We start from the raw sequence: 110,329 nt of genomic DNA, 5'->3' as shown, positions 1-110,329 counted from the left end.
GCACAAAGCCGGGCTCGCTGGGGTCGAGATTACCCCACAAGGCATCGTGCCCGGCGACCGCATCGTTCGCATCGACGGCACGGCGATCGACGATGTGGCCAAGCTGCTCGCCCGGCTCGACGACAGGAAGGTCGGCGATGTCGTAGTCTTGTCCGTGGAGCGGGCCGGCAAATCGCGAGAGGTGCAGGTGGAGTTGCAGCCCGGGATTTGATTCAGTTGAATCTCTGGTTCATGCGGCGTTGAGCAGCCAAGCGGCTTCAGCCTCACGCCGTGTGACCAGTCCCGGCAGTACTTTTCCACCGCTATAGACCCATCGCCGCAGTTCCTGCCCAGCAGAAGACCAGTCCCGCTGGTTAATGCGCCGTCGCAGCGTCGACGTCTGCAACCGCCCCGCGCCAAGGTTGAACGTGAAGTCAACGATGGCCGCGAGCCGCGCCTCCGGCTCAGTGGCCAGTACCGGGCAGTAGCGCAGCGTCGCCGTCAGTGCCGTCTGCAGATCGCGCGCCAGATAGACCTCGGCTTCTGCCTCCGTGATCGGCGGATGCTTGGGGTCGCAGAGATGGCCGTACCCAATCGTCCAGAACCCTGCCGGGCAGATGTAGGGGACGGCAGTGATCTCGATTCCGCGTTTCACCTTACGCTCGAATCCCTCAAAGCGCTTGGCCAGCTCGATAGCTCTCGAACAGGCCCGTGAGCGTGTGCCCGACCGTGCTGGTGACGCTGCCGAGGAAGGCCACGCCGAACGGGACGTTGGCCACCACCTTCACGGCGGATCCGCCCGTCTTGTCGACGACGCCCACGGTCACCCGCGGCACGATGAGGACGGAGAACACCAGCAGCACGGTGGCCAGCCACTTCCAGCCCTGCAGCTTCTCGGGCGCGAAGGCGTAGGCCACCAGCGCCGCGATGAACCCGCAGAAGGCCACGGCGGCGACCGCCGCCATGTAGTCGCCAGAGCCGTGGATGGCTGCCGCAGCGTTGAAGATGCCGAACAGGCTGTCGGCGTTCTGGTAGGCGTAGATCTCCCACATGCGTCGCTCCTGGGGATTGGCCCGCCTCCGGGTTGCTGGCGTGGTGCCCGCGGAGTCGGTCCTGCCGACCGATGTGTCAGCGGGCCTGGAAGGCCGCCTGCTGCCCCAGCATGTCCATCACGTGCTGGGGCATGCTCGACCGCAGCTGCCGCTCGAGCTGCTCCAGGTGGCTGGACACCGCCCGGAACGAGCCGACCTTCTGGTACAGCAGGTTCTTCTCCTGCGACAGCTGCAGCAGCATGGCCTGGGCCCGCTGCCTCACCAGGTTGGCGCGATCCCGCTGGGTCTGCTGCAAGGTGTAGTCCTTGTCCAGCGCCGCCATGCCCACGCGCAGGTTCCGCTCCAGGAATACGTAGGCGTAGTCGGCCGCGATCACGTCGCGGTACTGCGCGATCAGGCTGTCGGACAGCCCCGAGCCGGGGATCGTCGCGCCGATCGAGAGCATCTTGTAGACCGGCTCGGTGGTCTGGTTGACGAAGCCGACCTCGGCCGAGTTGTTCGGGATCGCCGTGCGCGTGGCAATCTTGTCGGCGATCGAGCGCATCATGGTCTCGACACGGGCGGTGAAGGGCGTGTGGGTGTAGCTGGTGTTCAGCGTCACCACGTCGCAGTCCGTGTAGTTGTTGCACCGGAGCAGGTGCTGCGTCACGTTGGTGCCGGTGCCCGCCGCCTGGCCGTACAGCAACTGGCTGATCGAGGTGATCGTCGGCGCCACGGGTTCGGGATCGCGCGCGGCATCCTCGGCGTAGAAGATCACCGTGCCGACGATGCTCATGATGAGCTCGCGCTCCTGGTCGTCTAGGTAAGTGCCGGTGCGCTGCAGCGCCTTCCACGTCAGGTTGCCGACGAAGGGCGCCTTGTTGCGGATGTTGGCGTCGCCCGAGGAGCGGGCCGAGGCCAGGATGCTGGGGCGGTCGGTCGCGCAGCGGCGGCGCGCGGCATCTCGATCGGTCTCCAGGCCCATTTCGATGGCCAGGTCGGAGCAGGCCTCCTGCGAGCTGAAGCCCGCCGCCTCGGCGGCGGTGCTGACGATGGCCTTTGCGGTCTCGCAGGAGTTGATGCGCGCGTTGTTGATCCAGGTCTCCAGGCCCTTGGCCCACTTGGTCAGCCCGCCCAGCAGCGGCGAGACCGACTCCAGCGCCAGCTGGAAGGCGATGCCCGGCAGCGCGGCCGTGATGTTGCGCAGCATGTTCTTGAACTCGGCCGCCGAGATGTGCGAGAAGGAGCCGCCGAAGACGTCGATGCCGCCGCAGCCGGCGCGGGCGCTCGGAAACTGGATCGCGGCAAGCTGGTAGACCTTGTTCGGCGCACGCATGAACAGGCTGCCCCCGGTGTAGGTGTTGAAGGTCTGCCCCCGGAACGCTCCCGGTGCGGTGTAGTTGCCGATGGCGCCCAAGCTGTTGAACATGTTGTTCACCTCGGCGTTCAGGTCACCGGCCCGCAGTGGCGCGGGGCCCACGGCGAGCGCGGCGCAGCACAGGGCGACCACCACAGCGCGGTGCAGGGACTGGTCGCCGTCGGTACGCTTCATCGGGGGCTCCTTTGGATTTCGGTCTGCGCCGGTGCGGGCTCACCGCCTCAGCGCTGATGGGTCAAGCGGGCCTGGGCCTGCAGGCCGCCAGTCGCGCCCAGGAACGGTGTGGCGGCGCTGTCGGGTGAAGCCGCGACCATCGAGATGCGCTCCACCAGCTGCGCCTCGGACAGCACGCCGAAACCGATCGGGGTGATCTTTCCGGTGAAGGGCTGGGCGAGGTAGACGGCGGGAACCTGGCTCACCCGCAGCGTGGTGGCGATCCCGTTGTCCCGTCGGGCGTCCGCGAAGCCGGGGATCGGGCCTCCGTCGACGCTGATCGCGACCACCTTGATGCCGTGCCGGGCCTGGAAGGCCTCGAGCGTCGGCGCGAAGGCATGGCAGTAGGGGCAGTCGCTGCGGAAGAAGAAGAACAGGACATGGTCGCGGCCGAGGGCGCTGATGGACTGGCTGCGCTGGGCCGTCTGAAGCTGGTCGAACACCTCCAGGGCCTTCGCGTTCACCGGGCGCCCCTGGAGCGTGGGGTCGAGCTCGGGGCTGGCCCAAGCGATGCGCTGCGCCACGTCGGCGAAGGTGGATGCGCGCGACACCACCTGGGCCTCCAGCTCCATGTAGCGGCGTACGTTGGCTTCGGTCGGCCGCATGATGGCGATGTGCCGGCGCTCCTCGAGGGCCTTCTGCAGGCGCTCGAACTCGACGACCTCCGGGAGCTTCGCGGGCGACCGCCGCGGTGCAGTGGCGGCACTCGATGGCGTTGCGGCCTGCCGCGGTGCGGAAGCCGGTGGTTCGGGCGGCGGGACCTCCGGCTCCTCGTAGAAGTGCCATCCGCGCCAGTTGTCGGACCAGTACGGCCGTCCGGAGTCCTGCGGCTGCGCAAGGACGATCGTCCCGCTGCCGAGCGTGACAACGAGGCAGAGTGCGAGCCGAACTTGGCGCGAGGCAGGGCGGCGCAGCGTCATGGGCGCCGCCTCATGTCCATCAAGACGGGCGACCGCGGCGGCTGGCCGTCACGGCAGTAGTTGATGCCGAAGTCGATGGTCTGCCGCCGCGGTGCCTGCACGCCGCCAGCGCCGTAGTTCGGCAACTGCACGCCGTCTTGCCAGAAGCGCACGTTCAGGCGACTGCAGCCGGGCTGGGCGTAGCGCTTCTCGGTGCTCACGTCGATGTAGATCGGCGTCGTGGCGCTGAAGCGCTTCGAGATCGCGTCGGCGACCTCGCCGACCAGGACCCCGTGGGCCTTGCCGTCGGGTGCGTCCAGGGCCGACAGCATCAGCTGCCTGGCATCGCGGACCTGCAGTCGTTCCTGAGCCATGGCAGTGCTGACAAACAAGGCGCATGCGGCGCCGACCAGAACGGTGATGGCCCTCATTGGCACTTCCCCTGGCCGTAGTAGCAGGTGGGCACGCGGCTGGCGCTGCCGGCCTGCAGCGCGTTGACGTTCGGCAGGGTCGGCACCAGCGACGCGTAGAACTCCGACAGGTCCATCGCAGCGAAGTTGAGCGCCTGCAATTGCGCGACGGTGAAGCCGGAGCAGTCGGCGTTCTGCGCACCGCCCCAGCCCTTGCCGATCTGCGCGCGGCCCTGTTCATTGACGATGCGCGCCAGCATCGAGTTGAAGCAGCACTTCGAGGTGGTGTGCTCGACGCAGGACACGCACACGCCCAGGACCCGGAAGCAGGATGAGCACCAGGTGCCGATCGTGTGGCACAGCTTGGCGCCTTCCTTCATCGCCAGCTTCCCCTCGTCCTCGTTGCAGGACATCATCGAGAGGACGATGTAGATGATCACCGCGATGGCCAGCGTCCACGGGTCGAAGGCCACGACCAGACTGTCGCCGGCATACACGGCCACCGATCCAGCGGGCAGGGCGGCGCCATTGACCGCCACCGTCACGCCATAGGTCGTGAACGTGCCGCTGAAGCCGCCGCCCATCAGCAGCGCCGAGATGCCCTGGTAGATGAACTGCTGGTTCTGCGAGTTCATCAGCACGTCGAAGACCAGACGCGAGCCGCCGCCGAAGATGCTCTGGTTCGTCATGCCGGCGCCGGCGCCGTCGGCGTAGCAGCAGTTCTTCAGCAGGCGGTCGCGGCAGCGGTTCTCCTCGCCCTTGAAGACCTGCATGCGGTCGGCGTCCAGGTAGATGCCTGCCTCGCGCCCGGCCTCGAGCATCGACATGCTGCGCGCAAAGTCGGGGTCGTTCGGCGCGCCGATGTCGAAGCAGTTGCCGCTCAGGCAGAAGACGTTGGTCGGGCAGTTGCTGGCGGTGGTGACGGTCTCGGCGGGCACGGGGCAGCTGTAGCCGTCCTCGAACACCTCGCACAGGCCGGTGACGGCATTGGTCTGCCGGCAAGTCGACGACTGCGGCGTGCAGCCTGCTGCCACCAGCGGTGCGCACTGGTCGGCCGACGCGCCGCCGCTGCACGACATGGTGCTCCGGTACTCCCAGCAGTCGCGGGTGACGGCCACGCCGTCGACGACCTTGGTCGCCGGGCCATCGGTGCAGACGGCGGGCGAGGTCGTGGTGCAGCGACCACCGACGTCCAGGGTCGGGCACTGGTCGTCCCAGCGGTCGGTCTCGGTGACGGTGGTGGCTGGCCGCGTGTAGGACAGGCGCATCGTCGGAATCGGGCCGAAGGCGGGGTTGGGCGCCCAGCCGATCACGGCCCGGTCGGCGTCGATGTTCCAGTAGGTGCCGGCCACGGTGCCCGTGATGTCGATGCCGGCGTAAGGCGTCCAGCCGGGAGCGGGCGCGTAGCACTTGGTGCCGTCCAGGGCGGTGGTGGTGCAGCCGCTGTCGCCCTGGCAGACGGTGTCCTGGATGTTGTCGCCGCTCTGCGTGCCGGCACGGCAGGCGGCGTAGACCTTGAGGAAGGGCTCGACGCTGGTGCAGCTGTAGCCGGAGTCGCCGCCACCGGTACAGACCTCGGCGCGCTCCGGGGCCACCATCGCAGTCAGGCTGCAGGTCGATCCGCTGCAGCTCTTGTCGGCCACCCAGACGGCCGTGCGGATGGGCTGGCCGTCGATCATCGAGTAGGTGGTGTCGAGAACCGACACGATCTGCGGGAAGACGACCGGCGTCGTCATGTCCACGTCGAAGAAGCTGAGCGGATTGCCGTCCTGGGTGACGCGGAAGTGCTGCGCGGTAACGGCGCGGTCAGGCAGGCACTGCACGTCCAGACCCGTGCGGCCGGAGGCGGCGTGGGCGAACCAGTCGCCCGGGTTGCAGCTGGTGGTCCGCGTCGTGCTGACGGTCAGGCTTCGGCTGCAGCTGTAGTTGCCGACGCCGACGTAGCGCAGGCAGCTGCGTGGCTGCATGCCGGCGGGCACCGGGGTGATCGTGGTGGTGCAACCGCTGTAGTAGGCGGCCAGGCTGCCCAGCTCGGCCGACGGCGTCCGGCCGATTGCACGCGCGGCAGCCACGGCAGGGTCATCGGCGCCGATCGTCGGGCGCGGCGTGTTTGCCGAGGAGAGGGCGCCACGCTGCGCCTGGCAGAGAGGGTCGGTGGGGGTCAGTGCACAGGCAGACAGCCTCGCGCTGCCCTGCGACGACAGGTTGGGCTGGCGGTAGTAGCTGCGCTCCGGTGGCGTGGTCGTGTAGCCCGGCACCACGGCGGTGGCGCCCGGGGTGGTGACGTTGCCGCGGGCCACCGGGTTTGCGGCCTGGCCGGCAGCGACCCCTTCCTCGTGCGGGCCGGCCACGGCGGCGGTCTGCGTTGTCAGGAAGCAGACGGCGGTGATGAAGGCGACGAGGCGGCGCCACGGCGAGGCGCGGCTCGCCGTCAACGGCGGCGGGGCAGGGCGGTGGCTGTAGGGGCCTGGCGGCGTGGTGTGAGGCACGCCCCATCGTCGAGGGCAGTACGGCTGGTGTCTCGGGGAAACGGTGGGTGAGAGAGTGGGGTTTCGCCGCTGGGCGAAGCCCTCCACGAATTGCCAGCGAGCAGCGCCCTTTGCTGGGCAGTCTGGTGAGGCCTGTACGCCATGTTCTGAACGCACTGCAGACTCGCACCGAGCGCCCTGTGGGGTGAGGGAGGTCAGGCCCGAGAAGGCGACTCAGCGGCGCGATGGGCTGTATAAAATACCAGTTCGAAGGGTTCGTTGTCCGGATCGGTCCGGGCCGTGCCGCGATCAGGTACCGTGCAGCGAGGCAACAGGTGGCACCCGTGATTCAAACTGCTCGAGCTGTGCGGTGAAAGGCGTGGAATGCAGCGGCCAGGGTGGGTTTGCCGATACGCTCGCTGGGCGTCGCCTGCAGCGGGACATCGCGCCTTCGCGAGGCCTGGGTCGACGTGAACCGATTGCGAGGAGCCGCGCGATTCACTCGAAGAGTGACTTCATCGACATCGGGCAGGCACCCTGTGGCGGAGTGTCGCTGAGCCATAGTTGCGACATCACGGTTGCCGCTTGACATGGGATCCTCTGATACGTCTCTGCGGTTGCGCTTCTGGGCATCGCTCCTGATCTTCGTCAGCGGGTATGCGCCTCTGCTCGTCATTCTTGCCGTCAAGGACCTGCAGATTGTCAATCGCATCCCCACGCCGCAGCATCCCTGGATGTTCGCTGTCCTGATCGCAGTGGCAGCCCTGAGCAGCTTGATGGTGTTGGGCGCCATAAGGAGCATCAGGAGCGGGCTTTCCGTCGAGGTGACGAAAGCAGCCAACAAGTCGGGTGAGATGTTCGGCTACACCATTCCGTATGTGTTGTCCTTCGTACGAATCGACCTGGGCGAATGGCAGACGCTTGTCAGTCTGGCGATATTTCTTGGGATGATGTTCGCAGTCGCGTATCGAACACAGACAGTTTTCGTCAATCCCATTCTGGCGGTAGCGGGCTACATGCTCATCGACTGCACGTTCAAACGCGCAGGTACAGAGACGCAAGCCATGATCATCACGCGGGTTCCTCTCAAAATCGGCGCTTCGTACACGATCGAGCGGCTCTCGCATTACCTTTACGCAGCCGCCGAGTTGCAAGAAGATCGCAGGGATAACCAATGAGCACGAAGGAAGCAACCAGGCTCAAGAAGCTGAAAGCCCTGGACCTGTCCAAGGCGAGTTCCAGTTTCTGGGTGGTCAAGCGCAAGCCGGCGCAGCCGCCCTACAGCTACTCCGTCCTACGAGTAGACATCGATGCCAAACTTTCCAAGCGCCTGAAGGGATACATGAAGGCGCAGTTCCAGGACCGCGACCTCCCGCTGGAACCCTACGACTTCAATACGGCCGACCCAGACGAGAAATTGCTGACGCTGGACTCTGACGGAACAGACTTTGAGAAAGTCCAAGCAGCAATTGATGCGGGGTTCGACAATGGCGTCGTCAAGGACTACGCGCAACTGCTCGGCTCGTGGGCCTATGTCGTGCTGTTCGAGATCGACGGCAAACGTGCATTTGCATGGCGCAAGATCAGCAATCTGAACACCCCGGCTGCCGCCAAGTCACGAAAGACTCTTTACTTCATCGGCCACAAGCTTGTCGATGCGGAGGATCAGAAGGTCTTCGTCATCGATCCTCGCTTCGACTTCATTGCGTTTGAAGGCACCGTCTTCATTGGCCGCAAGTCGGCCTTCGAGACCTCGATGAACTTCCGCGAAGGGATGAAACAGAAGGGTGCGGAACTCCTGGACGCTTTCAAGGAGTTGGACCTCCTGAGTGATGTGGAGCCGATCCGCAAGTATGTCGGGGAAAACCTGCATCACCTTCGCAAACTTGCTGCCATCAAGAATGCCGGCTACTACAGCAAGCCGGACTACATGGCCAAGCTAGTAAAGGTAGTCAAGGCGGAGAAGTGGGACCTCAAGATCGAGGGTGGGAAGATCATTGTTGAAGAGGACACCATCGAGTTGCTCCTCAAGCTGCTGAACAACGATCGGTTGCGGTCGCCGATCAATGATGAGGTGTTCGACTCGTCGGCCAAGAAGGCTGTCACGTAGGCGTTCGACTGGCCGTGCCTGCCAGCCGCTGGCTTGGTCGACTGATCTGCTTCGCAGGCGGCAGAGCATGGCGAATGCCTATCGGTGCGGCGTTGAGGTTCCTGGCGATCGTCGGCCCATGTACTGCATCGCATACTCCAGGGTCACGTCGCCAGCCACCTTCGCGAACGACTGCGATGGGCCGCAAGCACGGAAAGCACAGGCCACGTTGCCGGCGTCTTCCTTGACCAGGACGAACGTTGGCGTCCTCGTGATCCCATACCGATCGAACGCTTCCGGATCGATCTGAACGGCAACGCGGCGACTGCCGATCAGCGCCTGCATCTGTGTCACCGTGTCACGGATCGATCCGTTTGCCAACCCCCGCAGCACGAGCGTCGCGCCCGCCCGCGCTGCCTGGTCGACCAAGCGCTGGAGCGTTGGCTCCGGCATCGCGAAGCTCACGAAGATCAGCACCTTCGGCCCTGCCTTGCCCGGAGCCATCGCCGCTGCCTGAGCTCCGTTCTGCACGTCGAAGCCCTTGGATATGGCCTCGAGGTCGATGGGCATGCGGGTCACCGGCTGCGGCAGGTTCTCGATGCGAGCTGCGCCAGGAATCGGCACCCGTGCGAGCTCAGACTCTGTCGGCATCCGATGCTGCTGGCGCGCGCGCTCGATGTCGGCGTCGGTCACCGCGGGTGGCGTCGCAGGGGCACCCAGCACGCTGCGGGCAAGAAGGAGAACGGCGACTCCCGCGCCGAGCGTCCGTCCGATGGGCGATGCCCCGTCAGTAGCCCACACAGCAGTTCCTCTTCCTGAACAGCATGAACGCGAAGTCCTCGCCGCGCACCGGGTACTCCTTGCCGGCGCCCCAGACGATGGTGCTGCGGCCGAAGGGCTGGCAGCAGCGCCCGCCGTCCTTGGCGGTGTTGGCCACCGGGTAGGTCAGCTGGGTCTTGTAGGCGGTCTTGTCCATCGCCGGCAGAAAGTAGGGCCCGCACAGGCCCGGCCGGCCATGCCAGCCCCAGGCCAGCAGCTCGCGGTGCATCTTGGCGGTCAGCCGCTGCGCGATGAGGGCCGCCGTTCGCACCCCGCCCATGTGGTACGGCACGTGGCCATCGAGGGGGTAGATGCCGCCCTGGCAGCCCGCGCACCAGAACATCTCGGCGATGCCGAAACCTGCGGTCGCGGCCACGCAATCGGCCGCGCAGGCCGCCACCGCCACCGGGTTGGCGAACAGCACGGCCTCGGGGTTGAGGATGAGGGTCAGCTCGTCGTCGTTCCACAGCGGGTCCACCTCGGTCAGGTAGGCCAGGTCGAACGAGCCCCGCTCCAGGCACGGGAAGTCGGTCACGACCTCCAGCCAGTACAGCACCGGGTTCACGTAGAAGTGCGCCTGGTAGAAGCTACCGCCGTCGCCATCGCCTTCGGGGCGCGTGAACCGTGCCGCCGCCGGCGCCGGGATGCCGGGGTCGAGGTCGATGCCACCCAGCGACGCCAGGCAGAACGGCTTGCGCACGGCCTCCACGTGCCGCGCCGGCTCCCAGAACCCGATCGACAGACCGATGGTGGGGTTCACGCCGCAACTGCAGACCGGGTTGGACGGGTTGGGGATGTCCTCCTGCCCATCGAAGTTGGCGATGGTGGCGCTGCCGATGCTGATCGGCAGGATGCAGCTCCAGCAGATCTCGGTGATCGGGTTGGGGAAGCGGCCGGTGCAGGTCAGGCCGTCGGCGGCCTGCGCGGGCGCCACCCAGGGCAGGGCGACAGCCAGCAACGCGCGGGCAAGCACCTGGCTGGCCCATCGGCGAAGCGCGGGCATCCTCGGTGCGGCAAGCCAGCGGATCAGGGAGGGCAGGGTGGTCATTGCACGAGCACCTCGTCGACGCGCAGGCGCAGGCCTTCCTGCGAGACCAGGGCGGGCACCTGCCTGATGCCGAAGCGGCGGGTCAGCGTCCCCTGCTGGTCGTAGTACACCGGCACGCGCCAGGCCTTCATCAGGTCCAGGTACGAGCCACCGGTCAGGATGGGCTTGACCTTGCCGTCGTAGCGCGAGATCAGCTCGCGCGCCCGAGCCACCTGTCGCGCGTCACGGGCATCGAAAAACAGCAGCCGCTTGGACAGCGACACCACCTCCAGCGGGTTCTTGCGCGTCCCGGCCGGGAACAGCAGCCGGCCCTGCGCATCGACGATGTTGCGGTCGAGCGTAAAGGTGGGATCGATGGTCCAGGACCGTGCAGTCTCGGTGCCTCGTACGCCCTCGACCGGGGCGGGCTGGCGCACGGCTGCCACACCGCGGTTGCGGGCCTCGTCAATCAGCCGCTGCAGCTCACCCGTGCGTTCCTTGTCGCGCAGGCGCTGCTGGATGAACTCCAGCAGGTGGGGCTCGGCAATGCCGTAGGTCGGGCCGATCGTCCCCAGGTCCACGGCATGGGTGGCCGTGCTCAGGATCATGGCGACGACCACCAGCAGCGACCGAATGACGCGCGCCGGCGCGCGCGCGCAGCCAGCCTGAGGCAGTGGCATCTCGAACTTCACCTGGCCGCCTTCCGGGTGCATGCGACCTGCTCGGCCAGCCGTGTCAGCCCTGGCCCGTCCTGGAGGTGGCTGGCCCGGATCATCGCCATCAGCAGCGGATCGCCGTCCCCTTCCGCCATCGCCTGTCGCAACTCGCGGCTCGAAAGACTCCGGCGGCACCGGCGGTCGTGGGCCTGGAGATAGGCCTGCGCCCCTTGGTGCGCCGCCGGGGAGATCTGCTGGAGCAGCGCAAGGTAGTCGGCCATCGGCACGTCGCCCGTGACAGCCGGCTCGGACGATGTCTGCGCCAGCGCCGGCAAGGCCACAGCAAACGCGGTCAGGGCGACACGGGAAGCCAGCGAGGCCAGGGAGGTCAGCTGGACCGGGTGAAGGCGCACCGGCCAAGGCAGCGTCAGGTCGGAATCCATGGCAGCCCCTCAGAACAGCGGCACCACGGTGCCCAGCACCTGCTCGGCCCGCACGAGCCCGCTGCTGCGGTAGCGCGAGTCGAACGAGTCCGGGCCGGTGCCCTGCACGTAGTAGTGGCCCGGCGGGATCACCGTCGGCGCGATCGGCTCCAGCGGCCGCCGGTCGAAGGCCTGGGCCTTGGCCGTGCCGACGACGATACCGTTGACCGACACCGTGCGGTCGGACACCGTCACCACGTCGCCCGGCAGGCCGCGCACGACCTTGAAGAACGGCTGTCCATCCAGTCCGGGGTACGCGGTTCGCGCCTCGCCCGCAAACGAGAAGATGACGAACTCGCCGCGCTGCAGCGGATGCTCTCCGTGTTGCAGCCAGGCCACCCGGTACGGCAGGCTGCCCGTCCAGTTGAAGAGGACCGGCACGCGCGGCGTCGGGTCGATGAAGAGCCGCGTGTAGGCGAAGGCCCAGATCGCGAAGACGGGCAGGTAGAGGTACCAGCGTCGCCGCATGTGCGTCGCAAAGTCGATGGCCTGGGTGCGAAGGCTGCGCTTCATCGGGCCTCCTCGGGGTCGTTCCTGTGGGGGGTCTGGGGATGGCCCAGCTTCTGCTGCAGCAGTGCCGTCAGATCGACGGTCCGCGGTGTCGGGCCGGCCACGGCGCTCTTCAGCACCACCAGACAGGCACAGTCGCGGGGCAGTTCCTCCAGCGCCGCCGGCAGCCGCTGCGAGAAGCTCCGGGCCAGCGCGAACGCCTTCTCGCGGTCGGCATCGGTGGTGGCACGGGTCAGGAGCTGGGTGAACTCGGCCTCCTTCTGCCGGTACACCTCGCCGACATCGACCACGCCGACGCGCTGGGCCGGGCGCACCACCACGCGGTCGTAGGCGGCCAACGTGCCCAGCACGATCAGCAGCGCGAACGCCGCATGCAGGAGGATGGGCACCATGCCCACAGGCCCGGAAACGGGTTGGCGAGGGCTGGCGCTGGCGTCGACGTCCATGGGAGCCCTGCGAAAGTCACACCGCGTGCCCGCGCCGCCGCAGCAACTCGGTGATCGCGTCGTCGATGCTCAGGCCCTGCGCCCGCAGCTCGTCGATCGGGGCGTTGTCCTCCAGCTTGTTGGAGAACAGCAGGTGGGTCGCCGGGTCGAGGATGTTGCGCGCCACGCCTTCGCCCACCGGCGAGGAGATGTAGACCTCCGAGAACACGCCGGGCTCCGTGCGCAGCGAGTTGAGCAGCCGCTTCTTGGGCTCGTCCATCGACAGCCGCCCCTTGCGGTCGAGCATCTCGATCGACTCGGGCTTCTGCCGCAGCAGGAATACCCAGTCCGAGCAGTTGAAGGCCGCCTCCATCTGGGCCGATCCGTAGTAGTCGTCGGCACTCTGAGTGGCCGTGCCGAGCGATCCGCCGTACTTGCGGGCGCGACGCGCGGCTTCCTCGACCACGGCCGCCTTCACGGGGTCGTCGGCGCCGATGTCGCCCAACTGCTGCTTGAGCTCGTCGATGAAGAGCACCTTGCGCCGGTTGCGCGTGAGGTACATCTCGCCGGTGATCTGGTGCAGCAGCAGGATGTTGACGACGGCATGCAGGTCGGGCCGGCGCTTCAGCTCCTCGTTCTCGATGACGACGAAGTCGTTGCCGAAGTCGATGTTGTTGCGCCCCTCGAAGAAGCGCTCGTACTGGCCGCCGCGGGCGTAGGGGTTCAGCATCACGGCCAGGTCGCGGATGCGCGGGTCCTCGCGCACGCCCAGCTCCTCGATGGTGCCGGCCTTGAAGGCGTCGCGCAGCGCGGTCACCGTGAGCGCGTTGCCGTGCTCGCGGAACAGCTTGATGACCATCGCCGAGATGGCCTTGTACTGGACCTCGTCCAGCGGCCGGGACATCGAGGCCATCTTGGAGATGGCGGGCACCAGCATGTCGATGTCCTCGTTGATGTCGACGATGTGCGTGAAGGGGTTGAGGCAGATGTCGACGTCGGGCCGGAATTCGATGTACGTGCCCTTGGCCTTGCGGCACAGCTTCTCGAACGACCGGCCGAGGTCGAGCATCCAGACCTTGGCGTCAATGGCCCGGTAGGACCAGGCCATCTCGTTCATCAGCACCGACTTGCCGGACCCGGGCGCGCCGATGATCGCGAAGTTGTAGTTGCCCAGGTCGTTGTCGAAGATGTCCAGCGTCATCAGCTGGCCGCGCCGGCCACCGAAGACCAGGGCCGGCGTGCGCGTGCCGCGCCACTCGGCGATCAGCGGCGCCAGGTGGATGGCATTGGCCATCGTCTTGCGCGAGACGCGGCGCATCTTGGCCAGGTCCTTGTGGAAGGCCTCCGAAAGCGTCATCGGCAGGCTGGCCAGCAGCGCCTGCCGGTGCATGTAGACATCGGCGTTGAGCTGGAAGCCCCGGCCGCGCCAGATCGCGTTGGCGGTCTCCTGGGCGGACACGGCCTTCTCGGGCGGCGAGAAGATCGCCAGCTGGTGGTACAGGCTCACCAGGCTGCTGCCCACGTCGATGGCGTTGGCCGCTGCGGTCCAGTCCTGCAGCTTCTTGCCCACGTCAGGCATCACCTCGGCCATCTTGCTGCGGGCGTTCTGGGTCGCGCGCACGTGATTGGCGGTGACCACGGACTTCATGACGTTGGGGTCGAGCACGTGCACGCCCATGGTCAGCAGGAACGGGGCGCTGTACTGCAGCGCCGGCTGCATCAGGTCGCCGATCAGCGAGCCCATCTGCCACAGCGCGAACCGCTCGGGGAAGGACTTGATCGAGTAGAAGCGTGCTTCCAGCGATCCCTGGTGACCTTCCTTCCAGAGGGTCAGGCCGGCCGGGTGCGGGTCCTGGATGGTGTCGAAGTCGACGATCTGGTCGCGGATCTCGCGGCCGTCGTCGTAGTGGAGGTTGGGGGCGTCGGTCTGGGAAACCCGGTCCGGGTTGGTGAAGAGCGCACACCAGTTGATCAGGTCCGCGGCGTCGCAGACACGGCTGGGCAGCGACGCCGAGCGCAGCGTGGACGCCATGGATTCGCGCAGCGCGACCAGCTCGTCGCGCCGGGTCAGGTCGCCGGCCTGTTCCACGCCGCCGGGCACCGACACGCTCATCATCAGCCGGAAGTCGCGGATCGTGTAGTGGAAGCCGGTGGTCAGCGACTGCTGCGCACCGTGCAGCAGGTGCCCCACACGCTGCCGAGCAAGGCGGTGAAACAGGTTGTCGTTGCGCGCCGGGCGGCCCCAGTGCTTGGCCTTGTCGGCCTGGTCGGCATCCTCGACGCGCAGGTTGGCATAGCGGCGCAGCTGCTCGCGGACGTGCGGCGAGGCAAACAGGTGGAACTGGATCCCGGTGGCTGGCGGGCAGGTCGAGTACAGCGAGATCAGCACCTCGGCCATGCGGTCGTCGGCACCCGACTGCGGCATCAGCTCGAGCATGAAGCCCAGGCTGTCGCGGTTGACGAAGAGCTTCTCGTCGGCGAGGTAGGCCGAGTACGGCAGCCAGGACGCGAACTGCTCGGCGGGCGTGTCCGGAGGCGAGCCCAGGCCCAGCCAGCCCAGGCTGCCTTGGCCGGGGCGGCTGCCGCCAGGAGAGGCGGCGGATCGGGACGAAGCGGTCGGGGCGAACGGAGTTGGCATGGAGCGTGCCTCGCAGGGAATACCGGATGAGGAGCCAGGTCAGTCGTTGGGTTCGTTGCCACGCGGATCGACAGGCATCTGCGGCCGGCCCGCCGGAGGCGTCAGGCCGGGCAGGGACAGCGAACCACTTGGTTGATCTGTCCGACCGGACTGGTTCGATGTCCTGGGGTCGCGCGATTCGGTGGCGCCGCCGGCAGAACGTGCGATTGCGGGCGGCGGAGGCCGCAACGGTGCGTAGGCATCGCGGATCTGCCGCTGCGCGTGCTCGACGAGCCACTGGCCGTCGTCGACCCGGACGTAGACATAGCCCTGGTCGTGGAGGTCGCGATCGGCGTCCTCCCAGGGCTTGAACCACAGTCGCAGGATGCGGGCCGACGACCGGAGCGGCATGGCCGTGGGCGAGGGCGGCGTCGATGGCGAGACGGCGATGCGGGAGGCCGACGCGCCTGCAGCGCCCGCCGCGGCTGCGCCCGCGATGCCCTCCGTCGCGCGCGGGGCTTGCGGCATGCCTGGGTTGGCACCGGCCGTTCGCCGCTGACTTGGCAGGTTGTTCTGCACAGCATTGGCGTAGGTGCCGGAGACGGAGTCGCAGGTGACGCCGTCCGGGGCCTTGCAGGCATAGCTGGAGCTGCCGCTGAGACCGCTCATGCTCATGCAGCCGCTCAGCATCCAGGCCAGCAGCACCGGCGCCGCGGCCAGTCCGGTGGCTGGGGCAGCACGCGATGTCGGAGCCGCGGGGAACTCGACGGCGGACTGCTTCATGGCTTGCCCCCCGCCACCTGCGACACCTGCTGGAGGCGAGCGAGCAGCACGGTCCGGTCGACGTAGCCGTCGGTTCGGGTTCCGTCCGCCCAGACCAGGGTGGGCGTGCCCTGGACGGCGAGGCGTTGCGCGAGCGCGAGGTTGCGATCGAGCGGGTTGTCGCACTCCGGGGCACGCGGGGCTGGCGGGTCGCCCGCCGGCCTGAGCAGCGAGGTGTCGCCCTGCAGCATGAACTGGTGCCAGGCCTTCTCGCGGTCCGCCGCGCACCAGATCGAGACCGGGCGCGCGCGGCCCTGGAAGGGCACCAGGAAGGTGTAGATCGTCACGTCGTCCAGGCCGGCCAGCTCGGGCTCGAGCCGGCGGCAGAACGAGCAACCCGGGTCGCTGAAGACGGCGATGCGACGGTGCTCGTTGCCGCCGCTGCCTCGCACGGTCTTGATCGCGTCCGCCAGCGGCAGCTGGTCGAAGGCAATGAGGGAGTCGGGAGCCGGCATCCTGTCGGCCTGCGCCGAAGGAACGCCCGCACCGGGCGCCCGGCCGGCCTGCGCAGCGATGGTGGCCGCGCGAGCCAGTCTGGGGCCGGTGAGGTCCTGCATGGTCTGGGTGTCGAAGACCCGGCCGAAGATGAAGTAGCGCGGATTCCGCGGCGACACGTAGGCCACGTTGCTGTTCATCCAGACCTCGTAGAGGCCGGCCACGGGCGAGCGCTGCACCTGCGTGAACTGGGTGCCGGGGTGCGCCTTGCGCAGCGCGGCCAGCAGCCGAGCCTCATCGGAGGCCGTGGCGCCGGCGTGGCCTGCGGAAAGGGCCGTCAGACCGGCCACGAGCCAGGCCGCCTGCCACCGGTGCCGGCCGGGAACATGCGGGGCGGGGGAGGTAAAGGCGAAGCCTGGTGAGGGCTTGTCAGTCGTTGGCATCGTCGGAGACCTCCGGGTTGCTCGGGCGGACTGCAAGGGGCGCGGCGGCAGCGGCGCTCATCGGCACGTCGATGCGGACGCCCTTGGTGATGACGACATCGATCTCGCGGCCGGCGTCGACCTCGATCACAGGGAAGGTGTTCTCGGCCAGCTTGATGTAGTACTGGGCGAGCCGGTCGAGGGCGCGGCCGACACCCGTGCCGAGCCCGGCCCGGTAGGCATCGGCGCCCGAGGCGCTGGTGATCGTTCCCAGCGGCGAGGTGCTGACGTTGGTGGACGAGGTGGCCAGGCCCTGGCCGATGCCGCTGACCACGCCGGCCAGCAGGGCGTTGGCCAGCATCTGGCCCTGCTTGGTGACCAGCCGCCCGCGCATGCCGACCTTGCCGTCCTCGCCGTAGACGCTGCCCTGGATCTTCACTTCCAGGGTCGCGCCGTCGGCGCGGACACACGAGAGGTTCTCGGTGCGGAGGTAGGCCCGTTCGGAGCTGATGTCGCCATAGCCAGCCGCGATGACGAAGCACTCGCGGTACTCGCCACGGAAGCGGTTGGGTAGCACCGCGTTGTCCGACAGGCGGATCAGCACAGGGTGGGGGTTGGACTGCGCCTGTCCGCCGGTGGGTGCGTCCAGTCCGCCGAGCAGCGTGCCGCGCGTGAAGCTCACCGGCAGCCAGGTCGACACCGTCCGAGGCTCGGCCGCCGGTGTGCCGGCACGCTCCGAAGCGCTGCCGCTCGAGCCGGGGTTGCCTTGCATGCTGCGATCGACCAGCGTGACGCGGCTGATGGCTGGCGCCGCCGGTGCTGGGTCGGCCGTCGGCAGCCCCGGCATGCCCGCTGGCAACTGTCGGCCGGCCATGCCCGGGCCGTAGGTCGAAGGGAGCGGCAGGCTGGCCGCCGGCGGCAGCCCGGTCGGCGTCGTGCCGGCCGAGACCGACGGCAAGGCGGGTGGGAGTGGTGCAGGCACGGGCGGAACCGGGGCTGCAGCAGGCGCCGGAGCAGCGGCGCCCTGGGCCGCCTGCGTCGCCGAGGTCAGGCGCTGTTCCAGTTCCGCGAATCGCTGCATCGTGCGGGCCTCGAAGGCCTGGCGGTCGCGGTTGAGCCGGGTCTGCTCCTCGCGCTCGCTCTCGTACTGGGCGAGCTTGCTGCCTGCGGTGCCGACCCACTGGTCCACCGGGTTGACCTGCTGGCCCGGCGGCATGACGCCGATGTTGGTGACCGGCCCTGGCGCGCCGGCGGCGGGCTTGCGCGCACCGGATGACGAGCCGGTGTCCGTGGACGCGAAGATCAGCCACAGCAGGCCCACGCCGGCGGCCACGATCACACCCAGCAGCGCGAACTGGCGCTGGCGCGGCGTCATCCGCTCGGCCAGTTGCGCGCCGAGGCGGGTGGCCGACTGGCGAAGGGCGGCTGCGGAGGGGGGCAGGGGCGACACCATCACTGGCCTCCGCGGCGGATGACGAAGACGTTGGTGGTCTCGCCCGGACGCAGGTTGTGGTGCTCAACAGCCACAGCCAGCACCTGCCCACCCGACGGGCTGTCGGGTCGGTCGAACTCCTGCTCCGCCAGCACCATCAAGGCCTGGCTCACGTTCTGCAGCAGGTACTTCTCACCCACCAGACCCCGGCCCTCGTAGCGCCGCATCAGCGAGAACCTGGCTTCCGCCCAGAGCTGGATGGGCTGGTTGAGCTCGTCCATACGGATGTCGGGCGGCACGCGGTCGGACGCCATCGCCAGGAGCAGCGTCTTCATCCCCCGGATGTGGTTGGGGGCGGTGCCCAGCGGTGTCTGCGAGCCCGCGGCGCTGGTCGGGGACTGCATCGCCTGCAGTGCCCGTTGGCCGGGGTCGCGGATGACGATGGTGTCGGCCGGGGTGTCTGCCTTGCGCAGCACCAGCGTGTAGGTGGCGTGCGCCGACGAGATGAACAGGTTGACCGGCTTGGGCGAGTCGCCGACCGGGCGGATGTAGATCTCGCCCTTGTCGCGGTCGCACTCCAGCACGATCTCCCCCGCGGGGTTCACGGCCGGCAATGCGGCAGCGGGCGGTGCGCCGTTGCTGCCGCTGGAAGACGGCGCAGCACCACCGCAATTGCTGGAATGGATGTTGCCGAACACGTCCGTGATCGCGGCGCCGTCGATGCGGATGCGTGTGGGCTCCTTGATCGACAGCACGGCCTCGACGGCCACGCCGTCGCGGGCGTCCAGCACCTGCAGCGCGGTTGCCGGCGCTGCGGCTGCGAGCAGGCATGTCACGGCCGTCCATGCGGCGACCGGGCGGAACCAGCGGGGTGTCTGGGAACCTGGCGCCATCGTCACCGTCGCTGCCGGTGCAGCGAGGCGACGGCGCAGCGGCCGGGAGTCACGGCGCGGCATGGGTCACCTCCTTGAAGGTCTTCAGGTGCATCCGGCCGCCGCTGTACGCGAAGCCCACCTCGTAGGCCTTGGCGTCGTTGGCCGTTTCCAGGCCGTTGACCAGCGTGCGCAGCCGGCCGCGGACGACGACGGTCTGTGTGTCCTCGCTGGGCACCAGCTGCTGCGGCATGAAGAAGGTGCTGGCGTTGATGCGCTTCAGCCGCGCCGCCTCCAGCTCCTGGCGGGTCTTGAGCTCGCCGTGCTGGTCGGGCTCGACATAGCCGAGCAGGATGTCCTTCTTCCAGTCGATGGAGGCCGGCGTCACGTCCAGCACCAGCCAGGCGATGAAGGCGCCCATCTGCTCGAGGTACTCGCCGCTGGCCTTGTCGCGCGAGACCCAGAAGGACTTGTTGATGGACGGCGGCACGACAACGGTGCGCACCGTGCCCAGCAGGTTGAGGATCACCACCAAGGCCAGCACATGGGCGGCGGCCAGCAGGCCCACGGTGAGCGCCAGGCCGCGGTTGCGGCGGCGCATCTCCTTGATGTCCCCGTTCAGGCGTTCGAAGTCCATGTCAGTCCCGCCCGGCCGTCCGAAGGGACTGAGCAGCCCCTCGGGGGCTGCGAACGAAGTGAGCTTGGGGCTTCATCTCTTGGCCTTGGGGTCAACCGACCATGCGCCGGATGTGCGACGGCGGCGTGGCGCGCATCGCCGTCAGCGGGCTGGTGGGCAGGTGCCAGTACAGCCAGTGCACCGCGAAGGCCGGGTGCTTGTCGGCCTTGATGCGGGCGATGGCGCGCGAGGTGAGGGCGCCGGCGGCCAGGCACAGCGCGAAGGAGAACTTCGAGCCGGACATGTAGCCCATGAACAGCCCGAAGAGCAGGGGCGCGGCGACGTCGACGTCCCAGAAGCCGATCTTCCACTGGTCGTCCAGGCGGCGCGGGATGTAGGTGTCGGCGTGCATGCGGGCCTCCTGCTCGTCGGCTGCGCGCGCGTCAGATCACCGCACCCATGATCGCGCCCGCGATCACGAGGCCGACCGCGGCGAAGATGGCCAGCCCGACATAGAACAGCACCGGGCCGAAGTTGCGCAGTGCGGCCAGCGAGATCAGTGCGACCACGAAGCCGACGAAGCCGACCAGGGCCTTGATGCCGGGACCCAGGCTCGCGATCTGCGTCAGCGCCGAGGTGAGCGGGCCGGTGATGCCGGTGAAGGCGACCAGGTCGAGGGCGTAGCCGGGAAAGGCGACGCACAGGCCGAGCGCCATCAGCACGAAGAGCGAGACCGGCGACAGCAGGCGCTTCGAGCGGCGGTTGCCGGCGAAGTGGGCCGTACCGGGGTCGTCGGCGCCGTCGGTTGTCAGGGAGCCCGTGGCACGGGCGGGATGCACAGAGGCGAGAGCGGTGTTCATGGGAGTCCTCCGAGGGTTCAGTGCTGGGAGACGAAGGTGGATGGCGGTGGCGGTCGGGTCGGGTGCGGGTGATCGGCGGGTCGGTGAGAGGGTTCAGGTAAGTGCGGGCAGGGCCGGGTGTGCAGATGAGGGACGAGCGACTGAGGGCGCACTACAGATCGGTGGGAACACGTTCGAAAGCGATCTCGACCCGCCGGTTGCGCGCACGGCCCTCTGGGGTGTCGTTCTCCGTGGCGTAGCAGCAGACGCCGCGCCCATCGACCTTCACCTCCGCGCCAGCCAGGTGCGGGTGGCGCGCCCGCAGGTACTGCGCGACCGCAGCAGCGCGCCGGCGGGCCAACAGGTCGTTCGCAGCCGTAGGTCCGACGTTGTCGGTGCGGCCCCGGATATCGACGCGCCGGATGCCGTCGCCCGTGGCCGCGGCATCGATCAAGGCACGGGCGGCGGCCGTGAGCACCGCGCTCCCGAACGGAAAGCCCACGGCGATCTCGGACACCAGCGGTTCGCCCGCGTCCTCGGGCCCGATCGCGGTTCGGTGCGCAGTTGGCAGCTTTGCCTGGGGTCCGGCGATCACCAAGGTCTCACCGGGGCTCAGCGACTGTGCAATGACTGCATCCGAGCGCGGGGTGGGATCGGCTCGCGCTTCAGCCGTTGCTGCGCGCGCTGGATCGACGGCCAGCGTCTTCGGCGTGACGGCGGGGCAGGCGGGCGGTGCGCACGTGGCGAACCGAGCCTGGCGGCCGTGGTCCAGCTGGGCGATCGACAGCCCAGCTGCGGCGCGCGCCGAAGTGGGGGGCGGTTGAGCGGCCTCTGGCCGCGAAGGGAGGGCGCCAGTTCGGGGTGCGCTGCACGACGACGCGGCGCCAATGGCCGTCACCGCGAGCACAGGCGCGGCCAAGAGCCGAAGCGCACGTCGCGTCATGGCGCCACCCTCGCAGCCAGGAGGATGGGCGCCGGTTGCGCCGCCTGCACAGACCGCTGTGAAGTCGCCGCAACGGGACGTGCAGCCGCGCCGCTGGCGGAAGGCAGCCGGCGGTAGACCTTCCAGGCGTAGCTGGAACGCGCCGCCGTGCAGGCCTCGCCCTTGAGCTGGCTGCAGGCGGCGTTGTAGGCGCCGACGGCGTTCCAGGAGGCACCGTGCCGAGCGAACGCGTCGGCCAGTAGCCACGCGCCGACGTGGATGTTCGTGCAAGGGTCGTAGAGCTGTGCCTCGCTGATGCCATGCCGCGCCAGCTTGGGAAGGTGGGAGCTGTTGATCTGCATGAGCCCGATGTCGTAGGAGCCCGTGCGCTGCAGATGCGATCGGTTGACGGCGCGTGGGTCGAGGTTGGACTCGACACGCGCCACAGCGACCAGCAGGTGGGGCGACAGCCCGAAGCGCTGCGCCGCCTGCTCCCAGCAGGCCTGGGCCTGCAACGGCGCCCAGCCGGTGGCGAGCGCTGCCAGCAGCCAGGGTCCAGGCATCGGCCTGATCGGCGACCGTCGCGCGGGGAACAACAGCGGCACCTGCATGGATCGACCCGTGACGTATTGGTGGACAGGGCGACGCCGTTCCAGTCGGCCAGGCCTGGCCGACTGCAGGGCGTCGAGCGACGGGTGAGGCCCGGCGAAGCGGCCAGGGTCGGAAGCGGGTGTGGAGCGGGTATGGAGCGGGTATCGAGAGCGGGTCTACGGGGAGGCGACCTGCGGCGCGTGAGGTGCGAAACCCCTGCACCACCGCGCCGTCACCTTTCGCCTCATCCGGGGCGGAATGGGCGCCCGCGCGCGGCTCGGTCGGCCATGTTCAGCCGGGCCTGGCGCAGCACCAGCGCGTCGGCGCCCTCGTGCTGGCGGCACAGGGCCACGCAGGCCGTGGTCAGCTGGTCGAGCTGGAACTTGGGGTTGGGGTGGCGGTTGGCCGGCGAGCGCTGCACGGCCAGCAGCAGCTCGTACTGCGGGCGCCACATCGACTCGCGGCGCCTGGGCGTCAGCGGCGGGCGCAGCACCAACTGCGTGCCCAGGAAATCGAAGATCCGCGCTGGCGCGTCATCGTGCAGGAAGACCAGCGACACGCAGGCGCTGATGAGGTCCGGGAAGCGGAAGGTCGGCGAGACGTTGCCCTCGCTGCGCAGCACCGTGAACAGCCAGTCGTGCTCCTCGAGCCAGAGCCGGGTCTCGATGGTCTCCGGGTGTTCGCTGTCGTGGGTGCCGGAGCCGGCCTGGCCAGCCTGGGTGGCGACGTCGCAGCGGGCAGCGGGCAATGCAGAGTACATGGCGCGGTCCTCGTTCGGTGGCTTCAGGATCTGAAGGCCGTGCTCTGTCGAGCGCGTGACCGAAAGGGTAGGAGCCGGCTGCCGCCGCGGCGCCGCGGAATGGCGCGTTTGCGAGGGGGGTTTCGACGCCGAGCCGACCCTTGTGTCCGAGGTCTGATGTTCTGGGGTCTCCGTTCAAGTTGGGTAGAGTGGCGCAGAGGGAGATTTGAAACCAATGCGGCTGGTTCAAAACGCAGGCACCGACCGAGTTCTCGACCTGATCCTGGCCCACGCGGCGCGCGGCGTGTCGCTTGACTTGATGTCAGGCACCGCGTCGTTGTTTGCCTTCGAAGCGCTTCAGTCCCAGGCGACCCAGCTTGGGAGTGGCAGGTGCATCTTTCCGGGCGCGGGCGCCGATCTGGCACTCGTCGGAGGCGAGGCGGATCGACCGGCGCGCAACCGCCTGCAGACCGCCTTTCTGGCTCGACAAATGGCCGACTGGCTGCGTTCCGTGGCCGAGGTGCGCGCTGCGGCCGGCCAGATTCCCCAAGGCCTCGCGGTCATTCGCGACGCAGCCGGAGAGCCCGTTCAAGCGGTCCACGGGTCGTTCGGCCTGTCCACAGACGGTCTCGGTTTGACCCCAGGCAATCCGCTGTCCTTCATTCAGGCGTCGGAGTCGCCCGCTGAGAGCCAAATGCTCGCGCAGTGGTTCGATGCGCAGTGGGCGGCGCTGGGCGCACGCGCTGAGGCCAAGGCGCGCTTGCTCGCCGAACTCGAAGGGCTCGCCAGCCCGCGTGACCCGGCGAGCGTGTACGCGGCCGTGCTGTTTCACCTCCTGCAGCGTGACGGGCAGGAGTTGGACGAAGACCGGATCGTCAAGGCCGCCACCGGCATTCGCAACACGGTGGTCTGGAAGAAGCTCTACAAGTTCCAGCGCGACGGCGTCGTGGGCGCGATCGACAAGTTGGACCGTTTCGGCGGCTGCATCATTGCCGACAGCGTGGGCCTGGGTAAGACATTCGAAGCACTGGCGATCATCAAGTACCACGAGCTTCGAAATGACCGTGTCCTGGTGCTGGCGCCCAAGCGCCTGCGCGACAACTGGACGCTGTACAAGGCCAATGATCAGCGCAACGTCCTGGCGTCTGACCGGTTCAACTACGACGTCCTGAACCACACCGACCTGTCCCGCGAGGGCGGGCTATCGGGTGACATCGACCTCAGCCACGTGAACTGGGGCAACTACGACCTGGTGGTCATCGACGAGTCGCACAACTTCCGGAACAAGAAGTCGCCCAAGCAGGGCAATGAGACCCGCTACGACCGCTTGATGCGCCGAATCATCCGCGAGGGTGTCAAGACCCGCGTGCTGATGCTGTCGGCCACCCCCGTCAACAACCGGCTGGCCGACCTCCGCAACCAGATTGCCTTCGTCACGGAGGGTGACGACACGGCGCTCTTCGACCACGGCATTGCCAGCATCGACAGCACCACCCGCCGGGCGCAAAAGGCCTTCAACCGATGGCTCGAGTTACCGGAGGATGAGAAGACCCCGTCGCTGCTGGTGGACATGCTCGGCTTCGACTACTTCACGCTGCTGGACCACCTGACGATCGCCCGCTCGCGGCGCCACATTGAGAAGTACTACGGCACTGAAGAGACGGGCCGGTTTCCCAGCCGGTTGCCCCCGGTGAACATCAAGGCCGATGTCGACCGTGCGGGCGAGTTCCGGCCGATCAAGGAGATCAACCTCGAGATCCGGCGGTTGAAGCTCGCAAGCTATGCGCCGCTGCGGTACGTGAAGGAAGGGCGGCTTGCCGCCTACGACCAGAAGTACAGCACGGCCATCCGCGGTGGCGAGAGCATCTTCCGCCAAGTCGACCGGGAAGAGAGCCTGATCCACCTGATGCGGGTGAACCTGCTCAAGCGCATGGAGAGCTCGGTCTATTCCTTCGCGCTGACGGTCGGCCGGCAGTTGAAGGACGTGGACGCCACGCTGGCGCGCTTGGCGGCCTACAAGGCGGGAACTGAAGGTGAGGCCAGCGAGTTCGAGGAACTCGACATCGCAGACGTCGATGTCGACGATCCGCTGTTCGAACCGCTGCTGGTCGGCCGCAAGGTCAAGGTGTTGCTGGGCGACCTGGACCTGGCCCGCTGGCGCCAGGATCTCACCGAGGATCGCAACCGGCTCGCCACGCTGCACGCTGCAGCGCGCCAGGTGGACGCAGGCCGCGACGACAAGTTGCTGAAGCTGCGAGAACTCATCGCCGAGAAGGTTCGCAATCCGATCAACGCCGGCAATCGCAAGCTGATCATCTTCACCGCGTTTGCCGATACGGCCGTATACCTCTACGAGCACTTGGCTGGCTGGGCGCGCGACCAGCTGGGCGTGGATGGCGCGCTCGTCACGGGTTCCGGCGGCAACCAGACCACGCTGCCCGGTCTTCGGCGCGACCTCGGCAGCATCCTCACGGCGTTTTCGCCGAGATCGAAGGAGCGGCCGGCGAGCCTGGCCGACGAGGGCGAGATCGACCTGTTGATCGCCACCGACTGCATCAGCGAGGGGCAGAACCTGCAGGACTGCGACTGGCTCGTCAACTACGACATCCACTGGAACCCGGTGCGCATCATCCAGCGCTTCGGCCGCATCGACCGCATCGGTTCGCCCAACACCAGCATCCAGCTGGTGAACTTCTGGCCGAACATGGAGTTGGAGGAGTACATCAACCTCGAGCAGCGCGTCAGCGGGCGCATGGTGTTGCTCGACGTCTCGGCCACCGGCGAAGAGAACCTGATCGAGCAGCAGTCCGGCGACCCGATGAATGACCTGGAGTACCGGCGCAAGCAACTGCTGAAGCTGCAGGACGCGGTGATCGACCTGGAGGATCTCTCCAGCGGCGTGTCCATCACCGACCTGACCTTGACGGATTTCCGCATCGACCTGGCGCGCTACTTGAAGGCGCACCCTGGGAAGCTGGAGTCGATGCCCCTGGGCGCCAGTGCCGTGGTGACGACGACCGAGGCGGACCTTCCGCCAGGCATCCTCTTCTGCCTGCGGGCAGAGGGGCAAGCGGCCGAGCGAGCTGTCGACCCAGGCTATCCGCTGGCGCCGGTTTACCTGGTGCACGTGTCCGAAGGCGGCAACGTACTGCTGCCCTACACCCAGGCCAAGCACGCGCTGGATCGCTTCAAGCGGCTGTGCATGGGCCGGGAACTGCCTGACGCGCTAGCCGTGGCGCGTTATGGCAAGCAAACTCGGCAGGGCGCCGACATGCGACAAGCTCAAGGGCTGCTCGCTGCAGCCGTGTCGTCGGTGGCCGGCAAGAGTGCGGAGCGCGCGGTGGCCAGCCTGTTCGACCCAGCCGGTACACACGCCTTGAAGGGTGAGTTCGCCGGCATGAACGACTTCGAAGTGCTGGCCTACCTCGTGGTTTTGCCGGGCACGGAGGCTCCCGCCGATCATGCGGGCTCCGCTGGAACGGCCTGACGGGCGGCATGACGGTCGACCAACTGCTTCAGGCGCTGGCGCTGCCCGACTCCACCCGGGTGCAGCAGCGGGTGCCCAAGAAGCTGTTGGTCGAACATGGCGCCGCCACGGCGCAAGACAAGCGGCTCATCCAGGATGGCATCGACGAGATCACCTGGCTGGCGTCGCTGAAGCCTCACCTCATCGGGGTACCCGAGCACGAAGACGAGCACCGTCACTACCGCGAGGCCGCGGTTCTGAGCCTCTCGCTCCGCCCTGGTACGCGGCCTGCACGGTTGGTGGAACTGCTGCATCGCGCCGTGCCGCATCCGGTACTGCTGGCCACCACGGTGGATGACAGCCTAGGCCTGTCGGTGGCCCACCTGCGCCGGTCGCAGACGGAAGCGGAGCAAGTGGTCCTGGATGGCCCCCTGATGTCGGTGCAAGTGCCGCCGGAAGGTGGAGGCGCTGCCTTCAGGACCGCACTGGCGCTCGCCAACCAACCCCGTACCGACCTGTTTGCCCTTGTTCAGGGATGGATGGACACCATCGCCGCCCTTGACGCAGCGCAGGAGACGGGGTCCTTCGTGCCCAGCACCAGCCGGGCGCAGGCCGAGGCCAGGCATGCTGCGCTGCAGCAATTTCGTGGCCTGCGGGCGCAAGCCGCCGAGCTGCGCGCCCGGGCGATGAAGGAGCGCCAGCTGGCCCGCCAGGTGGCGCTGAACGAGGAACTGCGCAGCATCAGCGCGCTGATGGAGTCGCTGCGCCAGAAGCTGATGGTCGGCGGCGGATGAATCGGCAGCGGCGAGCGCGCGGGTGAGCCGCCGTGGGCTGCGATGATGTGAGCTTTGCGGGTCCTCATCGGTGGGCCCCTGCAACTGAAGACCCTATGAGAACCGAACGATGGCTGTAGAGAAGATCGAACCCGGCGCGCCCGAATCGCAGAGTGCAGACCTGCGTGCCGAGAATCTGGCCCGGCTGAAGGCACTGTTCCCGGAACTGGTGACCGAGCGTCAGCTAGATGGACGCACTGTGCCGGCTGTCAACGTCGACGTGCTCAAGAGCCTGGTCGGCGATTCCACGGTGACCGACGCCGACGAAAAGTACGGACTGAACTGGCACGGCAAGCGTGCCGCGCGCCAACTGGCGTTGACGCCCAGCACCGGGACGCTGCGCCCCTGCCGCGACGAGAGCGTGGACTGGGACACCACCCAGAACCTGATGATCGAGGGCGACAACCTCGAGGTGCTGAAGCTGCTGCAGAAGAGCTACGCCGGGAAGGTGAAGCTGATCTACATCGACCCTCCGTACAACACCGGGAAGGACTTCGTCTACCCGGACAACTTTCAGGACAGCATCAAGAACTACTTGGAGCTGACGGGGCAGGTCGAGGGCGGCCGAAAGATTGCCAGCAACACCGAGGCGAGTGGTCGGTTTCATACCGACTGGCTCAGCATGATCTACCCGCGTCTGCTAATCGCTCGGAACCTTCTCCGGGCAGACGGTGTGGTACTTATCAGCATCGATGATCGTGAGAAGGCCAGCCTTAAGTTCGCATGCAATGAGGTGTTCGGCGAAGAGAACTTCGTCGGCACCATCATTTGGAAGGGAGCTACCGACAACAATCCAACTCGAATCGCAATTGAGCACGAGTATTTGCTTTGCTACTCTAGGGACAAGGATTCTGTCGACGGCGTGTGGAAGAACTCATCTGAGGACGCCAAAGAAGCCCTATTGAAGGAATACGTCCGACTTAAAGCCATGCTTGGGTCTGACGTTGAATCGATTCAGGCCGAGCTTCGCGGCTTCATCAAGGTACACCGTGAAGCGCTTGCTGCGGTAACACACTACGACCGAGTTGATGAGAACGGGGTCTACACAGGTAGTAGAAAGGTCCATAACCCCAAGCCGGGCGGCTATGTGTATGACGTCCCCCATCCGACGACAAAAAGGCCCTGCGTTCCTCCCGTAAATGGGTATCGATACCCTGAGCCGCGAATGCTCGAACTCATCGAAGCCAAGCGCATCCTCTTCGGCGAAGATGACAGTCAAATCGTTCAGATCAAGGAGTACCTCGAGGACTACGAGGGCAAGCTCTCCAGTGTCGTTCACCTCGATAGCCGAACAGGATCGAACGAACTCAATGCGATGTTTGGCGTGCAGAAGCTGTTTTCGAACCCGAAACCGGTCGCACTGTTGCGCTCGCTGTTTGAATTCATTGCGAAGCCAGGCGACCTTGTCCTGGACTTCTTTGCGGGTAGTGGAACTACGGCACAGGCCGTGATGGAATTGAATCGTGCGGATGGGAAAAACCGTCGATATGTATTGGTTCAGCTTCCAGAGAGGCTAAGCCCCGAGGATAAGGATCAAAAAGTTGGTGCTGCTTTCTGCTCCCAGATTGGTAAGCCGCTGACCATTGCAGAGCTTACGAAGGAGAGATTGCGCAGGGCTGGGCAGAGGCTACGTGAACTTGAGCCAGCGCTGGTCGGCGACGTAGGATTCCGTGTATTCAAGCTTGATAGCTCGAACTTGAAGAATTGGGCTTCTACAAGCGCGGGCTTGGAGCAATCACTGCTTGACCATCTAGATCACATCGACCCCGACCGGACTGATGCCGATTTGCTGTACGAACTGCTTCTCAAGCTGGGGCTTGATCTGTGTGTCCCAATCCAGACCCGCGTCGTCGCGAACAAGCCAATCCATGCCATTGGAGGCGGCGTACTGATTGCATGTCTGGACAAGCTCATTACAGCCGGAGAGTCCGAGCCACTTGCCCTCGGGGTAGTGGAGTGGCGGAAGGAACTTGACCCAGCGGGCGACGTGACTTGCGTCTTCCGCGACAGCGCGTTCGAGAACGACGTGGCCAAGACCAATCTGGCGGCCATCCTCGAACAGCACGGCATCGCCAAGGTGCGGAGCCTCTGACCATGCCGGTACCGGCGCGGCCCAAGATTTATCACATCTGCCATGTGGACCGGTTGCCGTCCATCGTGGTTGGAGGGCTGCTTTCCGACGCCGAAGTGCAGCGCCTGGCGCCGCCCGGCACCGTCATCGGCATGAGCAACATCAAGCAGCGCAGGCTGACGGAGCTGACACTGGACAGCCACCCGGGCCTGTACGTTGGCCAATGCGCGCCGTTCTACTTCTGCCCGCGCTCGGTGATGCTGTACCTGATCCACAAGCGCAACCCCGAGTTGGCCTACAAGGGCGGGCAGGAGCCGATCGTGCACCTGGAGGCCGACTTGTTCAACGCCGTCGCTTGGGCTCAGGCCAACGGCAGGCGGTGGGCCTTCACGCTGTCCAACGCGGGCTCGTACTACTTCGAAGACCGGGCCGACCTGGCTCAGTTGGGCGAGATCGACTGGAGCGCGGTGGCCAGCACGCAGTGGCCCGCCGTCAAGGAGCGCAAACAGGCCGAGTTCCTCATGGAGCACAGCTTCCCGTGGCACTTGATCGAGCGCATCGGCGTGTACTCTGCGGCAATCAATGCCCAGGTGGCGCACGCCTTGCCCGTGGGCGGGCACCGGCCGCCAGTGGCCGTGCTGCCGGCCTGGTACTACTGACAAGGAGACCGCGATGATCGAATTCACCAGCGGCGACATTCTCAAGGACGATGTGGACGCCATCGTCAACACCGTGAACTGCGTTGGCATCATGGGCCGAGGCATCGCGCTGCAGTTCAAGAACGCCTGGCCGGAGAACTTCAAGGCCTACGAGGCAGCCTGCAAGCGCGAAGAGGTGCAACCCGGCCGCATGTTCGTCTACGAAATCGGTCAGCTGACCACGCCACGCTACATCATCAACTTTCCGACCAAGCGGCATTGGCGCGGAAAGAGCCGCATCGAGGACATCGAGTCGGGTCTCGAGGCGCTGGTGCGCGAGATCCGCCAGCGCGGGATTCGGTCGATCGCGATTCCGCCGCTGGGCAGCGGGCTGGGCGGTCTGGACTGGAACGACGTGCGACCGCGCATCGAAGCCGCGATGAGGGAGTTGCCTGACGTTCGTGTGCGCATCTTCGAGCCGAAGGGGGCGCCGGCGTCCGATGTGATGCACCACAGCCGCGAGGTGCCCACCATGACGGCCGGACGAGCGGCACTGGTGGAGCTGATGGGCCGCTACATCCGTGGTTTGCTCGACCCCACGATCACCCTGCTGGAGGTTCACAAACTGATGTACTTCATGCAGGAAGCGGGCGAGCCCCTTCGGTTGAAGTACGTGAAGGCGCCCTACGGGCCCTATGCCGAGAACCTGCGCCACGTGCTGCGGGCGATCGAGGGGCACCTGGTGGCCGGCTATGCCGACGGCGGCGATGCGCCGGACAAGCCCTTGACGCTGGTGCCGGGTGCGGTGGACGACGCCAACGCATTCTTGGAGGCAAATGTTCTGACGCGTGAGCGCTTTGACCGCGTGGGACGTCTCGTCGAAGGCTTCGAGACGCCGTTCGGCCTGGAGTTGCTGGCCACGGTGCATTGGGTGGCGAGGCACGAGAGTGCTGGAAGAACCCCGGCCGAGGTGGTAGAGCGCACCTACGCCTGGAATGACCGGAAGCGCCAGTTCACGCCGCGGCAGATCGGCATCGCGTTGAATGTGCTCACCAAGCAGGGGTGGCTGGAAGCCGCACAGGCCGGGGAGGCGGCCACGTGAGGTTGCACTTTGAGGCGGACCTGCCCTATCAGTCGGCGGCGATCGAGTCGGTGTGTGACCTGTTCCGGGGCCAGGAGGTCTGCCGGACCGAGTTCACGGTGACCGTGCGTGCCGCCCGACCAGACAGCGACTCTGCCGCCGCGCAAGGAGCACTTGAGGGGATGCTGGCAACCGAACAGGGCGGCATCGGCAATCGGCTGACCCTGCTCGACGACGAGATCGAGGCCAACCTGCGCGAGGTGCAGCTGCGGAATGGTCTGCCGCCGACGACGAAGCTGTCCCCGGACTTCACGGTGGAGATGGAAACGGGCACCGGCAAGACCTACGTCTACCTGCGCACGGTGTTCGAGCTGAACCGGCGGTACGGCTTCACCAAGTTCGTGGTCGTAGTGCCGTCGGTTGCCATCAAGGAAGGCGTGAACAAGACGCTGCAGATCACCCGCGAACACTTCGAGGCGCTGTACCCGGGAGCCAAGGGGTACGAGTTCTTCCAGTACGACTCGGCGAAGCTGGGCCAGGTGCGCAACTTCGCCACCAGCCCGAACATCCAGATCATGGTGATCACGGTCGGCGCCATCAACAAGTTCGGCGACGAGCAGGAAGCTGCTGCCGAGGAAGCCGACGAGGCGTTGCGCCGCGAGAAGAGCAAGAACGTGATGTACCGCGCCAGTGAGAAGACTGGCGGTGAGAAGCCGATCGATCTGGTTCGCCAGACCCGTCCGATCCTCATCGTGGACGAGCCGCAAAGCGTTGACGGCGGCATCGACGGCCGGGGCCGCAAAGCGCTGTCCCGCATGCACCCGCTGTGCACGCTGCGCTACTCGGCGACCCACGTCGACAAGCACAACATGGTCTATCGGCTGGACGCCGTGGACGCCTACGAGCAGAAGCTGGTTAAGCAGATCGAGGTTGCCGCGGCCACGGTCGAGCAGGCGCACAACAAGCCCTATGTGAAGTTCCTCGGTGCAAAGGCCAAGCGCGGCACCGTGGTGGCCACGGTGGAGCTGGACGTGCGGACCAAGGCCGGCACGGTGAAGCGCCAGGAGGTCGAGGTGCAGGACGGATTCGATCTGCAGCAGGAGACGGGACGGGCCGTGTACGCTGATCTGCGGATCGGCACCATTCGCGCAGCCAAGAAGGATGAGCTGCTGGAACTGCATGTGCCGGGCGCGCAGCACTACCTGCGCGTCAACGAGACCTGGGGTGGCGTGGAACCCCTGGCGATCGAACGGGAGATGATCCGCCGCACGATCAAGGAGCACCTGGACAAGGAACGACGCTTCCGCCCGATGGGCATCAAGGTGCTGAGCCTGTTCTTCATCGATGCGGTGGAGAAGTACCGCATCTACGACGCCCAGGGCAACGCCCAGAAGGGCGTTTACGCCACCATTTTCGAAGAGGAATACAAGCGCTGGGCCGGGCACCCGGACTACCGCGACCTGTTCGGCTCGGTGGACTTGAGCGCCGCAGCGGCCGACGTGCACAACGGCTACTTCTCGATCGACAAGAAGAAGATCGCCGGCAAGACCGTTGAGATGGTGAAGGACACCAGCGGAAGCACGGCGGCCGACGACGACACCTACAACCTGATCATGCGCGACAAGGAGAAGCTGCTGAGCTTCGACTCGCCGCTGAAGTTCATCTTCAGCCACTCCGCGCTGAAGGAAGGCTGGGACAACCCGAACGTCTTTCAGATCTGCAACTTCAGCACGCGCGAGACCGAGCGCTGGCGGCGGCAGACCATCGGACGAGGCCTGCGGCTTTGCGTCAACCAACAGGGCCACCGCGTGCGCGGCTTCGAGGTGAACACGCTCACCGTGGTGGCGAACGAGAGCTACCAGCAGTTCGCCGACAGCCTGCAGAAGGAGATCGAGGCGGACGGCTATCAGTTCGGCGTCGTGCCCGAGCATCTGTTCGCCGGCGTCTCAGTGGCGCAGCCTGATGGCACGCAAAGGCCCTTGGGCTTCGAGCTCTCCAAGGTGGTCGCCGAGCATCTGCGCGCGACTGGCCTGGTGGATGCGCGCGGCAAGGTCAAAGACGAGCTGCGCCGCGCAATCAAGGACGGCAATCTGCCGCTACCGCCGGAGGTGGAGGCGCAGCGAGCGCAGATCCTCGAGTTGTTGCGTCGGGTGTCGGGCAAGCTCGAGATCAAGAACGCGGACGAGCGCCGGCAGGTGCCTGTGCGTCGTGCGGTACTGGACAGCCCGGAGTTCAAGGCGCTGTGGGACCGCATCAAGTACAAGACGACATACCGGGTTCAGTTCGACAACGAACGCCTCATCCGCGACTGCATCACCGCCGTGATCCAGGCGCCGCCGGTCAGCAAGACTCGGCTGCAGTGGCGAAAGGCGGGCATGGAGATCGGTGAGGCCGGGGTGACGGCGGTGGAGCGCAAAGGCGCCGACATGGTGGTGCTCAACGAGGACGACATCGAACTACCGGACATCCTCACCGAGCTGCAGAACCGCACTCAGCTGACGAGGCGCAGCATCGGCCGCATCCTGGTCGACAGCCACCGGCTCAACGACTTCAAGCGCAACCCGCAGCAGTTCATCGAGACGGTGGCCGACGCCATCAACCGCTGCAAGCGTGCCGTCCTCGTGGATGGCATCCGCTACCAGCGGCTTGGCGACGAGGCCTACTATGCGCAGGAGCTGTTCGAGACCGAGGAGCTGACGGGCTACCTGAAGAACATGCTGCTCGATGCCGAGCGTTCGGTCTACCAGCACGTCATCTACGACTCCGACACCGAGCGCGACTTCGCGGACCAACTGTCGAAGAACGAATCGATCAAGGTCTACGCCAAGCTGCCGGGCTGGTTCAAGGTGCCGACGCCCCTGGGCAGCTACAACCCCGACTGGGCCGTACTGGTGGCGACGCCCGACGGCGATCGGCTCTACTTCGTCGTGGAGACCAAGAGCAGCCTATTCGTCAGTGATCTGCGAAACGCCGAGAGCGCCAAGATCGAATGCGGCCGCGCGCACTTCAAGGCGCTGTCAGTGGGTGAGAAACCCGTGATCTACGACAAGTTCAAGGACGTGGCGGGACTGCTGGAGCGGGCGCAGTCGGCGGGATGATGGTTTGAGCTCGGCGACCATGATCGGGCTGTGGGGCTTCGGAACGTGGGTGTCGATTCGGCATCGGAGGCTGTTGACGGGTGACATTCCAGCAGCGATTTGCACAGTCTGACGACGCCGCGCAGATGATGGCCCGTGCCCGCGAGGCCGTGCGGGTCGATGCCTCCGGTGCGAGCCTGGGTGCGCTGGTAGAGCTGCTGATGCTGCGCCGCACGGCCGATCGACGGATCGCTGTGGCCGACTCGACACCACGTGGGCGGCTGCTGCGTCGGCTGTTGGCTTCATCGCGACTGTTCGTCAGCGAAGGGCCCTGTGGAGCAATCCACCGACCCGCTGGTGGCAACGCCGCGGCAGATGCCGCATCGAACGATTTCGCGAAGACGTTTCAGACGCAGCTTGTGGCAGTCGGCGTGCAGGCGACCGCTGCGGGCCGGCTCTCGGCGGCTCTGCATGAACTTCTGACCAACATCGACGAGCACGCGGGCGATGCAGTGGATGGGTTGGGCGCATTCGAGGTCCTGGACCGCGAAGCTTGGATGGTGGTGGCAGACAGCGGAAGAGGCGTTCGGGCCGGCTATGCCGAGTCGCCACTGCCGGCAAAGCCAGCCACCGCCGAGGAGGCGCTGACCTGGGCCGTGATCGACAATCGGTCGCGTACCGGTGATCCGCACCGAGGGCTGGGCTTCCGGTCGGTGATCCAGTCGGTGCGGTCTCTGGACGGTTGCGTTCGCGTTCGCAGTGACTCGGCCAGCCTTGAGCTGGTGCAGGCCGCCGACCGGCCCAAATTCCTAGTCCGTGAACAAGGGCATTTGCGGGGATTCGTCGTCAGTGTCCTGTTGCGCTGGTGATGACCGAAAGTCGAAGCTTGCCTGGCGATCTTCGACCGGACGTTCGAACGGCGCCGTGGCGGCCAAGCGCAGCACACGGATGTTGTGCTTCAGAAGCGCGCGCGTCTCGCGTCTGGAATCGGCCTGTACCGACACATAGGACGCCTTGCCACCCGGGTTCACATAGGCCTTGCGGCGTTTCATCGCACGCATGTACGGCGTGGAGTCGATGATGACCACCTGCTTGAAGGTTCCGCGTAGGGACCGAGCAGCTTCAGCGTTGCCGCGCACCACGAGTGTTAGGTCGCGCCCGACTTGCTTGGCAAGCTCGGTCAGCCGCTGACAGTGTTGTCCGATGCTCAACTTGGTGGCTGTGCCGGTCAGGAACTCATAGGCGATGGCCTTGACGGCAGTCTGGTTGCGGATGAAAGCCGCCCAGCGCACAAAGTCGTGATCGGTGCGGCCGTTGACATGAAGGGCCGTGCAGAGCCCGCCTTGGGTCATGTGGTACCAGACCCAGGCGATGCGCTTCATTGCGTGAAGGTTGTCCTGTCGAGGGCAGTCAATCACCGTGCTGAAGTCCGGCGATGTCGCGAAGATCGCACCCGCGTGGACCATCTGTCTCGCGATCCTGCCGATGTCGGGCAGCGGCCAGACCCGTTCAACGGCGGGATCTTCCTGGACGCCGGACAGCACCCAGCCATGCCGCGGTCGCACGCCGTAGGCGCTTGCCAGTTCCTGCTGAGTCCTGGCCCGAGTGGCGTGCTTGCGACCTTTGAGGGCGTATGTCAGCGGTAGTGCCACGCAGTCGTCCACCGATGTGATGCGAGGACCGACGAGGTTGCCCTGGAGCAGGGGGATCCATTCGGGCAGTCGGGGCATGTCGACATCGCGTGCCAATGGGATCGTGCTGAGGTCCCAGCCGTCCACCTCCTCATGACGCCTCACGTACTCAGCGGGCTTGTTGGGGCAGACCATGTCGCACTTGCTGCGGTCCTCGCAGTGGCAGAACGACAGGCAGTCCACCAGCAGTGCGCCGGTGTCGCGCAGATGCAGTCCGCCGCAGACGGGGCGGTCGATGCAGCTTCCGCAGCCAAGCAGTGGCTGGCTGGTGCCGACGTCCTTGAAAGTCGATGCGAATCGGACAGCATTCAGCGGCAGCAAGTCAACGCTCCACGACCAGATCGATGCAACCGGAGGATTGCAGTTGTGAGCGCACCTCGGCGACCATGAGTCCGGCGCCGCGTTCGAGACCCCGAAGAAGTTCTTCTTTGGGATTGCTGACTTCCCCGATGCAGACGTTTTGGTCGCGAACCTTGATCTCGCCCTGCATCAGCTGCAGCATCAGCTTGCTGCCAACCGGCGGCAGGTCGCCCGAGACGGTCGCGCGGCACCCAAGTTCCTGGCCGGGTGCGAGCGAAGCGAGCATGTCGTGCTCACTGGCGCGCAGCTGACGATTCCAGCCTTTCGCCCGGCCTTCACGCTGCTTTCGCAGAAACTCATTTCCCATACGACATGCCCTTCACTGCAGGAGAGTAGAACTTCGTCTTGCCGACTTTGCGCTCGGTGAGCAGACCCATTCGGGTAAGTGCAACCAGGCGGTTGTTCCAAGCGGTGATGACGGTGTTCTCGCCTGAGACCTCGCTGATCGCACGCGCGTCGGCCTCGCCGAGGCGCAGCGTCAGTTCGAGGGTGAGGGAGAGCTTGGCGTCCAACGGGCCTTGGGCATACGCTCCGGCAATGGCGCCGTCGTTCAACGAGCAGAAGAGCAAGACCACTTCGGATGTCGAAGCGGCCAGAAGTGCCTCTTCTCGGGATACCTCGTTCAGGTTGGCGACAAGGCAGGGCTGGCCATCCTGCGCGGCCCAGCGGACGATGGGCAAGACGGCTTCACGGAACGCGCTCGCCGTCACAAGCTCCATGTCGGCGAAGTCCAGGACCCAGGGATGTTCGAGCGTCGCTGCCCCGGCCTGAAGCTTGGCAGCGGCCTCGCGACCCGCCGCCGCGCCTGCCAGCGTCGACCTTCCGATGGTCGATCGAACCGACAACACATTTCGTTCACTCACTTGCATGAGTGAGAATGTAGCCGCGTTTCAGGTACGACGCAATCCCGAGCGGAATAGTCAGGTTCCGGGTGGTGGTGGGCGCTGCGGCCTGCCCCTGGTGATCCGCCCTGACTTGATGCCTACGCACGGCACAGAGACGACAGCGAGTGGTGTCTGCCGCCAGCTGTGACGAGTACTTCGACCGTGCTGGCCAAGGGTCCCAATCGGAGCCGGCCGACGCTTGCTGTGCGCCTTGCGGCGTAGAGCGGGATCGCGCCGGCTTCGAGGCGCGGCGCGAGATCACGGACCACCAGCGGGCGGTTATCCCCTCCGGTGGAAGTGCGCGAGGCTACGTCCCGCCAAGATGCCCAGCATAGCCATGACGCACGGCCCAACGACCGGATGCACGCCGATGGGCACGACCATCGAAACCACGAACGCACAGGCCAGCACGATCGCCACCGAGGTGTACAGCGCGAAGCGCTCAGGATCGTGGTGAAGAAACTCCTTCGACTTGATCACTCTGCTGATCGCGCCGTCCGCGACCGCTGCGACAAGGAAGGCCGCCATCCAAGGCAGCCACTCCAGCATTGCCGACAACCTGAAGGCGGCCAGCAGCACGAGCGCGTCGATCGCACGGAAGTAGCTGTTCCCGAACAGCCGCTGGTTGACGGAAGCCATCTCCCGCGCCACGGCGCCGTCCACGCCGCTGGCCGCCGACTCGCCGGCGGTCGGGGGAATGGATGTTGAGTCGCGTGCCGCGCCCTGTAGGCCCAGCGCTCGGTCGAGGATACGCAGCGCGGGCGTCTCGCCCCAAATCTCTTCCATCGCCTGGTGCTCGCTTCGAATCTGCGCCAGGAACCGTTCTGGCGGATGCGCCGATGGCAGGTAGAGCACCAGCACCAGCAGGCAGAGCAGGGCGGCGATGCTGACGATGCGGATCACGACGGATGTCCCGCTATTGCGGCTGGAGTCCGGTTCGGCTTGGGCGGTGCCGCACGTGTTGCTCTGGGTTCGTCCGCATCCGGGTCAAGGATCGGAAACCGCCCCTTGATGATCCGCCCGCCCGACACCGAGGCGAAGTACTGCAGGTTGGGCAGCTTGCCCAGCACGTCGGCGGGCACCATCTCCTCGAAGCTCTCGGTGAGCTGCGTCGAGTAGCTCGACGAGAAGTCGCCCAGGTGAGCGTCAGCACCGCTGCTCAGGCCCACGCGCACCGAGTGGATCGCGGTCTTGCCGAAGGTCTCGACCACGAAGTCCTGCGTCGGACGGTCCTTGGACCGTAGCGCGATCAGGTTGTTCAGGTTGCCCAGCGCCATGCGCGCCGCGTCTTCGCTGCCCAGGCGCTTGGCCAGGTCGGCCAGCGTCTGCATCGCGCAGGTGGTGAAGATGCCACCCTCGGCGCCCTTGTTCAGGATCTCGATCAGCGGCTGGTTGATGACGTTCGACACCTCGTCCACGAACAGCGAGATGCGCCGGTAGCCGCCCAGGTTGTAGCGCATGCCCGCACGGGCGGCCAGGTCGGCCAGGGCCAGTGCGCCGATGGCGGTGGCGACCGACGGGTCGGGCAGGGAATCCAGGCACATGTACAGCACATGCCCGGCGCGCTCGATCTTCTCGAAGTTCATGATCGGCCGTGCATCGCCAGCGTCGAAGGGGTCGGGCGACAGACTGCGGCCGAGGTCGCCCGAGGTCAGCATCGAGAGCACCGGCAGCAGGTTGGCTGTGATCTTCTGGTAGTGCTCGCGGTTGTGGCGGAAGGTGCGCACCTGGGCGTCAAGCACCTTGTTGCGCTGCGACTGCGGGACGTGATGTTCGTAGAAGGCGACCAGGGCCAGCAGGTCCGCACTGGCTGCCTCCGACGGACGCTTCATGTTGCCGCGGTGCGCATCGTGCAGCAGCTTCTTCATTTCCGGCTGGTCGCGCCAGCTGGCGCCGAGCAGCCGCTCGTAGAAGCGGCGCAGCGTCGCTTCCAGCACGGGCTCGATACCGCCCTCGATGTACTTGGTGAGCTTGACCAGATTCGGCCGCTCCTCCAGTTCGACCAAGCCCTGCACGACCACATTCACGGCGTCCCAGCCGAAGGCGGAGAAGGCGCCGGCCGTGTCCGGCGGCATGATTGACTGGATCCGCGAGGCGATCTCGGTGGGCTTCTGCCAGTTGAAGGTGAAGTCCAGGCGCACGCCGGCTTCAGGGAAGGCGGGGTGGAACTCGAGGAAGGTGTCGGGCTCGCGCCAGTCCTCGCAGGCGCGCTGCGTGACGCGCTTCAGGCGGCGGCTGTTCTTGGGGTCGATGACGATGACTACGTCGCCGCGACGTACGGCCTGCGTCACCAGGTTGGCCAGCGCCACCCCCTTGCCCGACTGGGTGGTGCCGACCAGCAGGGTGCCGCCTTCGAAGTTCTGCAGCGGCCGGTGCAGGGGCACCTCGCGCGGCTCGACGCCATGGATGTAGGGCAGGCCGATCTCGGCATCGGGTTGCGGGCGCGCGTCGTAGCCCAGCACCTGCAGCAGGCGGGGCGCCACGGTGAACTCCCGGTAGTCGACCTTGGCCAGTTCGTAGAGACGCTGCGAGTGGACGGGCCGCCACTCGAAGCCGAAGCCCAGGAACACCGCGTCAGGCTTTTCCGTCCAGCGGGCGACGGCCCGTGTGCTCAGCACCTGGATGCCGCGGCCGGAGAGCGAGGCGCGCAGCACCAGGGTGTGAACGCCCTGCGCCAGCCGCAGGACGCCCATCGCCAGGCAGAACGCGGCAAGCGGGAGTGCGAGCTGTCGCGGGAGCAGGCCCAGCCCGCCGGTCACCGCGAAGAACAGCAGGGCGGACGCCCAGACGGCGGCGGCGTACACCTCGTAGGCGCGCCGCCAGGGCATCTCATAGCGGCGCATCAGCATGTCAGGGTTCCTCGTGCGCGGCCGGCTCGAAGGCGGCAAGGTCGAAACCATCGATGCAGGCTGGGGCAACTACCAGCCCGATCTTCGGCTCGCCGCGGAAGTCGGCCGTGACGGTGGCCGGGCCATCCCCCCTGGCATGCACCAGCAGGCCGACATCGGCCAGCGCCCGACTCGCCAGCGCTGGCTGCACGCCCCGGACCTCCAGTTCAGCCAGCGGCACGAACAGGCCGGCCGCGATGGGTGCGGCGGCTGCTGCGCTGCCCGGCCCGTTGAGGGTGCCGACGATGGCCGCGAGGGCATCGCGCACGGCCGGGTTTAGGCGCATGGGTGCGTTCAGCTTGAAGGTCGGCGCCGCGGCCGGTGGCGGGTTGGGCGGAGGGGGCGGCGACGGGACTTCCAGGTCGGCAACGGCAGCAGGTGGCGGTGCCGGGGTCTGTGACACCGGCGGCGGCGGGGATGTGCGAGCTGCCGGTGATGTGGCCACCTCGGTGGCGTCGAGCAATGAGAACTGGGTGCCGGGCGGCGGTGCGGGAGCTGGCGCCGGTGCAGTCGTTGGCGCCTTCTGGGTGGTCCGCGTGGCGCCAGGTGGGCAGACCAACGAGATGGCCAGTGGCTCGGCCGGCGGCGCGACGCCGGTTAGCAGGATCGCCGGCGATGCCAGCTTCACCGCCTCCGCAGCGGTCTTCAACTCCGGCGGCAGGACGAACCAGGTCGAGGCGCCGTCCGGCTGCCGCACGAAGACCCCGGCCTCCAGAAGCAGATCGAGCATCGTCTCAGGCGCCTTCGGGATGCCGGCCAACTGATCGGCTTCGAGGAGTGCCTGAACATCGTGGGCCGCCTGCGGCCACAGAAGGAACAGCCCGTCGGGCCCCAGCCAGGACCGCGACTTCTCTCGGTTCGGGAGCCAGCTCGGGCTGCTGGATGCCAGCCGGCGCATCGCGTCGACCAGGTAGCGCTCGAGGTGCGAGCCGAACTGCGGCACGCCATAGCGATCGGCGTTGGCCTGCAGGTTCCGGTCGATCACCAGCGCAAGCGAACGGCGGACCAGAGCGTCGAGGACGTTGTGGTCCCGGTAGACCGGCTGCCCGCTGATGCTGGACAGGAGGTGCGGGACGATGACGCTGTTGTCCTGCGCCAGGTACTGAAGCGTGGCTCCCGGGATGACCAGGGGCAGTGCGAACACGCCCAGGCCCCGCGACTCGGTGGCGTTCGGCCGCCAGCGAACGAAGTAGCGAGTGGCACTGCGCGATGCCAGCCAGTCGCCCAGGGGCACGAGGAACTGCGGCCACTCGCCACCCGCCTCGTCGGTCACGATCAGGTGGCTGAGTACCCGGTGCAGTTCGCAGCACAGGCCGCCGATGAAGGTGGCCAGGCGCCAGCGCGGTTCAAGCTGGCGGCGCGCCGAGATCGTCGACCGTCCGGAGAAGATGTGCGCGTCGGTGCCTTGCAGGCTGTAGAACGCGACCTCCAGCCCCAGGTTCAGCAGGCCGGCAGGTGTGCTGAAGTAGTTGTCGGCGGTGGCCGGCAGCAGGTGGACGTAGCTGGCATAGCGCTGAAGCAGCGGCTGCACCTCCGCGTCGAAGGTGTCGCGGGACAGACCGAAGCACAGGCGGATGCGGCTGACGAGGCCGTCGGCCGCTGCTAGCACGTCAGGGACGGGCAGGGCGGCGAAGCCCGGGTCGGACGCTGGAAAGGCTTCGTGGGAAGCTGACGAAAGCATGGCGATTGCAGGCGAGCACCCGCGGCCATGTTGATGGACACGGTTGAACGCCGACACCCGAAAGGATCACTCTCGGGCGCGGCTTTCGACACCAGGCTTCGGCGGCAAGCCTGATCCGACATCGCTGGCGGTCGACATCGGGCGGTCGTCGCCCGCGCTCATGCGCCGCCATGGCGGGCTGCTGTCGGGCTGCTGTCGTGGTCAGCGCCGTCGGTGCTTTCGATACTGCGTGCCATCGATGTCCTACCATGGAGAACCTTGTGATTGACACCGCCGAAAGTGTGACGACCGCTCGCCTGCTGACCCCTGCCGAACTCGGCCTGTGCGTGCGGCTCTTCCGGGAGATGCGCCAGTGGTCTCAGGAGCAGTTGGCTGAAATCTCCGGGCTCAACGTCCGCACGATCCAGCGGGTCGAACAGGGCCTGGCGGCCAGCCTGGACACGCGAAGGGCTCTGGCCGGTGCGTTCGAGTTCGAGGATCTGGATGTACTGAACAAGCCTTTCGCGATCCCGACGGAAGAGGAACTCAAGGCACAGAAGGCAAAGTTCGATCGCGAACACGTCACCTTGACTGCACTCCCGCTGACGACGGGGAAGCAGTTGGCCAAGCTCGCCGAAGCTCACATGATGGATCTGTCGGAGCCTGGGTTCGAACTCGAGCGGGAGGCAGACGACGCGTTCGCCGGACTGGTGGACTACTTCAGGGAGTACCGTGACTGCGCGGACCTATACACCGAGTCGACGAAGTTCGAGGTGTACGACGAACTGCAGTCCCGCATCGATGGCCTGAAGGCGCTCGGCGTGTCATTGCGCTATGCCGAACGCAAAATGCAGGTGAAGTGGGGAGCCGACCCCGATGCCAAGCCGATGCCGGTGAGCGTTCTGTACGTTGTCGCTTTCCCGCTGGGCAAGGAGCCGGACCAGTTTGCGACACCGAAGTCCGGCGGCATTCGCTTCTGATGCAAGTGGGACGCTGTGCCGTCCACACCAGATCCGAGTTGCTTCTTCTGTATCTCGCATCGCCATCCGACAGTGAAGGTCCTGCTGCGAACCGATTGGCTCACGGCTGGCATTCGCTCGCGGAGGAGGTTCCAACCTGCCCCGTCGACGAGCCAAAGGAACACTGCAGCAGGACGAGCATCCCCAGTTGCTCCGCCCTCGGCGCGGCCAGCGGCTGCACCGGAAACGCCCCCTGCACCCGCGGGTCCGTGCCGTACCGCTGCACCAGCTTGCAGAAGGGGCAGTGGTCGTTCGACCGCGCCACGGAGCCGAAGGCCGCCAGGAACTCGCTGTGGCAGGTCGGGCAGGTGACGAGCGAGAAGCTCCTCGTGTCGGTGAGCCACAGGCCGTCCGTGTGCGCGGCCAGATCGAAGGCGCGGTCGAAGCTGATGCGATGCGGCGGCTGGCAGATGCCGATGTAGTGGCGGTAGGCACCGACGAGCGCTTCACCCGCAGGGAAGTCGGCGTCTCGCAGACGGCGGTACAGGGCCACGATGATCGATGCCTCGGCGCGGTGGAGCAGGTTGGCGCCGTGGTACCACTCCGGGGAGTCCGGCGAGCGCCCTCGAGGTACGGCCATGCGGTCCGGGAAGAGCAGGCGCAGCGCCTCGCGGGGCGGCAGGCCCGTCAGATGACCGATGGTGCGCACGCGTGCACCGCAGGCCGCACAGGCCTTGGCCAGCGCCAGGGCGCGCAGTTGGCGATCGACCCGCGACTGCATGGCCAATGACCCGGCAACTGAGCGTCAGGCGGCCGAAATGGCCGTCACATGGCGGGGGGCGTGGACCGCGGCCAGCGGTCGAACCAGCGGCAGCGGTATGTCGAGCAGGCTGACCAGGTCGCGGCGCGGCGGGAAGAGCGTGGCGTCGCCCAGGTTGGCCACGATGGCCATCAGCTGCTGGACGCTCATCGTGCCGAGCCGCTCGGCCTGGATCGCGTCGAGCGCGAAGCGGCAGCACGCCGCCGTGCGGTCGTGGAGGATGCCGTCGCGGATGGTGAGCAGCAGGGTCAGGTTGGCGATCTGCACATCGGAGAGCTGGACCTGGTTCATGGTGCGTCCTCGCGTGGGGACCACGAGCCCGTGCAGGGCAGGGTGGAGGGGTTGGTCGGTGGATGCGGGTCGTGTTGCAGTGTCTGAAGTAGTGGCTCTGGCGCTGTGCGGCCAGCATAGGGTGGGCGACGGGTCGACTTCAATGGGCGGCGCGGGCCTGTGCATCTGCTTACCGAATTGCCACTCGCAAGCCCTGGCGAATTCCGGCGAATGCGTGAGCGCGACCGCATGAAGCGATATGCGGCGTGAACGACGCCCTTGTCGGGGCGCCGTGCAACGTCGGCGCCGGCACGGTCGGCGAACGGGGTTGCCCCCGCTCGCCGCCGTGCCGGACTGCCTGCTCAGGCCGTGCTCAGATCGCTTCGGCCAGGCCCTTCCACTCGGCGGTGCCGAGCTCGATCAGCTTGCCGCCCAGCGCCTCGAACTCCGTGGCGCGGTCGTAGTCGTCGATCTCCTGGCTGTAGTGCGTCACCGCATTGACCAGCCCGTAGCCCGAGAGCTCGCCCTCGGTGATCAGGTGCCGCAGCACGCCCGAGCGCTCGACATCGTTGAGCGTGTAGCGCTGGGCCAGCACCTCGACCGTCTTCACCGGGTCGCCGACGAGGGGGATCTTCAGCGTCTTCTGCAGCTTCTGCGCCGTCTGCCGGAAGCTCGCTTCCGACACCGCCGCCTGCACCACGTCGCGCACCTTCAGGAAGAAGGCCTTGTCGTCGGCACGCAGGGTGTCGTCCTGGTAGACCTGCAGGCCCTCGTCCTCGGTTCCGAGCGAACGGCCCACATGCGTCTTGCGCAGCGACCGGTCGGCCGCGATCAGGCCGTTGCGGCAGACCAGCCGGTACAGCAGCGGCTGCACCGACAGCGTGCCCTGGCCGACCTCGGAGTTCGAGATCACCACGCCGGCCTGGACCACGTCGCCCGGCGCCATCTCGTAGGTCAGGCGGGAGGTGATGCACTTCAGGTACATGCGCGTCTCGGTCAGCTCGACCGACTCGAAGCGCACGTCGGGCAGCTGCTGCAGGATGGGCAGCACGCTCTCGGCGAGGTCGAAGTTGTCGAGCCGGCGGTAGCGGTCCGACAGCACCGCGCGCACCTGGCCGTCCAGGGTGCGCAGCATGCGTCGATCGTCCTCACTCTGCAGCCAGGTGTTGACGTTGCGGTCCAGCAGCACCGGTTGCTCCTCGCGCATGCGCTCGAAGTACGCGTGCGGGATCTTCAGCTTGTCGGCCAGCTGGCGGCGCGCCAGCGGCGTGACGCCGTAGCGCACCGGGTTGCCGGCTTCGTTGACGATGATGTGCGTCTGGCCGTCGTCTCCGGTGCTGTGATGCACCAGCTGCGACGGCACGATCAGGTCCTTCTTCGAGTGCAGCTGGCGCTCCAGTTCCTGGGCCAGACCCACAAGGGTACGTCCGCTCTTCATGACTTTCTCCAATCGGTTTGGGGTGGGTGAGAAGCGGGGACGGCATGGCCCACGTCGGGGCACGGGTCCCCGCAGTGGGTTGACGACAACAACTCGCCGCATGCAGCGCGTCCTTGGTGGATTGGCGATGCATCGGCGAGGCAGGGGCGCGACTTCGGTGACACGGGTGTCGCCATCGGTCGCGCGGGTTCTCCAGGGCTGCCTTCGTGGCGCCGTGGGGCGTCACCTGGTCTGGCAGCTACCAGTCGGGAAACGATGAGGGGAGCGCGTCGGCCGCATGGCCGACGGCGCCTGACCTTTTCGCCGGCACCGGCAGGTCGTGGCGCAGGACATGCGCCGACCCGTCCAGTGCCGCTGAAAAAGCGGGTGCGGCCCGCCGTGGCTCGCCGCACCCCAAGCTTCATGACCTCTGCCTCAGCCACCGAGGGCCACCCGGTTGTTGGCCGCTCGGTCGGTCGACGTCGATGCACCCGCATGACGCCGGCCCCGGTCGGGGCCGTTGGCACGCTGGCTCCACACATCGGCCCAGTCCGTGCCCGCATGGCGCGGCACGAACACCCGCACCTGGCGCGGGCCGGTGGTCCTCTCCTCCCGCTTCAGCCGCCGCGCGAGCGCGTAGGCGAAGCACTGGCCGGCGAAGTCGCCACCGGCGTCGTTGTCCGCATAGATGCAGACCTCGCGCACGCTGTCCGGCACCCAGAGCTTCTCCAGGTTGCCGGCGCTGATGCCGGCCCACACGGGCTTGCCGGTGGCCAGGTGCACCGCCAGGGCGGTCTCGATGCCTTCGCACAGCGCGAGCTGCGCGCCGGCATCGAACAGCCGCACGGCAGCACCGTGGATGCCCGCGGAGAGCACCTTCTTCGCGTCGGCGGCGTCGAGCTTTCGGCCGTCGCGCAGGTAGGTCCGGTGCAGCGTCACGGCCTGACCATCCGGCGCCTGGATCAGCGCCAGCATGGCCGGGTAGGCCGCGATCTGCCGCGACTTGCCGTCAGCACCCTTCTCGAAGTAGCCGAGCGACGGGTGGAACCGCAGCACCGGCGGATGCCGATGCAGGGTCAGCCCGCGCCCGCGCAGGTAGCGGTCGACTTCGTCGCCGGCCACCACCGGCCGCGCCTCGTCCCAGATGCGCTGCACCAGCCGGCGCATGCGCTCCCCCGGTGCCGCTGGGGCACCGGCTTCGCAGGCGGCCGCCGCCGGCAGCATGCCCAGGCAACGTTCCACCTCGCACAGGGCGGCATGGAAGTCCACGCCCCGCACGGCCTGCAGCAGCTTGAAGCCGCCACCCGGGCCGCATTGCCGGCAGTGGTAGTTCCCCTCGCCGAACTTGTCGGTGTACTGGAAGCGGTCGGTCCCGCCGCAGGACGGGCAGGGCCCGTTGCGATGCCGGAGGATGCGCTCCTCGATGCCGGCCGCAGCCAGCACCTCGCTCCAGCGGCCGTGCGCGCGCTGCTTCACGGCGTCGATGCGGGCCGCGTAGTCAGCGTCCTGCATGGGCTCCTCCGCCTGCCGCTGCGTGGTCGACCAGATCGACGGTGTGCCCGGGCGCCAAGCCCACGCCCACCGTCAGCTGGAAGGTCTTGCCGTGCAGCAGCGGGTACTTGCCCAGCCGCAGGGACTGCAACAGCGAGTCCAGCGTCTGCACCGGGTCCACCGCCCGCAGCAGGCGCAGCAGATCGGCCAGCGCGTCACGGTCGGCGTCGCGGTCGGCATCCAGGAACTGGTCGTGCTCGTCGGTGAACGAGGACAGCTGCTCCACCGGCGTGCCCGTCGTCTCGCCGTCGGGGATGTACAGGTTGCCGTCGTGGCAGACCCCGGCGTCGCTGACCAGCGTCTCGTCGTCGCCGACGCGCAGGCGAACCTTCTCGCAGAGGATGACCGTGGGCCAGACCCAGCGGCCCTCCAGCGCCGTGCGCAGCTTCTCGCCCACCGGCGTCACGCGCTGACCCTCTTCCTCGAGGAAGCGGACGTGGCGCATCACCCAGTGATCGGCATGCACACCGATCCAGTCGAACACCAGCCACCCGCGGGCGCGCGCCATCATCCAGCGCGGCGCGTTGTCGTCGCCCACGTCGTCCAGGGCCACCAGCTGCACGGCACCCGACTCGATGGCCTCGCGCGTGGGCGCGGTCGGAACCGGCGTCAGGTGGCGGCGCTCGCCATGCTCCACCTGCACCGGGTAGCCCAACACCAGGCTGCACAGCTCCGCCGGCAGGGTGCCCAGGTCGTTCAGCAGGTCGAGGTGCCCCCAGCCGCGCATGACGCCGTAGTAGGTGTCGATGAAGTGGCGCGGTGGCAGCTCAGCCTTGGCGATCTCCAGCGTGCGCCGCCAGCAGGCCTTCAGCTCGGTGTCGATGCGCTGGCGCTGCACGTCCTCGTCGATCAGGCGGTCGCGGTCCGGCAGACGCGCCATGAACTGGCGCGAGTCCAGGTGCACGACGTTCACGTCCTCGCGTGTGGACCAGGCCGGCCGCAGCACGCAGAAACCCTGCAGGAACACCCAGGTGTCGTGGGTGTACCGGCCGTCGCGCGTGCCCGCGAGGTGCACGGCGCCGATGGCGCTGGCCTGGGTGGCCAGGTGGGCCTCGGCCATGGCGCGCTTGAGCGGCTCGCCGTTGAACCACACCGGCACCGGAAATCCGGCGCACAGTTCTTCGACGCGCTGCGCAAGGTCCGGCAGGTCGACGCCGTGCAGCTCGACCCGGGTGCCTGTCACCGCGTCATCCAGGGGGCGCTCCTCGACCTCGACCATTGCCTTGGCCAGTGCGGCCGCGGTGTCGATGTCGACGCGGCGTCGGCCCGAGGCCACCACGCAGCGCGAGGCGGCGTACAGGCACTTCGAGAACCCGACGCCGAAGGGGCGCTCCTGCGTGCAGGTGTCGGCGTCCCAGCCCGACTCGTGGAAGCTGAGCAGCTTCTGGAAGTCGTCCAGGCCGTGGCCGTCGTCCTGCACGGTCAGGATCCGTGCCTGCGGATCGTGGTCGATCCGGATCAGGCGCGCGCCGGCACGGCGCGCGTTCTGCAGCAGCTCGGACACCAGGGTGAACCGGTTGCTGAAGGCATGGCGCTGGTTGCGCAGCGCGCCTTCTTCGTTGATTCGGACTTGGATCTTCATCGTTGACTCCTTCGGGGGCATCCCGATCGGGGGAAGAACCGGCGGACGCACCCCTGGCGGGATGCACCCGCCGGGGTGTGTGGGCCGGTCAGCGCGGATCGGTGCCCATCAGGGCGTCGTGCGGACCGGAGGGGTGAACAACTGGCCGGCGGCCTGCGCCTCGACGAGGCTGTGCTCCAGGAACTCCCAGAGCTGCAGGTGCTGGCGACTCAGGACCTCGCCGTCGTGGCCGAGGCGCTCGACCACCGGCCCGGCGGCATGGCCACCGGATTCGGTGAGCGGCTGCCAGTGGACGCGGTAGACGAGCCGGTCGGCACCGGCGATGACGAAGGTGCGGCCGGACCGACCGGTCAGCACTTCGCTCTCCTTGACGAGGTACTCGATGTCCTCGGGCGCCTGCACGGACAGCAGGCGCACGCGGCCGGGAACCAGGCGTGCATCGGTGTGCATGGCGGCTCCCCTCAGTGCCGGGTCAGCCGCATGGGCTGGTCCGACGCAGCGTCCGGGACGCAGGGCGCCTCCGGACGGGTGCCCTCGATGGGGCGGGCCACCGGCGGGCGCCCGGTGGGTCCCCCTTCCGGGAGGGTGTCGTCGCCTTCAAGCGGCAGGATGCAGTCGGCGCCGACCTGCTGCCGGACTTGCTCCATCAGCAGGGCGTCTTCGTAGTCCATGCGCCCGGTGATGCCGTAGGCGACGACGATCGCCAGCAGGCAGAGGGCTTCCTTGAACGTGAGCATGGTGAGTTCCTTCGAACGGATGGGCGCGTGCCGCCGCGGGCTGACCGGATCGGTCGGCGCGGCCCGAGGCACGGCGCCCGGGGTGGGCGTGATCACGCGAACAGGTCGCCCTGCACGGACATCTGCTTGAGCTGCTCGTTGATCCACTGGGGATTGCGGGTCAGCCGGGCCTCGACCCATTCGGGGTGGGTCGCCACGGCCTCGCGCACCCAGCCGGGGTAGCGGGCCAGCGTCGCGTGCAGCCAGGGCCGCAGCCCATGGCGGATGCGCTCGCGAACCTCCTCAGCGTCGACGAGTCCGCAGTACGGGATCGGCGACAGCGGGCTGCAGCCGACCACGCGCAGGCAGTTCACGAACGAGAACGGCAGGCCGTCCTTCTCGCGTTCGGTGAACACCCAGCGCAGGGTGTCGAGCTTCTCCTCCAGCGGCGTGGCCGGGTCGGCCAGGTGCCGGATCTCCTGCAGCAGGCGCCAGTGCAGCAGGACGATGTCGTCCTCGCTCCATTCCTCCACCCACGCCTCGCGGGTGCTGCCCGGTGCGCCGATGGCGCTGTCGGCGCTGTCTGCGCCGGGATCGTCCTGATGATCCAGGGCGGTCGGCATGTCGAACAGGGCGTCGACGACGAACGGGGTCGTCGTCGAGCCGAGTCGGGCTCGGTTTGCGTCGAGGCTTGCCGTCTGTGGCGAGCCGACAGGGGCGCCGGCCTGACGGCAGGCGTTGGTGCTGTGCATCGTGGACTCCTTGGATGGGAAGGGAGACCACGTGCACCCCGTGGAGGGCGCGCGGGCCCCCATGCGGGTGACGGTTGGGTGATGTGGCGCCGGCCGCCTTGCGGTCGGGGCGTGGAACTCCAGGGCTGACCGGGTTCAGTGGCGCGCGCGAGCGCGGTGATCGGTGTCAGCGTCCGATCGGGGGGACATCGGCGGGAACGGGACGAGCCCGGGAGGCAAGGGCGCGGTCGGTGCGGCGCTCGAGCAGATGCGCTCGGCACCGGGTCGCGGCCCTTGCCTCGAAGGCCCGGCCTGAGGCGAATGCCCCGGCGTGCCTGATCGCTTGCGCGGTCCTCGGCACGGCGATGCACAGGGGCACCCGACGGAGCGACACCGCAACGGGTGTCCCCCATCGGTGGGGCGTGCATCACCGCGATTCGATCGTCCCCACGGGTGCCTGTGCGACCTGCACGGGCACCCACGCGGGGGATCAGTTCAGGAAATCTCCAAGGCTTGCCGAGTCTGGATGCAGGGCCAGCTGCTGCATGGCGCAAAGGTAGGTCGCCGGTTCCGCCCGGTCAATGGGCCGATGCCCGTCGCCACGCAACTGATCGCGAAAGCGCCCCGAGGTGCCGGGGCTTTCGCGTGGCAAAGGGTCGTGCACGTTCGGAAGATGCCATCGAACCCGTTGTCAGCACAAGGAGCCGCGGGCATGGCCAATGTCGAGATCGTGAAGGTGGACCAGGGCGGCGCCAACGCCCGCATCCTGGCCCGCGAAGCCAAGGTCGACTTCCGACGCGTCGAGGCGGCCAGCCTCAAGATCGCCACGCGGTTCAGCAGTGCCGAGGGCAAGCGCATGTTCGTGCGCATGTTCAACACCCTGCAGCTGAACATGCACTTCATCTCGGTCATCGCCCGCACCCGGCTCGACCACGAGGACATCGGCCGGATCGAGACGGCGTTGCGCGGCAGGATCGATGCCGCCACCACCAGCCTGAACGAGGCCATCGACGGCGCCGAGGCGCTGTTCAAGGCCCACGGCATCACCAGCCTGGCGTCCTACGACACGGTGCCGCTGGACGTGGACGTGCGCGTGCTGTCGTCGATCAGCCGCCGATTCCTGGAGGTGCTGGTCAAGCTCGACCAGCTGATGCCGCTGCTGCAGACGCTGGAGATCCACGAGGTGGTGTCGGCGCAGGCGGTGGACACGCAGCGTGCGGGGCTCAAGCGCCAGGTGCGCGACATCGCCAACGGCGCGCGAAGCTTTGCGACGGGCTTGCGGCGGCGCATGAACGCGCTCGATGCCCGCGCCACGTCGCCCGACGATGCCGAAGTTCCTGACGACGCGCTCGGTACCGCCGTCGGCGAAGCCGTCGATTCGACGACCACGGTACCGGACGGACCCGCAGATCCCCCACCGACAGCGGGCCGCGACGTGGAGCCGCTACCTGCGCCAACGGCAGTCGCTGCGGTGGCGGAGTAGGCGGTGGAATTGGAGGCCGTCCGATGTCCCTCCCAAGCGGCGGCACCTACCGACGCTTGCGCGGGCAATCGGCGCGGGCGTGTTGCCCGTGAGCGGTGCGGACGCTACCGTGTGTCCAGGCCGTGGGCTGCCCGCAGAGGCAAGTCGGCGCCACCGTAGCGCCGATCACCCGTTCAACGGGCGAATCGCCCGGGGCCTCCACCCGCATCGGGTGGCGTCGCAGTCGATACCTGCCTCGTCCGACGTCGGCCCGCTGCCTCCGGCGTGCCGGCCAGTTCCGGCGGACCCGCCGCGCCCGGCTCGGCGACCGAACGCACCCGGTGCCGGACTCGGCCCTCCGCGGCATCGAACGCGCGGACCTGCACCGCATGGCGGCCGGCATGCACCCCCAAGGGGGTGGCGATCGAATCACACCGAAGGGGGCCCTCGGCAGGGGCCCTCTTCGGAAGGCATCTTCATCCACCGCGCGAACGGAACGCCCGCGGTGGTCCAGGAGTCGAGCGTTCCCGGGCGGCTGGCGCGTTTCCTGACCGAGCGCCGTCGTCGCAGAGCAGGTCATGACCTTTGCCGGCTGCATGCCGATGAGAGGCCGATCATGCCCCGCGTTTCTGTTCCCGCCGCCCTGTCGGCGGACTCCCCGGCCGCAGCGCCCAGCGCTGCGCTGCCGGACACCGGCTTCCTGCGCCAGCCGCAGGTGCTGTCCTTCGTCCCCATCTCCAAGTCCACCTTGTGGCGGCGCGTGCATGCGCGCACGTTTCCGGAGCCCGTGAAGCTGTCCGAGCGCGTGACCGTCTGGCGCGCCGAGGACATCCGCCGCTGGATCGAGCAGCAGGGGGTTGCGTCATGACGCACCTGGAACGGCGACGGACGCATCGCGCTGCACGCGGTAACGCCTCGGCAACACGCCGGCACGCATGCCCGGGCACATTGAAACCGCAACGCGGTCGGGCGAGGTCTCGCCGCGGCCGCGAACGCGACAGGGCCTGGCGTGTATCGGTCGCGAAACGACTGGTCACACGGGAGTCGCAGGTTCGCGCGTTAGACGTGGGGACACCGGGCACGTGCTCGGGCCGTGCGTGGTCCATGCCTTCGACATCGAGGAAGCGATTGGCGCGAAGCGACCACGACGCCGCGCCCGGCCAGCGTCCGTCGGTGATTACGTCGTCCAGGGAGTAACAACAATGGAAGACGATCCGGAAGCCGCCGGCGATCGCCGGCAGACATTGCAGACGATCCAGATGCTGCGCGAGGTGATCGACGGCGATCCCTACGCGACCGTGGCCCATCGATGGGGGCTGTCGCGTTCGGCCGTCGACCGGCGCATCAAGGGGCTCGCGGTGCAGCTCACGCAGGCAGTGGGCGTCGATGGCCTGCAGGAGAGCGGCGCCGCCTTCGTGAAGCGCCTGCGCATGCACCGGGACGCGATCCTCCAGGCACTGCAGCACTTCGACCCGACGCAGGTGAGCTCCCAGCGCGAAGCCCGTGTGCTCAATCCCGACGAGGTCGATCTCGGGGCGCGCCGCGTGCGCAGCCGATCCACGCGGCCGCTGCACGACCTGGCGCTCTACTACCTGCCCTTCGCGACCGGCCTGCGCCCGCTGGAGGTCGCGCGCCTGACGGTGGGCGACTACCTGCTCGAGGACGGCAGCGTGCGGCGAGAGTCGAGGGTGCGCGCCGATGTCGCGATCAACGGCAGGGACCGGCCGCTGTTCTTCAGCCACCGTCGTCTGGACGAAGCGCTCGGCGCCTACCTCGACGAGCGGCTCCGTGCCGGCCACGGTCTTGGCGCCGCCGAGCACTGGCGCGGCCTGGATCGGCACGGCCCGCTGTTCCTGGGCGCGGAGGGCGAGGTCTATCCGATCACGCCGAACGGAGGCGAGGGCCAGAACCGCTACGTCTGCCGTCCCCTGCTGGAGATCTACCGCAAGATCTTCCGCCAGGCCGACATACCTGGCCTGTGCACGCAGTCGGCCCGGCTGACCCTGATGTCGCGGATGTACGAGCGTGGCGCCGACGAGGATCAGGTCGGGCTGGTGCTGGGCATCGCCGATCGAAGCGCCGTGCGCGAGCAACTGCCGAGGCCGCGACCCGAGCTCGCCAAGGTCCTCGAGGAGCTGGCATGACACGGCGCGCCCGCTGAAGGGCTGCAACGGTGATGGAGTCGGGGAAGGAGTCGGGGGTGGACGGGCAGCGCTTTGCGATCGGTGGGCGCTTGGTCGACGCCGACGACCCGCAGCTGCAGGACCTGCTGGCCCAGGCCTACGAGGCGCCGGGCCGGCCGCGCTGCCTGTGCGTGGCCGGCGGCGTCGAGATGTACGTCGCCTTTCATCGCCACTTCCAGATCAAGCGCATGCCCGAGACCGGGGATCGGCACCACCCCGCCTGCCCGAGCTACGAGCCGGGGCCTGCGATGTCGGGCCTGGGCGAACTGGTCGGAGAGGCCGTCGTCCAGCTGGATCCGGCACGGGTGGAACTGCACGTGGACTTCCCGTGGGCGCGTGTACCCGGGCGGCCTGGGGTGAGCCGCGAGCCTGCTGAGCCGTCGGAGGTCGGCCGCACCCGTCGCCGGATGAGCCTGCGGGCGCTGATGCACTTCCTGTTCGAGCGGGCCGGCTTCAACCGCTGGTCGCCGGCCATGGCCGGGAAGCGCAACCAGGCGGTGCTTCACAAGTACCTGATGCAGGCCGCCGAGGCGATCCAGGTGAAGGGCGAGCCGCTGTCGAACCGGCTGTACGTGCCGGAAGCCTTCAACGAGTCCGCGAAGGCCGAGCAGGCCGAACGGCGGCGTGCCCGGCTGTCGGTGCTGCAGCCGCATGACGGGCGTCAGCCGCTGGCAGTGGTTCTGGGCGAGTTCAAGGGCTGGGAGTCCGCGCCCGCGGGCGTGCGCATCTGGATGCGCCACATGCCGGACGCACCCCTGCTGGCAGACGCGCGGACCTGGGCGCGGGTGCAGCGCGGCTTCGCGCCACTCTTCGAGGCGCTCGACTCGGACGGAGGGCGAGGGCTGCGACTCATGCTGGCGGCGCTGATCCGGGCGCGCCGGGAGCACACGTACGAGATCGACCTCGCCAGCCTGATGCTGACCAGCGAGGAGTGGATTCCGCTGGAGGGGGTGCACGAGGCGCCGCTGGTCCGTGCGCTGGTGACGCAGGGACGGCGCTTCGTGAAGCCGCTGCGGTACGACGCGCGGACGGTGGCCGGGTTCGCGAATGCCATCCTGCTGGACGTGGGCGCGGAGCCGGTCGACCTCCATGTCGTCAGCGGCTTCATGGGTGAGGCCGAACAGGGTGCCAAGCGAAGGGCGTTCGAGGCCGCCCTGCCGAGGTCCTGGCTCTGGTTGCCTGGCGATGCCATGCCGGTCCTGCCCGGCCCCTCGACTCGGCTCACCGCTGGAGCGGCGGCATGCAGGCCGCATGCAGGCCCGACAGCCTTCCGACCGAACCCCGCAGGCCGGGATCCTGGCTGACGATCACGATGACGTTGGCCAGCATCAGCGAGAGCAGGTTGCGGTTCTGCAGCACCGACGTCAGCTTTCCTGCCGGGTAGCCCCGCAGGGCGTGGACGACCAGGTGGACACCGCCGTGCACGAACGAGTGCATCACCTTGACGGTGCCATGCAGTCGCTTGAGTTCGGTGGCCGCCGGGCCGGCGACCGCGCCGATGGCATCGATCATGGCGGGGATCGGTGGCCCCATCTGGGGTTCCGAGAGTTCGCCGTCCGGCACCGGCGCGGAGAACTTGTCCAGCCAGTCCTCCTTGGCGGCGTGAAGCACCCAGGCGGCACGGACAACCGCCTCGAACTGCAGGCGGATCAGGCTGAGTGCGGTCCCCATCAGGCCGGCTTCGATCAGGACCCGCTGCGCGATCGCATGCTCGATCGCCGAACGACAGAAGGCCAGGCAGATGGTCGAGCGTCGGGACGACGTGTTCCAACCGGCTCGAAGCAGTGCAAGCAGATCATCGTCGAAGGCCTCGGAGGCGGCGAGTACCCGCCGCAGTTCCTCGTCGTCTATGTCTGCGCTGTCTTGTGGGCTTGAGGGCGACTCGGCTTGCATGAAAGGGGCGGGTTCGGGCGATGCGATTGCACGGGACCATGGCGTGCGGACCGAGTCGAATCATGGCATCCGGACGGCACCCGGGGTTGAAAGCACGGGTCGAGGCGGGACGATGGTTCGTCGGAATCCCCCGACGCCCACCGAGGAACGCCGATGGCCTCTTCTCCATCCCCCGATCCCCGGCCTGCCGTCGTGCTGCACGGCGGGCCTGTGGCTCTGCCCACCCTGCTGGGCAACGGTACGAACGGAACGCCCCGCCTGCCCACGGGCGGAAAGATCCGCGCGGGCATCAAGGTCCTGACCCGTCGGGCCGCCGAGGTGCCGCGTGCGCAGGCGATCTACGAACAGGGCCTGAACCAGGGCCAGTCGTTCGACCAGATCGAGCGTGCGCTGGCCGAGGCCTGCCCTGAGCTCAAGAGCCCGCTCGTTCCGCGCAACGTGCCGTGGTTCACTGTGCGTGCCCAGGACTTCCCGAACCCCGAACTGGCGACACAGATCCTCGACCTCCATGGCGAGGACCGTGGCGAGGGCCGGCGCCTCTATCGCTTCCCGGTGGTGTTCCCGACCGATCGCTGGCAGAGCGTGATGCCGCATGAACTGGCCACCTGGGGTGCGCAGGACAAGCGCTTCTGGTCCGAGTATTCGACCGACGGACGGTGGCGCCACTGCATGACGCACGCCCCAGTGCCGATGGACGCGACCGGGCGCCGCACGGTGCGGCTGTTCGGCGGCCGCAAGACGATCCCGCGCGAGGACAACGGCGGTCTGTGCCAGCCGGAGTCCTGCCCGGAGTACCAGCAGCGGCAGTGCAACCTCACCGGACGCTTCCTGTTCTTCATCCCCGGCATCCGCTCGATCAGCGCCTTCGAGCTGCACACGCGCAGCTTCTACGCGATGAATGCGGCGATCCGCACCTTCGAGACCGTGGCGTTCCTGCGGGGTGGCCGACTGGCCGGCTTCCTGGACCGCCAGGGCACGCCGTTCTACCTGACCAAGCGGCTGATGGAGGTGGCGCACATCGATGACCATGGGCGGCCTGTCCGGGTGCCGCAGTGGATCATCGAACTGGAAGCGCCGGTCGACGTGGCGACGCTCATGCGGGAGCAGGACGATCAGGACACCGTGCTCCTGCAGGCCGATGTTGCCGCCCGCGTGCTCCAGGGGTGCCGGGCGGACGCTTCCTCGACGCCTGGGAAGGGGCCGGAGTCCGTCGACGAACCTGTGGCTGCGAGCGACTCCACGGCAGACGGCATGCCGCCCACGCTGGAGCATGTGCTCGGGCGGCTGGCGGCGATGGGCGTGCCTGCGAAGACCTGGCTGAGCTACGCGGCCACGCGCTGGGGTCCTGGGTGGAAGCTCAATCCGCAAGGGCGGCAGCGGGCCCTCGGCGAGCTGGAGCGCTTCCGGAACGATCCGAAGGGCTATGCGGACAAGGTCAACGCAGAGCTGCAGCAGGTGGCATCGTGAGCGCGCCGGGACGACCGCAAGGCGGTACCGGTGCGCAACGCGCGGAGGCGCCGCGCATCCCGCATGGGCGTCCGCGAGCGCACGGTTCGCACCGTCAGGCGCATCGCTTGCGAGTGGCGCACCTGTCCGACCTGCACTATGGGCCGCGCCACCTGGAGGAGGCCGATCGCTGCTTCTCGGCGGCCGTGGACCGCGCCATCGAACTCGCCATCGATGTGGCCGTGATCTCCGGGGATGCCACCGATCACGCCCTGGACCTGCATGCGCCTGCGGCACTGAGGCTGCTGGCGCAGGTGCGACGGCTGGCCGACCATTGCCCGGTGCTGATGCTCCAGGGCACGTGGTCGCACGAGCCGCCCGGCACGCTGTCCGTGTTCAGGATGCTGGGAAGCCGCCATCGGGTCTTCGTCGCGGACAGGATCGGGCAGGTGGCGTTGATGGGCAGCGGATCGTCTGGGGACCTGTCGGTGACCGATGCGCCTGGCGCCGACCTTTGGCTCGTGTCCGAAGGCCCGCGATTCGCAGAGGTGCCGCCTGGCGCCAGGGCACTGTTCACCTGCATTCCCTCGATCAACAAGGCGGCCGTCGCGGCAGCGGTCGGCGCCACCACTGCCGCCGAGGCCCAGGGCGAGCAACTGGCCTCGCTGCTGCAGGGCTACGCCGGCATCCACGGCCTGGCCCAGGCTGCCGGCGTGCCGACGCTCGCGGTGTCGCATGGCACGGTCTTCGGCTGCGTGACCGAGCACGGCGTGCCGATGGCCGGGTTCGACCACGAGTTCACCACCGGGGCGCTGTTCAGCACCGGCGCGCAGGCCACCTTGCTCGGCCACATCCATCGGCACCAGGTCTGGACGCAAGGGGAGGGCGAACGTCGCCAGTGCATCGCCTATGCCGGGTCCATCGGTCGCTTCCACCACGGTGAGCAGGGCGACAAGGGGTTCCTGCTGTGGGAACTCGGACCGGACGGGGTGGACTGTCGCCTCGAACCGAGTCCTGCGAGACGGACGCTGGACATCGTGTTCGAGGGCCGACCCGACATGGACCAGTTGCGAGAGGCGGTTCGCGCGCAGGAACTGGTCGGCGTCAGCGTGCGGGTCCGATGGACCGTGGCCGACGAGGACCGGCACGAGGTGGACCGCGGGGCTATCGAGCGTGCCTTGTCCGGCGCCGCCGCTGTCCAGCTCGAAGGGCGGATCGTGCCTGTGGTGCGCACCCGCGCGCCCGGCATCTCGCAGCTCGTCAGTCTGGCCGACAAGGTCAGGGCCTGGGCCACGGCGACGGACGTCCACGCGCAGCCGCTGCTGGAGTGCCTGGAACGGGTGACGACGACCGAGCCCGAGGACATCGTCGCGGCAGTCCTGGCGCCGCATGCCGACGAAGTTTCGGGAGCTGATGCTTAGCGCGAGCGACCGCTGGTGTACAGACAGCAGGCGCCTTGGCCGCGCCGAACATGACCCGCTGACGACCCTGAACCGACATCCACGGCCCTGAATCCGGCGTCACGAAGCGGTCGGCCCGGTACGCCGGTCGCCCCGTGGACGGCACACGCGGGTAGACGGTAGTCAGCGCGATGGAGGCGCAACGCGCGGGTTAAGACCGTGCGGCCTAGCCGCCCTCTCCCAGAGGCGGTTTGTGGCAGCGACGACTTGGTTGCGACCACCGCCGGCAAGAGCGGTTCAATCGGGATCGGTTTGAAGGAGCGGCGCACGAGGACAGGACCTCTTCATCCCGATCACTCAAGCCATGTGGAGCTTCACATTTGCCGCCGCGGACAGCTCGTCAGCCAGGCAATTTCGCCGCCAGCAGCTCGATCTTCTCGATGTTAGGCGGTGTACTGAGCAAGGCGGCTGCGTTCGCCATCAACGCGGCGGCGATCTGGCCGTGCAGGTGAGCCTCGCGGCCGGCCTCGTCCGCAAAAGCGTCAAAGACGCCGAACGTCGATGGGCCGAACTTCAATGCGAACCAGGCGGTGGTGCCCGATTCGGCGTTGGCGAGCGGCAACGCGCTTCTCAGAAAGTCGGCAACGGCGATTTCCTGGCCAGGCTTGGCTTCAAGGCGGACGAACAGGGCGAACTTGGTCATGGAGTGATCCTCTGGTTGAACGGGTGAAAGCTTTGGCGAGTCCGAAGTCTCCGGTGCCACGGCAGTTTTTGCTAGTGGCAGGAATGACAACATTGATATCATTTCCGCCATGAATCTGCACCTTCTTGTTCTCGATGGCGTGTTCGACCTGGGTCTTGCTGCACTCATGGACACACTGAGCACGGCCAATGAACTGGCAGGCTCGCTCGCACAGGCGCCGCCGCCCATCAACGTCACGTTGGTCGGCGTTCGGCGTCGCGTGCGCACCGCGCACGGTCTGGCGGTACCGGTCGTGCCAGTGCACCGCGTGCAAAACCCTGACGTTGTTCTGGTGCCCGCACTCGGCGCCAAGATGCCAGACGCACTCGCCGCGCGTCTCGCGCATGCGGACGTGGCCGACGCGGTCGTCGCGTTGCAGCAATGGTCAAGCGCCCGCGCGGCCGCTGGCGCCGCCTGCACTGGCACGTTCTTGCTGGCGGAAAGCGCGCTGCTAGATGGCCAGCGCGCCACAACTTCGTGGTGGCTGGCGCCAATGTTTCGGCAGCGCTATCCGCACGTGGTGCTCGACGAGTCCCGCATGCTTGTGAATTCGGCCGGCTTCACCACGGCCGGCGCCGCCTTGGCTCATCTCGACCTGGCATTGAGCGTCGTGCGCAGCCGTAGCCCAGCGCTGGCGGCTCTGGCGGCGCGATACCTGCTGGTAGAGGCCCGCGGCTCGCAAGCTGAGTTCGTGATCCCCGATCACCTGGCCCATGCCGACCCGGTGGTCGAGCGCTTTGAGGGCTGGGCCAGGCAGCAACTCGCGCACGGGTTCTCTCTCGCCGATGCGGCCATCGCAGCGGGCGCCAGTGAACGCACCTTGGCGCGGCGCGTGCAAAGCGTATTGGGCAAGACACCCCTCTCGTACTTCCAGGATCTGCGCGTCGAGCGTGCGGTGCATCTGCTGCGAACCGGCAGCGAGAGCGTCGACCAAATCGCCGCACAGATCGGCTATTCCGACGGTGTGACCCTTCGCAACCTGTTGCGACGCAAGCTGGGCCGCGGCGTGAGGGAGTTGCGTGCACGTGCCTGATCGGCGCCGCGTGGTGCAGCTCAATGAAGTGCCCGAATGCTGCCGGTACTGAACGTCTGCAGATGGCCGTCTGTGTGAGTCTGTTCGCCCGGGTCGAATGCGCGGGCCCGGATCTTCAGCGGTCACTCGGCGCATAGACCTTGATGCCGGAAATCTGAGTGGCAGTCTGTTCGGACGCCCACTCCAGAACAGGACGCATCATGCAGCCGCTTTCACTCAGGCTCCGGGGCTTCAGGGGCATCCGCGACGGCCTCGGGCTGGACGAGCTGACCCTCGATCTGGAGCGGCTGGCCGATGGCGCCGCGCTGGTCGCCATCGCAGGCGCCAACGGCCGCGGCAAGTCCACGGTGATGGACAACCTGCATCCCTACCTGACCATGCCGTCGCGGGCGGCGCAGGCCGGGCCGGGCGGTTTCTCGTACTACGACCAGGCCTGTCTGCCCGAGAACGAGAAGGATCTGCACTGGGCGCACGCCGGGCGCTGCTACCGCTCGCAGGTGGTCATCCGAATGAACGGTCGAACCGCGAGCCGCCGCAGGACCGAGGCCTACCTGCTGATGCTCGATGACGCCGGCACGTGGTCTCCCGCCGCGCTGCCCGACGGCACCGTCTCCGATGGCAAGGTCGAGACCTATGCGCGCTGCGTCGAGGCCATCTGCGGGCCAGCGGACACCTTCTTCACGTCGGTCTTCGCGGCTCAAGGGAAGCGGCAGCTCAGCGCCTACCGCAACGGCGAGATCAAGGCACTGCTGGCCGACCTGCTGGGGCAGGAGGACATCCGCGCGCTCGGTCAGAAGGCGGGCGAGACGGCGCGGCAGTTGAAGGCGGCGCTGGCGGCATTGCGCGCTGAAGCGACCGCGTTCGATGCCGAGCGCCAGCGGTTGGAGGATGACGCCCGTCGATGGCACGGCGTAGACGAGAGGGTCAAGGCGGCGCAAGCCAGCCGGCAGGCGGCCCACGAACAACGGGAGGCTGCGCGAACGCACGAGGCGTCGTTGATGGCCCTGCAGGAGCAGGCGAAGGCTGTCGAGAGCCGGCGAGCGCAGTTGGTGGAGGAACTGGCGGGCGCCCGTGCCGAGGGTGATCGCACCCTGCAGGACCTGCGCACGCAGGACCGGGAGGCAACGGAGCAACTCGCACGGCTCGATGGTCGTGTGGCGCAGCGTGTCGCGCAGGCCAGGGCGCAGCGCGAACGACTGGAGGCCCGCATCCGGTCCCTGCAGCGGGTGCTGGCGGACGAGGGCGCGGTGGCTCGAGCCGGCCGCCGTCTGCCGCAGGCGACAGAGGTGGTGCGTCGCCGCGAGGACCGCGTGCTGGCGCTTCGCGATGCCGTCCAGGACCTTGCGCGTCGTCGCGATGCTGTCGCAGGGATCGGGCAGCGGCTGGCATCGCTCGAGCGCGAGGCGGGCCAGGCCGCGCTCCAGGCGGAAGACCTGAGCCGCCGCCTGGCCCTGAGCAACCGCGTGCCCTGCAGCGGCATGCCCATGCAGGGTCAATGCACCCTTTTGTCGGACGCACGCGAAGCGACCGCGCTGGCGCCGAGCGCCCTGCAGCGGATTCGTCAACTCGCTGCGGAGCGGGACAGTCTTCGGCTTGAACTGCAGGCCCAGCAAGAGGCGGTGAGCCTCAACGTTGGCGCACCGCAGAGCCTGAGCCGAGCCGAGTGCCAGTCGAGGCGAGCCCTGGCCCGTCAGACGGCCTATGCCGCCTTGGCTGCGCGCGGGGCGGAGATAGGCCAGGCGCGCGCGGGTCTTGTCGAAGCGGAGGTCGAACTCGCCGCTCTTCCTCCAACTCAAGACCCGTCGGCCGGGGCGGACATCGCGATCGACACCGACTCCGAGGCTGCTGAGCGCCAGCAGATCATCGCCAGCCGCATGCGCGTTGCCGAGCGAGTCTCGCTGCTGGAAGCTCAGACCCAGGCGGCCATCCAGCGACTCCAGACCGCGATCGATGCACTGCCGTCACCGCCGGATGCTGCGCGGCTCGTACAGGCCCGGGCCCAGGTGGAGCGCTGGCAGGGTGTTCTCGAAGAGGCGGAGCGCGCGCATCTGGCCGCTGTCCGCGACGCGCAGGCGCTTGCCGCCCTGTCGACCCAGATGGAGGAGCATGGCCGGAGGCGCGACGCAGCCGCAGCCCGCACGGCACGGGTGGAGCAGGAACTCGCCAACTGGCTGCTGTTCACCCGCTGCATGGGCAACGATGGCCTGATCGCGCTGGCCATTGACGATGCGGGCCCGACGTTGTCAGGCCTGGTGAACGATCTGCTGCTGGCCTGCTATGGCCCGCGCTTCACGGTGGCCATCGAGACCCTGCAGGAGACGGCCAAGGGCGAGCAGCGCGAGGGCTTCGACATCCGCGTCTACGACGCGGAGTCGGGCGAGGCCAAGAGCGTCACGGCGATGAGCGGCGGCGAGAGGGTCTGGATCTCATGCCGTGATCGGCATGAGATCCACTATGCCGAGACCCCGGATATGCCGAGTTCGCGATCCGGCCGGCGTCCCCGCCCCTGCAACTGCGCCGCAGGTACCTGCGAAGCGATGCGGCATAGCACGTCGGGATCCGGGACGCTGAGCCCCGACGCGCGCGGTGGCAAGAGCCTTAGCCTGATGAGCGGCGGTGAGCGAACCTTCATCGACGCCTGCCTGACGCGCGCGATCGCCCTGTACTTGGCCCAGAACACCGGACGGCGATTCGACACGCTGTTCTCCGACGAGGCCGATGGGCCGCTGGACCCAGAACACAAGCGCATGTTCATGGCCATGAAGCGCGAAGTCCTTCGGCTCGGCGGCTACCGGCAGGAGTTCTTCATCACCCAGACCCCGCACCTCGCAACGATGGCCGATGCAGTCATCGACCTTGACGCCATGCAGGCCGAGCCGCGAGCGGGCATCGATGCTTCCGATCGGTGACACGACCTACTCGGGTTCAGGGGTGGAACCTCACTGCCATATGTTCGACTCCACCGGGGACGGTTTCTCCGGAAGGAGACCCTCATGGAAGAGTTGTTTGTGCGCCCGCGCGCACTGATGCGGATGCGCGAGGGCCCGCTGGGCGTGTGCATCGATTCCTTCATCGATTCATTGGCAGCAAAGGGCTATAGCCGCGACTCACGACGCCGCGCCGCATGGTTGGTTGGAGACTTCAGCCGGTGGTTGGACGGACGCGGCGTAGCCGCCGCGGCAGTAGCCGAAGAGTCGGTCGATACCTTCTTGCGAGGCCGCAGGCGCCGTCGCGCCCCAAGGGCCGAAGACCGTTCGACGCTGCTGAGGCTGCTCGCGCATCTGGCGGCACAGGGCATCATCTGCACACCCTCAGCTGAGCGCACTCCAACTGCGGTTGAGCAGATCGAGGCCGAGTATGTCGACTACATGCGCCACGAGCGCAATCTGGCGCCTGCAACCATCCGCTCCAACCGGATCACGGCCAGAAATCTGTTGACGTTCCTCTTCGCCAACGGGCCTTTGACGTTCGACAGCGTGGGGGCGCCGGACGTCATGGCGCACATCAGGCTGGCGACGAAGACCTGCCGTCCGAACTCTGCATGCAGAGTCGTCGGTGGAGTTCGGGCGTTCCTACGGTTCGCGCTTTACCGCGGCTGGCTCGACACCGATATGTCTTCGCACATACCGGCGCCTGCTGTTTGGTCGCAATCATCGATCCCCCGCTCGCTCCAGGACGATCAGGTTCTGCACACCCTCGCCCAATGTGATCGGGCTAAGCTGAGTGGGTGTCGTGACTACGCGGTCATCGTCCTACTTGCGCGGCTCGGGCTGCGGGCTGGCGAGGTGGTAGCACTACAACTGGAGGACATCGACTGGCACGCCGGCGAGTTGCTGGTTCGCAATGGACAAACCCGAGTCGATCGCCTCCCGCTTCCATACGAGGTGGGCCAAGCGCTGGCGCAATACTTGAGCGAGGCCCGGCCACGCTGTTCCTCCCGGCAGGTCTTCCTTCGAGCACAGGCACCGATCGAGGGCTTCTCCAGTGGTACCGCTGTTGCAGCGATCGTCCGCCGCGCGCTTCAGCGCGCCGGCATCGATGTGCCGAGCAAGGGAGCGCATGTGCTCCGTCACACCTTGGCCACACGACTGCTGCGCGAGGGGTCGTCGCTGCCCGAGATCGGCGAAGTGCTGCGTCACCGCCAGCAGCAGACAACGACGATCTATGCGAAGGTGGATCTTCGCTCCCTGCGGGCCGTCGCTCCTTCTTGGCCGGGAGGTGCGCAATGACGCCGCTGAGACAGGCTGCCTCCGACTACCTTGCACTCCGGCGAGCGCTCGGGTTCAAGCTTCGGGCGAACGAAGATGCGCTGATCGAGTTCACGGACTTTCTCGACCGGCGCGGCGTCACGACCATCACGGCGGCCGCCGCCGTAGAGTGGGCCCTGAGCAAACCATCCACGCGCCCTGGCTTCGCCGCCGATCGGCTGCGTCGGATTCGCGGCTTCACGCTCCACCACCGGTTGCTCGACCCTGCCACGGAGGTCACCCCCGCCAACCTCCTTCCTTCACATCGGCATCGGCGACAACCGTACCTGTACTCGGACGATGAGCTTGCTCGCTTGATGGCTTGCGCGTTGACGCTGCCTCCTACAGATGGCCTGCGAGGGGCGACCTACCACTGCCTCTTGGGGCTGCTCAGCGTCACCGGGATGCGGCTCGGTGAGGCGATCCGTCTCGAGGTCGGCGATGTCGATCTCGACCAAGGCTTGCTGACCATTCGGCAGACGAAGTTCGGCAAGTCTCGGCTGGCTCCGATTGCTGACTCGACCAGGTCAGCACTCGCGGAATACCGCGCGCACCGCGATCGCTTCGCCAAGCGGCTGGCGCCTCCGCGGTTCTTCATCTCGGGTCGGAGGACGGCGCTTGACCCGGGACACATCCATCGGACCTTCTATCAGTTGCTCGACCAAGCGGAGGTGCGCGCCTCCGCGGGTGCTCCACGCCCTCGGTTGCATGACCTGCGCCACCGCTTTGCCATCCAAACGTTGCTGCGCTGGTACAGATCCGGCCAGGATGTAGAGCGCCACCTGCCGACCTTGTCAACCTTTCTGGGTCACGTGCGCATTGAGTACACCTACTGGTACCTCAGCGCGTGTCCCGAGTTGATGGGCCACGCGCTCGCCCGGTTCGAGCGTCACTGGGAGAAGCTGTCATGACGGCCGCGACTGGCAATCTCCCTGTGCTGCTGGAGGGGTTCTTCACCCGAAGACTCATGCAGCAGCGGCAGGCAAGCGCCCATACGATCGCGTCCTATCGTGACACCTTCCGGCTCTTCCTCCGGTTCGCCCAGAAGCGCCTCAAGGTTGCCCCGAGCGCGCTGGTGTTGGAGCAACTCGACGCGCCGCTGATCGCGGCGTTCCTTGCCGACCTTGAGCACGAACGCGGCGTGACTGCCAGAAGCCGGAACCTGCGGCAGAGCGCCATTCGGTCGTTCTTTCAGTACGCCGCCTTTGAATCGCCTGGTCATGCAGGCCTGATCCAGCGGGTCCTGGCGATTCCCAGCAAGCGGTGCACTCGCAAGCAGGTCTGCCATCTGACACGTGAAGAGGTCGAAGCCTTGCTTGCCGCACCCGATCGGACCACATGGGCGGGGCGGCGCGACCATGCCCTGTTGTTGCTTGCGGTTCAGACCGGGCTGCGTCTGTCCGAGATCACCGGTCTACGAGCCGCCGATGTCAGGCTCGGCACGGGCGCCCACGTCCACGTGCTCGGGAAAGGGCGCAAGGAGCGCTGCACGCCGCTGGCCAAACAGACACAGGCAGCGTTGCGGTCATGGATGAGCAGCGACTTGGGACCTGAGCCCGTCATTCTGTTCCCGAGTGCCAGAGGCAACCGCCTCAGTGCCGACGGCGTCCAGTACCTTGTGGCCAAGCACGTTGCCACAGCTGGCCGGACCTGCGCATCCTTGACGTGCAAGCGCGTGACGCCACATGTGTTGCGGCACACCACGGCGATGGAGCTCCTTCAGGCTGGAGTAGATCGGTCGGTGATCGCGATGTGGCTTGGCCACGAATCGCTGGAGACCACTCAGATTTACCTCGATGCCGATCTGACGTTGAAGGAGCGTGTGCTGGACACGGTTGCGCCTCCCAGTGTGCAGGCCAGGCGCTATCGGCCGGAGGACAAGTTGATGGCGTTCCTCAGTGCGCTCTGAACCGGTCGCACTCCGTCATCGGCTTGCCAGTGTTGCATGCCGCCGCCGTGTGCGTACCGGCGGCGGCCATGCGGGCAGGCCTCGGCTAACCGTCCATGAGGGCTCCAGAACAACCATCTGGGACCGCAGGGCCTCGGCATTGGCGATGACCACGAAGGGAGTTGGCGGAACCCGCGCGAAGGACTGCTGTGCTCAGATCGCGCTCGTTCGTGCCGTCGCCCTGACTGTTCCAGATCGACCCAATCCAGTCTGTCGAGGAGTTGAGAAGCAGTCGCTGCCGACGGCGGCGACCGATGAAGATGCCCTGCGTTTCGGTGCCAGTCAGCGTCTTGCGGCCCGCGCGGACGAGCCTTTATCGGTGGGGATGCACCACAGATTCCACCCACCTGAAGTCTCACTTGGCACCCCCGCTGGCCTTCGACACATACAGCGACAGAGCCTCAATCTCTGCATCGGTGAGCTTGTCCTTGTACGAAGGCATCTGGCCCAGCCCGTTGCGCAGCGCCTTCGCCACGCGCGCAGCGTCGGGCTTCAACTCGTCCAGCACCGGGCCGACGGCGCCCTCGGCGCCCGCGGCCTGCAAGGTGTGGCAAACGGCGCACGACGGGACGACGCCTTGCAGGAACAGCTTCTTCCCTAGCGCGAGTTGCGCCCTGTCGTCGGCCGCCAGCGCGGGTAGAACGGGCAGCGCCAAGCCGGCGACGAGCACCGACGCGACCCTCATTGCATGCAACATGAAGCGCTGCTGGATGGTGCTGCGCATGATCAGGCCACCGTCACTTTCACGGCGTGGTCGGCCCAGCTCGTGTTGTTGTAGCCGCCGGCGTTTTCCATGCGCTGCTCGGGTTGCACGTTGCCTGCCGTGTCGGTGGCGCGGCTGGCCAGCGTGTGGCTGCCGGCCGGCAGCCTGGCCGGCAGCACGAACTGGCGCCAGGCATAGCGGCCAAGGTCGGGCCCGGTGAGCCGCGCGTCGCTCCAGGTCTTGCCGCCGTCCAGCGACACCTCGACGCGCTTGATGCCGTTCAGCCCGCCGAAGGCCACGCCCTGCACCTGCACCAGGCCGGCCCTCACGCCAGCTGCGTCGGGTGCGGGCGAGTTGATCCACGACTTGACCGTCATCTCCTGCACCGACGGCTGGCTGGGTTCGCCCTTGCCGCCCGGCGGCGAGATGCGGTAGCCATGCGACATGATCTTCGCGTCCGTCTCCTTGGCCGTGAAGGCCAGGCGCTTGATGTACTTGATGTTGTTCACGCCGGTGTAACCGGGCACGATCAGGCGCAGCGGGCCGCCGTGGGCCAGCGAGATCGGCACGCCGTTCATTTCCCAGGCCAGCAGCGCATCGGCCATGGCCGCGGCCGGCACCGAGCGCTCGACGATGATGCTCAACGGGTCCAGGCCTTCGGGCAGCTTCTCGCCGCCGGTGCCAGTTAGGAAGGCCGCGCCGGGCACCACGCCGCCCAGCGCCTCGGCCACCACCCGCACCGGCACGCCGGTCCACATCACGCAGCCGGCCGCGCCCACCTGCCAGGGCGTACCGCTGGGCTTGCTGGGAAAGTAGCCGCGGCCATTGCCTGAGCACTGCAGCACCATCGCAGTGGTCTCCACGCCCATCGTCTTCAGCTCGCGCAGCGTCAGCTTGCGCGGGGCCTTCACGCCTTCGATGGCCACTTCCCACGCGTCGCGGTCGGCCACGATGGAGGCGTCGGGCGCCGGCAGGTTGTTGCGGATGTAGAGCTGCTCGGCCGGCGTGATGACGCCACTGCCGAAGGCCGCGCGCTTGGTCTCGATGGTGGTGCTGCTGTGCACGATGACGCTGGCCGGGTCTTTCCAGGCCACGTAGGCGGGCAGCGGCTTCGGCGTGGCGGTGGCCACAGGGGTTTCCCCCGCGGCGGCGGCGCCGCGCGTGAAGGTCGCCAGCCCGGCCGCGGCCAGGGCGCTGGCGCTGCCGGCCAGCATCTGGCGCCGCGGCAGCGAGTTCAAGGTCTTGTTCATCGGGTCTCCTTGGGGGTCGTTGTGGAATTCGGTGGGGACATGTCGGTGGCTGGGCCGAACTGGCTTTGCGCCACGGCCAGGGCCTGCTTCTTCTGCGCCACCAGCACCAGCGGCTTGCCGTCGCGCGAGGTGATGACTTTCCAGTGGACATTGCCCCACCAGCCGCTGCCCTCCGTCAGCGCAACGGCCTTGTCAAAGGCGAACACGGTGACCATGCCGCCCTTCTCGAAAAAGGTGGTGAGGTGGTAGACCAGGTGGCCGTCGATGTCGCAAGGCCGCATCAGCTGCGGAAAGCCCGGCACGACTTGCTTGCCACCTAGCCCCAGGTGCTGAAGCAAGGGCGCGCTGTCCATAAAGGTGCCGCGCAATGTGCGCTCGAAGTATTCGTGCTCGATGGCGCCGCGCACGAGTTCGGGCGGGCGCATGGCCAACACGGCGCCAGTGCCGCTGCCGGCCAGCAGCAGGCCCAGGACAGCGCGCTGGAAGCTGCGCCGCGCCAGAAGTGGCTGCGCCTTGCGGAACAGGTGCGCCGGGGCGGCGTCGGCGGGATAAGCCAGCGCGAGCTCGGCGCGTGCGCGCAGGTCGAAGTCACTGTCGGGGAACTCGGGGGGTCGGAATTCGGGCGTCATGTCTGGATCTTCCTCAACGGCGTGACCTGGCCGCCGCTGGTCGCCCGCACGGGCACGCCCATCACCTGCTTCAGCGCGTCGCGCGCACGGGCCAGGCGCGACAGCACGGTGCCCGGCGCGATCTCCAGCGCCTCGGCCATCTGCGCAGTCGGCATGTCGTCGAAATAGAACAGCACCAGCACTTCGCGGTGAATGGGCGCCAGCCGTGCGAGTGCCTTGACGACATCGAGCTTGTCGTCCAAGCCGGCGTCAGGCGCGGTCTGCTCGGGCTGCTCTTCATCGTCCAGCGACTGCATGCTGGGCACCGCCTGGCGGAAGGCGGCGCGGCGCATGATCTGGAACAGCCAGGCCCGTGCCAACGCCCCATCCCGCAACTGCTCGCGGTGTTTCCATGCGTTGGCAAAACAGTCCTGCACCACGTCTTCGGCGATCGCGCGCGAGCCGGTCAGCGCCCAGGCGCTGCGAAGCAAAAAGCGGTAGTGGTCCCGCACCCAGGCGTTGTAGCGGGACTCGGCAGACTGCAAGAGCATGGTGATCAAGAGCGACCGGCGCTGCTGTTCATTCCACGGCCATCGTCAGTGCTTACCCTGAGCCCAGCAATCAAGGCCCCCGCGTGCCGCCCAGCGAGGGGAATTCGGCCGCCGAACCCGTGCCGGACGGCTTGCGCAAAGCCGCCAGCCGCCGCGTCATGCTTTCGATCTCGATGGTCTGCCCGGCGATGATCTCCTCGGCCAGTTGCCGCGTGGCCGGGTCGCGGCCGTGCTGCAGCACCAGCCGCGCCATGTCGACGGCGCCGGCGTGGTGCGGAATCATCATCGCCAGGAAGTCGATGTCGGCCTGGCCCACGTAGCCCGGGCCGTGCATGTCTTGCATCATGCGCGCCATGGATTCGTCCATCTCGCGCTGGAAGGCATTGACTCCAAGCTGTGCGCGGCTGCCCTTCATGCCTTTCATGCGGTCTGGCCCTTCGCACCCACGCGCACGTAGACAAGGTTGATGCTCTTCTTGTTGCGCAATGCGCCCGAAGGCAGGGCCAGGTTACCCAGCGGAATCTGCGCGATGAAGGCCGGCTTGAACGGGTCGCTCACGTCGAAAGCGCTGCACACCGTTTGGCCGGCGTTGGGCGTGCCGGGCAGTTCGTCCTGTTCGTGCGCCACGTAGAGCAGCGTGTTCTCGGGGTTGGTCCACAGCCCGTGCGATTCGCGGCCGTGGCTGAAGAAGGTGCCCACCACCTTGCGCTGGCCGCCCGCGGCGCTGCGGTCGATGATGGCGATGGGGCTGGATGCCACGCCGCCAGGGCCGCCGTCGTCGATGCGCGCCAGGCTGGCGTAGACCACGCTGCCGCGCGCGTTGCTGACGAACTCGACGTGGTTGGGCCGCGCGCCCATGCCCAGTGGCACGCTGTCGACAAGATCGAAGCCGCCCTGCGTCGAGCGGCACGACAGCGCATCGGCCAGCTTGTGCGAGAACCACACCTCGGCGCCATCGGACGTGGTCTTCATGAAGGGTGTGAAGCCGGGCTTGTCCTGGGCGCTGATGTCCAGCGTGGTCACGCGCTGCGGCTGGCTGCGGCCATCGGCGCCCGCGTTGACGCGGAACACGTCGACCTGCGACACCTTCTGGCTGGCCACGAAAGCCAGCGTGCCTTCGCGGTTGAACCACACCTGTGCCGGGCCGTTCAGCGTCGGCAGGAACTGGCGGACGGCCGTCGAGCCCGCGCTGTCGGCGCCCTTCAACTGGCGCACGGCGCGGTCGACGTCGAGGATGGCAATGCGGTCTTCACCGCGCAGCGTGACCCAGAGCTCCTTTCCGTTGCGCGTGAAGGTGGGCTCGTGCGGCTCGCGGCCCAGCAGCAGGCCGCTGCTCAGGCGTTCGGGTCGGGTCGTCGGGCCGGCGGCCGGGTTGGGCGTGTTGCCGATGACGCGGCGCTGCTCGGCGTCGATCAAATAGATGTTGCTGGAGCCGCGCCCGCTGGTGGCCAGCAGCCGGCCGTCGGGCGAAGGCACGGCGCCGTGGGCGTCGATGCAGCCGTGGTACAGCGGCTTGTGGATCATGGCAGCGTGCGTCGGCGCCACGCCGGCCGTGACGTAGCGGAATGGCGGGCGCGGGTCTTCGTCGAAGCTGGTCAGGTTGATCGTGCTCTCGACGGTGTTGGTCTTGGGATCGATGACGACGAGCGTGTTGGAGTCTTCGTTGGTGATGAAGACGCGGTCGCGCGGGTCGATGCCGGGGCCGGCTGCGGTACCGGATCCGGTGCCGGGTGCGGCTGGTACCTGGGCTTGCACTGCGGGCAGCGCGCTGGCTGCAGCAGCGGCGAGCGAGTACTTGAGGATGTCGCGGCGTTGGGTGGTCATGGGTGCTTTCGATGTGGAGTGGGGAGCGGTCAATGCCGCGCCAGGAAAGGCATCAGCAGCGCGGCGAAGGCCTGCGGTGAACGCACGACGGCGTCGTGGTTGCTGTTCGGGATGGTGGCCAGTTCGGCCTGGGCGGCGCAGCGCTGCCAGGCGGCAGCGGACAGCGCCCACAAGGGCCGCGTGTCGGCGCCCACGGTCACCAGCGCCGGTGCGCGGATGGCACCCACCATCTCGCAACTGATGGGCTGTGGCGGCGCGTTCAGGGTCAGCGGCACGGTGCGCTGGTTGTCCAGCACCATGCGCTGCAGCGCCACGGGCTCGGCGTCGAAGCCGCCCGGCGGCAGCTTCAGCACGAATTCCCAGAACTGGCGCATCGCCGCTGGCGTGTCACCGCCGTTGGCGACGGTGCGGATGCGGCCGACCTCGCCGCCGAAGGCCGCGATGGCGGCCTTGCCCTCGGGCGTGCCGGTGATCAGGCTGCCGATGGTGGGCTCATGCAGGGTCAGGCTGCGGAACAGCTCGGGGTGCTGGCTGGCCGCCAGCGTGGCCACCGAGCCACCGTAGGACCAGGCCACGACGTGCACCGGGCCGGCGCCCAAACTCTGGATGAAGGCTGCCAGGTCAGCGGCGTGCATGGGCTGCGAGAAGCGCGCACCGCTGTCGTCCCATGGCTGCACGCCGAAGTAGCGCTGGTTGACGGCGATGTAACGGTAGCGCGCCGCCACTTGCGGGCGGTAGGCGTCCCACACGCGCTGGTCGCTCATCGAGCCGTGCACGAAGACCACCGGCACGCCCTGGCCTTGTTCGATGTAGCGGATGTCAGTGTCGTTGACGCGCACCTGCTTCTCGACGGGCGGTGCAGATGCGGGTACTGCAGGTGTCGGCGTCTGGCAGCCGGCCAGGGCCAGCGTCAGACTGAGCATCAAGCTCAAGGGCAGGGCAAGGGTGGGCATGGCGTCTCCGGTGGCGGGCTGGGTTCGGGCGCCTGCCAGCTTGCGCCGGTAGGACGTGTGGACGTGTGGACGTGTGGACGTGTGGACGTGTGGACGTGTGGACGTGTGGACGTGTGGACGTGTGGACGTGTGGACCAAGAGCGCGCCGCGCGCCGTTTGATTCCACTGCCGACTAAAAGAAGTGCCACACCGGCCCGTCCGCGGCCATCAGCGCCGGGCGCCCAGCTGCTGGTAAACCGCGGCCGACACCTGCGCCAACACGCTGCGGTCGGCGTCTGACGACAAGGCGTAGCCGAAAGGCCCGTCAACCCAGTAGAAGACATTGACCGCGCCTTCGCGCGCAAAGCGGAAGGCCGTGTCGGCGTTCTTCGCGCCCGGCTGGGGCGCCCCGCCCGGCCCGGCCGCGCTGCCCACGTCAGCGACGTCGTTGGACACATACAGCGTCAGCTTGCTGCCGAGTTCATTGCGGTACATGAACTGCGCCACCGGCCCCTGGCCACCCGGCAGCAGGCGTCCGCCCTCCAGCGTGTAGCCCTGCGACTGCAGGTGCGGCGGCTTCATCGGCGCGCCCATGCGCTTGGACAGCCAGGCCACGAGCTGGTCTTCGTGCGCGGCGTCCACTTCCACGGGCCGGCGCGCATCGGGGCTGTAGACCGCGTGCGCGACGGCGGCGCGCTGCGCGAAGCCGCTGGCAGACACCAGGGTCAGGCCACCCGGAGCCGGTTGCACAGCCGCCATGCGCGCCGCATCGTCACCGCCGGCGCCGGGCCCGACGCCGCGCAGCCCCCAACCGGTGGCGCCGCTCATGACGGCAATGGCCAACCCGGCGGCCAGGCGCTGCAGGTACCAGGGCGTTGGAGCTACGGCGCGCGGGCGCGCCGACTTCAGCAGGCGTTGCGGCGGCTGCTCGTCCAGCACGGGGTCGAACAGGGCGTGCAGCTCGCGCTTCTGCGCACGGTAGGCCTCGACGCGCTGCGCATCGTCGGGGCGCGCGGCCAGGTAGGCGGCGATCTCGGCCTCACGCTCTGCGGGCAGACGGCCATCGACAAACGCATGCAGCTCGGCCTCGGTGACCGGGGGGGTGGGCGGGAGGGTGGGCGGCGATGGGCGATCGGTACTCATAGGGTGCTTCGCAATGCATTCATTTGACGACCTTCAGCCGCACGGGTTCGGCACGACCTTCCATCAGGCCGCGCAGGCGCTCACGGCCGCGCGACAAGCGCGACATCACCGTGCCGATGGGAATGCCCAGGGCCTGCGCCACGTCGGCATAGGCCATGTCTTCCAGCGCCACCAGCAGCAGCACTTCCTTCTGCTCGACGGGCAGCAGGTCCAGCGCGGCCTGCAGGTCCAGCACCGCCAACCTGTCGCCTTGCGTCGGCATCACCGGCACCTCGGGGGTGTCATCGTCCATGGTCACGGTGTGCAGCCTGGGCCGGCGCACGCCATCGACGTGCAGGTTGTGCATGATGCTGAAGAGCCAGGCGCGCATGTCCGCCACGCTGCCCCACAGGCCCGACTTGGCCCAGGCCCGCTCCAGCGTGTCCTGCACCAGGTCGTCGGCGTCGTCACGGTTGTTCACCAGCGCCCGGGAATAGCGGCGCAAGCGCGGCACCCAGCTCAGCAGTTGATGGTCGTCGTTCATCAAGATGTTGACGATGGGGTGAGCCCGCGCGAAGCTGGGTGTGCAGGCGGGTGTACAGGCGGGTGTACAGGCGGGTGTACAGGCGTCATTCCTTGATGATGTGCCAGACCTGTTTGAAGTTGTCGCCGCTGCGGTCGCCGGCCTTCTGGTCGGCCTTGTAGGTGTACACCGGCTTGCCCTTGTAGGCCCACTGGCGTGACCCATCGTCGCGAGTGACGATGCTGTAGGCACCCGTGGTCTGGTCGGTGGCGGTGGCCATCATCGGCGGCCACAGCGCGGCGCAGCCGCCGTTGCAGGCGCTCTTGCCGCTGTTCGCCACGTCCTGGTCGAAGGTGTAGAGGGTCATGCCAGCGGGTGTGACGAGCGCGCCGCCAGACAACATGGCGGGCGCCTTGGCAGGCGGCTCGACCATGTTGGCACAGCCGGCAGTGACCAAAAAAGTTGCCGCCGATGCGGCGATGGCGAGGGTTTTGAACATGGGAAGCTCCGTGGAGGTGGTGGCGGATCGGGCAGCGTGGGTGAGATGTTGCTCACATCGGGGCAGACGGCACGCTCAGGCCTTTTATTCCGCAGGCGTGAAAAAAAGATGGGGTGTTGGTTGTGCAGGGTGGCGGGCTGCCGCTGCCCTGTGCGTCCAGCGCGGCTCCATGGTCGGAGCCGCGCGGCCTCGTTCTCAGGGTGCGGGCGTCAGGTTTTGGCCGTTCTCGACCGGGCTGATGCCCACGACGTGGCTGACGCTGCGGGTGCGGTTGGCGTTGTCGGTGACCCGGGCGGTGATCGTGACCGAACGCTTGCCCGCAGGCATCAGGAGCGATCCCCCCACCACCCAATCGGCCGTCGTCACGACATAGCCGTCAGCGTCCAGCTCGCTGCCGGCAACGTTGAAGATCGGCGCCAGGTTCGAGCCCGCCGGCACCACGTTGCCGTTGGGCTGACGCAAGGGCACGTCGAAGGTCACGTTCAGACCCGGGAAATTGCGGTTCGTGCCGTTGCTGGGATGCGTGATCGGGTTCTGGATCTGGCTGCCATCCAGGATGGTTCCCAACACCGAGCGGGCCGCCGTGCCTTGGCCGTTTTCGCTGACGCCGATGCCGTGACGCGAGCGGTCCAGCGCCGCCACTTGAATGAAGAACAGCGATGCATTCGCAGGCGGCGTCGGATTGCCGGTTTGCGGCCCGGGTGACACACGCGACGGCACGCGGGGCGCAATCATCGTCACCTCCGGTCCGTCCGCGTCGTCGATGCCGTCATCGAACACATCGATCGGAAGGGGCGTCAGTGCCTGCCCCGATGTGATACCGCCGCGCAGCACCGCCATCGAGACCCTGTCGAAGCCGATGCGACCGGCGGTGTCGACCACGGCGGTGGTGATGTTGAAGCGGCTCGTGTCGAGCGGCAGCGATTCAAGCACGTGCCAGCCCAGCCACAGCGTCACGCCCGCGCCCGGCGTGTCGTCAGTGCCCAGGATGTTGAAGAGGTTCGCCAGGTTGGTGTTCTTCGGGATCACGCCACCGTCGGGCTTGACGAGGTCGGTGTCGAGGAAGACATAGAGGCCCGGAATGTTCGGGTTGATCTGGCCGAGCAGCGCGGTGTTTCTGATGTTGAGCGATTCTTTCGCGGCGATCGGTGTCGCGTCGCGCGTGACGACCTCGATGTTCAACACGAAGCCGGTGCCATTCACGCTGCCTGCGCCAATGCGGCCTTCGCCCGGCACGATCTGCGAATCCGCCAGCGGCGAGACGATGCGTGCGATCGGTGCGAGGTCGCCGCGTGCGCCCATGCCGTCGCGTATCTTGGTGATGTTGGTATAGGTCAGGGATTCAGCGCCGTCTGCGGCGTGGCCGGGCAGTGAAGCAAGGCCTGCCGCGGCCGCGAGAGCAGCGTGCATCAGCACAGCCGAAAGTTTGGAAAGCGGGTGTCGCATGGGGAGCTCCTGGGGGGATGGGTGAGCAGTGCGTTAACCACTTCAAACAGGTCGACGCACGGGCGCTTGCGGGTATTCCGTTGTCAACTGCGGGGAATGAACCCGAACGACGCAGGTGCGCACCGCCCCCGGTCTGGCCCGGTGCGGCGCGGCGCTGGTGCATCAGTAGGTCGCGGTCTTGCCGGCGGTTTCGGCCGTGGCTGCCAGGGCGACGTTCAACTTGGGGTCGATCTGCCACGTTTCGCTGACGATCTTGCCTTCGCGGTAGGTCAGCACGTAGCGCACCTTGATGGGCATCTTGCCTTCGAAGACGACGTTGGCGGAGACCGTCGAGCCCTTGGGGTTGGCCGATTCTTCGATGGAGCCGATGGTGAGCTTCAGCGGGCCGACGGCCTTGCCGAACTTTTCCCAGGTGCCGCGGATGGCGTCGGTGGTGGCGTAGGTGCCGTCCAGCGGGCCGCCGACCCAGTTCAGCTGGGCCTGGTCGGCGTAGGCGCGCATCACGATCTGGGTGTCGCCCGAAGCGATGGCCTGGAAGTGCGTGCGGGCGTCGTCGGAAGGGGCGGCGAAGGCGCTGCCAGCGGCAAGCGTCAGGGCAGTGGCAGCAAAGGCGAATGTCTTGAACATGGAGGGCTCCGTTGAAGGCTTGATGTGAAGTGAGGGGTGGTCGGTGGTGGATGAAGGGTCCATGAGGTCCCGACACAAGGGCAGACGGCGCCGGCAGGCGGTCTATTCCGGCCCACGCAAAAACTTTTTCTGTCACGCCATCGGCAGTTGACCCGCCCGACACGCTCCACCAATTGCTCCGATGAAGCGAACCCTGACCTTCCTGCTGCTGGCCAGCTTGTTCACCGCCGCGACCGGTGCGCTGGCGCAAGGCATCACCGACCCCATTGGCGACCTACTGCCCACGTACATCGGTCCGCAGAACGGCGACGTGGATGTGGCGAGCGCGTTCGCCGGCTACGACCCGGCCAGCGACACCTTCAGCTTCTCGGGCACCTTTGCCGACGCCCTCGGCACCACGGCGGGCGCCTTCTACTTGCGGGGCCTGGACCGCGGTGTCGGCACCGAAGGTTTCGTGAGCGGCAGTCCATCGGTCGGCCGGAGCGTGAAGTTCGACGCCGCCGTGTTCCTGTGGCCCGACGGCATGGCTCGCGTGATCGCCTTCGTGGGGTCGGTGGGCACGGGAGTCGAACTCGGGGCTGGTACCGGCACTATCGCCGGCGGCTGCGCGCCTCAGGGCGCCAGCCGCTGACCGTCTTGCGCAAACACCACCCCGCCGGCGTAGTGCGCGGCAATCGACGCCTTGACGGCATCACGCTGCGCGTCGAGCGCAGGTGACAGGTGGCTCAGCAGCAGCTGGCCTGCGCGCACCGCATCGGCCACTTCGCCGATGGCCTTGGGTGGCGTGTGCAAGGTGTACAGCACGTCGGGCGAGCCGGGTGGGTCGAGCACCACGCTGTTGAAGACCAGCAGGCTGGTGCCTTGGGCGATTCGCCGCAGACCCGCCAGCCCGCTGGCGTCGATGTCGCCGCTGAAGGTGATGCTCTTGCCGGCGTGGTCGATGCGGTAGACCACCGCCGGTGCGTCGCGGTGGTGGCCGGCCACGGCGCTGATGCGCAGGCCGCCCTCATCGAACACCGTGTGCACTTCGGGCAGGGCTGACGCCGTGGCGGGTGCGTCGATGTCGTTCACTTGAAAGCGCAGCGGCGCCGAGAAGTCCTTCAGGTAGCCGAAGGCGCCCTGCTTGCCGAACAAGAGGTCGATGAAGCGGCTGGTGGCCGGGAAGTCGGCATCGTCGGCATCGAGCGCACGCCGCCCTGCCGGCCCGAAGATCTTGAAATCGACCGGCCCGCGGTTGGACACCGCACGGGCCTTGAAGAGGCCTGGCAGTCCACCGGCATGGTCCACATGAAGGTGCGTCAGCAGCACGATGTCGGCCCGACCCAGCGCCAGCTTGGCTTCACCCAGGCGCACGAAAGATCCCGGGCCGGCGTCGACGAAAACACGCGCCACGCCATCCACCAACACCACGAAGGCCGAGCCCGCGCGGCCGGTGGCACCCGGGCCGCCCGAGCCCAGCACCACGAGTTCCAGCGCCGGCGGGGCGGCCGTCTGGGCCTGAGCTGCGAACGCGGCGGGCAGCGTGCACATGGCCAGACAAAGTGCCGCCAAGCGGCGCCGGCAGGGGTTGGCCAGAGTTTTCATTCGATCCTTTGTGCGGGCGGGGCGACAACGGGGCGAACCGGAAGCGGCAAGCCCCCGGCTCGGTCGTGCGGTGCGCCGGTTCTCTGACAGTTCCCGGTTTTCAGTACGCCGCCACCGCCTGCGCAGCGGCCACCGTGGCGACGATTCGCTGCCCGGCACGCTCGACCTTGGAGATGCTCAGGTCCTCGTTCAGCACGTAGGCCGTCTTGCCGTCGCGCGTGAACACGATGGCCTGGCGCGGCTGCTTGAAGCCGGCGATGGTGGCGACCACCTTCAACGTGGCCACGTCGATCACCGACACCGTGTTGTCGGCCAAGTTGCCCGAGTAGACGAAGCGGCCGTCGGGCGTGAGCGCGGCGCCGTAGGGGTCGCGGCCCACCGGCACGGTGCCGGTGACGCGGCGCGCGGCGATGTCCACCACCGCGATGTCGTTGCTGCCGCTGTTGGCCGCAAACAGGGTCTTGCCGTCGGCGGTGACGGAGATGGCGCGGATCTTGTTGAAGCCGGTGATCTCGCCCTCGATCTTGTCGGTCTGCGTGTCGACGATGGTCACCTTGTCGCCCAGGAAGTTGGTGACGTAGAGCTTCGCGCCGTCCGGGCTCAGGCGCACGCCCTGGCGCGGCTGCGCAAAGCCGGTGATCACGGCCTTGGCCTGCCCGCTGGCGGTGTCCAGTCGCGTCACCGTGCTGCTGGCCTGGTTGTTGACATACAGCGCGCTGCCGTCCTTGCTGAGCGCGGTGCCGAAGGCGCCGGGGCCGGCCGCCAGCGTCGACGCGGTGGCCAGCGGCTTGAGCGTGGTGGTGTCCAGGCGCGTCACCGTGCCCAGGCTGCTGTCGGAGACATAGAAGCTCTTGCCGTCGGGCGCGAACACGATGTTGCGCGGCGTGACGTAGCCGCGCAGCACACCGCGCACGGCACCGGTGGCCAGGTCGTAGACGATGACGTCCGGGCGCTCGCTGTAAGACACCACGGCGGTGGCCTCGTCGGGGCTCAGCGCCAGCGAGTTGTTGCGGATCTGGCCGTCGAAGGTGATACGGGCCGGGGTGACTTCGGCGGCGCCTGCGGGCAGGCTGGCCGCCACCAGGACCAAGGTGCTGCACAAGGCCAGCGCGGTGGTGCGGAAGAAGGTATTCATGGGATGTCTTTCGTCGAGGGATGAAAAGAGAAACAGGTTTGCTTTGGTGGACGTTGACGGCCGGCGGCGTATTCCGTCGGGCCGTGAATTCGAGGCTTCAGCCCAGCAGGGCCGGCACCCAGCGGTTGATCAAGGCACCGCCGACGATGAGCCAGCCGAGCAGGATCAGCGCCAGCAGCAACGGCTTGGCACCGGCCTTGCGGATGGCACCGATGTGCGTGGCCAGGCCGAGTGCGGCCATGGCCATGGCCAACAAAGCGGTGTCGATCTCGGTCGTCACCGCCACCACCGAGGCCGGCAGCCACTGCAGCGAGTTGAACAACACCACCGCGACGAAGCCGAAGGCGAACCAGGGCACGGCGAGCTTGCCTTGAGCGTGGCCCGTGGCGGCGGAAGTCTGGGCGTGGCGTTTGTCGTCACGTGCCAGCCAGGCCGACAACATCACCAGGAACGGCGCCAGCATCATCACCCGCACCATCTTCGCGATGACGGCCGAGTTGGCCGCGTCCGGGCCCACCGAACGCGCCGCGGCCACCACCTGGGCCACCTCGTGGATGGTCGAGCCGGCATAGATGCCGAAGCCGTTGGCGCCACCCGGAATCAGCGCCCAGTGCTGGTTCAGCTCGAACAGCGCCGGGTACAGGAAGATCGCCAGCGTGCCGAACACCACCACCGTGGCCACCGCCACCGTTACCTGCTCGGCGCGCGCCTTGACCACCGGTTCGGCAGCCATCACCGCGGCGGCGCCGCAGATGGAGCTGCCGGTGCCGATCAGCATCGCCGTCTTGCGGTCCAGGCCCAACCAGCGCGTGCCGATGAAGCAGGCCAGCGCGAAGGTCGAGCCCAGCACCAGCGCGTCGATGGCGACGCCGGCGATGCCGACGTGGCCGATGTCCTGCACCGTCAGCCGCAGGCCGTACAGCACGACCCCCAGGCGCAGCAGGTTCTGCTTGGACACGTTGACGCCGGCACCGCTGGCCGCGGCCAGGCGCGGGACCAACGGATAGACCGTGTTGCCGACGATCATGCCCAGCACGATGGCCAGCGTCAGCGCACTGAAGCCGTGGTCCTGCAGCCAGCCGATGCGGCCTAGCGCCATGCCCGCACCGGCCAAAGCGCCGCTCAACACGAGGCCAGGCATCAGTGCCGCGAACTGCAAGCGCAACTGGGCTGCGCGGCGGCGGGCTACCGGGCCAGGGCTGGCTTGTGAGGTCGACAGCGCGTGCATCACGCCAGCACCCAGATCAAGGCGATGCCGGCGCACAGCAGCACGGCCGCCAGCGGCACTGCGACCGGCATCCAGCGCAGCACCTGCGGGTCGATGCTGCTGTCGGCGGCCAAGGTGGTCGAGACGGCATGGGCCACGTCGCGGGCCGGCCCCATGAAGCCCGCCACTGGCCGCCGGGCAGCAACCCATTGAAGGGCATGCAGTGCCTGTGGGGCCAGCGGGCCGGGTGCTGCGGGGCGTGGGGTTGTTCGTTCAAGGGTCAGCATGTCGGGCTCCAGATGCCGGTGGTGGTGCGGCGGGCCGCCGCCCCGTGATCGAGCGGCCAGGCAAATTTAGAGCTTGGCAATCAACCCGTCCAACGGGTTGTATGACTAAGATGTACCTGCGAAATCGATAACAACGGCAATCACCGTGGACGTGCTTCGACTCACCCTGCGTCAGCTGCAGATTTTTGTCGCCGTGGCGCGCAGCGGCAGCACCACGGCGGCCAGCGCTGAGATAGCGCTGTCGCAATCGGCCACCAGTTCGGCCGTCAACGAGCTGGAACGCCTGCTTTCGCTGCGCCTGTTCGACCGCGCCGGCAAACGCCTGCTGTTGAACGACAACGGCCGCGCGCTGTTGCCGCGGGCTTTGGCTTTGCTCGACGGCGCCGCAGGCATCGAGCAGATGTCGCGCGACGGCAGCGCGCAGGCGCAGTCGCTGCGCATCGGCGCCAGCACGACGATTGGCAACTACGTGTTGCCCAAGCTGCTCGCTGGCTTCATGGGGGCACAGCAGCCCGGCAGCGCCGCCGCCTGGCGGTCGAAGGTCGTTATCGGGAACACCGCCGCCATCTGCGATGCCGTGACCGCTTTCGAACTCGACGTGGGGCTGATCGAGGGGCCCAGCCACCAGCCGGAGCTGGTGGTCACCCCCTGGCTGCAGGACGAGATGGTGGTCGTGGCTGCGCCCGACAGTGCGCTGGCCCAGTCAAGCCGGGCGGGCGATCGCATTCCCCTGCGCACGCTGCGTGAGGCGGTCTGGCTGGTTCGCGAAACGGGCTCTGGCACGCGCGAGGCCACCGACCAGAGCTTGCTGCCCCACCTGCGTTCTTACCGGCGCAGCATCGAGCTAGGCAGTTCGGAGGCCATCCAGCGTGCCGCTCAGGAAGGGTTGGGGGTGGCTTGCCTGTCCGCCTGGGTAGTGAACGATGCGCTGGAGGCTGGACGTCTGTGCCGCGTCTCCACGACATTGCCGCGGCAGCTTCGGCAATGTCATCTGGTTGTGCATCGTGAGAAGCAGTCGACGCCCGCGTTGCTGGCGTTCATCGCCCAGGCAGATGCGACCACTGGGGCTGCCCGCTAACGTCCCGGCCCCGCTTCGCATGTCGAAGGTTCAGCCCTCGGCGACACGCGATTACCCTTCAGCTAGGCGCCGACGCCCGCTCCGCCCACCTGCCCATTGATCGGAGCTTTGATGCAATGAGCTGGTCTGGGTAATCGACGTCCGCTTCCGGACGCACCACCCAACGGCTGCTGGCCGTCCACAGACGCACAGCCCTCGCGGTTGAACGGCACCTGTGCGCACATCGCGCACGTTCGCCTCGTAGAGTCGATATCGCGCCCAATGCGGTACGCGGTACGTGCCGACGTTTGCGGTGTGTCGACCGAACGACCCTTCCATTCGATCAGGAACCCCGCGCCGCGATCGTGATCCGCTCGCTCTACATCCTGGCTTCTTCAGCGACGAGTGCAACGTCCCGAAGCGCATCGACCTGCATGGCGTCGAGGTCGATGATTGCATCGGCCATCGTTGCGAGGTGCGGGGTCTGGGTGATGAAGAACTCCTGCCGGTAGCCGCCGAGCCGAAGGACTTCGCGCTTCATGGCCATGAACATGCGCTTGTGTTCTGGGTCCAACGGCCCATCGGCCTCGTCGGAGAACAGCGTGTCGAATCGCCGTCCGGTGTTCTGGGCCAAGTACAGGGCGACCGCGCGCGTCAGGCAGGCGTCGATGAAAGTTCGCTCACCGCCGCTCATCAGGCTGAGGCTCTTGCCGCCGCGCGCGTCTGGGCTCATCGTCCCGAATCCCGACGTGTTATGCCGCATCGCTTCGCAGGCACCTGCGGCGCAGTTGCAGGGGCGGGGACGCCGGCCGGATCGCGGACTCGGCATGTCCGGGTTCTCGGCATAGTGGATCAACGAGTGCCTGGTGAGGGCCGTCGCGCTGTACCTGGCGCAGAACACCGGCCGGCGCTACGACACCCTGTTCTCCGACGAGACCGACGGACCGCTGGACCCGGAGCGCAAGCGCATGTTCATGGCGATGAAGCGGCGGGTGCTGGAACTGGGTGGCTACGCGCGGGAATTCTTCGTGTCGCAGACGCCGGAGCTGACGGCGATGGCGGATGCGGTGATCGATCTGGACGCGATGGCGGCGTTGCACTCAACCTCGTCGGTCGAGTAGAGCAGCGCACGTGGGCGGAATGGCGCGGTTGCGGCATCTCTGGTGAACACGGCCGGGTACCTGAAGCGCCAGCGCGACTCACGGATTCAGGTACCGACGGCTCGCGGCGCCACGAGTACTCTTTCGCACATCGAAAGAGGATTCACGATGACGACGCATCCGACCACGCCCAAGCAAGCCCGGCACGCCTGCGAGCAGCTGTTGAAGGCCGATCGTGCCGACAAGACTGAGAAGTCGATCCTGCCCAGTGAAGTCAGGGTGATCGACCGACTGCTTGAACGAGGCCTCGAGCTGGAGGACGCCTATGCCGAGATCCACGGCAAGCTCGTCCAGCATCCGCCGGCCCTGAAGGTCTTCTTCGATCTGGTGCAGAGCACGGCGGCGTTCTGGAGTCCTGAGTCGAATCAGGAGGCTCGCAGAGGAAGGGCCAGGCTGGTCGAGGTCAACCAGGAGATCGAAAGGGTTGCGGCGCACCTGGCCGAGTTGCTGGACGAGCGCACCGAGTTGAAGAACCATTCCGGGTTCTCTTGTGAAACGCTCTACCACCCGGTGGATGCGATTCACGCTGCTGCCGCACGGAACTACAGCTACGAACAGTGGGTGAAGGCGAGGCTCGAAACCCTGACAGGTCAGTTCGATCTCAAGTACTGGCCGCCGTTGAGCGCTGTGGCTCAGGCCATTGCCGATGATGCGGCGCGAGCGGCTCCCCTTCCGCACGATCCGCTCACGGCGGCCGGGACCGAAGGGCCGCGTGCGAGCCTGGCGGACACGTTCAGGGCGTTCTTCGTCGCTATCGACGAGCAGAGCAGTCGGAACTTCGGGTTCCTGCCGCATTCCTTTGAACTCAGTGATCGCTGCGTCGCCAGCTTGCTGAGCTGCGCTCTGGGCCTGGGTCCGGACGAGGCGGTCGATGCGCCGTACGTGAAGCGCCTTCGGCAGCGTCAACGTGAACGAGCGGTGCAGTCGTGACCCGGTGTGGCAGAAAGAGAAAGGGCGCCGGCCCCATCCCCGCCGGGATGGGCGCGCGGCGCCGAGGTCGATCAGCGGGCAGCGTCAGCCCGCCAGCAGCGTGACTGGCGGCCCGTCTGCCAGGTGGCGGACGATGCGGTTGCCCGCGCGTCGACGGCCATCGCCCTCGACCTCGTCGACCAACTGCGCAGGCAGCCGAAGGCCGAGTTCGGCGACCTTGGCGCGCAGGGTCCCGATGTCCGTCCAGTCCAGCAGGGGCTCCTGCAGGCTGGTGTAGAGCATGTCGTTGCGCTCGTCGATGACCTGGAGAAAGTAGTCCCCCAGGCGTCGATCGAAGCCGGCCACGATCTCGACGGGGTGTCCGTCGAGCGTCGCCGTCGCGAGGTGCTGGCTCATGGTCCGGGCTCCGCGCTGTCGAACACGGGCAGCCCGTCGATGACCGCCGCCTCGCGATCGAACATCAGCCAGGCCACACCGGCGGATTCGGCCACCTCGAACAGCATGGCCAGATCGGGTTCCGACGGCACGCGGTACTTCGGTGCCCCGACATAGACGAACCCGCCGCAGTCGGTCGGGTAGGCGTTCACGGACAGGTCGTCATCGGCGAGCTTGTTGCGCGTTGCCGAACTCAGATGCTTCAGGGACAGGCTGGCCAGCATCTCGGCCTGCTGTCGCAGGCCGGTGGCGGGCAGGGTATGCATCGTGGCTTCCTCCTCGGGATGAACTGGGAGATGTGGGGGACTCGGTCGCCTGCCTTGCGGTCGAGGGCGCACGGGGCGTGCGCTTCGAACGTCCGGCGCGGGCGAACGTCATGCCGCAGTCGCGGCAGCGGAACCAGTGCAGGCGACCGAGCGCGCCCAGGGGCACGCCGTGGCCGGCACAGCAGGGGCAGGTCGGGCGTCTTCTCGCCGACATGGGCATCCTTGGTTGGGGTGGGATCGGCGGGAGGGGCACCGCCTCGGCGGCGCCCTTCTCGCGACTGGGTCGTGCAGGGCGTGACTGCCGCACATGGCGTCAGAGCAGTCCGCGCTCCGCGAAGCTGACGCACTGGTCGCCGGCGACGACGAAGTGGTCGATCAGGCGGATGTCCACCAGCGCCAGCGCCGACTTCAGCGTCTGCGTCAGGAACTCGTCCGCGCGGCTCGGCTCGGCCTGGCCGCTCGGGTGGTTGTGGGCCACCGCGATCGCGGCGGCGTTGCGGGCCAGGGCGCTCTTGACCAGTTCCCGCGGGTACACCGAGGTCTGGGTGAGCGTGCCCCGGAACACCTCCTCGTGGGTGATCAGCCGGTGGTTGGCATCCAGGTACAGCGCGAGGAAGACCTCGTGCTGCAGGCCTGCGCAGCGCAGGCGCAGCCAGTCCCGAAGGACCTGGGGCGACGACATCACGGGCCCCTGCGCCATCCGGTCACGCAGCTCGCGCATCAGCAACTCGCGGGCGACACCGAGTCGGCGCGTCAGGAGCTGCTGCGTGGCCGGGTCCTCGTGGGGCGTCTCCCGGTCGCTGACGCGCAGCGCTGCCGGCGTCGGGCCTGGCAATGGGTGGGCCTGCAGGCCCAGCATCTCTGCCACCAGGTCCTCCCGAGACGCATGGGCGGCATCGGGCAGGTCCGGCAGATCTTGAAGACCCTGGAAAGGGTGGAAGTTCATGGCGTTCTCCTCTCGTGGCGAAAAGGAAGACGGGAACGCCGTTCCCTTCCTTCACAGGCTAGGGACTGGTGTCCCCGCAAGGGAAGGATGTGCAGACACACGACGGAACGTGGCCGGCACGGTGGCTCAGATGATCATCCGAGGCAGGTAACGACTGCGACGCCGCTGCCGCCCGTTCGGTCGGCATCGGAAACACTCCTCTCGGGAGTGGGTGTGAGCCCGGCAAGTCTGCGCCATCGGCGCCGGGGATTCAACCGGGGCGGTGCCAGCGACAGCGCCTTTGCCGCGCTTGCCCGCGCAAAGGGCGCCAGGGTCCGTGCCTTGGTCGGGCATCGGTACGCGGGGAGGTGGCACGGTTCGCGTGACCGCACTGCGCGTGGCCGCGCCGTTGTGGTTGGGCCACGGCCTGCGCGGATGTCTTGGCGGGCAGACTGCAAAAGTGACACCGCAGAGGCACTCGGCTGTCACTGCAGAAATTTCTTCGCCGCGGGCAGCAGCGGATGCGCACAGACTTGCTCAGGCGCGCGAAGATGCGCGGCTTACCGACAAGGCCGACCCGACATGCTGCGCTCCGGAAACCAGCTTCGACTGACCCGACCCGAACGGGCGCGGCTGGCCCGCATCACCGCCATCGAGCCGGGGTCCATCCGAAGCGTCGCGGACCTGCAGGCCTACGTCCGCCGCTGCAAGGCCCACTACTGGGGCCACTCCGATGACACCCGGTTCCTGCACTGGCTGATCGAGCGTGAGGTGCAGTCCCTGACCGGTCGCTGAGCGCCCGTCGCCCCGTTCGCAGTCTCGGAAACAGGAACGCCCCCGGTGCTGGGCCGGGGGCGTGCTGGGTGACGGCCTGGCGTGGATCTGGATCGCGCCGTCTGAAGGGTCTCGAACGTTCGACCGGACAGCTCAGCGGAACACCCGCGGCTCGACGCTCGCCCCGCGCATGAACGCGAGGTACGCACCGGCCTTGCCGATGTCGTCGAAGTTCGCCACGGGCTGCTCGTGCAGCACCACGGCCCAGGGACGGGCATCGTCATCACTGGCGCGGATACGCAGTTCCGGTGGCTGCCAGCGCGGGTGGCGGTACAGGGGCAGGCCGGTGTCCCAGTCCATCAGTGCCAGCACATTCGCACAGAGGATGGCCGTGCCGCCCGCCTGGCCCGGCTCGACGAGCAGCGGCACCTTCAGCAGGCCGGTCGAGCGGCCGACCGTGCCGACCGCGTCGAACTCGTCGAGCCAGCTCGCGCCGGTGCCGGTGTCGCCCAGCACCAGCCGCACCTTGCGGCCGTCCCGGCGGCAGGTCTCCAGCACCCTCGCCAGGCGAGGGTCCGTGCCGGGATCGAAGTAGGTGCCGTGGCCCTGGGCGGACTCGCCCCAGGCACGCACCGCAGCGAGGTACTTCTCGTAGCCGGTGAGGCTGGCCGCGTCGTCGGCGGTCGGCATCAGGTCGGGACGCTTAAGGCGCTGCGCGATCTGCCGGGCATGGTCGCGGGCGTTGTCGAAGCCGAAGCAGGTCACGCCACCTTCGGTGGCGATCACATACAGGCGTTGCTCGGGATTCAGGGTGATGTCTCGCATGGTGAACTCTCGAAGTGGGGAGGGCGGACACCGGCCCTGGCGGGCGGGCCCGCGGGCGGTTGGATGGGGTGCCGGTCGCGCCAGGCCGCTGGACGTCAGTCCTTGGCCGAGGCACGTCAGCGAGCGAACCCGGTGCAGCCGATGGGGCTGCGCCGGGGCTCGGTCTTCGGATCAGCGCCGGCTGATCTGGACGGCGGTTGCGGGGCCGTCGACGGGAGGTTCCGGGGCACGCTCGGAGCCGCCTTCGGAGCCACTGACCGGCGACGCCGGGGACATGCCGGCCTGGTGCTGGAAGCGGGCGTGCGCGTCGGCGAACTCGGCATCGCCCAGCAGCTGACGAACCTGCGCGGCGGCCGGTTCGGGCCTGCTGTCGGCGTCACGGGCCGCGGCTGGGCGCGCGCCCCGCTTCGATGTTGCTGGCGAGGCTGGCGGTGCAGCGGCAATGGCTTCGTCCAGGACGTCCGCAGTGCGGTGGTACGCCTTCTGCGTGACGCCGCCGACGAAGGCTGCGGGTCGCTGCAGCGTCCACTGGACCAGCAGGCGCAGCCACTGCCCGATGCGCTTGTCGCGGGCCTGGCGCGCCTTGTGGACGCGCAGCGACTGCTTGCAGGACAGGTACAGCGCCAGGTGGCGACGCTTCATCTCGGCGTCGCCGTCGAGCTGCGCCATCACCTCGGCGGCGAGGGCGACGTCACGGCCGACGCGTCTGTAGAAGCCGACCCAGGCGCGCTGTTCCTCGATGTCGATGGTGCTGCGCCGCGGTGACGCGCTCTGGAAGGATCTGTCTGGGAAAGCGTGACTCATGGGGTTCTCCAAGAAGGCGAGGGAACCCCGACCCCGACGGGAGACGGTGACTCCCGGAGGGTGGATGGCGAGGACGGCTGAGAGCCGAGGAAAACGGGGTGTCGGGTGATGGCGTCCCGATGCCATCGCTGGCGGTCGGTTCACCATCCCCGAAACCCAGGACTCGATCGGCACGAGTTCGAGCCGACGGCGGTGCCGCGACGGACGACTCGATGCCCGCGACCATCAGGTCGTGAGCACGCGAGCGGCGCCTCTGCGCAGGCCCTCGGCAATGCCGATCCAGCGGTCGGCGATCCGGTCCAGATAGACCAGGTCGTCGGCCGCGATCTCGCCCGAGGCGCGGAGCCGGGCGATGACTTCCTTGACCAGGAGGGGATCCTCCCGGGCCAGCACGATGGCCGTCGAGGCGATGCGCCTGCGGTAGGTGTCGACCGTCATGGTCAGCACACCGTCGTGCAGCGCTCGGACGCCAGAGGGTCCGCGGCCTCGCACACCACGCGCGTGGACGCATGGGGCGTGCAGGGCCGGGGCCGGAGCAGCGCCGGAAGGGTGACAGGCCGCCGGGCGGGCACACGGGCAAGCCCGGCACCACCCAGCAGTGCACACACCGGCGCGACAGCGCGGTTCCAGGGAACGGGACTCATGGGGGTTCTCCTTCAGGGGTGAAGGGGAACGCCCATCCCTGGCGGGGAACTGGGGTTCCCCGTCTGGGATGCCTTGCCGGGAAGACAAGGCGCTTGGTCGCGCACCAATGCGTGCGCGAGCTGCGGAGGTCCGCATCCGAGAGGACGGGACCAGGGCAGATGCGTGCGTCAGGCCAGGCTACTGATCGAGATCAGGCCGGGCTGGTGAGCGCAGGGCGCGTCACGACGCAGAGGTCGTGATCGGCGCATGCGAGGAGGGGCCACGACACGGGGTCATGGCCGGCTCCTGGTTTCGGATCCGGATGGATCTGAATCGGCCCGGCACACGGAGCTGCCGGACGGGACACAAGGCAGGTAACGACTGCGACGCCAGCTGGGCTGGACTTCAGGGCGACCGGAGCCACCGATGAAGGCTGAGCAGACGCGATGTCCGCAGGAAGCCAAGTCAGTATCGGACGGGGTCCCTCGGTCGGCAACGGACCCGAGGTCTCATCGCGGCAATGCCCGCCCAAGCGACCGGCTCGGCCGACGCTTGGGCGGGCAATCGATTCCGAGTCCTCCACGTCGGGGGCCCGGAACGTGGCGCTGCCCAGTTGCTGGGCGTGCGGGCAGGCTGACGGTTCGTATAGTGGGCGGATCAACATCTCCTGCAGACCGGTTCCGCCCTGACCATGACCGTCGAGCGCTATGCCTTCACCGACTGCGAAGCCACCACGGCGGCAGGCGTGCCGCTGCGCATTCCCGCTGGCGTTCACCATGTCGAGCGGCGATCGCTGGTGTTCCGCGTGCGCCTGGGTGGCCGCGAGCTCGATCTGACCCTGGCCGAGTGGGAGCGCCTGCTGGATGCGGGCTGTGTCGGGCCGGTTGTCGCCGCCGATGATCCACCGGGGACTGGCGAGACCCATCCTGGGTGAAACACGCGAGGTGCCGGGCAGGCTGGAACGTCTAAGCGAGAGCGCTGGTCGGACCCCGGCGACCACGGCAGTTGCGCTGCTCGAGTGGGCCAGCGACGTGGCGATGAGTGTCTACACAGCGGCCCTACACAAGTACCCGGACTCGGCCAAGTGCGGGCCTTCGCCAACGACCGCCTGGACGATGTCTGGTACCACCCGATGGCGATAGCCGACGCCGCGGCATGTACGCCCACACGAGTGTCGCCAAGCACAGCCATGCCATGGCTACATCCTTGCGCGCGGTCACGAGCGAGATCTCTGACATCGCGAAAAGCCCGTTGAGCACGATGAGCGCGAAGAGGATGGCGATTTCCATGGAGAGTGCGGGCTGTCCGCAATTCGTTGGTGTCGCTGGCCGGACCCCGCAGGGTCAGCAGCGACAGGAGGCATCGCACGCGACGAGCGAACCCAGTCGTGGCGCCGTGGTTGTTCTTGGGGTTGGTGCGACGTCGTCGCGCGGCTGCGCAGCGGCCAGGCGCCAGGGCACGAAGCCGCTGGTCAGGCCTTGATGGCGTCGCTGCGAGGTGGGCGCAGAGGCCCGGCGAGGCACGGCGAACCTGCAGCCGTGGTCACGGCGGCTCGTGCCATGGTCATCACCGATGCAGGCGCAACGGATGCTACGGGTGCCCGCAGCAGACCCGGTGTGTCGGTGGATGGATCGCTCTGCGCCTGAGAGGGCAGGTCGTCCAGGTGGTGGTCTGCCACCGAGCCGTCGTTCAATGCGGCCGGTCCCCCAGCGTGGGTGATGGGGTGCTGCTGGTCCGTCGACGGCTGCGCAAAGTCGCTCGGTGCCTTGAGTGCGCTGATACCGGACCAGAAGAAGACAACGGAAGAAAAGGAGGGCAATCACCCGACGCGGCATGCGATTCATTGTGGCGGGCGGGGAAATTGCCCCACCCTCGAGGCTCGATCGAGCCGCCAGCGCCATCGGAGCTGCTGGTCCAAGTTGATGTAGTGTTTATTTCTCACGGTGTAGCGTATGCTTCGAACATGTGGAGCGTGCTCTTCCTGACCCTGCCGACGCAGCCGAATGCCGTTCGCCTGCGCGTCTGGCGTGCGCTGAAGGGCCTAGGCTGCGGCGCGCTGCGTGATGGCGCCTACGTGCTGCCGAAGGCCCAGGCTGGGCTGTTCGATCCGCTCGTGGTCGAGGTCCGCGCCCACGGCGGGCAGGCCAGCGTGCTCGAACTGTCCACCAGCGACGAGGCTCAGCGTGCCGAGGTGCTGGCCCTGTTCGACCGCAGCGATGCCTATGGCGAATGGCGCGCTGAGGCGCAGGATCTCGCCGCCTCCCTGGCCTCGCTCGACGAGACCGAGGCCCGGCGGCGCTGGCGCGGCATCGACGAGGCGCTGCAAGGGCTGCGGCGCATCGACTACTACCCCGGCGCGGCTGCCGAACAGGCGCAGGCCGAACTCAACGTGCTGCGCCAGGCACTCGACGCGCGCTTCTCGCGCGGTGAGCCGGTGGCGCAGGCACCGCACGGCATACCGCGCCTCGACCCGCGCAAGTTCCGTGGCAAGCGCTGGGCCACGCGCGCGCGGCCCTGGGTGGATCGGCTGGCTTGCGCCTGGCTGATCCGCCGCTTCGTTGATCCCGAGGCGCGCTTCGTCTGGCTGGCCGATCCGGCAGGAGCGACCCCCGCACCTCGTGGCGCGCTGGGCTTCGACTACGACGGTGCGCGCTTCACGCACGTCGGCTCGCGCGTGAGCTTCGAAGTGCTGGCGGCCAGCTTCGGGCTGGATACGGACCCGAGGCTGCAGCGCATCGCGCGGGCCGTGCACTTCCTCGACATCGGCGGCATTCCCGTGCCCGAGGCTGCCGGTCTGGAGGCCGTGTTGTCCGGCCTGCGCGAGGTCCACGCCGACGACGATCAACTCAACCTGGCGGCGGCGTCCGTGTTCGACGCGCTGTACGCCGCACCGGGACCAGCGACATGAGCACGGCCACGACACCTATCGCCGAGGAGCCCACGGCTCCCGCAGCCGCACCGGCCGCAGTGAGCTTTGCCGAGGCCTTCCGCTTCTGGCTCAAGCTCGGCTTCATCAGCTTCGGCGGCCCGGCCGGGCAGATCGCAATCATGCACACCGAGCTGGTCGAGCGCCGGCGCTGGATCAGCGAGCAGCGTTTCCTGCACGCGCTCAACTACTGCATGCTGCTGCCGGGCCCGGAGGCGCAGCAACTCGCCACCTACATCGGCTGGCTGATGCACCGCACCTGGGGCGGCATCGTGGCCGGCGCGCTGTTCGTGCTGCCCTCGCTGTTCATCCTGATTGCGCTGTCGTGGATCTACCTGCGCTTCGGTGACGTGCCCTTGGTGGCCGGCATCTTCTTCGGCCTGAAGCCCGCCGTGACCGCACTCGTGCTGCACGCCGCCCATCGCATCGGCACGCGGGCCTTGAAGAACCGCTGGATGTGGGGCATCGCCGCGGGCTCGTTCATCGCGATCTTCGCCTTCGATACGCCGTTCCCCGCCATCGTGCTGGCGGCCGGCCTGGTCGGCCACTTCGGCGCGCGACGCTGGCCGCAGGTGTTCGCGCTGGGCGGCGGTCACGGCAGTGCCAAGGCCAGCTACGGGCCCGCGCTGATCGACGACGACACGCCGACGCCCCGGCACGCCCGGCTCTCGCGCCGCCACCTGGCGAAGGTGCTGGCGGCGGGCTTCGGGCTGTGGCTGCTGGTGATGGCCGCGCTGGTGGCGGCGAACGGCCTGCAGGGCACGCTGACGCAGATGGGCTGGTTCTTCACCAAGGCCGCGTTGCTCACCTTCGGCGGCGCCTATGCGGTGCTGCCCTATGTGTACCAGGGCGCGGTCGAGACGCACCAGTGGCTCAGCGGGCCGCAGATGATCGATGGCCTGGCGCTGGGCGAGACGACTCCCGGCCCGCTGATCATCGTGGTGGCCTTCGTCGGGTTCGTCGGCGGCTGGCTGAAGCAGGTGCTGGGGCCCGAGGCGCTGTTTGTCGGCGGCGCGCTGGCCGCCACCGTGGTCACCTTCTTCACGTTCCTGCCGTCGTTCGTCTTCATCCTGGCCGGCGGGCCGCTGGTCGAGGCCACGCACGGCAAGCTGGGCTTCACGGCGCCGCTGTCGGCCATCACGGCGGCGGTGGTCGGCGTGATCCTGAACCTGGCGATGTTCTTTGCCTACCACGTGCTCTGGCCACAAGGCTTCGGCGGGCGATTCGACCTGCTGTCGGCGGTGATCTGCCTGGCCGCCGCAGTGGCGCTGTTTCGCTTCAAGGTCGGCGTGATCCCATTGCTCGGCGCCTGCGCCGCTGCCGGCCTGGTCATCACCTTGTTCGCGCCTGCGCTGCGCTGAAAGGGCACTTCCATGGACGCACGCATCCAACCGCTGCCGATCGATCCCTCGACGCTGCGCAACCTGTCCCAGGAGCTGATCGACAGCCACTACGACAACAACTACAGCGGCGCCGTCAAGCGCTTGAACGCGATCCGCGCAAAGCTGGCGGCCCTGCCGTTCGGCACCGCGCCGGGCTTCCAAGTCAACGGGCTCAAGCGCGAGGAACTGATCGCCACCAACTCGATGCTGTTGCACGAGCTCTACTTCGGCAGCCTCGGCGGCGACGGCGTCACGATGGAGCCGGCCATGAAGCTGTCGCTCGATGCCAACTTCGGCAGCGTCGAGCGCTGGCGCGAGGAGTTCATTGCCATGGGCAGGTCCTTGGGTGGTGGCTCCGGCTGGGTGCTGCTGGTGTTCCAGCCGCGCGAAGGAACCCTGGTCAACCAGTGGGCCGCCGACCACACCCACACGGTGGCCGGCGGCGTGCCGATCCTGGCGCTGGACATGTACGAGCATGCGTATCACATGGACTACGGCGCTGCCGCGGGCGCCTACGTCGATGCGTTCATGGGCAACATCGACTGGGCTGCGGTGTACGGCCGCTACCAGCGGGCCGTGCACTGTGCCAGCGAGGCCTTCGGCGCCAGCCTGGACGAGGTCGGCGACGCGGTGGTGCTCGACGTGCGCCGGGCCGGCGTGTTCGCGCAGGCACGCAAGATGCTTCCCGGGGCACGCTGGTGCGACCCTGCCTTGGCGGCCGACTGGGCCGCAGAACTGCCCGCCGACCGCGAACTGGTCGTGTACTGCGTGTACGGTCACGAGGTCGGCCGAGCGACGGCGATGCGACTGCGTGCCGCCGGCCTGAACGCGCGCTATCTGCGTGGCGGCATCGACGGCTGGCAGGCAGCGGGCCGGCCCCTGGTCGACAGGCCCCAGACACCATGAGCGCCGTGCCCGCTCCGAGGGTCGCGCTGCTGTATCCCGGCGACCGTTCCGCGCGCGACCGTGCCGACCCCGCGGCGAGCCGATTCGCGGCGCTGTTCGAGGCACTCGCTGAGGCCGGCGTGGTCGCCGAGCCGGCGGTCTGGCACGACGATTTCGCCGACGAGGTGATGGCCCAGTTGCGCGGCGTGCAGGCCGTGCTGGTGTGGTGCAACCCGATCGAGGATGGCCGCCGGCGCGACCGTCTCGATGCGCTGCTGCGCGAGGTGGCACAGGCCGGCGCCCTCGTCAGCGCGCACCCCGATGCGATCGTGCGCCTGGGCACCAAGGACGTGCTGGTCGAGACCCGCGACCTGCCGTTCGGCAGCGACGTGCGCCGCGTGGACAGCCTGGCGCAGCTGGCGTCGGAGTTGCCACTGCGCCTGCGCCACGGCCCGCGCGTCCTCAAGCAGCATCGCGGCCACAGCGGCATCGGCGTGTGGCGGGTCGAGCAGGCCGGCGATGGCGTTCTGACCGCGCGGCATGCCCAGCGCGGCAGCACGTCGCAGTGCATGGACATGGCGACACTGCAGGCGACGCTGGCGCCGTACTTCGAGCCTGCCGAAGGCGGCCACATGATCGACCAGGCGTGGCAGCCGCGGCTGAGCGAGGGCATGGTGCGCGCGTATCTGGTGGCGGATCGCGTGGCGGGTTTCGGGCTCCAGGCGGTGAACGCCCTGCATCCCGATGCCCCGCTGCCGGGGCCGCGGCTCTATCACGGGCCAGAGCTGCCTGCATTCCAACCGCTCAGGCAGCACTTGGAGTCGGGCTGGATCACGCTGCTGCGAGAGCGTGTCGGCCTCGCGCACGACCAGCTTCCGCTGCTGTGGGACTGCGACTTCATGCTCGGCGAGCCCGCGGCCGACGGCGCCGAGCGCTACGTGCTGTGCGAGATCAACGTCAGCAGCGTGTCGCCGTTTCCGCCGTCGGCGATCGGGCCCTTGGTCGACGCGGTACGGCGCCGCGTCGGCCCGTAGCCCTTCCGCGCCGGCCGCAACGTCCCGCGCTCAGTGGCGATGCGCGTGATGCGCATCCGGCACATGGGCGTGTGCATGCCGCATCGGCTCGTGCCGGTGGCGGTGGCTGTGCTCACCCACGGGCATCACATCGTGCACGTGCTCGTGGTGCCCGTCGTCGTGGCGGTGGGCGTGCTCGTGCTCCAACGCCTCGTGCTCGTGCTCGTGGCCGTGCGACTCGGCCAGGTGCAGCAACACGCCGGCCAACATCAGCACGCTGCCCAGCAGCATCAGGCCGCTGACGGCGCGGTCGCCCAGCAGCACCGCGAACGCCGCGCCGATGAAGGGCGCAAAGGCGAACACCGAACCCGTGCGTGCAGCGCCGAAGGCCCGCTGTGCCAGCAGGTAGAACCGCAGGCTCAGGCCGTAGCCCGTGGCACCGATGACGAACAGCGCCAGCGCCGCCATCGCCGAAGGCAGCGGCTCGCCGAAGGCCAGGGCCAGCGCAGCCGTCGCGGTGGCACCCAGCAGCGCCTTGGCCATCACGACCTGCCCGGGGTCTCGCTCCGCCAGCGCCCGAGACAGGGTGTTGTCGATGCCCCAAGCCGCGGTGGCCAGCAGCACGGCCAGCAGGCCCCACAGCTGGGCACCTCCCGTGCGACCCTGGTCGAGCACCAGCACCATGCCCCCGGCCAGCAGCAGCGCCATCGCCGTCCAGACGCGACCGTCCATGGTCTCGCGGTACAGGCGCCAGGCCAGCACGGCGGTGAACAGCGCTTCGAGTGTGAGCATCAGCGAGGCGCTGGTGCCGCTCGTGTTCTGCAGGCCCCAGGCCAGCGCCACCGGGCCAATGGCCGCGCCGAAGGCGGCCATGGCCAACAACCGCGGCAGGTCGCTGCGCTGCAGGCGGGCTTCGCGCTCGATGCGCTGGCGCGACAACAGGCCCACCGCCGCAGCACCCGCGTACAGCAGCGCTGCGGTGCTGAAGGCGCCCAGCCCGGCACCGAACTGCTGCACCAGCGGCGTGCTGACGCCGAACAGCGCCGCGGCCAGCAGGGCGAGCAGCCCGCCTCGCAGGGCAGGCAGTGCGTCGGGTGACAAGGCCATCTACTTGACGGTGAAGCGCACCGTGATCGCCTTCTTCGCCGGGGTCGTGAGCGCGGCCACGACCTTGGCACCCGGCGCCAGTTTCACGCCCTTGGCCTCCAGCTTGTCGCCGGCCACGGTCAGCTCGGCTTCCGACTTCTCGGCGCCGTTGAGCACGGTGAGCTTGCCGCTCATGCCGGTAGGCGCCATAGGCTTGCCGTGGTCTTCGATGTAAATCGCGGCGCCTGCGGGCGTGCCGACCAGTTCGAAGCCCAGGTCGCTGGCGGTGGCGACGACGCCGCCGTGCTTGGGCTTGGCGCCACCGTGGGCCATGGCGGCGTTGAACGACAGGACCGACAGGCCCAGCACGACGGCGGCCAACAGCTTGTTCTTCATCTCTGCAAACTCCTTTGGGGTGCGGCGCACTGGAGCAGGCGGCGCCGCCAGGCCTGATTTCAACTCAATAGGCTTCCTGCGCCGGCGTGGCGTCTGGGGCCGGGTCGAGCTCGGGTTGGGTCAGCCGCTTCGTGGCCTTCTCGCCGAACAGCCAGAACAGCACCGGCGTGAGCAGCGTGTCGAGCAGTGTCGAGCTCACCAGCCCGCCGAAGATCACCACCGCCACCGGGTGCAGGATCTCCTTGCCCGGCGCGTCGGCCGCCAGCAGCAGCGGTGTCAGCGCGAAGGCCGCCACCAGCGCCGTCATCAGCACCGGCGTCAGCCGTTCCAGCGAGCCGCGCACGATCATCGCCTGCGAGAAGCTCTCGCCCTCGAACTTGACGAGGTTGATGTAGTGGCTGATCTTCAGGATGCCGTTGCGCGTGGCGATGCCGGCCAGGGTGATGAAGCCCACCATCGACGCCACCGACAGTTGCACGCCCGCGATCCACATCGCCACCACCGAGCCGATCAGCGCGAGCGGGATGTTGGCCATGATGATGCCCGCCAGAACCGCCGACTGGTAGCGGCTGTACAGCACCAGGAAGATCATCGCCAGCGATACGACTGACAGGCCCGCGATCAGGCGCGTTGCCTGTTCCTGCGCCTGGAACTGGCCTTCGAGACTGATGAAGTTGCCGGGCGGCAGGGGCGTCTTGGCGATGATGCCGCGGATGTCCTTGATGACCTGCCCCATGTCGCCGCCGTCGGTGTTGGCGTAGACGATGATGCGGCGGCGCCCGTTCTCGCGGCCGATCTGGTTCGGCCCGTCGGTTTCTTCCACCGTGGCGATGCTGGACACGGGGATGCGCCCGGCCGGCGTGTCGATCAGCGTGCGCGCCAGGTCCTGCGGGCTGCGCTGCTGGTCGGGCAGGCGCAGCACCAGTTCGTAGCGGCGTGGCCCGTCGACGATGTCTGCGCGGTGCGCACCGTCGGTCAGTGCCTGCAGCACGCGGATCGCCTCGCCGGGCGACAGGCCCATCTGCGCCGCCTTGCGGTGGTCCAGGCGCACGGTGATCTGCGGGATCAGCACCTGCTTCTCGACCGTGAGGTCGACCAGCCCCGGCACGGTGGCCAGCTTGCCGCGCGTCTCCTCGGCCAGGCCGCGCAGCGTGTCGGTGTCGTCGCCGAAGATCTTCACGGCGATCTGCGCCCGCACGCCCGACAGCAGGTGGTCCAGCCGGTGGCTGATGGGTTGGCCGATGGCCACCTGCGCGGGCAGCGTGGACAGGCGGTCGCGGATGTCGGCCATGATGGCCTCGCGGTCGCGGTCCGAGCGCTTGAGGTCGACGTCGATCTCGGCCGAGTGCACGCCCTCGGCGTGTTCGTCGAGTTCGGCGCGGCCGGTGCGGCGGCCCACCTGCGCGACCTCGGGCACCTGGCGGATCAGCGTCTCGGCCACCGCGCCGACGCGGTTGGCCTCGGCCAGCGACGTGCCCGGCTGCATCACCAGGCCCAGCACCAGCGAACCCTCGTTGAAGACTGGCAGGAAGGCGCGCGGGAAGAAGGGCACCGTCGCCGCGGCACCGGCCACGGCCAGGGCAGCCAGCGCGATCAGCAGCCGGGCGCGGCCGAAGGACCATTTCAGCAGCCGGGTGTCCTGGCGCTTGAGCCACGCGACCAGCGGGCTGTCGCCATGGTCCAGCCGCTTCATCGTCGGCAGCATGTAGTAGCACATGACGGGCGTGACGGTCATCGAGACCAGCATCGAGGCGCCGATGGACACGATGTACGCGATGCCCAGCGGTGTGAAGAGGCGCCCCTCGATGCCCGGCAGCGCGAACAACGGCACGAAGACGAGCACGACGATGACCGTGGCGTAGACGATGCCGGAGCGCACCTCGACGCTGGCGCGGCGCACCACCTCCAGCACCGACAGCGGGTTGCCGGTTGCCCGGTTCTGCTTGAGCCGGCGAAGGATGTTCTCGACATCCACCACCGCATCGTCGACCAGTTCGCCGATGGCAATGGCCAGGCCGCCGAGCGTCATCACATTGATCGACTGGCCGAGCCACTGGAACACCAGCGCCGTGACCGCCAGCGACAGCGGGATCGCCACCAGCGAGATGACTGTTGTGCGCGCCGACAGCAGGAAGGCGAACAGCACGATGGCGACCATGATGGCGCCGTCGCGCAGCGCCTCGGCCACGTTGCCAATGGACGCCTTGATGAAGTCGGCCTGGCGGAACAGCACGCGCGGTTCGGCGAGGCCTCGTGGCAGCCCCTGCTTCAGCTCGGTGAGCGCCGATTCGATCTGCGCGGTGAGCTTGACGGTGTCGGCATCGGGCTGCTTCTGGATGCTGATCACGACGGCCGGCAGGCCGTTGTAGCCGGCGTCGCCGCGCTTCAGTCCCGCCGCGAACGAGACCGTGGCGACCTGGTCCAGCAGGATCGCGCGACCGTCCTTCCAGGCCACCGCGATGCCGCCCAGGTCCTCGGCGCGGTTCGTGCGGCCCAGGTGGCGGATGAGGTACTCGCGGCTGTTCAGGTCGATGAAGCCGCCGCCAGCGTTCGAGGCGTAGCCCTTCAGCGACTGCTCCACCTGGGTCAGCGAGACACCGAACTGAGCCATTCGCGCCGTGTTGGGCGCCACGCGCAGCGTGCGAACCTCGCCACCGATGGGGATCACTTGCGACACGCCCGGAATCGACAGCAGGCGCGGGCGCAACACGAAGTCGGCGTACTCGCGTGCCTGCATCGGCGTGGCCACGGGTGCCTTGCCGTCACCGGGAACCAATGGCAGCGCGACGAGCATCACCTCGCCCATGATCGACGACACCGGGCCCATCACCGGCGTGATGTCGCCGGGCAACTGGGTGCGCACGATGGCCAGCCGTTCGGCCACCAGTTGGCGGTTGCGGTAGATGTCCGTGCCCCAGTCGAACTCGGCGTAGACCAGCGACAGGCCGACGCCCGAGGTGCTGCGTACGCGGGTCACGCCGGGCATGCCGTTGAGCGCCGTCTCCAGCGGGAAGGTGACGAGCTGCTCGACCTCTTCCGGCGCCATGCCGCCGGCCTCGGTGAGCACGGTGATCAGCGGCTTGTTGAGGTCGGGGAAGACGTCGACCGGCGTACGCCAGGCCGTCATCGCGCCGTAAACCATCAGCAGCGCCGCGACCGCCAGCACGAAGAGCCGGTTGTGCAGGCTGTAGCGAACGATCCAGTTGAACATGAGAAGTCTCCGTTCAGCGGATCTGCGCGATCAGCGGTGCGCCCTGGACGACGACGCGGTTGTCCGCGCTGAGGCCCTGGGTGATGACCACCGTGTTCGCGTCCAGCGGCCGGAACTGAACCGGCTGCGGGATGAAGCGCTCGGCGCCGGACTTGATCCAGACGATGGGCTCGTTGGACGGGTTGCGCACCACCGCCTCCGCCGGCAGCACGACGCCCTTGATGCGCTCCTTCGATTGCGCCACCACCGTGACCGGCTGTCCGATCGCCAGCGGCAACGCCGTGCCCGGCTTGGCCGCACCGACGGCGAAGGTGATCGGCAGTACGCCGTCTCGCATCGAGCGCGACGCGCCCAGCAGGCGCAGCGACACGTCCGGAAGTCCTTGCACTGAAGCGCCGGCCAGGCGGGCCGCCAGGCTGGCGTCGGCGGTGGTGGCCTCGACCAGCATCCGGGCCGGGTCGACCACTTCGAACAGCACGTCGCGCGGCTCGACGACCTGCCCGACGACGAGGTCCGCGCGGGCGATCACGCCGCTGATCGGCGCGATGAGCGCCTCGCGCGACGACAGGCTGGCGCCGATGCTGCGCTCGCGCTCCGCCAGGCTCTTTGCTTCGGTGCGGGCCGCGTCGATCTCCTTGCGCGGCACGGTGCCTTCCAGGCCTTCGAGGCGCTGCACGCGCTGCTCGGCGATCTGGCGCTGCGCGCGCAGTTCGACCAGCTGGGCCTGCTGCGTACCCAGCGCGTAGGGCTCGGCATGGTGCCGCACGTAGGCCAGCACGTCGCCGCGTTTCACCGCCTGACCTGCGACCGGCAGGCCTCGCGGACCCGGTTCGATGCGGCCGCCGTGCACGGCCTGCACGCGGCCGCTCGCGTTCGGGTCCATGACCACGCGGCCCGGCAGTTCGACCGTGGCGGCGGGTTCGGACTCAGGCGCCAACACGGTGCGAATGGCCATGCGGCGTTGCGCAAGCTTGGGCACGTTGACGCTGCCGTCGGGAAGGCGCGCCAGGCCGGAGGCATTGACAGCCGCGCCGGGCGCGTCGAGGTGTTCGCCGTTGGGGCCGTGGGCGCCGGGTGCTGCGCGGGTCACGGCCACCGGCAGCATCGCAGCGGCGAGGACCAGCGCCAGGGCGACGGAGGTTCGAGCGAGCTGGTGTTGCATCACAGGCCTCCCTGCAGCTTGCCGGCCTCGCGGCGTCGCTGGCGCCACCAGGCGATGCCGCCGATCAGGCCCAGGGCCGCGACACCGGCACCGATCCAGGCCGCGCGCTCCAGTTCGTGGTCGTCACCATGGTCATCGCCACCGTGCGCGTGGCCGTGATCGTCCTTCGCCGAGGCGACAGCGCGGGCCGAGGTGCTGACCAGCGTGCCGTCGAGCAGGTCGCTGTCCTTGCCGGCCACCAGCGTGAAGACGAGGCCGTGCTCGCCCGGCGCAGCGAGCGCCTTCAGCATCGCGGCATCGGTGACCACGTAGTCGCCTTGCTCGGCACGGAAGGCCGCGACGGCCTTGAGCGGGCCGCTCTCGACCTCAAGCTGGGCACCGAGCACCGGCTCGTTCGATTCGTAGCGGTCGACGAGGATGGTGAGCTCGCCGGTGCGCAGTTCGGCGACCAGCTCGAAGGTCTCGGACTTGGCTTCGACACGCGGCAGCGCGGATGCCGCGCGCATCGTGCTCGGGCTGTCCAGGTGCTCGCCATTGGGGCCGTGGGCACCGGGGGCGGCGAGCGCGGGGGTGTTGCCGCAGACCAGCAGTGCGGCCAGCGCGAGGGCCGGCAGCGGCCTCTTGGCGCGGCGCGAGGATGGAGTGTTCATGGGAGGAGTCCGAGGGCTTGTTGGAGTCGGGCGCGGGCGAGGCCCAACGCAGCGGTCTGGCGGGCGGCGGCGCTGTCGGCCTGCGATGCGGCGGCGAGCGCACGCAGCAGGTCCGGCAGCGGCGTCTCGCCGGCACGGAAGGACTTGTCGATCAGCGTCGTCCGTTCGCGGAGCAGCCGGGCTCGGGCGGTCTCGGCCTCGAGTTGCGCCTGGGCCGAGCGCTGCGCCTCGCGCGCCGCGGCGATGTCGCTGTCCAGGCGCTCGCGCAAGCGCCGCTCCTGGGTCTGGGCCACGTCGAGTTCCGTGAGCGCCGCCGCCTCCAGCGGCCGGTTGCGGTCGTCGGTGCCGAAGGGCAGGCGCAGGCCCACGACCAGGCTGCCCTGGGAGGACTCGGCGCGGCCTGGCGTGTCCTGCCGCACGCCGATGGTCAGTTCGGGCGCATCGCGGCGCGAGCGGCGCATCAGCTCGACCCTTTGGCGCGCCAGCTCGGTGGACTGGCTGGCGAACTGCAGTTCGGGGTGTGCGGCGGCGGGCGCTTCGGTCGCGAGGTCCGCCTTCAAGTCCGGCGCTGCCGTCAGTCCGGTCAGCAAGGTCCAACGCGACCGCGCCGCCTGAAGCCGTTGCTGCACGTCGGTCTTCAGCGCGGACGCGGCGAGCGCCTCGGCCTGCGCGGCCAGGGCATCAGCGCGCGCCAGGTCACCGGCCCGCACCCGCCGGTCGACGTCGTCGGCCAGCTGCTTCAGCGCTTGCGCCTGGGCTTCGGCCTGCGCCATTTCGGCCTGCAGCGCGGCGAGCTGCCACGCGGCTTCGCGCAGGTCACCGGCCAGGCGCAGGCGCGCCACCTGTTCTGCGGCCAGGGCCTGGGTGGCGGCAGCCTCGGCCGTGCCGGCGCGTGCGGCGCGCTGGCCCAGCAGCCACAAGGGCACGGCGACACCGATCTCCGTTTCGCGGCGGCCCGCGTTGCCCTGCAGGCGGTCGTCGCGGTGGCTCATGGCCAGCGAGGGCGGCGCAGCCCAAAGGCTCGACGCCACGGCGCGGTCGACCTCGGCACGGCGGCGCTGGCCCTCCCTCTCGCGCGCCACCACCGCGCGCTGCCAAGCAGCTTCCAGGGCTGCTCGGAGGCTCACGGTGCCTGCGGTTGGAATCGGCGCGGAGGCCGGTGAAGCCGGCGGGGATGCGGCCGGCTGGGCCCACGCGGGCCCACCGGCCAGGCTGCCCGCGATCACGCAGGCAGACAGCCATGGGAGAGGTTTCACATCGATCCTGACAGTTCGGCAGCCGGCGCGGCCGGACACACGCTCGCGTCACGCCAGCGGCGGACAGGGGCTTGCGTGGAAGGCCATTGCGGCGGAAGGCCGGGCGCCCATGGGCGGGCGCCCGCCGCGAAGGCGGGTCAGGAGTAGAAGCGAGGTGGCCGGAGCAGGCCTTCAGGGTCGGGGTCGGGCACGGCGGCCTTCAGGAGGCCTGCGGGTACTGTCGATCCCGGGGGAGGAAAGCCATGAGACGTCGACACGAGCAGCGCCGCGGAGGCACTCACATGATCGGCGATCACGTGCTGGACGGATTCGGGCGAGTCGTCGCGGTGGTAGGAACCATCCTCGTGGTGATGGTGGCCCTCTTCCTGCCAGTGCAGCGCGGCGTGCTCCATGTCGGCCAGAGCGTTGACCGTCGAACCCGCGCGCGCGAGCGCCACCGATTGCCACAGCATGGCAAACAGCATGACGAGGAGGACGGACGTGCGGCGCATTCGGGTCGGGAGTGTACCGAGGGGTACCCAGCCCCACGGCGATCCCGGTTGCAATCGGAACCAGGATCCTGTGCATCAACTCAGGTGACGGCCTGGTTTGGCATCCGGGATCGGGGCCGCGAACGACGGCTTCAAGGCGGCTGATTCAGTCGCGCGTGGGACTGCAACGGGTCGTCCATGGACAGCGACCTCGCCGACCTACGCCGGAAAGCGGTCGCTTTGAACTGCGACACGGGTCCTGACGGCTTCCGCCCGTACGGCGATGATCCCCGGTCTTCCTCGGGTCCTTGGCACAATCCTTGGATGCCCAACATTGCATCCGTGCTCAAGGCCGAGATCGTTCGTCTGGCTCGCAAGGAATTGCGCGGCGAGGTCGATTCGATCAGAAAGGCGCTCGCGGCAGCGCGCGCGGAAAGCGCCGCGTTGAAGCGCAGGGTCAGCGAACTGGAGCGGTCCGTGCGACAGTCCGCGCGCGCCGCCCCCGCTCGGCCGCCATCGCCACCTGCGGTCGAGGAAGCGGAGGGCGCTGACAAGTTCCGGTTCCGCGCCTCCGGCATGGCCAGCAATCGCAAGCGCCTGGGCTTGTCGGCTGCGGATTTCGGGCTGCTGGTCGGCGCATCGGGGCAGAGCGTGTACGCCTGGGAGCAGGGCAAAGCACGCCCCAGAGGCAAGAACCTCGCCGCCATCGCTGCCTTGCGCGGAGTCGGCAAGCGCGAGGTGGTGGAGCGTCTGGCAGCCCTGAAATCGGGCGGGCCATCGTAGGCCTGCCGGCGCCCGGTCCGGCGTCCTGACCGGACCATCGGCGAGCGCGCCTCGCCACCCTTGAAGTGCACGGGCTCAATGGGATCCTGACTGCATGGTGGGCCGCCGGCCTGCCATGCAACCGATCAGGAGTCCCTCATGAAATTCTCCAAAGCCGAGGTCGACGCCATCATCGAGGCGTCCCCTCGCACCTTCGTTCCCTTCAACAAGCTGGTGCTGTCCGAGGACCACCAGGCCCGCAGTGCCACGGCGCCCGTGATGTCGCTGCCGGAACTGGCCGCGTCGATCAAGGACAGCGGCGTGCTGCAGAACCTCGTCGTCGTCCAGGCGGCGCGCGGGCGCTACGAGGTCTGTGCCGGCGGACGGCGGCTCGCCGCGCTCGCGCTGCTCGTGCAGCAGGGCGACATCGCCGACAACTACCCCGTGCCGGTGCTCGTCGTGCCGGCCGACAAGGCGCTCATCGCGAGCCTTGCCGAGAACTGCTTCCACGTGCCGATGCACCCGGCCGACGAGTTCGCCGCCTTCGCCAGACTGCTCGCGCAGGGCAAATCCGTCGAGGACGTGGCCGCAGCCTTCGGCGTGACGCCGCTCATCGTCAAGCGGCGCATGAAGCTCGCCACCGTCTCGCCCCGGCTGATGGCCCTGTACCGCGAAGGCGGCATCGGCCTGGACTGCCTCATGGTGCTGGCCTCGGTCGACGATCACCAGCGCCAGGAGCAGGCCTGGGCTGGTCTGCCGAGCTGGAACCAGCGCCCGGAGCATCTGCGGCAGTTGCTGACCCGGGGCGAGATCGAATCGGACGCAGACCCGCTGGCCCGCTACGTCACCGTCAAGGCCTACGAGAAGGCCGGCGGACCCCTGCGCCGCGACCTGTTCAGCGACGACGACCGCAAGGCCTACCTGCTGGACCCGGCCCTGCTGGAGCGCCTCGCCGCCGACAAGCTGGGCAAGCGCGCGAAGCAACTCCTGTCTGAAGGCTGGAAGTGGGTCGACATCCGTCCGCGCTTCGCCTACGACGAGTACGTCAAGCACGGCGAGCTGCGCAAGCCCCGCCGCGCACCGACGCCCGAGGAAGCCGAGACGCTGAAGGCGCTGGACACGCGCATCGCTGTCCTGCACGAGCAGATGGACGCGCTGGTGGACCGCGATGGCGATGGCGATGGCGATGGCGATGCCGGCGAGGGCGTCACCGGCGCCAGCGAGGCGAACGACGCCGCCGACGAGGACGACACGTCGCGCGACCGCGCCCTCCTCGCCCTGGAGTCCGAGGCCGAAGGGCTGGAGGAAGAGCGCAAGGCCAGGCTCGAGGCGTTGACCGAATGGCCCGTGGCCTGGATGGCGCTCGCCGGGTGCGTGCTGCATGTGGGCGCGGACGGCCGTGCCGCGATCAGGGCAGGGCTCATCCGTCCCGAGGATCGGGCCGATCTGGCGCAGGCCATCACCAAGGCTGCCGAAGAGAAGTCGGCTGGTGGAGGCGGCTCGGCGGGCGACGCGAAGGGCGACGCGGATCCTGCGCGCGGCTCGGGGCTCCCGGCCCTGCAGTCGCTTCCATCGGCAGCCGGCGCCACGGCACGGCCCGTGCACTCCGAGAAGCTCATGCGCCGCCTCACGGCCCACCGCGTCGCCGCGATCCAGGCCGAACTGCTGGACCGACCCGAGGTTGCGCTGGCGGCACTGACGACCCACCTGACACTGAAGCTGCTGGCCGACCCGCTCCATGGCGCCTACCGACTGCCCAACCTGCTGGCGATCAGCGCGACTGGCAACCAGCACGAACTGCGGGGCGCGGCCGAGGACATCGAGGCGAGCCCGGCGGCCCAGCGCATCGAAGCCGACCGCATCGCCTGGATCGAGCACCTGCCCAAGGAACCCGACGCGGTGTTCGACTGGATGCTGCGGCAGCCGCCGCAGACGGTGCAGCGGCTGCTGACCTTCCTGGTCGCGTCCACCGTGAACGGCATCACCGGCACCGACGCCAGCCGACCGGTCAATGACGGTCTGGCCTGCGCCCTCGGCCTGGACATGACGCGATGGTGGTCGGCGACGGGGGAGGCCTACCTTCAGCACGTGTCCAAGGCGAGGGTGGTCGAGGTGGTGCACACCGTGGCCGGCGCCAAGGCGGCAGGTCCGCTCGCGGCGCTGAAGAAGGATGCCGCGGTGGCGCAGGCCGAACAACTGCTCGCCGGGCGTGGCTGGTTGCCCGACTGCCTGCGCGTGCAGCCGCACGCCGATGCCTCGGCGACGGGTGGCGAGGAGGTCGACGCCAACGATCCAGCACGGACCGAGGCGCCTGCCTGCGCCTGAACGCAGGGCCGGCCCGGGCCGGGCCGGCTCATGCGACCGGGACAGGCGTGTCACCGTCGTCCCCGATGCTCCCCGGCCCAGGCTTGCCGGTCTCGCCCTGGGCCGGGTCGCGGCTCCCTGCAGGCGAGCGCCGGATCGCACCGATGTAGGCGCCGGCCGAGCGCAGGCGGGCATGGCCCGCGATACGGGCCACACGCAGCCGCGCCTGGCGGTCGAGGTCCTGATCGACAGGCCCACCGCCACGCACCGGCGCGGGCGTGCCCGTCGTGTCCTGGTACTGGCCTTGAAGGTGGTCGTGCCGCGCCCCGTGCCCGGTGGTGCCGCTCGCGCGCTTCGTGAGGCCGAACTTGCGCAGCGCATAGTCCAGGCGACGGAGGTTGGACTTCAGGTCCCGATCCGGCGCTCCCATGTGTGCGTCATGGCCGCTGACCACGCTGCGGGCATGCGCGATGGCCGACTGCTGCTCCTCGGTGGCCAGCGGCAGCCAGCGCGCACGGCCTCCCTTGCCCTTCGTCCACAGATACCCATCCGCCTCCCGTTGCTCGTCGGGCAGGCCTGTCTCCTCGAACGGGTGCACGTGGGCGTAGGGGCGGCACATCACCGACTCCTTGCGCCGCAGGCCGACCTTCACCATCAGGCGCATCGACGCGCCGATGCGGGCATCGTAGGCAGAGACCTGGGCCAGCAAGGCCTCCACGTCGATGCCGTTGCCGCTCCAGCTCTTGTCTCGCTGGGCGTTCTCGTGGCGCTCGTATTCGTCAGGCGTCAGGCCGTAGTGCTCGGGCCTGCGGATGAAGCCCGGCTTGTTGAGCCACATCGCCAGGCCACGCAGAAAGCTCAGGTAGGTCTGGATCGTCCCCGGCGAAAGCTTGCGGCGCTGCCAGACCTTCACCATCGCCTGGACATGCCGCTGGCCCAGGTTGCGGGGATCGGGCGCCAGCTTGAAGCCGGCGTCGGTGTGCAGTTCGCGGAAGAAGCGTCGCAGGAAGTGGGCGCGCTCGTAGCGCGTCTTGTGCGACACGGTCTTCTCCAGCGCGGTGTGCAGCGGGTTGAACAGCTCGATCAGCACGTCCACCACACGGTTCACGGGCGTCCTGCCCGGCGGGTACATGTCCAGCACCTGCTGGGGCGACTTGCCGGCCCAGTTCTGGCGGCGCGGCGAGTCCTGGCCATGCACGCGGCCCGGGCTGGCCGAGGTCATCGCGGTGGTCCTGGGAGGTCGGGTGGATGAGGAGGGCAGGGCGGAGCCATCGCGCGGGTCGTTGCGGCGGTCGTTGCGGGAGAGAGGTGCCTGCCGGCGGCGGCGCGAGGGTTCTTCACGGCGGATGCGGGACATGGTGGGCTTTCTGCGAGATGGCGGACTGCCCGAACAGCGCGCCGGTGGATGAACGGTCGGGAGGACCGGAGTTGGAGGAATCCATCTGGACATCCCACGGGGCCGATTCCTGGCAAGCCCACGGCGATGGAGATCGTGTGCAACGTCGGTGCGGCGGTCGATCCCTGCAGCGCCACACCCACCCATGGCTTTGCTGGTCCGGGCTCCTCGTGGTCTTTGTCGAGGGGCCTGGATCAGCTCGGTCAGACTTAAAAATGGAACACGTTGATCCAGGCCGTCTGCGCATTTCTGCGACGCGACGACAGGGGTGATGTCCACCCCGCTCGGGGCTGGGTGCGACATCGACGCCAGGGTCGAGCCCTGGGTCATTCGGTGGATCAGGCCTGGTGTGCAGCGCCGGCCGCTCGCATGGGTCCACCCCTGACCGAGAGTCCAGGGCGGTGTCGAGTTGATGAGCGAGGGTCGTGCGGGGAGCCTCATGGAGGCCATCACGCCGCGCGATGCGCGTCATGCGCGCGTGCTCAAGGGCTGGCGGGAACGGTGCGCGGCATCAGGTGCCGCCACGGGGTTCTGCTGCGCCGGTGCGCTTCAGGAGCGCCCAGCCGACATCGCGGGGATGCGGCTGGCAAGGACCGGGCAGGTCACTGCTGTGGTGGATGACTCGGCACGCTCGCGGCGTCGATCCTTCTGGAGGTCGAGGCCGGTCGCGCCACCCGTTCGGGACGGGAACTTCGGTTGAAGGCACGAGGCAGGTAACGACTGCGACGCCTGCAATGCTCGTCTTCTTCGAGAGGACGGAGCGGGCCAGGAGCCCTCGGGAGCCCACAGTGGAAACCGCGACGGCATCCGCGGTCAAGGCCGCGTGCGCGGCGCCTGCCGCAAGACCCCTGATCGGCGGGCCCTTGGGGCAGGCAGTTGACGGCACGAGATTCGGCGGCAGGGCCCATCTAGCGTCGCAATGGCCCGGATCGCCAGCAACGGCGCGGGGTTGACGGGCAAGGTTGCCGCCTCAGGTACCCCGACGAGGCCGGTACCGGCCTCGCTTGGCGGTGTGAGGCGCCGGCGTGCGCGCCGATGGACGGGGTTGACGAGTGACTTTGCAGTGTGACCGTGGTGACACCACGCGGCCTCCTCGTCCGTTCGGTGTCATCCGAGGGGCAGTGCAGTGCTTCTGCAGTGCCAGCGCAGTGACACCGGGACGGATCCGACGTCGAAATCGCGCCTGCAGAGGCAGGTATCCGCGTGGAGGAACGGGGTCGATCTGTCGATCCTGAGCACTCTTTCGTTCACTCGGAGAACACCATGAACCTGATCGTGAGGGCGGTGGATGTCGGTTCCGGCAACACCAAGTTCGTCACTGGCACGGCAGACAGCGAGATCCGCTGCGCAAGCTTTCCGTCGCTGGCCTACCCGTCCAGCAACGGACAACCACTCTGGCCAGGCGGCGATGGGGCCAAGACGATGTTCATCCCGGTCGGGTCGCTCTTCTATGAAGTCGGTCCGGAGGTCAGGCTCGCGGCCGACACCTTTCGGGCGACGCAGCTGCACGACGACTACATCGAGTCGCCGGAGTACATGGCGCTGCTGCGCGGTGCGCTGCGCTCGATGCGGCAGAGCCAGATCGACCTGCTGGTCGTCGGGCTTCCGGTGGCGCTGTTTGCGGTGAAGAAGGCGGCCCTGGAGCGGGTCATGACAGGCGAGCACGATGTCGGCGGTGGCAAGAAGGTCAGTGTGGTGCGCACGCTGGCCGTTGCCCAGCCTCAAGGTGCGCTGGCTTTCTACGCGCACGCCCATGGCAAGCTCGCCGAGATCGCCAAGGAGCGCAGCCTGATCATCGATCCAGGTGCGAGGACCTTCGACTGGCTCGTCGCCCAGGGCATGCGACTGGTCCAGAAGCAGAGCCACTCCGTGAATCGGGGTGTCGCCGACGTGCTGAAGCTGCTCGCCGCCGAGATCACCAAGGACATCGGCACGCCCTTCCGCGATCTGGACGCCATCGACATGGCGCTGCGGACCGGCAAGGCCCCGGTGATCTTCCAGAAGCCCTACGACCTCAAGCGGCTGCTGCCGCTGGCCGAGAGCGTGACGGAGCAGGCCGTGTCGAGCATGAAGGAGTGGATCGAATCGCCGCACAGCCTGCAGAACATCATCCTCGTGGGCGGAGGCGCCTTCCTGTTCCGCAAGGCCGTGAAGTCGGCGTTTCCGCGCCACCGGATCCTCGAGATCAAGGAGCCTGTGTTCGCCAACGTGAGGGGGTTCCAGCTGGCTGGAATGACCTATGCGCGAACCGTGCTGGCGGCCGATCGCGACAGGTCGACCACGGCCGAGCGCGCTGCAGGAGATGCCGCATGACCGGCCCCATCAAGACCTCGGAGCCGCCGCGCATCCGGCTCGTGTTCCAGCTCGAGAGGGCGGAACTGCCTCGTCTCTATGACGAGCTCGCACGGTTCCACAAGGGCGTGAAACGTGTCGGCAGACTGCGCACGCTGGCCTATGAGGGACTGCTGGTCCAGCAGGGCGTCCTGAAGCTCCCTGGGCAGGCATCCAGCGATGTGTCCGGCTCGATCGGCTTCGACGGCGACGGGGCGGAGGTCACGAACGGACTCTTCGATCCCGCGATCGATGACCGGGATGGGCCATGAGGAGTCGGGCGAGGTGCCGCCAGGGTAGGTCGGTAGGGGCCTCCGAGCTGGCGCAGATGGGCCGGTGCGAACGCCTGGTGGTTCTCGAATCCCTGCACGGCCCGCGTCGAAGCACTTCACAGGAAGAGGCTCGCCGGAGGGGCATCGCGGCCCATGTGCGCTTCGAGTTGCAGGGTCGGCGCGCCACAGCGCCAGGCGATGGGTCGACTCGACGACCGGGCGAGAGGTGCTTCATCGCGACGATGGTCTTCGGGGACGCCTGGCAGACCGATGCGTTGCGCGACTTCAGGGACACGGTCCTGAGGACGCGGCCCTGGGGGCGACGCCTGGTGGCAGCCTACCATGCCGCCGGTCCGCGCCTTTGCAGAATGCTCCAGCGCTGCCCGCCGTTGCTGCGGATGACCAGGGGCATCCTGGGTTTCGCGGCGCATGGCTGGCGGCGATGGTCGGCGAGGCGGCGACCATGAGGTTCGAGCCGATGTGGCCGTGGGTGCTGCTCCTGGCTGTCGCCTTGGCGGTCACGTGGCACCTGGTCCGGCGGCACCGCGCACGCGTCGCGGAGCGGCGGGACCGACCGGCCGGGCTGCGGGACGCCGAACTGATCTGCGTGGAGTCGCAGTTCAGGTCGAAGAGCCGCTGGCCCATCGTGGCCAGGGTGGACAGGGCCTACCGGCTGCCGAGCGGTCTGGTCGTGCTGGTTGAACTGAAGACGCGGTCGATTGCGGCGGTGAGGGCGTCGGATGTCATCCAGCTCTCGGCGCAGCGGGTGGCCGTGGAGGATGAACTGCGTGTCCAGGTGTCTGTCGAGGCGTTCGTGATCTTTCCTGGTCGGCACTCAGCGCCGCCGACCTCACGAGCGGTCCGCTTGATGTCGCGGGAGCAAATCGAAGCCGTTGCAGCGAGGCACCGTCGACTGATCGATGGACTCGATCGCCCGCAGTGGCCCGACAGCGAGCATGTTTGTCACGGCTGTGGGCAGCGAGCGGC

The 110,329-nt window shown here is 68.1% G+C and carries 106 protein-coding genes and 2 pseudogenes (2 of these 108 only partly in view); 38 read left to right on the top strand and 70 right to left on the bottom strand.

The features are described from left to right. Nucleotides 1–211, top strand: partial view of a S1C family serine protease gene (locus tag WDZ95_RS01855; protein ID WP_104301920.1) — the final stretch only. It extends 941 nt beyond the left edge of the window; 211 of the gene's 1,152 nt are visible here — the last part of the coding sequence; its start codon lies beyond the left edge, outside the window; its stop codon occupies nucleotides 209–211. An 18-nt stretch (nucleotides 212–229) separates the two neighbouring features. Here WDZ95_RS01855 and WDZ95_RS01850 read toward each other — a convergent pair whose 3' ends face one another. From WDZ95_RS01850 to traN, 6 genes are all read right to left on the bottom strand, one after another. Then, nucleotides 230–634: a lysozyme gene (locus WDZ95_RS01850; RefSeq protein WP_240189582.1), complete on the bottom strand. Its 405-nt coding sequence runs from the start codon at nucleotides 632–634 to the stop codon at nucleotides 230–232. Between the two features lie 16 nt (nucleotides 635–650). After that, on the bottom strand, nucleotides 651–1,031 hold the full coding sequence (locus WDZ95_RS01845) for a conjugal transfer protein TraG N-terminal domain-containing protein (RefSeq protein WP_240668587.1): 381 nt from the start codon (nucleotides 1,029–1,031) through the stop codon (nucleotides 651–653). A gap of 76 nt (nucleotides 1,032–1,107) precedes the next feature. Next, nucleotides 1,108–2,562 (bottom strand): conjugal transfer protein TraH, encoded by a 1,455-nt coding sequence (locus WDZ95_RS01840; protein WP_104301921.1) that lies wholly within the window; start codon nucleotides 2,560–2,562, stop codon nucleotides 1,108–1,110. A gap of 47 nt (nucleotides 2,563–2,609) precedes the next feature. Beyond that, nucleotides 2,610–3,521 carry a conjugal transfer protein TraF gene (gene traF, locus WDZ95_RS01835; protein ID WP_104301922.1) on the bottom strand — a complete coding sequence of 304 codons (912 nt, stop codon included), beginning with the start codon at nucleotides 3,519–3,521 and terminating at the stop codon, nucleotides 2,610–2,612. Next, nucleotides 3,518–3,931, bottom strand: a complete 414-nt coding sequence (locus WDZ95_RS01830; protein ID WP_170064639.1) for a hypothetical protein — start codon at nucleotides 3,929–3,931, stop codon at nucleotides 3,518–3,520. The genes traF (WDZ95_RS01835) and WDZ95_RS01830 overlap by 4 nt, the downstream gene beginning before the upstream one ends. Next, nucleotides 3,928–6,345, bottom strand: a complete 2,418-nt coding sequence (gene traN, locus WDZ95_RS01825; protein WP_104301923.1) for a type-F conjugative transfer system mating-pair stabilization protein TraN — start codon at nucleotides 6,343–6,345, stop codon at nucleotides 3,928–3,930. Before traN ends, WDZ95_RS01830 begins: the two co-directional genes overlap by 4 nt. Before the next feature lie 623 nt (nucleotides 6,346–6,968). Here traN and WDZ95_RS01820 point away from each other — a divergent pair. Together WDZ95_RS01820 and WDZ95_RS01815 are read left to right on the top strand one after the other, a co-directional pair. After that, entirely contained in the window at nucleotides 6,969–7,556 is a 588-nt protein-coding gene (locus WDZ95_RS01820; protein ID WP_211286869.1) for a hypothetical protein, read from the top strand. Further along, complete coding sequence (locus WDZ95_RS01815; RefSeq protein ID WP_104301924.1) at nucleotides 7,553–8,488, top strand: DUF4868 domain-containing protein; 936 nt, start codon at nucleotides 7,553–7,555, stop codon at nucleotides 8,486–8,488. The genes WDZ95_RS01820 and WDZ95_RS01815 overlap by 4 nt, the downstream gene beginning before the upstream one ends. Nucleotides 8,489–8,566: 78 nt before the next feature. Here WDZ95_RS01815 and trbC read toward each other — a convergent pair whose 3' ends face one another. The 17 genes from trbC to WDZ95_RS01730 form a co-directional block, all read right to left on the bottom strand. Beyond that, the gene (trbC, locus tag WDZ95_RS01810) at nucleotides 8,567–9,160 is read right to left on the bottom strand and encodes a type-F conjugative transfer system pilin assembly protein TrbC (RefSeq protein ID WP_146076040.1); all 594 of its coding nucleotides are present in this window, start codon (nucleotides 9,158–9,160) and stop codon (nucleotides 8,567–8,569) included. 94 nt (nucleotides 9,161–9,254) lie between these two features. After that, nucleotides 9,255–10,289 (bottom strand): TraU family protein, encoded by a 1,035-nt coding sequence (locus WDZ95_RS01805; protein WP_104302008.1) that lies wholly within the window; start codon nucleotides 10,287–10,289, stop codon nucleotides 9,255–9,257. Nucleotides 10,290–10,330: 41 nt separating this feature from the next. Continuing rightward, nucleotides 10,331–11,026, bottom strand: coding sequence for a type-F conjugative transfer system protein TraW (gene traW, locus WDZ95_RS01800; RefSeq protein WP_245876400.1), 696 nt, complete (start codon nucleotides 11,024–11,026; stop codon nucleotides 10,331–10,333). Then, nucleotides 11,002–11,412 (bottom strand): hypothetical protein, encoded by a 411-nt coding sequence (locus tag WDZ95_RS01795; RefSeq protein ID WP_211286871.1) that lies wholly within the window; start codon nucleotides 11,410–11,412, stop codon nucleotides 11,002–11,004. The genes traW and WDZ95_RS01795 overlap by 25 nt, the downstream gene beginning before the upstream one ends. Before the next feature lie 9 nt (nucleotides 11,413–11,421). Beyond that, nucleotides 11,422–11,964, bottom strand: coding sequence for a conjugative transfer signal peptidase TraF (gene traF, locus WDZ95_RS01790; RefSeq protein ID WP_104301926.1), 543 nt, complete (start codon nucleotides 11,962–11,964; stop codon nucleotides 11,422–11,424). Then, nucleotides 11,961–12,407 (bottom strand): hypothetical protein, encoded by a 447-nt coding sequence (locus WDZ95_RS01785; RefSeq protein ID WP_245876401.1) that lies wholly within the window; start codon nucleotides 12,405–12,407, stop codon nucleotides 11,961–11,963. The genes traF (WDZ95_RS01790) and WDZ95_RS01785 overlap by 4 nt, the downstream gene beginning before the upstream one ends. A gap of 16 nt (nucleotides 12,408–12,423) precedes the next feature. Further along, on the bottom strand, nucleotides 12,424–15,024 hold the full coding sequence (traC, locus tag WDZ95_RS01780; protein WP_104301927.1) for a type IV secretion system protein TraC: 2,601 nt from the start codon (nucleotides 15,022–15,024) through the stop codon (nucleotides 12,424–12,426). A gap of 39 nt (nucleotides 15,025–15,063) precedes the next feature. Then, nucleotides 15,064–15,786 carry a type IV conjugative transfer system lipoprotein TraV gene (traV, locus tag WDZ95_RS01775; protein ID WP_170064640.1) on the bottom strand — a complete coding sequence of 241 codons (723 nt, stop codon included), beginning with the start codon at nucleotides 15,784–15,786 and terminating at the stop codon, nucleotides 15,064–15,066. Beyond that, entirely contained in the window at nucleotides 15,783–16,610 is an 828-nt protein-coding gene (locus WDZ95_RS01770) for a DsbC family protein (RefSeq protein ID WP_425775959.1), read from the bottom strand. The genes traV and WDZ95_RS01770 overlap by 4 nt, the downstream gene beginning before the upstream one ends. Before the next feature lie 79 nt (nucleotides 16,611–16,689). Then, complete coding sequence (locus WDZ95_RS01765) at nucleotides 16,690–18,135, bottom strand: TrbI/VirB10 family protein (protein ID WP_104301929.1); 1,446 nt, start codon at nucleotides 18,133–18,135, stop codon at nucleotides 16,690–16,692. Continuing rightward, nucleotides 18,135–19,070: a type-F conjugative transfer system secretin TraK gene (locus WDZ95_RS01760; protein ID WP_104301930.1), complete on the bottom strand. Its 936-nt coding sequence runs from the start codon at nucleotides 19,068–19,070 to the stop codon at nucleotides 18,135–18,137. Before WDZ95_RS01760 ends, WDZ95_RS01765 begins: the two co-directional genes overlap by 1 nt. Continuing rightward, nucleotides 19,057–19,623 (bottom strand): type IV conjugative transfer system protein TraE, encoded by a 567-nt coding sequence (gene traE / locus WDZ95_RS01755; RefSeq protein ID WP_054022762.1) that lies wholly within the window; start codon nucleotides 19,621–19,623, stop codon nucleotides 19,057–19,059. Before traE ends, WDZ95_RS01760 begins: the two co-directional genes overlap by 14 nt. Before the next feature lie 91 nt (nucleotides 19,624–19,714). Then, nucleotides 19,715–20,014: a type IV conjugative transfer system protein TraL gene (traL, locus tag WDZ95_RS01750; protein ID WP_054022761.1), complete on the bottom strand. Its 300-nt coding sequence runs from the start codon at nucleotides 20,012–20,014 to the stop codon at nucleotides 19,715–19,717. A gap of 31 nt (nucleotides 20,015–20,045) precedes the next feature. Next, a complete protein-coding gene (locus tag WDZ95_RS01745; protein ID WP_245876402.1) occupies nucleotides 20,046–20,462 on the bottom strand; it encodes a hypothetical protein in 417 nt (138 codons plus the stop codon). Between the two features lie 151 nt (nucleotides 20,463–20,613). Further along, complete coding sequence (locus WDZ95_RS01740) at nucleotides 20,614–21,036, bottom strand: OmpA family protein (protein ID WP_197284803.1); 423 nt, start codon at nucleotides 21,034–21,036, stop codon at nucleotides 20,614–20,616. Between the two features lie 344 nt (nucleotides 21,037–21,380). After that, nucleotides 21,381–21,974 (bottom strand): lytic transglycosylase domain-containing protein, encoded by a 594-nt coding sequence (locus tag WDZ95_RS01735; RefSeq protein ID WP_231638280.1) that lies wholly within the window; start codon nucleotides 21,972–21,974, stop codon nucleotides 21,381–21,383. Nucleotides 21,975–22,198: 224 nt separating this feature from the next. Further along, on the bottom strand, nucleotides 22,199–22,714 hold the full coding sequence (locus WDZ95_RS01730; protein ID WP_054022758.1) for a hypothetical protein: 516 nt from the start codon (nucleotides 22,712–22,714) through the stop codon (nucleotides 22,199–22,201). 214 nt (nucleotides 22,715–22,928) lie between these two features. Between WDZ95_RS01730 and WDZ95_RS01725 the strand changes: the two genes are divergently transcribed. From WDZ95_RS01725 to WDZ95_RS01695, 7 genes are all read left to right on the top strand, one after another. Next, nucleotides 22,929–26,180 carry a helicase-related protein gene (locus WDZ95_RS01725; RefSeq protein ID WP_054022757.1) on the top strand — a complete coding sequence of 1,084 codons (3,252 nt, stop codon included), beginning with the start codon at nucleotides 22,929–22,931 and terminating at the stop codon, nucleotides 26,178–26,180. Nucleotides 26,181–26,188: 8 nt separating this feature from the next. Next, a complete protein-coding gene (locus WDZ95_RS01720; protein ID WP_104301931.1) occupies nucleotides 26,189–26,953 on the top strand; it encodes a DUF4391 domain-containing protein in 765 nt (254 codons plus the stop codon). Between the two features lie 109 nt (nucleotides 26,954–27,062). Further along, a complete protein-coding gene (locus WDZ95_RS01715; protein WP_104301932.1) occupies nucleotides 27,063–29,084 on the top strand; it encodes a site-specific DNA-methyltransferase in 2,022 nt (673 codons plus the stop codon). A 2-nt stretch (nucleotides 29,085–29,086) separates the two neighbouring features. Next, on the top strand, nucleotides 29,087–29,722 hold the full coding sequence (gene darT / locus WDZ95_RS01710) for a type II toxin-antitoxin system toxin DNA ADP-ribosyl transferase DarT (protein WP_054022754.1): 636 nt from the start codon (nucleotides 29,087–29,089) through the stop codon (nucleotides 29,720–29,722). Between the two features lie 13 nt (nucleotides 29,723–29,735). Then, on the top strand, nucleotides 29,736–30,803 hold the full coding sequence (gene darG, locus WDZ95_RS01705; protein WP_054022753.1) for a type II toxin-antitoxin system antitoxin DNA ADP-ribosyl glycohydrolase DarG: 1,068 nt from the start codon (nucleotides 29,736–29,738) through the stop codon (nucleotides 30,801–30,803). Next, nucleotides 30,800–33,880, top strand: coding sequence for a type III restriction-modification system endonuclease (locus WDZ95_RS01700; RefSeq protein WP_425775958.1), 3,081 nt, complete (start codon nucleotides 30,800–30,802; stop codon nucleotides 33,878–33,880). The genes darG and WDZ95_RS01700 overlap by 4 nt, the downstream gene beginning before the upstream one ends. Nucleotides 33,881–33,960: 80 nt before the next feature. Continuing rightward, complete coding sequence (locus tag WDZ95_RS01695; RefSeq protein WP_425775957.1) at nucleotides 33,961–34,728, top strand: hypothetical protein; 768 nt, start codon at nucleotides 33,961–33,963, stop codon at nucleotides 34,726–34,728. Here the strand turns inward: WDZ95_RS01695 and WDZ95_RS01690 are convergent. The 6 genes from WDZ95_RS01690 to mobH all read right to left on the bottom strand — a co-directional run bounded on the left by WDZ95_RS01690 (nucleotide 34,669) and on the right by mobH (nucleotide 41,363). Further along, nucleotides 34,669–35,871, bottom strand: a complete 1,203-nt coding sequence (locus tag WDZ95_RS01690) for a DUF4417 domain-containing protein (RefSeq protein ID WP_054018411.1) — start codon at nucleotides 35,869–35,871, stop codon at nucleotides 34,669–34,671. The genes WDZ95_RS01695 and WDZ95_RS01690 overlap by 60 nt on opposite strands. A gap of 1 nt (nucleotide 35,872) precedes the next feature. Further along, nucleotides 35,873–36,136 carry a hypothetical protein gene (locus tag WDZ95_RS01685; protein ID WP_054018410.1) on the bottom strand — a complete coding sequence of 88 codons (264 nt, stop codon included), beginning with the start codon at nucleotides 36,134–36,136 and terminating at the stop codon, nucleotides 35,873–35,875. 70 nt (nucleotides 36,137–36,206) lie between these two features. Beyond that, on the bottom strand, nucleotides 36,207–36,779 hold the full coding sequence (locus WDZ95_RS01680) for a hypothetical protein (RefSeq protein WP_146076042.1): 573 nt from the start codon (nucleotides 36,777–36,779) through the stop codon (nucleotides 36,207–36,209). Nucleotides 36,780–37,073: 294 nt separating this feature from the next. Then, nucleotides 37,074–37,697: a DUF4400 domain-containing protein gene (locus WDZ95_RS01675; RefSeq protein ID WP_054018408.1), complete on the bottom strand. Its 624-nt coding sequence runs from the start codon at nucleotides 37,695–37,697 to the stop codon at nucleotides 37,074–37,076. Then, on the bottom strand, nucleotides 37,694–39,643 hold the full coding sequence (traD, locus tag WDZ95_RS01670; RefSeq protein ID WP_104301935.1) for a conjugative transfer system coupling protein TraD: 1,950 nt from the start codon (nucleotides 39,641–39,643) through the stop codon (nucleotides 37,694–37,696). The genes WDZ95_RS01675 and traD overlap by 4 nt, the downstream gene beginning before the upstream one ends. 1 nt (nucleotide 39,644) lies before the next feature. Continuing rightward, on the bottom strand, nucleotides 39,645–41,363 hold the full coding sequence (gene mobH, locus WDZ95_RS01665; RefSeq protein WP_104301936.1) for a MobH family relaxase: 1,719 nt from the start codon (nucleotides 41,361–41,363) through the stop codon (nucleotides 39,645–39,647). A gap of 260 nt (nucleotides 41,364–41,623) precedes the next feature. On the opposite strand from mobH, the gene WDZ95_RS01660 reads away from it, so the two are divergent. Further along, nucleotides 41,624–42,322, top strand: coding sequence for a helix-turn-helix domain-containing protein (locus tag WDZ95_RS01660; protein ID WP_425775956.1), 699 nt, complete (start codon nucleotides 41,624–41,626; stop codon nucleotides 42,320–42,322). 100 nt (nucleotides 42,323–42,422) lie between these two features. On the opposite strand, the gene WDZ95_RS01655 is transcribed toward WDZ95_RS01660, so the two are convergent. From WDZ95_RS01655 to WDZ95_RS01620, 8 genes are all read right to left on the bottom strand, one after another. Then, nucleotides 42,423–43,082: a FlhC family transcriptional regulator gene (locus WDZ95_RS01655; protein WP_104301938.1), complete on the bottom strand. Its 660-nt coding sequence runs from the start codon at nucleotides 43,080–43,082 to the stop codon at nucleotides 42,423–42,425. A 24-nt stretch (nucleotides 43,083–43,106) separates the two neighbouring features. Beyond that, nucleotides 43,107–43,412, bottom strand: coding sequence for a hypothetical protein (locus tag WDZ95_RS01650; protein ID WP_425775955.1), 306 nt, complete (start codon nucleotides 43,410–43,412; stop codon nucleotides 43,107–43,109). 352 nt (nucleotides 43,413–43,764) lie between these two features. After that, nucleotides 43,765–44,829: a DUF932 domain-containing protein gene (locus tag WDZ95_RS01645; RefSeq protein WP_425775954.1), complete on the bottom strand. Its 1,065-nt coding sequence runs from the start codon at nucleotides 44,827–44,829 to the stop codon at nucleotides 43,765–43,767. A 414-nt stretch (nucleotides 44,830–45,243) separates the two neighbouring features. Continuing rightward, on the bottom strand, nucleotides 45,244–46,320 hold the full coding sequence (locus tag WDZ95_RS01640; protein WP_425775953.1) for a DUF7146 domain-containing protein: 1,077 nt from the start codon (nucleotides 46,318–46,320) through the stop codon (nucleotides 45,244–45,246). Next, a complete protein-coding gene (locus tag WDZ95_RS01635; protein ID WP_425775952.1) occupies nucleotides 46,307–47,941 on the bottom strand; it encodes an ATP-binding protein in 1,635 nt (544 codons plus the stop codon). The genes WDZ95_RS01640 and WDZ95_RS01635 overlap by 14 nt, the downstream gene beginning before the upstream one ends. Nucleotides 47,942–48,049: 108 nt before the next feature. Continuing rightward, entirely contained in the window at nucleotides 48,050–48,391 is a 342-nt protein-coding gene (locus WDZ95_RS01630; RefSeq protein ID WP_104301943.1) for a hypothetical protein, read from the bottom strand. 11 nt (nucleotides 48,392–48,402) lie between these two features. Then, entirely contained in the window at nucleotides 48,403–48,678 is a 276-nt protein-coding gene (locus WDZ95_RS01625) for a hypothetical protein (protein WP_425775951.1), read from the bottom strand. A gap of 92 nt (nucleotides 48,679–48,770) precedes the next feature. Then, nucleotides 48,771–49,409 carry a hypothetical protein gene (locus WDZ95_RS01620; protein ID WP_425775950.1) on the bottom strand — a complete coding sequence of 213 codons (639 nt, stop codon included), beginning with the start codon at nucleotides 49,407–49,409 and terminating at the stop codon, nucleotides 48,771–48,773. 691 nt (nucleotides 49,410–50,100) lie between these two features. On the opposite strand from WDZ95_RS01620, the gene WDZ95_RS01615 reads away from it, so the two are divergent. The 4 genes from WDZ95_RS01615 (at nucleotide 50,101) to WDZ95_RS01600 (ending at nucleotide 54,337) form a co-directional block, all read left to right on the top strand. Beyond that, on the top strand, nucleotides 50,101–50,871 hold the full coding sequence (locus WDZ95_RS01615; RefSeq protein WP_425775949.1) for a DUF1845 domain-containing protein: 771 nt from the start codon (nucleotides 50,101–50,103) through the stop codon (nucleotides 50,869–50,871). Nucleotides 50,872–51,466: 595 nt separating this feature from the next. Further along, complete coding sequence (locus tag WDZ95_RS01610; RefSeq protein ID WP_220787790.1) at nucleotides 51,467–51,718, top strand: helix-turn-helix transcriptional regulator; 252 nt, start codon at nucleotides 51,467–51,469, stop codon at nucleotides 51,716–51,718. A 334-nt stretch (nucleotides 51,719–52,052) separates the two neighbouring features. Further along, on the top strand, nucleotides 52,053–52,994 hold the full coding sequence (locus WDZ95_RS01605; protein ID WP_246607815.1) for a site-specific integrase: 942 nt from the start codon (nucleotides 52,053–52,055) through the stop codon (nucleotides 52,992–52,994). Nucleotides 52,995–53,050: 56 nt separating this feature from the next. Continuing rightward, nucleotides 53,051–54,337 (top strand): DUF1173 family protein, encoded by a 1,287-nt coding sequence (locus WDZ95_RS01600; RefSeq protein ID WP_425775948.1) that lies wholly within the window; start codon nucleotides 53,051–53,053, stop codon nucleotides 54,335–54,337. Here WDZ95_RS01600 and WDZ95_RS01595 read toward each other — a convergent pair. Further along, nucleotides 54,255–54,926 (bottom strand): DUF6988 family protein, encoded by a 672-nt coding sequence (locus WDZ95_RS01595; RefSeq protein WP_425775947.1) that lies wholly within the window; start codon nucleotides 54,924–54,926, stop codon nucleotides 54,255–54,257. The two genes, WDZ95_RS01600 and WDZ95_RS01595, sit on opposite strands and share 83 nt — an antisense overlap. Nucleotides 54,927–55,079: 153 nt before the next feature. Here WDZ95_RS01595 and WDZ95_RS01590 point away from each other — a divergent pair, with 153 nt between their 5' ends. Further along, nucleotides 55,080–56,393 carry a hypothetical protein gene (locus tag WDZ95_RS01590; protein ID WP_425775946.1) on the top strand — a complete coding sequence of 438 codons (1,314 nt, stop codon included), beginning with the start codon at nucleotides 55,080–55,082 and terminating at the stop codon, nucleotides 56,391–56,393. Between the two features lie 113 nt (nucleotides 56,394–56,506). After that, entirely contained in the window at nucleotides 56,507–57,793 is a 1,287-nt protein-coding gene (locus WDZ95_RS01585) for a metallophosphoesterase family protein (protein ID WP_425775945.1), read from the top strand. A 379-nt stretch (nucleotides 57,794–58,172) separates the two neighbouring features. On the opposite strand, the gene WDZ95_RS01580 is transcribed toward WDZ95_RS01585, so the two are convergent. Further along, on the bottom strand, nucleotides 58,173–58,475 hold the full coding sequence (locus WDZ95_RS01580) for a putative quinol monooxygenase (RefSeq protein ID WP_056314652.1): 303 nt from the start codon (nucleotides 58,473–58,475) through the stop codon (nucleotides 58,173–58,175). Nucleotides 58,476–58,584: 109 nt separating this feature from the next. Between WDZ95_RS01580 and WDZ95_RS01575 the strand changes: the two genes are divergently transcribed. From WDZ95_RS01575 to WDZ95_RS01555, 5 genes are all read left to right on the top strand, one after another. Beyond that, nucleotides 58,585–59,547, top strand: coding sequence for a GlxA family transcriptional regulator (locus WDZ95_RS01575; RefSeq protein ID WP_056314654.1), 963 nt, complete (start codon nucleotides 58,585–58,587; stop codon nucleotides 59,545–59,547). A 200-nt stretch (nucleotides 59,548–59,747) separates the two neighbouring features. Next, nucleotides 59,748–62,456, top strand: a complete 2,709-nt coding sequence (locus WDZ95_RS01570; RefSeq protein WP_425775944.1) for a DNA repair protein — start codon at nucleotides 59,748–59,750, stop codon at nucleotides 62,454–62,456. An 84-nt stretch (nucleotides 62,457–62,540) separates the two neighbouring features. Next, nucleotides 62,541–63,776 (top strand): site-specific integrase, encoded by a 1,236-nt coding sequence (locus WDZ95_RS01565; RefSeq protein WP_425775943.1) that lies wholly within the window; start codon nucleotides 62,541–62,543, stop codon nucleotides 63,774–63,776. Then, nucleotides 63,773–64,705: a tyrosine-type recombinase/integrase gene (locus WDZ95_RS01560; protein ID WP_425775942.1), complete on the top strand. Its 933-nt coding sequence runs from the start codon at nucleotides 63,773–63,775 to the stop codon at nucleotides 64,703–64,705. Before WDZ95_RS01565 ends, WDZ95_RS01560 begins: the two co-directional genes overlap by 4 nt. Next, entirely contained in the window at nucleotides 64,702–65,703 is a 1,002-nt protein-coding gene (locus WDZ95_RS01555; protein WP_220787806.1) for a site-specific integrase, read from the top strand. Before WDZ95_RS01560 ends, WDZ95_RS01555 begins: the two co-directional genes overlap by 4 nt. A 394-nt stretch (nucleotides 65,704–66,097) precedes the next feature. Here the strand turns inward: WDZ95_RS01555 and WDZ95_RS01550 are convergent, their stop codons facing one another. The 12 genes from WDZ95_RS01550 to WDZ95_RS01495 all read right to left on the bottom strand — a co-directional run bounded on the left by WDZ95_RS01550 (nucleotide 66,098) and on the right by WDZ95_RS01495 (nucleotide 75,827). Continuing rightward, nucleotides 66,098–66,466, bottom strand: a complete 369-nt coding sequence (locus WDZ95_RS01550) for a c-type cytochrome (RefSeq protein ID WP_133611083.1) — start codon at nucleotides 66,464–66,466, stop codon at nucleotides 66,098–66,100. A 2-nt stretch (nucleotides 66,467–66,468) separates the two neighbouring features. Beyond that, on the bottom strand, nucleotides 66,469–67,695 hold the full coding sequence (locus WDZ95_RS01545) for a sulfite oxidase (RefSeq protein WP_220787804.1): 1,227 nt from the start codon (nucleotides 67,693–67,695) through the stop codon (nucleotides 66,469–66,471). After that, nucleotides 67,692–68,324: a hypothetical protein gene (locus WDZ95_RS01540; protein WP_246607824.1), complete on the bottom strand. Its 633-nt coding sequence runs from the start codon at nucleotides 68,322–68,324 to the stop codon at nucleotides 67,692–67,694. The genes WDZ95_RS01545 and WDZ95_RS01540 overlap by 4 nt, the downstream gene beginning before the upstream one ends. Continuing rightward, a complete protein-coding gene (locus WDZ95_RS01535) occupies nucleotides 68,321–68,854 on the bottom strand; it encodes an RNA polymerase sigma factor (protein WP_166643617.1) in 534 nt (177 codons plus the stop codon). Before WDZ95_RS01535 ends, WDZ95_RS01540 begins: the two co-directional genes overlap by 4 nt. A 70-nt stretch (nucleotides 68,855–68,924) precedes the next feature. Next, entirely contained in the window at nucleotides 68,925–69,278 is a 354-nt protein-coding gene (locus tag WDZ95_RS01530) for a DUF305 domain-containing protein (protein WP_133611087.1), read from the bottom strand. After that, a complete protein-coding gene (locus WDZ95_RS01525) occupies nucleotides 69,275–70,678 on the bottom strand; it encodes a YncE family protein (protein WP_425775941.1) in 1,404 nt (467 codons plus the stop codon). The genes WDZ95_RS01530 and WDZ95_RS01525 overlap by 4 nt, the downstream gene beginning before the upstream one ends. A 29-nt stretch (nucleotides 70,679–70,707) precedes the next feature. Beyond that, nucleotides 70,708–71,631 carry an alpha/beta fold hydrolase gene (locus WDZ95_RS01520; RefSeq protein ID WP_133611089.1) on the bottom strand — a complete coding sequence of 308 codons (924 nt, stop codon included), beginning with the start codon at nucleotides 71,629–71,631 and terminating at the stop codon, nucleotides 70,708–70,710. A 207-nt stretch (nucleotides 71,632–71,838) separates the two neighbouring features. Beyond that, nucleotides 71,839–72,753, bottom strand: coding sequence for an anti-sigma factor family protein (locus WDZ95_RS01515; RefSeq protein ID WP_220787802.1), 915 nt, complete (start codon nucleotides 72,751–72,753; stop codon nucleotides 71,839–71,841). A gap of 19 nt (nucleotides 72,754–72,772) precedes the next feature. Then, on the bottom strand, nucleotides 72,773–73,276 hold the full coding sequence (locus WDZ95_RS01510) for an RNA polymerase sigma factor (RefSeq protein ID WP_004306467.1): 504 nt from the start codon (nucleotides 73,274–73,276) through the stop codon (nucleotides 72,773–72,775). A gap of 85 nt (nucleotides 73,277–73,361) precedes the next feature. Further along, entirely contained in the window at nucleotides 73,362–73,688 is a 327-nt protein-coding gene (locus WDZ95_RS01505) for a COG4315 family predicted lipoprotein (RefSeq protein ID WP_425776241.1), read from the bottom strand. A gap of 261 nt (nucleotides 73,689–73,949) precedes the next feature. After that, nucleotides 73,950–75,200 carry a hypothetical protein gene (locus WDZ95_RS01500; RefSeq protein WP_425775940.1) on the bottom strand — a complete coding sequence of 417 codons (1,251 nt, stop codon included), beginning with the start codon at nucleotides 75,198–75,200 and terminating at the stop codon, nucleotides 73,950–73,952. A 162-nt stretch (nucleotides 75,201–75,362) separates the two neighbouring features. Then, nucleotides 75,363–75,827 (bottom strand): nuclear transport factor 2 family protein, encoded by a 465-nt coding sequence (locus tag WDZ95_RS01495; protein ID WP_004306473.1) that lies wholly within the window; start codon nucleotides 75,825–75,827, stop codon nucleotides 75,363–75,365. Between the two features lie 181 nt (nucleotides 75,828–76,008). Here WDZ95_RS01495 and WDZ95_RS01490 point away from each other — a divergent pair, with 181 nt between their 5' ends. Continuing rightward, complete coding sequence (locus WDZ95_RS01490; protein WP_425775939.1) at nucleotides 76,009–76,458, top strand: hypothetical protein; 450 nt, start codon at nucleotides 76,009–76,011, stop codon at nucleotides 76,456–76,458. On the opposite strand, the gene WDZ95_RS01485 is transcribed toward WDZ95_RS01490, so the two are convergent. The 4 genes from WDZ95_RS01485 to WDZ95_RS01470 all read right to left on the bottom strand — a co-directional run bounded on the left by WDZ95_RS01485 (nucleotide 76,440) and on the right by WDZ95_RS01470 (nucleotide 80,040). Further along, nucleotides 76,440–77,357 (bottom strand): MBL fold metallo-hydrolase, encoded by a 918-nt coding sequence (locus WDZ95_RS01485; RefSeq protein ID WP_425775938.1) that lies wholly within the window; start codon nucleotides 77,355–77,357, stop codon nucleotides 76,440–76,442. The genes WDZ95_RS01490 and WDZ95_RS01485 overlap by 19 nt on opposite strands. A 154-nt stretch (nucleotides 77,358–77,511) precedes the next feature. Next, nucleotides 77,512–78,546, bottom strand: a complete 1,035-nt coding sequence (locus WDZ95_RS01480) for a beta-propeller fold lactonase family protein (protein ID WP_425775937.1) — start codon at nucleotides 78,544–78,546, stop codon at nucleotides 77,512–77,514. Between the two features lie 97 nt (nucleotides 78,547–78,643). Further along, on the bottom strand, nucleotides 78,644–79,687 hold the full coding sequence (locus tag WDZ95_RS01475) for a YeiH family protein (protein WP_425775936.1): 1,044 nt from the start codon (nucleotides 79,685–79,687) through the stop codon (nucleotides 78,644–78,646). Nucleotides 79,688–79,773: 86 nt separating this feature from the next. After that, nucleotides 79,774–80,040 (bottom strand): hypothetical protein, encoded by a 267-nt coding sequence (locus tag WDZ95_RS01470; RefSeq protein WP_425775935.1) that lies wholly within the window; start codon nucleotides 80,038–80,040, stop codon nucleotides 79,774–79,776. A 145-nt stretch (nucleotides 80,041–80,185) separates the two neighbouring features. On the opposite strand from WDZ95_RS01470, the gene WDZ95_RS01465 reads away from it, so the two are divergent. Continuing rightward, entirely contained in the window at nucleotides 80,186–81,118 is a 933-nt protein-coding gene (locus WDZ95_RS01465) for a LysR family transcriptional regulator (RefSeq protein WP_133611279.1), read from the top strand. A gap of 358 nt (nucleotides 81,119–81,476) precedes the next feature. Here WDZ95_RS01465 and WDZ95_RS01460 read toward each other — a convergent pair. Beyond that, a pseudogene (locus tag WDZ95_RS01460) lies at nucleotides 81,477–81,821 on the bottom strand (hypothetical protein); the annotation flags it as partial. 124 nt (nucleotides 81,822–81,945) lie between these two features. Between WDZ95_RS01460 and WDZ95_RS01455 the strand changes: the two are divergent. Continuing rightward, nucleotides 81,946–82,218, top strand: a pseudogene (locus WDZ95_RS01455) (SMC family ATPase); the annotation flags it as partial. Nucleotides 82,219–82,365: 147 nt separating this feature from the next. Then, entirely contained in the window at nucleotides 82,366–83,187 is an 822-nt protein-coding gene (locus WDZ95_RS01450; RefSeq protein ID WP_250195613.1) for a hypothetical protein, read from the top strand. 84 nt (nucleotides 83,188–83,271) lie between these two features. Here WDZ95_RS01450 and WDZ95_RS01445 read toward each other — a convergent pair whose 3' ends face one another. The 3 genes from WDZ95_RS01445 to radC form a co-directional block, all read right to left on the bottom strand. Beyond that, nucleotides 83,272–83,583 (bottom strand): hypothetical protein, encoded by a 312-nt coding sequence (locus WDZ95_RS01445; protein ID WP_425775934.1) that lies wholly within the window; start codon nucleotides 83,581–83,583, stop codon nucleotides 83,272–83,274. Beyond that, on the bottom strand, nucleotides 83,580–83,888 hold the full coding sequence (locus tag WDZ95_RS01440) for a hypothetical protein (RefSeq protein ID WP_104301980.1): 309 nt from the start codon (nucleotides 83,886–83,888) through the stop codon (nucleotides 83,580–83,582). The genes WDZ95_RS01445 and WDZ95_RS01440 overlap by 4 nt, the downstream gene beginning before the upstream one ends. A 313-nt stretch (nucleotides 83,889–84,201) precedes the next feature. Continuing rightward, entirely contained in the window at nucleotides 84,202–84,747 is a 546-nt protein-coding gene (radC, locus tag WDZ95_RS01435) for a RadC family protein (RefSeq protein WP_425776239.1), read from the bottom strand. Nucleotides 84,748–85,395: 648 nt separating this feature from the next. Between radC and WDZ95_RS01430 the strand changes: the two genes are divergently transcribed. Then, nucleotides 85,396–85,608, top strand: a complete 213-nt coding sequence (locus WDZ95_RS01430; RefSeq protein WP_054018255.1) for a hypothetical protein — start codon at nucleotides 85,396–85,398, stop codon at nucleotides 85,606–85,608. A 132-nt stretch (nucleotides 85,609–85,740) separates the two neighbouring features. Here WDZ95_RS01430 and WDZ95_RS01425 read toward each other — a convergent pair whose 3' ends face one another. The 3 genes from WDZ95_RS01425 to WDZ95_RS01415 all read right to left on the bottom strand — a co-directional run bounded on the left by WDZ95_RS01425 (nucleotide 85,741) and on the right by WDZ95_RS01415 (nucleotide 87,654). After that, nucleotides 85,741–86,412 (bottom strand): hypothetical protein, encoded by a 672-nt coding sequence (locus WDZ95_RS01425; RefSeq protein ID WP_425775933.1) that lies wholly within the window; start codon nucleotides 86,410–86,412, stop codon nucleotides 85,741–85,743. Between the two features lie 171 nt (nucleotides 86,413–86,583). Further along, entirely contained in the window at nucleotides 86,584–87,216 is a 633-nt protein-coding gene (locus WDZ95_RS01420) for a hypothetical protein (RefSeq protein ID WP_220787597.1), read from the bottom strand. 225 nt (nucleotides 87,217–87,441) lie between these two features. Beyond that, the gene (locus WDZ95_RS01415; protein WP_054018420.1) at nucleotides 87,442–87,654 is read right to left on the bottom strand and encodes a hypothetical protein; all 213 of its coding nucleotides are present in this window, start codon (nucleotides 87,652–87,654) and stop codon (nucleotides 87,442–87,444) included. An 877-nt stretch (nucleotides 87,655–88,531) separates the two neighbouring features. On the opposite strand from WDZ95_RS01415, the gene WDZ95_RS01410 reads away from it, so the two are divergent. The 5 genes from WDZ95_RS01410 to WDZ95_RS01390 all read left to right on the top strand — a co-directional run bounded on the left by WDZ95_RS01410 (nucleotide 88,532) and on the right by WDZ95_RS01390 (nucleotide 94,067). Next, a complete protein-coding gene (locus WDZ95_RS01410; protein ID WP_425775932.1) occupies nucleotides 88,532–88,774 on the top strand; it encodes a hypothetical protein in 243 nt (80 codons plus the stop codon). Between the two features lie 1,029 nt (nucleotides 88,775–89,803). Then, nucleotides 89,804–90,748, top strand: coding sequence for a chromate resistance protein ChrB domain-containing protein (locus WDZ95_RS01405; protein WP_425775931.1), 945 nt, complete (start codon nucleotides 89,804–89,806; stop codon nucleotides 90,746–90,748). Continuing rightward, nucleotides 90,745–92,127: a chromate efflux transporter gene (chrA, locus tag WDZ95_RS01400; RefSeq protein WP_425775930.1), complete on the top strand. Its 1,383-nt coding sequence runs from the start codon at nucleotides 90,745–90,747 to the stop codon at nucleotides 92,125–92,127. Before WDZ95_RS01405 ends, chrA begins: the two co-directional genes overlap by 4 nt. Nucleotides 92,128–92,139: 12 nt before the next feature. Further along, complete coding sequence (locus WDZ95_RS01395; protein ID WP_425775929.1) at nucleotides 92,140–93,054, top strand: Fe-Mn family superoxide dismutase; 915 nt, start codon at nucleotides 92,140–92,142, stop codon at nucleotides 93,052–93,054. Next, nucleotides 93,051–94,067 (top strand): Cj0069 family protein, encoded by a 1,017-nt coding sequence (locus WDZ95_RS01390; protein WP_425775928.1) that lies wholly within the window; start codon nucleotides 93,051–93,053, stop codon nucleotides 94,065–94,067. Before WDZ95_RS01395 ends, WDZ95_RS01390 begins: the two co-directional genes overlap by 4 nt. A gap of 30 nt (nucleotides 94,068–94,097) precedes the next feature. Here WDZ95_RS01390 and WDZ95_RS01385 read toward each other — a convergent pair whose 3' ends face one another. The 7 genes from WDZ95_RS01385 to WDZ95_RS01355 form a co-directional block, all read right to left on the bottom strand. Further along, complete coding sequence (locus WDZ95_RS01385) at nucleotides 94,098–95,153, bottom strand: DMT family transporter (protein WP_425775927.1); 1,056 nt, start codon at nucleotides 95,151–95,153, stop codon at nucleotides 94,098–94,100. Next, on the bottom strand, nucleotides 95,154–95,528 hold the full coding sequence (locus tag WDZ95_RS01380; RefSeq protein ID WP_425775926.1) for a hypothetical protein: 375 nt from the start codon (nucleotides 95,526–95,528) through the stop codon (nucleotides 95,154–95,156). Nucleotides 95,529–95,592: 64 nt separating this feature from the next. Beyond that, nucleotides 95,593–98,739 carry an efflux RND transporter permease subunit gene (locus WDZ95_RS01375; RefSeq protein WP_425775925.1) on the bottom strand — a complete coding sequence of 1,049 codons (3,147 nt, stop codon included), beginning with the start codon at nucleotides 98,737–98,739 and terminating at the stop codon, nucleotides 95,593–95,595. A gap of 13 nt (nucleotides 98,740–98,752) precedes the next feature. Next, on the bottom strand, nucleotides 98,753–99,901 hold the full coding sequence (locus tag WDZ95_RS01370) for an efflux RND transporter periplasmic adaptor subunit (protein WP_425775924.1): 1,149 nt from the start codon (nucleotides 99,899–99,901) through the stop codon (nucleotides 98,753–98,755). Beyond that, the gene (locus tag WDZ95_RS01365; protein ID WP_425775923.1) at nucleotides 99,901–100,551 is read right to left on the bottom strand and encodes a hypothetical protein; all 651 of its coding nucleotides are present in this window, start codon (nucleotides 100,549–100,551) and stop codon (nucleotides 99,901–99,903) included. The genes WDZ95_RS01370 and WDZ95_RS01365 overlap by 1 nt, the downstream gene beginning before the upstream one ends. Next, nucleotides 100,548–101,678, bottom strand: coding sequence for a TolC family protein (locus WDZ95_RS01360; protein WP_425775922.1), 1,131 nt, complete (start codon nucleotides 101,676–101,678; stop codon nucleotides 100,548–100,550). The genes WDZ95_RS01365 and WDZ95_RS01360 overlap by 4 nt, the downstream gene beginning before the upstream one ends. A 266-nt stretch (nucleotides 101,679–101,944) precedes the next feature. Beyond that, entirely contained in the window at nucleotides 101,945–102,298 is a 354-nt protein-coding gene (locus tag WDZ95_RS01355) for a hypothetical protein (protein ID WP_425775921.1), read from the bottom strand. A 177-nt stretch (nucleotides 102,299–102,475) separates the two neighbouring features. On the opposite strand from WDZ95_RS01355, the gene WDZ95_RS01350 reads away from it, so the two are divergent. Both WDZ95_RS01350 and WDZ95_RS01345 read left to right on the top strand, forming a co-directional pair. Next, entirely contained in the window at nucleotides 102,476–103,060 is a 585-nt protein-coding gene (locus WDZ95_RS01350; protein ID WP_425775920.1) for a helix-turn-helix domain-containing protein, read from the top strand. Between the two features lie 138 nt (nucleotides 103,061–103,198). Continuing rightward, nucleotides 103,199–105,364: a ParB/RepB/Spo0J family partition protein gene (locus WDZ95_RS01345; protein ID WP_425775919.1), complete on the top strand. Its 2,166-nt coding sequence runs from the start codon at nucleotides 103,199–103,201 to the stop codon at nucleotides 105,362–105,364. A gap of 28 nt (nucleotides 105,365–105,392) precedes the next feature. On the opposite strand, the gene WDZ95_RS01340 is transcribed toward WDZ95_RS01345, so the two are convergent. Next, a complete protein-coding gene (locus WDZ95_RS01340) occupies nucleotides 105,393–106,700 on the bottom strand; it encodes a phage integrase N-terminal domain-containing protein (RefSeq protein ID WP_425775918.1) in 1,308 nt (435 codons plus the stop codon). A gap of 1,302 nt (nucleotides 106,701–108,002) precedes the next feature. Between WDZ95_RS01340 and WDZ95_RS01335 the strand changes: the two genes are divergently transcribed. The 4 genes in view from WDZ95_RS01335 to WDZ95_RS01320 are tightly spaced (each overlapping or abutting the next) and all read left to right on the top strand, a layout consistent with a single transcriptional unit that may run on beyond the window. Continuing rightward, a complete protein-coding gene (locus WDZ95_RS01335; protein ID WP_425775917.1) occupies nucleotides 108,003–109,052 on the top strand; it encodes a PRTRC system protein D in 1,050 nt (349 codons plus the stop codon). After that, on the top strand, nucleotides 109,049–109,342 hold the full coding sequence (locus WDZ95_RS01330) for a hypothetical protein (protein ID WP_425775916.1): 294 nt from the start codon (nucleotides 109,049–109,051) through the stop codon (nucleotides 109,340–109,342). The genes WDZ95_RS01335 and WDZ95_RS01330 overlap by 4 nt, the downstream gene beginning before the upstream one ends. Continuing rightward, on the top strand, nucleotides 109,339–109,809 hold the full coding sequence (locus WDZ95_RS01325) for a CFI-box-CTERM domain-containing protein (protein ID WP_425775915.1): 471 nt from the start codon (nucleotides 109,339–109,341) through the stop codon (nucleotides 109,807–109,809). The genes WDZ95_RS01330 and WDZ95_RS01325 overlap by 4 nt, the downstream gene beginning before the upstream one ends. Beyond that, a protein-coding gene (locus tag WDZ95_RS01320) for a PD-(D/E)XK nuclease family protein (protein WP_425775914.1) crosses the window boundary here: on the top strand, nucleotides 109,806–110,329 show its 5' portion. It continues 49 nt past the right edge of the window; only the first 524 of its 573 coding nucleotides appear in the window; the start codon lies at nucleotides 109,806–109,808; its stop codon lies off the right edge, out of view. Before WDZ95_RS01325 ends, WDZ95_RS01320 begins: the two co-directional genes overlap by 4 nt.

This window comes from Hydrogenophaga sp. T2 (assembly GCF_049843535.1).
Lineage (GTDB): Bacteria > Pseudomonadota > Gammaproteobacteria > Burkholderiales > Burkholderiaceae_C > Hydrogenophaga > Hydrogenophaga crocea.
This window is presented reverse-complemented; position numbering and strand designations above follow the sequence as displayed.

Excerpts from the sequence above, each read along its gene's own strand:
- WDZ95_RS01820 (WP_211286869.1), top strand. The coding sequence starts at position 6,969 with ATGGGATCCTCTGATACGTCTCTGCGGTTGCGCTTCTGGGCATCGCTC.
- WDZ95_RS01840 (WP_104301921.1), bottom strand. The coding sequence starts at position 2,562 with ATGAAGCGTACCGACGGCGACCAGTCCCTGCACCGCGCTGTGGTGGTC.
- WDZ95_RS01430 (WP_054018255.1), top strand. The coding sequence starts at position 85,396 with ATGCTGCGCTCCGGAAACCAGCTTCGACTGACCCGACCCGAACGGGCG.
- WDZ95_RS01425 (WP_425775933.1), bottom strand. The coding sequence starts at position 86,412 with ATGCGAGACATCACCCTGAATCCCGAGCAACGCCTGTATGTGATCGCC.
- WDZ95_RS01390 (WP_425775928.1), top strand. The coding sequence starts at position 93,051 with ATGAGCGCCGTGCCCGCTCCGAGGGTCGCGCTGCTGTATCCCGGCGAC.
- WDZ95_RS01815 (WP_104301924.1), top strand. The coding sequence starts at position 7,553 with ATGAGCACGAAGGAAGCAACCAGGCTCAAGAAGCTGAAAGCCCTGGAC.
- WDZ95_RS01365 (WP_425775923.1), bottom strand. The coding sequence starts at position 100,551 with ATGAACACTCCATCCTCGCGCCGCGCCAAGAGGCCGCTGCCGGCCCTC.
- WDZ95_RS01765 (WP_104301929.1), bottom strand. The coding sequence starts at position 18,135 with ATGGTGTCGCCCCTGCCCCCCTCCGCAGCCGCCCTTCGCCAGTCGGCC.
- WDZ95_RS01510 (WP_004306467.1), bottom strand. The coding sequence starts at position 73,276 with ATGAACGACGACCATCAACTGCTGAGCTGGGTGCCGCGCTTGCGCCGC.
- chrA (WP_425775930.1), top strand. The coding sequence starts at position 90,745 with ATGAGCACGGCCACGACACCTATCGCCGAGGAGCCCACGGCTCCCGCA.
- WDZ95_RS01375 (WP_425775925.1), bottom strand. The coding sequence starts at position 98,739 with ATGTTCAACTGGATCGTTCGCTACAGCCTGCACAACCGGCTCTTCGTG.
- traF (WP_104301922.1), bottom strand. The coding sequence starts at position 3,521 with ATGACGCTGCGCCGCCCTGCCTCGCGCCAAGTTCGGCTCGCACTCTGC.
- WDZ95_RS01640 (WP_425775953.1), bottom strand. The coding sequence starts at position 46,320 with ATGCAGGACGCTGACTACGCGGCCCGCATCGACGCCGTGAAGCAGCGC.
- traE (WP_054022762.1), bottom strand. The coding sequence starts at position 19,623 with ATGGACTTCGAACGCCTGAACGGGGACATCAAGGAGATGCGCCGCCGC.
- WDZ95_RS01410 (WP_425775932.1), top strand. The coding sequence starts at position 88,532 with ATGACCGTCGAGCGCTATGCCTTCACCGACTGCGAAGCCACCACGGCG.
- WDZ95_RS01490 (WP_425775939.1), top strand. The coding sequence starts at position 76,009 with ATGAAGCGAACCCTGACCTTCCTGCTGCTGGCCAGCTTGTTCACCGCC.
- traC (WP_104301927.1), bottom strand. The coding sequence starts at position 15,024 with ATGCCAACTCCGTTCGCCCCGACCGCTTCGTCCCGATCCGCCGCCTCT.
- WDZ95_RS01505 (WP_425776241.1), bottom strand. The coding sequence starts at position 73,688 with ATGGTCGAGCCGCCTGCCAAGGCGCCCGCCATGTTGTCTGGCGGCGCG.
- WDZ95_RS01625 (WP_425775951.1), bottom strand. The coding sequence starts at position 48,678 with ATGCTCACGTTCAAGGAAGCCCTCTGCCTGCTGGCGATCGTCGTCGCC.
- WDZ95_RS01795 (WP_211286871.1), bottom strand. The coding sequence starts at position 11,412 with ATGGATTCCGACCTGACGCTGCCTTGGCCGGTGCGCCTTCACCCGGTC.
- WDZ95_RS01845 (WP_240668587.1), bottom strand. The coding sequence starts at position 1,031 with ATGTGGGAGATCTACGCCTACCAGAACGCCGACAGCCTGTTCGGCATC.
- WDZ95_RS01590 (WP_425775946.1), top strand. The coding sequence starts at position 55,080 with ATGGCCTCTTCTCCATCCCCCGATCCCCGGCCTGCCGTCGTGCTGCAC.
- WDZ95_RS01720 (WP_104301931.1), top strand. The coding sequence starts at position 26,189 with ATGACGGTCGACCAACTGCTTCAGGCGCTGGCGCTGCCCGACTCCACC.
- WDZ95_RS01560 (WP_425775942.1), top strand. The coding sequence starts at position 63,773 with ATGACGCCGCTGAGACAGGCTGCCTCCGACTACCTTGCACTCCGGCGA.
- WDZ95_RS01805 (WP_104302008.1), bottom strand. The coding sequence starts at position 10,289 with ATGCCCGCGCTTCGCCGATGGGCCAGCCAGGTGCTTGCCCGCGCGTTG.
- WDZ95_RS01385 (WP_425775927.1), bottom strand. The coding sequence starts at position 95,153 with ATGGCCTTGTCACCCGACGCACTGCCTGCCCTGCGAGGCGGGCTGCTC.
- darT (WP_054022754.1), top strand. The coding sequence starts at position 29,087 with ATGCCGGTACCGGCGCGGCCCAAGATTTATCACATCTGCCATGTGGAC.
- WDZ95_RS01355 (WP_425775921.1), bottom strand. The coding sequence starts at position 102,298 with ATGCGCCGCACGTCCGTCCTCCTCGTCATGCTGTTTGCCATGCTGTGG.
- traF (WP_104301926.1), bottom strand. The coding sequence starts at position 11,964 with ATGAAGCGCAGCCTTCGCACCCAGGCCATCGACTTTGCGACGCACATG.
- WDZ95_RS01580 (WP_056314652.1), bottom strand. The coding sequence starts at position 58,475 with ATGACCAAGTTCGCCCTGTTCGTCCGCCTTGAAGCCAAGCCTGGCCAG.
- traW (WP_245876400.1), bottom strand. The coding sequence starts at position 11,026 with ATGCACCCGGAAGGCGGCCAGGTGAAGTTCGAGATGCCACTGCCTCAG.
- WDZ95_RS01440 (WP_104301980.1), bottom strand. The coding sequence starts at position 83,888 with ATGCATACCCTGCCCGCCACCGGCCTGCGACAGCAGGCCGAGATGCTG.
- WDZ95_RS01420 (WP_220787597.1), bottom strand. The coding sequence starts at position 87,216 with ATGAGTCACGCTTTCCCAGACAGATCCTTCCAGAGCGCGTCACCGCGG.
- WDZ95_RS01335 (WP_425775917.1), top strand. The coding sequence starts at position 108,003 with ATGAACCTGATCGTGAGGGCGGTGGATGTCGGTTCCGGCAACACCAAG.
- WDZ95_RS01575 (WP_056314654.1), top strand. The coding sequence starts at position 58,585 with ATGAATCTGCACCTTCTTGTTCTCGATGGCGTGTTCGACCTGGGTCTT.
- WDZ95_RS01550 (WP_133611083.1), bottom strand. The coding sequence starts at position 66,466 with ATGCGCAGCACCATCCAGCAGCGCTTCATGTTGCATGCAATGAGGGTC.
- WDZ95_RS01830 (WP_170064639.1), bottom strand. The coding sequence starts at position 3,931 with ATGAGGGCCATCACCGTTCTGGTCGGCGCCGCATGCGCCTTGTTTGTC.
- WDZ95_RS01345 (WP_425775919.1), top strand. The coding sequence starts at position 103,199 with ATGAAATTCTCCAAAGCCGAGGTCGACGCCATCATCGAGGCGTCCCCT.
- WDZ95_RS01525 (WP_425775941.1), bottom strand. The coding sequence starts at position 70,678 with ATGACCACCCAACGCCGCGACATCCTCAAGTACTCGCTCGCCGCTGCT.
- WDZ95_RS01615 (WP_425775949.1), top strand. The coding sequence starts at position 50,101 with ATGGCCAATGTCGAGATCGTGAAGGTGGACCAGGGCGGCGCCAACGCC.
- WDZ95_RS01620 (WP_425775950.1), bottom strand. The coding sequence starts at position 49,409 with ATGCACAGCACCAACGCCTGCCGTCAGGCCGGCGCCCCTGTCGGCTCG.
- WDZ95_RS01595 (WP_425775947.1), bottom strand. The coding sequence starts at position 54,926 with ATGCAAGCCGAGTCGCCCTCAAGCCCACAAGACAGCGCAGACATAGAC.
- traD (WP_104301935.1), bottom strand. The coding sequence starts at position 39,643 with ATGCTGATGCGCCGCTATGAGATGCCCTGGCGGCGCGCCTACGAGGTG.
- WDZ95_RS01340 (WP_425775918.1), bottom strand. The coding sequence starts at position 106,700 with ATGTCCCGCATCCGCCGTGAAGAACCCTCGCGCCGCCGCCGGCAGGCA.
- WDZ95_RS01745 (WP_245876402.1), bottom strand. The coding sequence starts at position 20,462 with ATGAACACCGCTCTCGCCTCTGTGCATCCCGCCCGTGCCACGGGCTCC.
- WDZ95_RS01485 (WP_425775938.1), bottom strand. The coding sequence starts at position 77,357 with ATGTGCACGCTGCCCGCCGCGTTCGCAGCTCAGGCCCAGACGGCCGCC.
- WDZ95_RS01570 (WP_425775944.1), top strand. The coding sequence starts at position 59,748 with ATGCAGCCGCTTTCACTCAGGCTCCGGGGCTTCAGGGGCATCCGCGAC.
- WDZ95_RS01725 (WP_054022757.1), top strand. The coding sequence starts at position 22,929 with ATGCGGCTGGTTCAAAACGCAGGCACCGACCGAGTTCTCGACCTGATC.
- WDZ95_RS01445 (WP_425775934.1), bottom strand. The coding sequence starts at position 83,583 with ATGAGCCAGCACCTCGCGACGGCGACGCTCGACGGACACCCCGTCGAG.
- WDZ95_RS01530 (WP_133611087.1), bottom strand. The coding sequence starts at position 69,278 with ATGAAAGGCATGAAGGGCAGCCGCGCACAGCTTGGAGTCAATGCCTTC.
- WDZ95_RS01415 (WP_054018420.1), bottom strand. The coding sequence starts at position 87,654 with ATGACGGTCGACACCTACCGCAGGCGCATCGCCTCGACGGCCATCGTG.
- WDZ95_RS01610 (WP_220787790.1), top strand. The coding sequence starts at position 51,467 with ATGCCCCGCGTTTCTGTTCCCGCCGCCCTGTCGGCGGACTCCCCGGCC.
- WDZ95_RS01565 (WP_425775943.1), top strand. The coding sequence starts at position 62,541 with ATGGAAGAGTTGTTTGTGCGCCCGCGCGCACTGATGCGGATGCGCGAG.
- WDZ95_RS01470 (WP_425775935.1), bottom strand. The coding sequence starts at position 80,040 with ATGCTGACCCTTGAACGAACAACCCCACGCCCCGCAGCACCCGGCCCG.
- WDZ95_RS01715 (WP_104301932.1), top strand. The coding sequence starts at position 27,063 with ATGGCTGTAGAGAAGATCGAACCCGGCGCGCCCGAATCGCAGAGTGCA.
- WDZ95_RS01535 (WP_166643617.1), bottom strand. The coding sequence starts at position 68,854 with ATGCTCTTGCAGTCTGCCGAGTCCCGCTACAACGCCTGGGTGCGGGAC.
- WDZ95_RS01685 (WP_054018410.1), bottom strand. The coding sequence starts at position 36,136 with ATGCTCGCTTCGCTCGCACCCGGCCAGGAACTTGGGTGCCGCGCGACC.
- WDZ95_RS01785 (WP_245876401.1), bottom strand. The coding sequence starts at position 12,407 with ATGGACGTCGACGCCAGCGCCAGCCCTCGCCAACCCGTTTCCGGGCCT.
- WDZ95_RS01650 (WP_425775955.1), bottom strand. The coding sequence starts at position 43,412 with ATGAACCAGGTCCAGCTCTCCGATGTGCAGATCGCCAACCTGACCCTG.
- WDZ95_RS01680 (WP_146076042.1), bottom strand. The coding sequence starts at position 36,779 with ATGCAAGTGAGTGAACGAAATGTGTTGTCGGTTCGATCGACCATCGGA.
- traL (WP_054022761.1), bottom strand. The coding sequence starts at position 20,014 with ATGCACGCCGACACCTACATCCCGCGCCGCCTGGACGACCAGTGGAAG.
- WDZ95_RS01495 (WP_004306473.1), bottom strand. The coding sequence starts at position 75,827 with ATGTTCAAGACATTCGCCTTTGCTGCCACTGCCCTGACGCTTGCCGCT.
- WDZ95_RS01515 (WP_220787802.1), bottom strand. The coding sequence starts at position 72,753 with ATGAGTACCGATCGCCCATCGCCGCCCACCCTCCCGCCCACCCCCCCG.
- WDZ95_RS01760 (WP_104301930.1), bottom strand. The coding sequence starts at position 19,070 with ATGCCGCGCCGTGACTCCCGGCCGCTGCGCCGTCGCCTCGCTGCACCG.
- WDZ95_RS01520 (WP_133611089.1), bottom strand. The coding sequence starts at position 71,631 with ATGCCCACCCTTGCCCTGCCCTTGAGCTTGATGCTCAGTCTGACGCTG.
- WDZ95_RS01380 (WP_425775926.1), bottom strand. The coding sequence starts at position 95,528 with ATGAAGAACAAGCTGTTGGCCGCCGTCGTGCTGGGCCTGTCGGTCCTG.
- WDZ95_RS01480 (WP_425775937.1), bottom strand. The coding sequence starts at position 78,546 with ATGAATACCTTCTTCCGCACCACCGCGCTGGCCTTGTGCAGCACCTTG.
- WDZ95_RS01500 (WP_425775940.1), bottom strand. The coding sequence starts at position 75,200 with ATGCGACACCCGCTTTCCAAACTTTCGGCTGTGCTGATGCACGCTGCT.
- WDZ95_RS01645 (WP_425775954.1), bottom strand. The coding sequence starts at position 44,829 with ATGAAGAGCGGACGTACCCTTGTGGGTCTGGCCCAGGAACTGGAGCGC.
- WDZ95_RS01330 (WP_425775916.1), top strand. The coding sequence starts at position 109,049 with ATGACCGGCCCCATCAAGACCTCGGAGCCGCCGCGCATCCGGCTCGTG.
- WDZ95_RS01730 (WP_054022758.1), bottom strand. The coding sequence starts at position 22,714 with ATGTACTCTGCATTGCCCGCTGCCCGCTGCGACGTCGCCACCCAGGCT.
- WDZ95_RS01605 (WP_246607815.1), top strand. The coding sequence starts at position 52,053 with ATGGAAGACGATCCGGAAGCCGCCGGCGATCGCCGGCAGACATTGCAG.
- WDZ95_RS01540 (WP_246607824.1), bottom strand. The coding sequence starts at position 68,324 with ATGACGCCCGAATTCCGACCCCCCGAGTTCCCCGACAGTGACTTCGAC.
- radC (WP_425776239.1), bottom strand. The coding sequence starts at position 84,747 with ATGCTGGGCCTGCAGGCCCACCCATTGCCAGGCCCGACGCCGGCAGCG.
- WDZ95_RS01630 (WP_104301943.1), bottom strand. The coding sequence starts at position 48,391 with ATGCACACCGATGCACGCCTGGTTCCCGGCCGCGTGCGCCTGCTGTCC.
- WDZ95_RS01395 (WP_425775929.1), top strand. The coding sequence starts at position 92,140 with ATGGACGCACGCATCCAACCGCTGCCGATCGATCCCTCGACGCTGCGC.
- darG (WP_054022753.1), top strand. The coding sequence starts at position 29,736 with ATGATCGAATTCACCAGCGGCGACATTCTCAAGGACGATGTGGACGCC.
- WDZ95_RS01655 (WP_104301938.1), bottom strand. The coding sequence starts at position 43,082 with ATGCAGTCGCGGGTCGATCGCCAACTGCGCGCCCTGGCGCTGGCCAAG.
- WDZ95_RS01405 (WP_425775931.1), top strand. The coding sequence starts at position 89,804 with ATGTGGAGCGTGCTCTTCCTGACCCTGCCGACGCAGCCGAATGCCGTT.
- traV (WP_170064640.1), bottom strand. The coding sequence starts at position 15,786 with ATGAAGCAGTCCGCCGTCGAGTTCCCCGCGGCTCCGACATCGCGTGCT.
- WDZ95_RS01370 (WP_425775924.1), bottom strand. The coding sequence starts at position 99,901 with ATGCAACACCAGCTCGCTCGAACCTCCGTCGCCCTGGCGCTGGTCCTC.
- WDZ95_RS01635 (WP_425775952.1), bottom strand. The coding sequence starts at position 47,941 with ATGAAGATCCAAGTCCGAATCAACGAAGAAGGCGCGCTGCGCAACCAG.
- WDZ95_RS01735 (WP_231638280.1), bottom strand. The coding sequence starts at position 21,974 with ATGCAGGTGCCGCTGTTGTTCCCCGCGCGACGGTCGCCGATCAGGCCG.
- mobH (WP_104301936.1), bottom strand. The coding sequence starts at position 41,363 with ATGCTTTCGTCAGCTTCCCACGAAGCCTTTCCAGCGTCCGACCCGGGC.
- WDZ95_RS01475 (WP_425775936.1), bottom strand. The coding sequence starts at position 79,687 with ATGCCTGGCCTCGTGTTGAGCGGCGCTTTGGCCGGTGCGGGCATGGCG.
- WDZ95_RS01350 (WP_425775920.1), top strand. The coding sequence starts at position 102,476 with ATGGACAGCGACCTCGCCGACCTACGCCGGAAAGCGGTCGCTTTGAAC.
- WDZ95_RS01325 (WP_425775915.1), top strand. The coding sequence starts at position 109,339 with ATGAGGAGTCGGGCGAGGTGCCGCCAGGGTAGGTCGGTAGGGGCCTCC.
- WDZ95_RS01545 (WP_220787804.1), bottom strand. The coding sequence starts at position 67,695 with ATGAACAAGACCTTGAACTCGCTGCCGCGGCGCCAGATGCTGGCCGGC.
- WDZ95_RS01450 (WP_250195613.1), top strand. The coding sequence starts at position 82,366 with ATGACGACGCATCCGACCACGCCCAAGCAAGCCCGGCACGCCTGCGAG.
- WDZ95_RS01555 (WP_220787806.1), top strand. The coding sequence starts at position 64,702 with ATGACGGCCGCGACTGGCAATCTCCCTGTGCTGCTGGAGGGGTTCTTC.